This is a genomic window from Bradyrhizobium sp. 604_D8_N2_3, from assembly GCF_051810765.1.
Classification (GTDB): domain Bacteria; phylum Pseudomonadota; class Alphaproteobacteria; order Rhizobiales; family Xanthobacteraceae; genus Bradyrhizobium; species Bradyrhizobium barranii.
In genome coordinates this window covers 5,477,798-5,587,477 of record NZ_JBPWPM010000001.1, presented here as the reverse complement: position 1 = coordinate 5,587,477, position 109,680 = coordinate 5,477,798, and the positions used below count along the sequence as shown (strand labels likewise).

Sequence of the window (109,680 nt, the reverse complement as noted above, 5' to 3'; positions counted from 1 at the left end):
CGCGTCACCCCGCTATCCCCGTGGAATTTTGTCTACGCGATCTTGATCGGCGTGCCACTGATCTTGTTCTTCGTTTGCGTGCTCAGTGGCATTCCGTCGATTGCGGCTATCTGGCTGAGCGAACGGTTTTGTATCCGATCGCTCGCATTCTTTGTTCCTGCGGGCGGCTTGATCGGAGCCGCGAGCCAGATGGCGCTCTACCGGTCTTTCGCTTCATTCGCCGAACTGGGTTGGCTGTTCGTGGTCGCCGGCTGCTTCGCCGGGTTGGGTTATTGGTATGTCGCAGGCAGATTTGCCGGCACGGAAAAGGGGTGACTTGCGAGCTAAGCCGCGACGCTCCGGAACGTCGCCGCCACCGCACGCAGCGCCGCGAGCTTGGCGGGATCGCTGACCTTCGAATGCAGCATTACCTTCGAGCTGCCGAGCTTCGGCAGCTTGTGCGCAGGCCCGATGTCGATCAGCCCGGGAGGCGCGATCCGCCGCGCCAGCGGTGCGATCGCAAGTCCGGCAAGCGCAGCCGCAACGACCGCCGTAACGCCGCCGCCGACAAAGCGTTCGCGCCAGGCGATGCCGGCCTTGTCGAGCGCGCGCACGGCGATGGCGCGGACGCCGCAGGGCGGGGCGAGGGTTGCGAGCGGCAGCGGCTCACCCTTCGGCAGGGTGAAGCGTCTGGCCGCGAACCAGCCGAACTCGTCTTCGGCCAGCTTCTCGCCGCCGCGGCGACTGCCTTCCTGGCGGACGATCACGGCATCGAGCTGACCTGCGTCGTAAGCGTCCTGCATCTCGCGCGAGAAGCCGATGGTGACGGCGAGGGTGAGGTTCGATGACATCGCGTGCAGGCGTTCGAGCAGCGGCACCAGCTCGGGGCCCGCGGCGTGATCGGAGATGCCCAGCGAGAGCGACTGCGCAGTCGATGTTTCGCCCGACAGCGCGCGGTCATGCGCCTCCATCAGCGCGCGGGCGCGATCGAGGAACGCGGCGCCGTCGGCGGTGAGCCGGACCGCCCGCGGCGAGCGCTCGACGAGGCGCTTTCCAAGCAATGTCTCGAGCCGCTGAAGCTTCAGGCTGACGGCGGCCTGCGTCGTGCCGAGTGCTTCGGCGGCGCGGGTAAAACTCTGGAGGTCGGCGACCAGCAGGAAGGCCTTGATGGTGGCGATGTCGAGTGTGGCTCTCATTATGAATGGTTATCACTGGTATCAATATGGATAAGATACCAAAATGACGAGGCTGGGTCTAGCTTCTTACCAACGCCGCGCAAACTCCGCGCAGCATCTTGAGGAGACCACCATGCCCCTGATCACCGTGTCCTACACCACCTCCCGCCAGTCGCCGTCGCTGAAGGCCGATATCGCCAACGCCGTGTCGGAGCTCACCGCAAAAATCCTGCACAAGGATCCCAGGGTGACCGCCATCATCGTGAAATCGGTCGAGGCGAGCGACTGGTTCGCCGGCGGCAAGTCGCTCGCCGAGCAGAAACTGGCCAGCTACTGGATCGACATCCATGTCAGCGAAGGCACCAACACCAAGGACGAGAAGGCGGCCTATCTCGCCGCAATGTTCAAGCGCATGGCCGAGATTTTGGGCCCGCTGCATCCCGAGACGTATCTGCACGTCGACGAGGTCAAGGGCGATGCCTACGGTTTTGGCGGCCTGACCCAGGAGCGGCGTTACATTGCCGGCAAGCTCGAAGTTGCGTTGCAGGCGGCGTGAAGTCGCAAGCCGCGGGTGAAGAAACTCACCCGCGGCCTGAAGCCGTCAGCTCGCCGCGCGGAACTGGACTTCGGCGTTGTTGATGAAGCACGTCTTGTCGAACAGCTTGAGGTCCAACGGGTTCGGCAGCCTGATATCGTCGAGATCTGGACACGGCTTGACCGACGGATCATAGGATCGATCGATCTGCGAAATGAAGACGACGATCAGCCCCGCGTCGCGCGCGAAGGATTTCAGTGCGCGCACCTGAACAGCGAGATCAGGATCTTCCCGCCTCTGGTCGAGCAGTTGCAGATAGTCGATCACCACGACCGTGCCACGAGGCGCCGCGGCCATCTGCTTGACGACGTAGTCGGCGCTGATGGCGTCGGAGCAGTCGATCTCGAACATGTCAGCGAATTGCGCGGGGTCCACGCCAATCGCGCGCAAGCGGTCGAAGACGTCTTTCTCGGTGTATTCGAGCGAGAAGAACGCAGCGCGATGGCCCGACTTCATGGCCTCCACGGCGAGTTCGAGGCTCAACAGGGTCTTGCCCTGACCGGGGCGCGCGCCCACCAGCACCAGATCACCCGGCCGGAATTGCGGAAACAGGCGATTGGCGGGCGTCAGTGCGGCGGCCTCCGCGAGCATGCTCCAGGCGGAAAACCCTTCCGTCGCAGCGATGCGGTCAAGCGCGTCGTGGAGCGGAATGCCTTCCTCGCGCGACAGGCGCTTGGCTCGTCGCTTCAGATGATAGATCGGCGCAGAGAGTCTCATCGTCAAAACCTCCCATTGCGAGCAGAAAGCGCAATCCCTCCTTATGCCTGGCGCTCGAACAGTCGGTCCGATGATCATTCGCCCGGCATGATGTCTGCTTTCCCGGCGGAGGGGGGAGGCGTGGGCGGCACCGGAAGCAAGCGTAACCGATTCCGCGGCCGGCCGAGAACAGGCGCGGTCGGGCTCAAACAGAAAAAGTGCTAGGCGGCCGCTTCCGCAACCAGCGCGCGGGTCGGCCCGAACAGCTCCTCGAACGCCTGGCGCAGAGCGACGTCGACATCGGCCATGGTCACGAGCTGGCCGAGATCGACCAGCGAGGTGACGCCGTAACGGGGGTCGGCGACGCCGCAGGGCACGATGCCGGCGAAATGGGACAGCTCCGGCTCGACATTGATGGCGATGCCGTGGAACGAGACCCAGCGCTTCAGCCGCACGCCGATCGCCGCGATCTTGTCCTCGTGCTCGGCCCCCTTGTCGGGGCGCTTCACCCAGACGCCGACCCGGTCCTCGCGCCGTTCGCCGCGGACATTGAAGGCGGCGAGCGTCCGCAGGATCAATTCCTCCAGGCTCGCGACATAGGCCCGGACGTCCGGCCGGCGCCGCTTGAGGTCGAGCATGACATAGGCCACCCGCTGGCCGGGCCCGTGATAGGTCAGCTGCCCGCCGCGGCCGGTGGCAAAGGTCGGGAAGCGGGGATCGAGAAGGTCGGTTTCCTTGCCCGAGGTGCCGGAGGTGTAGAGCGGGGGGTGCTCGAGCAGCCAGACCAGCTCGGGCGCCTCGCCGGCGGCGATCTGAGCGACTCGCGCCTCCATGGCGGCCACGGCCTCCGGATAGGGCACCGGCGCGTCCGAGATCCGCCACTCCACGGGCTCGCCGGTGGGGGCGGAAAACGACGTCAAATCGAGGTCTTGGCGGGGGTTTTGAGGCGAATTAACCATTGGCTAACCATAACGTGGTGATCATCTCCGGAGCAAATGCCAAGTCCTTTGGCTTAAGTCCCAAGTTGCGGCGGTCCTGACAGTGCCCACTCTCGATAAAGTCACCGTGGATCTCATGGTCGTCCTCGGGACGACCACCATGCCGATCCATCAAGTATTACGCCTTTCCCGCGGCGCCATCATCGAACTGGACGCAACCGAGGCCGACGAGGTCAAGGTTCTCGCCAACAATCTGCCGGTCGCCTCCGGCGTCGTGCTGGTCGACCGCAACCGGATCGCGGTCGAGGTCAAGCAGATGCTGCCGCGCACGACGGGCACGCGGTAGCGGCCCGGGTACCCGGCAGGGCCGGGGCCCTCGATAGGGCCGATCCGGGCAGGGGTCCGGATTTTTCCTGCCAAGCTTGTGGAATTCTGGGCCTTTGCAGGCTTGTACCCCTCTGATGGATTTGTTAGATCGGCGCCGTTGATCCGGCAGGCCTCAAGCCCTAAGCCGGCATCCCCAAAGCGCTCGTGGCGGAATTGGTAGACGCGCTGCCTTGAGGTGGCAGTGAGTAAAATCGTGGGGGTTCGAGTCCCTCCGAGCGCACCAACCTCGAAAGCCGATCGATGGAGAGACCGGCTCAGGCAGCCCAGGTCTTCGCCGTTCGGCCGTCCCCGCCTGACGGTTCGAGTGTAGGGCTGGCGGTTCGGCGTGATCGCCGTTTGCAACACGGCATTCGAACTGAACACCAAGCAGGTTGCTCATCACCGTGGCAACGACACCAGTAGCCAGACGCCGGCGGCCGCACACGCAATCCCGGCGGCGCGCGCGATCCATCGTCCGATCGGCGTAAGTTTCTCCAACAGGACGAGCAGGGCCAAAAGCGCAATCCAAAGCACGTTCATCACCCCGCCTACGAACAAAAGCGCCATCAAGACCCAGCAGCAGCCGACACAATAGCCTCCGTGCCGGAGCCCCAGCAGCAGGCAGCCTCGCAGGTCGTCGCGAAAGCCGCCGTGGCGCATCAGGAACAGAAATGGCGACTGGCATTGGGCGAGACAGACGTCCTTGAGCGGTGTCCATTGATAGACTCCCGCCGCGATCAGCACGATTGCACTGAGCAGATTGCTGGCGATCGTCATCCGGGAATCCAGCAGGACTGCCCGCTCGATCGCCCATTGGAGTAGGGTTGCTGCCAGCGAAAAGCCGCCCCAGGCGAGGAGATAACCGGCCGCAAACCAGCCGGTCGCAGCGAACGGCTTGCCCTGCGCTTTCCCCTGTCGACCCACGCGGGCGTACATGAGGATCATCGGCGCTGCCGAGGGGGCCATCATTCCAACCATCATCACCACCCACATCAGCAACACATACGCGAACTCGATCGCTCGCCATGGCTCGCTCGCCGGCAACATGATTCCGATCCCGGCCGGGATCATGCGGAACCCGGTCATGTCCATGCCGCCCATGTCCATGTCCTTGGCGAGCCAGAGCACATAGCCCCATGCCAGCGCGACAATGATCCCGATCGCGCCGCCGACGATCCAGCGATCGCGCCGCAGCACGGTTTCCAGGGGGCCGTCGGTCATTTGCGATAAGTGTTGCCGGCCTTCTCGCAAGGCCGGATCAGGAGTTGCATCACGCCTGGTTCGACCAGCGGATCGGCGCATAGAGGCCGTTCTTGCCGGAATTGTCCCAGCGCATGCCATGATCGCTGAACGTATTGCCGGCGGCGCCGACTGCCATCACCATCCTGTCGGGGCTGACCGGATGGCCGATGTTCGCCCACATTTCGCCGCTCGGATGCATGGTCGGCAACGGATCGACGGACACGTGCAGAATGCCCGGGATTTCCGCGGACCGCGTCTTGCCCTCGATTCGGAATGTGATCGGGACCTTGCGAACCCCCAGGTTCTTGCTGATCAGCGGTGTGAACGCGGCCATCGGACCACCGGCGGCACCGGTGAAGATCGCAGCTAGAGCCTCGGTTTGCTCATCGTTGGCGCGCTGGTCGATATAGGCGGCCACCGACCAATCTCCGTCTGCCATGATCCCCGGCGCGTGGAGGATAACCAGGACATTGAGTCCATCGAGCTGGATGTTGCCATAGCGGCCGCTCTCGACGTGGAAGATCAGCGGTACGTTACAGAAGCCCTCGGTCGGTCGCGCGGTCAGCGGGGGAGCCGCCGACACGAGGCAGGGACACACGATGCTGCAACTGCAATTCTCGAAGTAGTCGCCGGAAAGGTGCCATGGGACATCTGCCATCGCCATCTCCCGCTAGGCCGAACCCGTTAGATCACTTTCGAATGAGCTACGTGGAGTTGAAAGTTACGCTGCGTGGCGAAGTCCCGCAAGCTGAAGTCCCGCAAGCTATTGTGAGGCTCGGTCAATCGACTGGAAAAAGCACCTATCAGCTGGAGATCCACCCAAACTCTTCGCCCATTTCCGCAAGCCATTGAAACTTCAATAAATGCGACCGCCCTCCGAACGCACCAAACGGCGGATCGCGCCGCTTTAGCCGGGGTAGGGACCTGTTTCTGCCGAAATGCCCTCTCAGATCAAGTCGATGATCTGATCATAGAACATCAGACGAAAGTGGCTGCATCGGACGAGATGCGTCTGAGCGAATCTATTCAGCCAATCTGATTTGCCGAGATTGACCACGGCAGCCTGGCGCGGCGGCGGTCCCCAATCGATTGTGTCGAAACTGAAATTATAGACGTCCTCCGGCGTGATCATCGAAACCTGTGGCCGATGAATCCGCAGATGCCTCATGTCGCTTTCGATAGAACAGTGCGCGTCCGGTTGGAATGAGTTGGAGCGGGCAAAGCCTGGAACACCGGCCACTCCGCGGGATCCTCCCTGCTCACGCAATTGTTCCTGGACGTAGTCTGCCAGGGGCGCTGGTCGATCGACACCTTCTTATTGCGTTTCTATGCTATCACATCTTATAATTGATGAACTCCGAGAGACACGAAATATCGGTCGCTGGCTTCCGGGTCCGAACACGGGCGGCTGGAGTCGAGCACCTTTGCAAGGAGGGCAGCATGACGCTCAAGTCGGGATTCCAATTCGCGGAGGCGCAACTTCTGCTTGAGATGGCGCAGCGTGCCTACGCCGGCACGCCATCGCTGACCGAAGCGGTGGCAACCTGCGGCGTACCCTCCGTGCCCGATCCAAGCTCAAATTGGGCGATCCGCAAGGACCTCACCCCGACGAGTGCCACGCTATTGGATAATTACTGGCAGGTCTGGCAGAACCAGAGTGACACCACCCAATACGCGATCGCAGTGCGCGGCACGGTCGCAAGTGCGGCCAGCGTGTTGGCCGACTTGCTGTTCCCCCTGATCAACGCGCGCGTTGACGTGAAGCTCGGTCCGATCTCGCTGCCGTTCTATCTTGCCCGCGATGAGGGTGACAGTGCGGTGAAAGCCGGTGTGCATTCGGGCTTCGCTCTGAGTTTGCTGCTCATGCTGTTCACCACCGATAGCCCATTGTTCGTGACCTTGGGGCTGCTCGCGGAGCAGGGCAACGACGTCTACATCACCGGGCACAGCCAGGGTGCCTCGATCGCCACGCTGCTGACCTCGCTGGTCCGGCACTCGACGGATGTTTTTAAGGGGCCGGCCTACAAGACCTATACCTTCGCGCCTGCCAAGGCCGGCAACGACCATTACGCATACGATTACGCGCGGCTTGCCGCCGTCGACGGATACGGTTGGGCCGTGACGTCGACGCAGGACTGGGTGCCGCAGGCACCGTTTGCCCTGGAGTGGATATCAGACCTCAACACGCCAAATCCGCTGCGTGGGTTCGGCGGCAGTCTCAATCCTGAAGCAACGATCGCGCTCGGCAGCGTGGTCACCGACGGTGAGAGCGCAGTCAATCGCGTTCGCGACGATGCGGTGAGGCGGCTCAAGCAGCGGGTCGAGAGTCTTTCTCGGAGACTGATATCCGAGACGATCCATTTGACCGCCGCCGATCTCGGCGCGGCAACCGCCGCACCGATCACGGGGTCAACGATTTCGGACTTGATCCAACAGATCCTCGACCAGCTTCAGGCCTCGCTGAACTATGCTGACGCCGGCGCGCTGCTGCCGCTCTTCGCCAACCCGGGCGGCAACCCGACCGATGGGACGCCGGGATGCCAGAAGCTGGACTATTTCTGGCAGCACCACCTCGGCAACTACCTGAAATACATGAAGCAGCAATATGGCGGCTGAGCCGGGAAGGACTGCGTGTGCCCTCCGAGCGCACCACCTTCATCCTTATCGCTGTTTTGGCTGGATTTCGGTGGCTGCCTCGCGCGGTGCTCGTTGGTCCAAGCGATCATCAGCTTGTCCGCCGGTCAAAGTGACCGGCGGGAATATGCTGTCGTAGATCGCACGCGCCTCACGGATGAGGCGCTGCCGCTCGAGCTCGGATTTCGGAACGAATCGAACGACGTTGGTCATTTGCGTTCCGCGGCTTCGTCGGCGCGGCGCCAGACCGGGAAGGGGTCCGCGAGCTTCGCCCATTCCGTGACGTTCATCGCCGGCTTTCCCGGGACGAGGCAGGCATCCAGACGGGCGCGGAGCGAACCTTCATCCATACCGGTGCCGATGAACACGATTTCCTGGCGGCGATCGCCGTAGATGTCGTTCCAGTTCGCGCGCAGCTGCTTCCGCCAGGACGGATCATCCGGCCATCGTTCCGCGGGTACGCTCGCCCACCAGAAGCCAAGCGCCTGCGTGCGCGTGATCGTGCCAGCCTGGCTGATCTCGCCAAGCCATTGCGGGCGCGTTGCCAGCCAGAAATGTCCCTTGGCGCGAATGACGCCGGGCCAGGGCTCCCTGACGAACTTGTCGAATTTTTCGGGATCGAACGGCCGGCGCGCGCGATAGACGAAGTTCGTCACGCCGTATTCCTCGGTCTCCGGCACGTGATCGGCAAAGCCGTAGAGCTCTTTGAACCAGAGCGGATGCTGCTGCGCTTGCTCGAAGTCGAACCGGCCGGTGTCGAGAATGCGATCGAAGGCGACCCGGCTGTGGTTGGCTTCGATCAGATCCGCTTCCGGATTGAGCGCGCGGATGATCTTTCGCGCTGCCTCGCGTTGTGCGGGCGACGCGTCATCGACCTTGTTGAGAACGATGACGTCGGCAAACTCGATCTGCTCGACGAGGAGATCGACCAGCGTGCGCTTGTCGTTCGCCAGCGCTTCGCCGCGCTGATCGAGAAAATCCGTCGACGAATAGTCTTTGAGCAGGTTCACGGCGTCGACCACGGTGACCATGGTGTCGAGACGCGCCACATCGGAGAGGCTTTCGCCGTCTTCGGAACGGAAATCGAAGGTCGCCGCAACCGGCAGCGGTTCGGAGATGCCGGTGGATTCGATCAAGAGATAATCGAAGCGGTCATTTTCTGCGAGGGCGCGCACCTCCTTCAGGAGGTCGTCTCGCAGTGTGCAGCAGATGCAGCCATTCGTCATCTCGACGAGCTTCTCGTCAGTCCGGGACAGGTTCGCACCGCCATCGCGAACCAGATCCGCATCGATGTTCACCTCGCTCATGTCGTTGACGATCACCGCCACCTTCAGGCCGTGCCGGTTGTTCAGGACGTGGTTCAGCAAAGTGGTCTTTCCAGCCCCGAGGAAGCCGGACAAGACGGTGACGGGGAGTTTTTGCATGGAGATCGAAGAGCCTTTTCAAGGGGATAGGGCGGTGACGCTTGGGGATGGGCATTGGGACCGAATATGTAACGTTATAACATTACATTCGCTGGCGGCGCCGACGTCAAGCCGTTTTGCGGCTCAGCTGAAATTCACGCGAACATTGAGGTGGATGATCGTTGTAGCGATCGGCTGCCGCTCAGCTCCAGGCAGCAGCGCGCTCGAAGGACCGGCGCGGGCCTCTCAGCCATATTCGTCGCCGATCCCGTATTCCCGGTAGATCTCGAGGGGATCCGTGTCCGGAAACAGGCGGCATTTGGCCTGAGCGAGGTGCAGGCTCACCGCCGACGGCTCCTTGCCGTTTGCCAGCATCTTGCGGATGTCGTCCATATGCGCGCTCGGCTGGTGTTTTGCTTCGAGCTGCTCCAGCGCGACGAGCGCGGTCGCCAGGGCCTCGGTCAGAACCCAGTCGTCGTGGCCCGTGATTCCCTTCTTCGGCATCGGCAGACCCCACATGCGGTGGCTGTGCCAATGTACCGTAGCTTCCGGCGAATCTCCATCGCGCAGCTGGCAACCTTGCGTTTACGTGGAACAGGCAGGCCCCGGTACTCTCGCTTGCATTATGAACGCGCGTGGCTAAAAGGCGGCCGGCGATCGTATCTTTGTCGAAATAAAGATGGCGTAGACGGATCGCACCGCTCAGGGCTGGAGCCAGCATGGTCTTTCTTAGCTTCGTCTACCGCTTCGTGACGAACTTCGCCTTCATGGCGATGGTCTATTTCAGCCTGAATTTCATGGAGAAATACCAGAACCGGGCGATCCTCGCGATCCTGGTGCTGGTCTATGCCGGCATGCGCGCGGCCTCGACGCTGCGTGCGTTCTATTTCTTCCAGAAGATCGAGAAGCTCGAGGCGGAGACCAAGCGCCTGCAGGCTCCGATCAATGACGGTTCGGGCGCAACGAACGCGCGCAAGCAGGTCGTGGCCGACGTTGGCCGGCTGCGCCGCGACGGCGAGCTCAAGTCCTATATGGACCTGTTCTTCCTGGCGCTGATCGTGCTGCTCTGTGTCGCCAACATCATGCGCCAGTAGAGCTTACTGCGCGCGCTTCTTCAGGCTGGCGACGCGGGTCGGATGCGTCGCGGAACTCCGCGGTGTGGCGCCCTTGGGCGCCGTGCTCTTGGGGGCAATGCTCTTGGGGGCGGTGCCCGTAGCCTGCGCGGTGTGCTTCGCTCCGGCCGGCGCCGTATGTGCGGTCCGATGTCCGCGCGACTTGCCGGCCTTGCCCTTGGCCGCATGGGGCGTCTCGGCCGCCATTGCCAGCCGCATCGCGGCGCGCCGCGACAAGGTCGTCGACAGCAGGACCTCGACCGAGCCCTCGGGGATGGCAAAGAGATCGCGGTCGGGCACGGGCAGGGTGGCCGCGACATTCGCCAGCGCCATCGTCTTGCGCGGCAGCAGCGGCTGATGCTCGGTCTGCGCGTTGAGGTCCGCAAGCGAGGGCGCCGGCAGCGTCTTGGTCTGCGCGAACACGAAGTTCGGCACGGACGGCCAGCGTGCGATCGGCACGGTCTCGGTCGGTGGATGCAGCAGCCATTCCACCGGCGTGGTCGGCGTTGCCGGCCGGTCGGCGGTCGCGGGCACCACATGCACGATGCGATAGCCGCGCGCCTTGAGGTCGCGGATGATCTTCGGCAGCGCCGCCACCGTACGGGGCTGGATGTCGTGCAGCAGCAGGATGCCCTTGCCCTTGGCTTCCAGCCGCTGGATCGCGAGCTGGTAGACGCGGTCGGACGACACATGGCGCCAGTCGTCGGCGGGGAAGTCGGCGCTCCAGACCTGGATGCCGCGCGAGATCAGCAGGTTTTCGACGCCTTCGGCGCGCATCAGGCCGGGAATGCGGAAGAACGGCGCGAGCTTGGACGAATCGGTCATCGCGGCCGAGGTCCACTCGATGCCGCCGTTGATCTGCGTCTCGGCCTTGTCCAGCGGCATCCGGTCGAACGTCAGCGGATGGTTCATGCTGTGCGTGCCGACAGTGTGGCCCGCGGCAATCAGCTTGCGCACGCCTTCCGGGTTCGCCTTGGCCTGCTCGCCGATGATGAAGAAGGTCGCCTTGATGCACTCGTCGTCGAGCATCTTGAGGATCTGGTTCGAATATTTCGGCAGCGGACCGTCGTCGAAGGTCAGGACGACTTCATGGTCTTTCAGCGGCAGCGTTTCGCGGTACTGCATGGTGCCGATGCGCGGATGCTCGCGCGGGTCGACCACGAGGGTGCGGGAGGTCCCGAGCGCGTCCGGATGGCCAGGACAGTCCGCCGCAAGGGCCGCCGGTGAACCGACGACCAACAGCCCCAGACACAGGACGATCCACGATCGCGTCCGAAAAACAACGCTACTTCCGATCATGAACCTCGTCTGCCTCCTTACGCGACTGCCACCTTAATTGGTCGGAGACGCCCAGAAACGGTTCAGGCGCAATACCCTCTACATCCTTGCATGCCGTAGCATGAACAGACTGTTAATAGGGCCCAAATCACCCCATTTTGCACCGCCGTGACATTACGGCATCAATGCGCATCGGCGCTCTTCTGTGACGTGCCCGCCGGCACGACGTGAACGACGCGATAACCGTTGTCCCTGAGGTACCGCAGGAAGGCCGGCATGATCGCGGCCGTGCGTGCCTTGGGGTCGTGGAAGAGGATGATGCCCTTGCCGGCGGCGGCGAGGCGCTCGGTGACGAGCTTCAATTCCTGCTCCGGCGTCATCTCGTTCCAGTCGCTGGCCCAGAGGTCGGCCCCGAACACGACGATGCCGCGCGACTGGAGCAGGTCGAGCTGCGCTGGCGTCCCCTCGAAATAGGGGAAGCGGAAGAACGGCGTCGAGGGCGTCGTCGTCGACGCGCCTTTGAGCGCCGTCTCGTCGGCTGCTATGCCGCGGTCGATCTCGCTCTTCGCCTTCTCGAGCGGGATCCGCGCCATGAACGGGTGCGACCAGGTGTGGTGGCCGATGGTATGGCCCTCGCGGGCAATGCGCTTGACCATGTCAGGATGTTCGGAGGCGTGCAGGCCGATCAGGAAGAAGGTCGCGCGCACGCATTCCTGCGCCAGCGCCGCCAGCACCTTCGACGTCGTCGGCGGATGCGGGCCATCGTCGAAGGTCAGCACGACCTCGTGATCGGCGAGCGGCAGCGTCTGCGGAAAGCTCTTCAGGCCCACGCGCGGCGTGGTCTTGGCGTCGACACTCAGAACGCGCGAGGTGCCGAGCGCGTCCTGGCGCGGGCAGTCCGCGGCCTCCGAAGAGGCGATGCCGATGAGGCCCGCGAAGACCGCGCCCACCGGGATCGACATCCATTTCAGCCGAAGCATCTTTGCCATTGCGCTCGCAGTTCGCTTGTGGGTATTGCCTGACCGTCAGCTCAGACCACTCGTTCCAACCTGTCAAACGGCGAGGCGCGCCATGGATGAACATATGGACGGTGCCCCATCCGCCGAGGCCTCGGTACTCGACCACGTTCCGATGCGCAATGAAGACGGCGAAATTCGTCACGAATTCGTCGAGGAGATTGCCCATGCGATCGAGGCTGGCGACAGCGCCGCGCTGCGCGCCTGCGTCGCCGAGCTGCACGAGGCCGATCTCGGCGATCTGATCGGAGCTCTCGCGCCCGACCACCGCGTTCGCCTGGTCGAGCTGACCGGGCGCGACTTCGACTTCTCGGCGCTGAACGAACTCGACGAGGGCGTGCGCGAGGAGATCCTCGAGGAGCTGCCGCCGGAGACCGTTGCGGAAGGCGTCCGCGAGCTCGAATCCGACGACGCGGTCGAGCTGCTGGAAACCCTCGACGAGGCGGAGCAGGAGGAAATCCTCGAGAAGCTGCCGCTGCAGGAGCGCGTCGCGCTCGAGCGCAGCCTGCTTTATCCCGAAAATTCCGCCGGCCGCCGGATGCAGACCGAGTTCATTGCGGTGCCGCAGGATTTCACCGTCGGCCAGGCGATCGACTACATGCGCGAGACGCCGGATCTGCCCGACCGCTTCTACGAGATCTACGTCGTGGACAAGGACCAGCATTGGCAGGGCGCGGTCTCGCTCGACGTCCTGCTCCGCGCCCGCCGCCCGGTGGCGCTTGCCGAGCTGACCGACGAGGATCGCCGCCGCGTCTCCGTCCTGGAGGACCAGGAGGAGGTGGCGCGCATGTTCGGCAAGTACAATCTCGTCGCAGCACCGGTGCTCGACACCCAGGATCGCCTCGTTGGCGTCATCACCGTCGACGACGTCGTGGACGTGATCGAGGAGGAGGCGGACGAAGACCTCAAGGCGCTCGGCGGCGTCAACAGCGACGAAGAACTCTCCGACACCGTGTTCACCATTGCGCGGGCGCGGTTCAATTGGCTGCTGGTCAATCTCGCCACCGCCTTTCTTGCATCCTCGGTGCTCGGCCTGTTCGAGGGGCAGCTCGAGAAGATGGTCGCGCTCGCGGTGCTTGCGCCGATCGTCGCGAGCCAGGGCGGCAATGCCGCGACCCAGACCATGACGGTCGCGGTGCGCGCGCTTGCGACGCGCGAGCTCGGCTCCTCCAACGCCTGGCGCGTGGTGATGCGCGAAGGCCTGGTCGGGCTCGTCAACGGCCTTGCCTTCGCCTTGATCACGGGCATCGCGGCGGTAGCCTGGTTCAAGATCCCGGGCCTCGGCATCGTCATCGGGCTTGCGATCATCTGCAACCTCGTCGCCGGCGCGCTCGGCGGCATCCTGATCCCGATGGCGCTCGAACGTGTCAGGGCCGATCCGGCCGTGGCCTCCGGCACGTTCGTCACGACGGTGACCGACGTCGTCGGCTTCTTCTCCTTCCTCGGCATCGCGACGCTGTGGTTCGGATTGAGGTAGGGCGCGCTATGCCCTCGCGTGTCCCAGGCGCGCTGCAACGCCCTTCGCGTTGCTGCGCAGAACCGGGACCCAGAAAGCAGCACGGCACGTGGTGGCGAAATGGGCCCCGGCTCAGCAGCGCACCGCACCGGACGATGCTTCGCATCGCCGGGAGCGCTGCGCTGCGTCCGGGGCACGAGACCGTCTTCGCCCACCATCATCTTTAATCCGAACTTAAGCGACCTGCCGCATCATTGCCCGTGCTTGGGGGAATGGACATGCGGTTGCGGCTGAAGGCGGACGGACGGGTCGTCGAGTTGCGGGATGGGCAGGAGCTTCCGGTCCAGCCGTTTCCAGTCCAGCCGTTGCCGGTCCAGGCGGCGGCCAATGCCGCCCTTGGCGATGATGCCAGCTCGCTCGCCGTGCGCGCTCTGCGCCGTCGCGCCTGCCTCACCCAGATGGAGTTCGCCGCCAAGCTCGGCGTTCCCGTCGAGACGATCCGCAACTGGGAGCAGGGCAAGCGCGCCCCGCGAGGACCCGCCCGCGCGCTGCTCGCCGTGATCGCGCATGCGCCGGACACCGTGTTCCAGGCGCTCGCCAAAGCCTGACGTCAAGGCCAGGCGCGAACCTCCCGTTAGCATTGCCCTGAATATCCGGCCCGGCGCCGGCGTCGTCCGTTGGCAGTGTTACGGGCCGGGTCCATAATGGCGCCCGGATGATGTTTTGAGGCGATCGCAACAGAGAGGATTCCTCATGCTGTTCGTCGAGGCCAATGGCGCAAGGATACCGGCGATCGGGCTCGGGACCTGGGAGCTGAGCGGGCGCGCTTGCGGCCGCGTGGTCGAGCAGGCGCTGCGGCTCGGCTATCGCCACATCGACACTGCGCAGGTCTACGACAATGAGCGCGAGGTCGGCGACGGCCTGCGCGGCTCAGGCGTGCGCCGCGACGACATCTTCCTGACGACAAAGGTCTGGACCAACCATTTCGCGCCTTATGATCTCGAACGCTCGGTCAAGGAGAGCCTCGCCAGGATGCGGCTCTCCTCCGTCGATCTCCTGCTGCTGCACTGGCCCAATTCGCACGTGCCGCTGGAGGAGACGCTGGGTGCGCTGTCGCATGCCAAGCGCATGGGCCTGACCCGCCACATCGGCGTTTCCAATTTCACCGTGGCGCTGATCGAACAGGCGGTGGCGCTGTCGCCGGAGCCGCTCGTCTGCAACCAGGTCGAATATCATCCTTATCTCGACCAGACGAAGGTGAGGGCAGCCTGCGACCAGCATGGCCTCGCACTGGTCGCCTACAGCCCGATCGCCAGGGGGCGCGTCAAGGCCGACCAGACGCTCGCCGGGCTCGGGCGCGCGCATCGCAAGACGCCGGCACAAATCTGCTTGCGCTGGCTGGTGCAACAGAATGTCGCTGCGATCCCGCGCACCTCGCGCGTCGAACGTCTGTCGGAAAACATCGATATTTTCGATTTCGAGCTCTCGGACGACGAGATGGCCCAGATCGCCGCGCTGGCAAATCCCAAGGGCCGCCTGACCGATTTCGGCTTCGCGCCAAAATGGGATTGAGAGGGGGCCGCTGTATGCTAGGACCGGCGTGGCAACCCAAGATCGATCGATGGAACTGCGGAAGATCATACGGACGGACATTGCAGCGTCGGCGGTCGCGCATCTGACGCTGGTGGCGCTGATCATCCTGATCAGCGAAGTCCATCTGTTTCACGCCGCGGCGCCCGAGACCGTTTCGGTGGACATCGTCACGCCGGAGCAGGTGAAGGAGGAGGAGGCCAAGGCCGAGGAGAAGGCTCAGGAGCAGGCGAAGGAGAAGCCGCCGGAGCCGCTGCCGGACCTGAAATTGCCGAAACTGGATTTCACCGACAAGGACAAGGCGGAACCCGCGCCGAAGCCTGCGACCAAGCAGCAGGCCGCGGCGCCGTCGCCGCAGGCCTCGCCTGAACCGCAGCAGAAACAGCCGCAGCCGCAACCCTCACAGGCACCGAAGCAGCGGGAGGCCAATGTGCAGCCGCAGCCTCAACAGCCGCAGCCGTCGCAACAGCCGCCTCCGCAACCCCAGCAACAACCGCCGCCCCAGGCGATGCCGCAGCCGCCGTCGCAACAGCCGCCGCCGCAAGCGATGCAGCAGCCACAGGCCGCGCCGCCGGCCTATCAGGCGCCGGAGCCTGACGTGACGGTCAAGTACGGCGTCATGCTGGGCTTGCCGCCGGAATTGCCGCCGGAACTGCCGAAAGACGCCCCCAAGGACGATGGCGGCGATGCCAAGGATTCAATCGCAGCCAAGCTGCCATCCGAGGTCATCGCCGCGCTGCGTCGCCACCTGAAGAGCTGCGCCAAGCTGCCGGCCGGGGTCGACCCGACCGACAACGTCAACATCAAGCTGCGCACGGTGTTCGCCACCGACGGCACGCTGGCGCGCCCGCCGATCCTGATCGAAGCTCCGCCATCCGCGAAGGGCGTGGCCATCGTGAAATCCGCGACCGCAGCGCTCCAGGCCTGCCAGCCCTACAAGATGCTGCCGGCCGACAAGTACGACGAATGGAAGATCTTGGACCTGCCGTTCTCGCCGCGGGATTTTGGCGGAGGGTAGGCGGCTCGCCCCACTCTATCCATCCTGGGAGCTAAGGCCTCCCGGTTCGCGGCTTCAGCCATGCCATGATCACGGCCTGCGGCGTTCTCCGGCTGCGTGGCAAGCTATGTCTTTCGATGGTGCGCCGTGCAAACGCGCCGGCCTGCTCGGCGGAGCCTCGCTGCGCCGGCGCGAGAGCCATCCACTCGCGAATGACGGCACGTCGAATTTTCGATTTTGGCATCGGATCAAATCCATGAGTTCGGGTGGATGTTCACGCGGCCTGCCGAAGCGGGATGGCCTCCGAGCGCCGTGCCAGAAGCACGCTGCCACATGGATGCTCGGCGCCTTGCAGGACGACGAAGCCGCGCTTCGTTACTGCGGCACGGAGAGTGTCCTTCGCAGCTGCCTTCTGCGCATCGAGCCAGATCACCAGCACGGCGCGGGGGCTCAGGAAATCGTCGAGCCAATCCACTGTCGCATCGAGTGCGTGAAGCGTGCGTCGCCGCCAATCCACGAGCGCGACTTCATATTGACCCGCCGGCCGGCCGCAATTGCCTGCCGCCGCCGCCAGCAGATATCCGCGACGATGCAGCTCAATCACCAATTCCATGCTCTTTGCGCCGACCACGACGATGCGTTGCCGCGTCGAGCAGTTCGCGATGGCCATCATCGGATCGATGATCCTGTCGCTGACCCCTGAGTTCGACATCATTTCACCAGTTCGCTACGCCGCGCGAGCTTGCGCGACGGAGCGGATATGGTGCCGGATGCTGTATGATTTCGAGATTGGCGCGATCGCGGTTGCATAGGATCGGCATAGGACCGGCCTCGGCCCCGCGCTGCCGGCAACTTATGCCGCGCTTATAAACAGACGATGCACTCCCCATCGCATTCAAATGCCGTCAGCGCCATTCTTCCGGCCCGCGCTTGCTATCGCGCCTTGCCTGGAGACCAAAATGTCCGCTTACCGTGCATTGATCGTGGGACTACACGATCGTCCCATCAGAATGATCCACATGGATTGCATCGATGATGAAGCCGCGATCAGCTCCGCGGAGAGGCTCGTCGACGGTCGCGACGTGGAGCTCTGGCAGATGGATCGGCCTGTGGCCAGATTCGATTGCCGGTCCGGGACGATGCGCAGGAAGTAAGCCGGGATATCGCCGAGTGGGCGGGCCTCGCGTCCTTGGATGACGGAGCCAGTCGTGTCGTCCTTGCGAACGTAGCAAAGCAATCCAGACTGTCACCGTGAAAAGATTCAGGGGTGCTTCGCTGCGCTCGCAGTGACGGTGTGGAGAAAACGCGTGCCACCCTTCGCTTGCGCGCAGCAGATGCCTCAATAGCCGCGCTTCCGCGTCTCCGTACCATCCATCTCCTCCGGCGCCATCGCCGCCCAGGCGCTCGATGCGAACTGCCTTCGCCAGGTCACGATCACCACCGCCGCCGTGGTCACGAACAGCACCCAGGGGCTGACGAACCAGCCGAGATAGCCGAGTGCGAAGAAGAAGGCGCGCTGGCCGCGGTTGAAGTGGCGGCCGGCGGATTCGAACAAGCGCGAGGTGCGGATGACGTGGGCCTCGGCCTCAGGCGTGTCGCGCCGGTCAGCCGGCGGCATGCCGCCGAACAGGATCGCGACATAGTTGAACAGGCGATAGGCCCAGGCGAATTTGAAGAAAGCGTAGACGCAGATCAGCACGAGGCCGACGCATTTCAGCTCCCACAGCGCGGGCGAGGGGCTGAGATCGATCGGCAGCTTGGCGAGGATAGTGATGGCGTCGTTGGTGGCATGCAGCAGTGCCAGCGCGCCGCCGAGCGCGAACAGGCTGGTGGAAGCGAAGAAGGCGGTGCCGTTCTGGAGCGAGGCCATGATCTGCATGTCGACCATACGGGTGTCGCGGTCGAGCAGGCGGCGGACCCAGACCTCGCGATAGCGGTTCATGCGCGCCGACAGGCTGTCGCGGCCATAGGCCGAGTGCTCCAGCGTCAGGGCATAGACCAGCCATTCGATGATGAAGAAGCCGACCGCGGTGATGTCGACCCAATGCCTGCCCATGTCTCACTCCTCGCGAAGATCGCAACGATTGCCACGCGCGGCCGGAGGCGGCAACGATTGATTGGCGGCAGGCGATGGCGCTAAAAGCAGCCGCATCCAGGGGACTCAGGGAAGGACCAGCGACATGGCAGCGCTCAAGCTTGCGATCGGAAACAAGAACTACTCGTCATGGTCGATGCGGCCATGGCTTGCACTGCGCGCCAATGACATCCCGTTCGTCGAGACCGTCATTCCGCTCTACACGGACAATCCCGCCGACAAGGATCAGATCCTGTCCTTCAGCCGCGCCGGCAAGGTGCCGGTGCTGGTCGACGGCGACATCACGGTGTGGGATTCGCTCAGCATCATCGAGTACGTTGCCGAGCGCTATCCGGAAGCGAAGCTGTGGCCCGACGATGTCGCCGCCCGCGCGCACGCCCGTTCGGTGTGCGCCGAGATGCATTCCGGCTTCATGGCCTTGCGCAACGAATGCGGCATGAACCTGCACCGCCCCGTGGGCGCCGTGACGCTGTCGGCGGACGCCAGGGCCAACATCGCGCGCGTGCAGGAGATCTGGCGGGAGTGCCGGGCGCGCTACGGTGCCAAGGGACCGTTCCTGTTCGGCCGCTTCGGTGCGGCGGATGCGATGTACGCCCCGGTCGTGCACCGTTTCCGCACCTACGCGATCGAGGTCACGCCGGAGACCAGGGCCTACATGGACACGATGATGGCGCTGCCGGCGTTCCAGGAATGGACCCGCGACGGGATCGCCGAAACGCTCGTCATCGAGAAATTCGAGAACGTCTAACCCTCGAATGTGATCGGGCGTCGCTTGACGATGTGCAGGCTGGCGGCGCTCAATCGCGGCGGAAGGACCGCTTGGGAGAGGGCAGGGGCATGGGAATTCTGGACTCGCTGGCAAACAACCCCGCGCTTCGCAGTGCGCTCGGGCAGCTCGGCGCCGCGGTCCTGCCGGCGGTGTTGAACGAAGTGCTCGGCAGCAGCAGTCAGGGCGGCCTCAGCGCAATCGTCGCGAAGCTCCAGCAGTCCGGCTTCGGTGACCAGGTCAAATCCTGGCTCGGCAACGGCCAGAACCTGCCGATCTCGGCCGGCCAGCTCCGCGCGGTGCTCGGCAGTGACACGGTTCGGCAGCTTGCGGCGCGCTACAACATCCCGGTCGACCAGCTCGGCCAGATTCTGGCCCAGGAACTGCCCAAGGCCGTGGACCAGGCAAGCCCGGAGGGGCATCTGCCCCACACCGTCTGAGGGAGCCGGTTCCAGCGGTATCCTCCACCCACCGGTTCCCGCACTATCGTCCTGAAAATACTGCCGGATCGGCCTATTTGCCATGCCTGTATACCGCTGGCCAAAACGCCGCATTGCGTGCTATATGTCACGCCGGGTTTTCAGCCGGTCCGTCGCAGTGGGACCCTGGGCACAGCCGGCGCTGTTTGAGTCATGGAGATGGGCGTTGAAGCATAAATTCCCCGTGGGAACGCGCGTACTGTTCACTGCCAGCAACGTCGCGCGCCCGGCTGCGAGTGGCTCATACGAGATCATCCGCCTGCTGCCGACGGATGGTGACGACTGCCAGTACCGCATCAAGAGTTCGACTGAAGCGTTCGAGCGCGTCGCCAAGGAAAGCCAGCTCGCCCAATCCTGACGGATGACGGTGCCGCGCGTTGACATCGCGGACGAATTCGCTTCGCTCGCCGTCAAAAGGCCCCCTTCGCCTCGACATGGTGAACCGGGGGCAGTTGCCGACTCGCGGGGGCTCGCTTTGACCATTCGCTCTTTGCTCGCGTGAGGGGACGTCGCGCATGAACTGGGCATGGGCCACTTCGTTCGACCAAATCTCGCGCCCGCAGGCCTTTCCGATGTGGATGATCCTGGTAGCCGCCGGCCTCCTCGGCCTGATTCTCCTGATTACGCTGGTGCGCGCCGAAAGGTCGGTTGCCAACGGCGCGCTGACCGTCATCACGCTGCTTTCCATTGCCATCGCGGTAGCTGCCACCGTGCGCGTTTATGGTCCGGCGGAGGAGGCACCGCCGGGCGAGGCGCGCGCGCAGAGCGCGGTCGTCGCCAGCCTGCCGGCGCTGTCCTGTCTCGACGATCTCGCCGGCAATGCCGTGGCGATTGGTTGCGAGAAGGCGCTGTTCGGCTCGCCTGACGCGGCGGCTGCGGCCGTCTCCTACACCGCCGCACGGATCGACCGGCTCACCGCGCTCGGCGATGCCGCGCCCGCCGAGAAGAGCCTGACGCTGGACATGAAGGTGCTGCGCAAGGCGCTGGAGCGCGACCGCTACGGCCTCGTCGCGCAGGTGCTGGTTGCGCGCGACGGCTGCACGCAGTTCGACTGCCCCGCCTTCCGCTCGCTGACCGATCAGCAGCGGGTCGCCGCCAACATGGATTCCCATCTCTACGACACGCTGGTTGCACGCTATGCGCCGGGCTGGAACGCGCCCGCAACGGCCCCGGCGATGCCGGCCACCGCGGCGCTTGCCGGGATGCCGCCATCGATGCCGACGGGCAGGCCGACCAATGCGGAGTTCCCGAGCGCGTCATCGACGCCGCCGGTGAGCATCATGAATCCGGAGCCGCCCACGGCGGCGGTGCGACAGGCGGCGCCTGCCGGAGGCGCAGCCGCGGCGCCGCGCGTGTCCGCTCCGACCTCGGCGCAGGCCGCTGCTCCAGCGGCGCCGGCTGCGAAGAAGCCGCCAGCGCCGAAGGCCGCGCGTGCGCCGGCCGCAGCACCGGTTCCGCTCGCGCCGCCGGCCCCAGCCGCGGCTCCTGCGGCTGCGGATAACGAATAGTTCGGCATTCCAAATACGTGGCTGCCCGGCTAATGCTGGGGCCATGCCGCTACATTTGATCAAGCTCGCCGTCGGCTGCGACTCCGTCAAGGAATTGAAGGGGTGGGTCGCCGAACGGATGCAGACCGCCAAGAAGAAGGGTCTGCCGCAACATCACATCCACATCACCCGCATGGTGCCCAAGCGCGACGCCGAGATCCTGGCGGGCGGATCGCTCTACTGGGTGATCAAGGGCGAGATCGCCGCGCGTGAAAAGATCATCGGCATCGAGCCGTTCCGCGACAAGGACGGCATCGGCCGTTGCCGGATCGTGATGCAGCCGAAGGTGATCTCGGTATCGCCGCGGCCGATGCGGCCGTTCCAGGGCTGGCGCTACCTCAGCGACGATTCCGTGCCGCCCGATCTCGGCAAATCGGCCGCGGGCTCGATCGCGGCGATGCCGGAGCCGATGCGGCGCGAACTGCGCGATCTCGGACTGCTCTGACGCAGCCGCTCATGGCGGCGTGACGATGTGCAGCCGCGCCCAGTCGGAGGGCGGCATCACGACCGGACGTCCGCCTTCGCCGATGGTGTCGATGATGTCGACCAGTTCGGGCTCGACGCCCATCTCGTGCAGGTACTTGCGATACTGCTCGCCAAAGATCGTCGTCAGGCTCTCGCGTTGTTCGGGCGCCACGTTGGGTGCGCGGCGATTGCGGATGGAACGGCCGGTCAGCACCACCGTCGCACCTTGCGGGAGGCTGCGATGCACCCCGCCGGCGAGCATGAGGACGCACGCGAAATCGCACGCCGGATCCGGCAAGGATACCTTGGCGTCGAGCGGCCCGCCCGGGCGCTTCAGCGCAAAACAATCCTCCGGTTTGCCGGCGCAGGCCTCGACCTCGGTCGCGCCGGCGGTGGCATCCAGGCCGCGGTCGCGCAGGATGCGGCCCATGCTGACTGCAACATTGAGGTTGGAGCCGCCCCAGCTATGGATGACGAGCGGCAGCTTGTGTCCCGCCTGGCGATCGAGAATCGCGATCAGCCGCTTGTAGCTGTCCCATTGCACCGTGCCCTCGGCGGCGATCCAGTCAGAGCAGCCCGGTCCGCAGGCCCCGGCGGGGCCATGGGCGACGTAGAAGATCATCGCATCCGGCGGCGACCCGTAGAGGCCGATCGGCGGGCGCTGTTGTGCCTGGGCGGCAGTCGCGGCGACAAGCGCCAGCACGCCATTCACGATCATCGCGCGGATGAATGACATGCCCCTGCCAGCCGGCTCGTTTCCTCGTCCCGATCATCCATCCGGGCGAGGGAACGCGCAAGATCGAGCTCGGTGGTTACACCGCGATATTGTCGATCAGCCGGGTCGTGCCGAGCTTGGCCGCCACCAGGATCCGCAACGGGCCGTCCTTGCGCGAGGTGACCTGCGCCAGCGTCTCGGCATGGCGCGCCTCGAAATAGTCGAGCGCAAAGCCGGCCGCCGTGATCATCCCGGCGCCGCGCGCCATCGCGGATGCGATCGCTTCGCCGGCGCGGATGCGCCCGGCGCTGTCCTTCATGGCGCGGTACAACGTGGTCGCGGTCTGCCGCTCCTCCGGCGAGAGATAGACGTTGCGCGAAGACATCGCGAGCCCGTCGCGCTCGCGCACGGTGCGGGAGCCGGTCACCTTGACGCCGAGGTCGAGGTCGCGCGCCATCTGCGTCACCACCCGCAACTGCTGAAAGTCCTTCTCGCCGAAGATTGCGACATCCGGCCGGCACTGCGTGAACAGCTTGCCGACGACGGTGGCGACGCCGCCGAAGAAGTGCGGCCTGAAGCGGTCCTCGAGGCCGGCCAGCGCCGGCCCCTCCGGCACGATGCGGGTCGCAAAGCCTTCCGGATACATCGCCTCGGCGCCGGGGTGCCAGACGATGTCGACGTCCTCGGCGGCGAGCTTGGCGAGATCGGACTTCCAGGTGCGCGGATAGGCACCAAAGTCCTCGGTCGGGGCGAACTGGGTCGGGTTGACGAAGATCGACACCACGACGCGACTCGCGCGCCGCCTGGCGAGGCGCACCAGCGACACATGTCCGTCATGGAGCGCCCCCATGGTCGGAACCAGCGCGATCGTGGCTTTTCGCTTGCGAAGATTGTCGACGGCGCGTCGCAAGGCGGGGACCGTGCGGGCGATCAAGGGGCTTCGTGACATCAGGACTCGACAGGGTTGGGAATGGGAAGCGGGCGCGTCCCGGCGCCCGCCGGCTAACCTTAACAAGCGCCGATCGTGGACGCCATGCATTCGGATGCGGCACAGCATCCCGCGCGAGGCCGCGCACGATATCGCGACATGGCTGAATCACAAGCGAGAGATGGTGCCGTGATTCATTTCGAACACGGCGCGCTGCGATTTGCATTTACTGTCACGCATTTCACTTGACCGCAGACGCGGCCAACTCGAAGATATTCATCAGGGGTGTTGAGGATCGCTATGCTTGTGCAGGCTAGCCAAGGCCAATCCGGCTCGGCGCATGTCGTCGTGCTCGGCAACGAAAAAGGCGGCTCCGGCAAGTCGACCACCGCCCTGCACATCGCGGTCGCGCTGCTGAAGGCCGGCCAGCGCGTCGCCACCATCGACCTCGACTGCCGTCAGCAGAGCTTTACTCGCTACATCGGCAACCGTTCCGCCTGGGCGCGCCGCACCGGCCTCGGCCTCGAGCTGCCGGTGCATCGCTGCATCAAGCTCGGCGAGACCATGCAGATCGCCGAGAACGAGAATTCCGAGTTCCAGCAGTTCATGGAGGCGGTCTCGGCGGTCGAGAGCAATTTCGACTTCATCGTCATCGATACGCCGGGCACCGACAGCTATCTGATGCGCCTGGCGCACTCGATGGCCGACACGCTGGTCACGCCGATCAACGACAGCTTCCTCGATTTCGACGTGCTCGGCACCGTCGATCCCGCCAACTACGCAGTGACGGGCGAGAGCCACTATGCCGAGATGGTGCGGGATGTCAGGCGCAAGCGGCGCCAGCTCGACGGCTCCAGCACCGATTGGATCGTCGTGCGCAACCGCCTGTCGATGCTCGGCTCCCGCAACAAGCAGCTCGTCGCCGAGGGCCTCAAGGATTTGTCGCTACGGCTCGGCTTTCGCTACGTCGACGGCTTCGCCGAGCGCGTCGTCTATCGCGAATTTTTTCCGCGCGGCCTGACCGCGCTCGATGAGATCGACGAGGCCACGCTCGGCATGCGGCCCAACCTTGGCCATCTCACCGCGCGGGAAGAGGTGACGGGTCTGCTCCGCCAGCTCAAGCTGCCGCTCGACGAACGCGGCCGCCGCCGTGCGGCAAATCGCGCCGAGTGGTTCAGCCAGGTCGACAAGCCGCTCGAAGTCCACGACATCCTCGGCGCCTGAGGCGGCGGTATATCGCTACTTCCAGCCGATTGAAGCTGCCGGTTCCCGCCGGAACTGAGTGCGGGCTTGGCCGTTTCACCCTGTGTTTACCGTGAAATTGAAGCCAATCGAGACCGGTTGTGTCGGATGGTAGCCTGCACCTGACGTAGCCGCCTGAGAACGGGATGCCCAAGAAACGCGTGCGCCGCACAATGAAAGGGCTGAAGGTTCACAATATTTAAGCTTCCTGTCACGCGGCTGTGACATATATTAGGGAATAGGCGACCAGGGGCCGAAGAGCCCCGGAAGAACACGATTTTCAACAGGGATTCAGGCCGCAAGAGCCTGAGGCTGAGGACGAAAATGAAGCGTGGAATTGCCGTTCTGGTTTCGGTTAGTGCCCTCTTCGGCGTCGCCTATGTCACGGCGAGCAAGTGGGCGATCAGGCACGAGACCGTCACCTTCTACGACGCCTCGCGCGACAACCGTCCCGTGCCTGTCGATATCGCGGTCCGCCGCGACAAGGAAATGCAGGCCAATGCCGGCATGATCACGCTGCCGGTTGCCGTGATCAATCACGGCAACACCGTCAAGAATACCGAGTACGGCTTCCTCGCCAACATCTTCGCGGCGCGCGGCTATATGGTCGTAAGCCCGCAGCATGATTTGCCGACCGATCCTCCCATGGTGACGAAGCCCGGTGAGCTCTATGTCGGCCGGCTGCCGCAGATCCTGCGCGGCGTTGCCAACATCCATCTCGCCATGCAGGAGATGAAGAAGGTTCAGCCCAACGCCGATTACGACAGGGTGACGATGGTCGGCCACTCCATGGGCGGCGACATCACGATGTATTTCGCCAAGCAGTATCCCGATGAGGTCAAGAAGGTCGTCACGCTCGACAATCTGCGCGTGCCCTTCGTCACTGCCGGCAAGTTCAAGATCCTGTCGTTCCGTTCGCAGGATCCGCAGTTCAAGACCGATGCGGGTGTCATCCCGACCGATGAGGAATGCGAGAAGGCCGGCATCCAGGTCGTGAAGACCGAATTCCAGCACAACGACATGCGCGACACCGGTCCGGATGCGGCGAAGAACTCGATCCAGAGCATGCTCGACAAGTTCCTGAGCGACGGCGACAGCGCCGTGGCGCCCGTCGATACGCGCTCGGCCCCGCCCAATATCCTGGAGCCCGGTCCGGTTGCTCTGATGGCGCCTGCCAAGAGCTGACACCGACGCCAGCTGACACCGACACCGCTCCGATCGTCTGCACGACCCGCAAAGCCTCCGCCGGCATCCGCCAGCGGAGGCTTTGCACATTGACCGGGCCGCAGGCGCTATCCACATTAGCCGCTCACGCAAGAAGCGAGCAGGGATGTCCGGCGAACCCGTCAAACCGCGTGGCCGTGATGCCGTCTCGAGCCAAACCGGCGGCACGCTGCCTCAAGCCAGCACCGCTGAGGACATCGCTGCGTTCGTCGCCAAGGCGCGTGCGCTGTCGCCGCATGCCCCCGGCGCGAAGGGGCGGCTGATTTTCGCGCTGGATGCGACGATGAGCCGGCAGCCGACCTGGGACATGGCCTGCGCGCTCCAGGCGGACATGTTCCGCGAGGCCGCAGCGATCGGCAGCCTCGACATCCGGCTCGTCTATTATCGCGGCTTGAACGAGTGTCGCGCCACGGGCTGGATCTCCGACAGTGCGAAGCTCGCGACGCTGATGAGCAAGATCGACTGTCGCGGCGGCGACACCCAGATCGGCAAGGTGCTGAGCGACGTGCGGCGCGAGGCGGTCGCTTCGGGCGTGCGTGCGGTCGTTTTCGTCGGCGATGCCATGGAGGAGAAGGTCGACGAGCTCTGCGCCAAGGCCGGCGAGCTCGGCATGCTCAAGGTCCCCGTGTTCGTGTTTCAGGAAGGCGCCGACGCCGTGGCCGAGCAGGCCTTTCGCGAGATCGCGCGGCTGACCGGCGGGGCCTGGTGCCGGTTCGATCCCGGCGCGGCGGCGCAGCTTCGCGAACTGCTGCGCGCGGCCGCGGCTTATGCCGCCGGCGGCCGGGAGGCGCTGTTGAAACTCGCCAAGAGTGCGAGCGGTGCGGCCAAGCTGATCGGGCAGATGAAGTAGCGGCCCGCGTCGGAGACGGACGCCATGCATTTTGCCGTGAGGGCGACTATATTCCGGCCATGACCCTGATCGCCGGCGCCATCGCCGTTATCACGCTTTATCTGCTGCTCCAGATGTTCCGCTCCGCCAATCCGGCGGTGCTGGCGCGCACCATCAAGTTCGGTGGCGGCGTGGTGGCGCTCGCGGTCGCAGCGTTCACTGGCCTGCGGGGCGAGCTGGCGGTGGCGATCCCGCTCGGGATTTTCGGCGCCGGGCTCCTGGGCTGGACGCCGCTGGCGAATGCCGGCTTCGGCAATATCGGCGGGCTGTTCGGCGGTGGCGCAACGCGCCCGGCCGGACAGGCCTCGCGCGTACGCTCGCAATTCCTGGACATGCGGCTCGACCACGATTCGGGGCAGCTCGCCGGCCAGATCGTCGCCGGTCCTCACGCCGGGCGCGATCTCCAGGAGTTCGATCTCGCTGGCCTGCTGGCGATGGCTCCGGCGTTCGACGCCGAGAGCGTGGCCCTACTTGAAAGCTATCTGGACCGCCGGTTTCCCGCTTGGCGTCAGAACGCGCAGGGCGATGCGGCAGGGCGGCAGCGCCGCACGGCGCCGAGCGGCAAAATGACGGCGGAGGAAGCCTATCAGATCCTTGGCCTGCAGCCGGGCGCGGGGCGCGACGACATCAGCCGGGCGCACAAGTCCCTGATGAAGAAACTCCATCCCGACCAGGGGGGCTCGACGTATCTCGCTGCCCGTGTGAACGAGGCCAAGGATACTCTGCTTCGCACGCATAACGGCTAACTCCGGCACTACGCTACAAACGCCCGTACCGCGTAAGCTCCGCTTGCTCTGTCTGCCGTCGCCCCGATGCCCGCCTTTGTCGGCGTGGTCGATCCCTTGAGTAAAGTTTTAACCGTAAATCCTTGACGAGAGGTTGTCGCGGAACTGGCATCGCCGCATCCCCCAAACAAAAATGCCCGCGCAAGGCGCGGGCATTTTGATTGGAGCGGTACGACAGATCAGTTGCGGACAGTGATGCAGGAGATGTCGGCGCGCTTCAGGGCGCGGCAGACGGCTTCGGCCTGGTCCCGCTCGAGCCCGGCGAAACGGGCCCGGTAAAGCTTGCGATTGTCCTTGGCGAGGACCGGCTCGGTGAACGGGTCGGCCTTGCTGAGCAGGCCGCGGGCCGAGCTGCGGGCGGCGTCGATGCGCTGCTGGGCTTCGTTCTCGCTCTCGAGTGCGCCGACCTGGACGATCCAGCCGCTATGGGTGACGACCGGCTTGGTGGTGGCGCTCATCTGGATCGGCTGCGGCACAGGATCGGCCGAAGCGAGCTTCGCAGCAGCCGGAGTGGGCGCGGCGGCCGTTGCGGCCGGCAGCACGCCGAGGATGCCGTTGCCGGTGCCGAAGCCCGCCGGCTGACGGGGCATCTCGGTGCGGGCGAGTTCGGCCTTCGGCGCTTCCGGCTGGCTCGCCATCTCGGGCTTGTTGATGAGATCGGCGCGGGCGACGACGGCGCCGGAGGTCTCCGCGACGTCGGAGCGGGCCGCAATCGTGCTCGTGACCTGCGGTGCGACCTGAGCCGGGGCGGCGGAGGCGACCTTCACGGTGCCGGCCTTGACCTGAACAGTCTTCACCCGGACCGGCTTCATCGGCTCGGACGAGCCGGGGATGATGGAGAGCGGCTGGCTGGAGATCACGCCATTGGTGAGCGGCGCGGGCTCGATCCTGGATTCAGTCGGCCGAACCTCAGGCTTGCTGGTGTCAGGCCTGGCTTGAGCCGGCGGCATCGCGGCGGTCGCGGCCGCCAGCGCTGAGAGGCGCGAGGCGAGACGCTGCGGGGCCGTTTCGGGGGCAGGGGCGGCCGCGGCCTGCTGGACCTGCGGAGCGGGGCGGGCCGAGGTCTCCGATGCATCGGCGACGTCGGTATTGGCATCTGCGCCGTTGCGCTCGGTGACAGCGACGACGGTGTGGGTGGTGGCGCCCTTCTCGAGGTTCTCCGCGAGCAGGTTGCGCATGGTGGCGTCGCGCGAGCCGCCGCTGCGGCCGCCGAGCACCACGCCGATCAGGTGGCGGTTGCCGCGACGCATCGAGGTCACGAGGTTGAAGCCGGAGGCGCGGGTGTAGCCGGTCTTGATGCCGTCCACGCCCTCGACGCTGCCGAGCAGGTGGTTATGGTTGCGGATCGACTGTCCGCGCCAATTGAACGTCGAGGTCGCGAAATAGCGATAGTAGCGCGGGAAGCGCTCCTGGATGGCGCGGCCGAGCGTGGCCTGGTCGCGCGCGGTCGTGACCTGCTCGTCGTTGGGAAGGCCGTTGGCGTTGCGGTAGACCGTCTTGGACATGCCGAGCGAGCGCGCCTTGCGCGTCATCATCTGGGCGAAGTCGTCCTCGTCGCCGCCGATCGCTTCCGCGATCACGACGGCCGCATCGTTGGCGGAGCGGGTGACGAGGCCCTTGATCGCGTCCTCGACGCGGATGGTCTGGCCGGCACGCAGGTTCAGCTTGGTCGGATCCTGATCGGCGGCGTGCTGCGAGACCGGCATCTCGGTGTCGAGCTTCATCCTGCCGGACTCGAGGCGCTCGAACAGCAGATAGAGCGTCATGATCTTGGTGAGCGAGGCGGGGTGGCGGATTCCGTCTGGGCTCGTTGCCTGGAGCACGGAGCCGGAATTGCCGTCGACGATGATCGATGCGAATTTCGGGCTGGAGCTGTCGGACACATCGCGCTGCACCCGGTGGTGTGCGTAATGGCGCCGGTGACGCCGTGCCTCGGCAGCATCGGTGAAGATGACTACGGCGGTGACCGTAAGAAGCCCGAAAACGCCAACCCGCGCCAAGCGCGAGGAAGACAAGTTTTTACGAAGCATGAAACCCCGTCCCCGTTTCTGACTTGATCACCGGCCCGTGAGGCGAAATTGTGCCCACTCGACCCGGGATCATTACCTGCTCAGGCTGTCTCTCCGCTGGTGTTCGCTGCGGGAAACGTTGGGCCTGAGCCGCTGTTCTGGCTAAGGTGATGTTCTCGAACGGCTTTTGACCGTTCGCGGAAGCTGAACACGTCCAGGGAATCAGGGTAGGGGTCCGCGGTTTCCAAAAGCTTAAGGAACCATTGCGGGAAACCCCGGGAATCTCAGCGATTTGCATCTAATTTTGTGCGTCGCACAAGATTCTTGACTTTTTTGTGCGTTGCACTATTTTTGGGCGGAGTCAGGGAGCCGGGGCTTCCGGACCAAAGCCAGGGAAAAAGGATTCCGAAATGTTCAAGGTTGAAGACTTTCAGAGCTACGGGAAAGAGCAGTTCGAGCAGTGCGTTGCTTCCGCGACCTCGATGCAGCATGGCCTCCAGGCGATCGCCAGCGCGTATGGCGACTACACCAAGAAGTCGTTTGAAGACACCAAGTCCTTCGTCGAGAAGCTTTCCGGCGTGAAGTCGCTGGACAAGGCCGTGGAAGCGCAGACCGACTTCGCCCGTTCCAGCTACGAGACCTTCGTTGCGGAATCGCAGAAGATCGCCGGCCTTTACAGCGACCTCGCCAAGCAGGCGTTCAAGCCGGTCGAGACCATCGTTTCGAAGTTCACCCCGGCTGCCAACTAACGTCCTCTGGAACTCCTGGAATCGAAAAGCCCGGCTGATTCAGCCGGGTTTTTTTGTTGTCGCGACAGAGATCCGGTTCAGCGCGCCACGCGCAGCTTCGACAACGACGTACCGACGTCAACCCCACACGGTCTGGACAGAACGTGTCGATGCCGCTCGCGCAATGCTCGCCGCTTCGGCGTCATCGCGCAGCTTCTTCCGCCGCGTGTCGATCTGCGAGGCATTGCTGTACCACCAGCGATTCTGCGCATCGAGAGCGCCGGCGAGGAGCACGAGGCCACTGAGCTGATCGACCAGGTTCTTCGCGGCCGTCGGCATCGCCGACATCTTGCCGTCCTGGGCCATCGAGCCGGCGTTGTCGAGCAGCATGGCGACGCGCATGCGCACCAGGCGCCAAGCGATTGAACGGCAGCTCGATGGGACCGTAGAAAACCGGAGGTATCCCGCGAAATCGCCGCTGCCGCTTAACGGCCGGATTCCTGGTGAAGATGTTCTAAACGGTGCCGGCCGAAACTTTTGTCAAATCGGTCCGGATTGACTAACCTTGGTCAGGATCGCCGGACCGGGAATCGGGACTGCCTCGACCATATTGGCCAGACCGTTGCACGCTTGCGGCGAGCCGGGGGCAGGCCCATATTCCCTACAATCGAGCCGGGCTTGACCGGACCGGTTGGAAGCGGTGATCCAACAAGGCGGCGCGCCCGTGCAAAGCTCCGAAGGGCGGGGCCGCGCGGCTGACCGTCACTCGCTTCCGTGGGGAATTTGAACGCCTGAGCCATGCCGCACCTGACTTTCAGACTAGACCTGTCCGCGCAAGCCGCTGCCCACGCTCCTCGTATGAGCAATGACGAGAACCGTTCGGGCGGACCGACGGGGCCGAATACGTCTGTCATCACCAAGGTCAAGCCGAAGACCAAACGGCCGAACCTGTATCGTGTGCTGATCCTGAACGACGACTACACGCCGATGGAATTCGTCGTCCATGTGCTGGAGAAGTTCTTCCAGAAGGACATCGAGGCCGCGACCAAGATCATGCTGCATGTCCATCATCACGGCATCGGCGAGTGCGGCGTATTCACCTACGAGATCGCCGAGACCAAGGTGACGCAGGTGATGGACTTCGCCCGCAAGCACCAGCATCCGCTGCAATGCGTGATGGAAAAGAAATAACTGCGCGTTCACATCCAGAGTTATTTAGATCGGTTCTGGTCGCGCGGTATGTGACGGCAGCACATCCTGCTGCGTGATCCCGCGAAAATCAGCGGCGTCAATCCTGCCCAAATGGGTAGTTCTGCCCAAATCGGAACGGGTTTTGCATCGAGCATGCCGTGGGCGCGTAATGCCCATTTGAGTCGCGGAACCGGTCTTTCGCCGCGGTCTTGTATAACTATATGTGACAAAGGTTGTTGTTGCCTGACCGGGCGATGGCGATCATGATGGTGGGGGCCATAGAGGACGCGAATGCCGACTTTTTCCCAAAGCCTTGAACAATCCCTGCATCGTGCGCTGGCGATCGCAAACGAGCGTCATCACCAATACGCGACGCTCGAGCATCTCTTGCTCTCCCTGATCGACGACTCCGATGCAGCCGCCGTCATGCGCGCCTGTAGCGTCGATCTCGACAAGCTCCGCACGAGCCTCGTCAATTACCTTGAAACCGAATTCGAGAATCTGGTGACGGATGGCGCCGACGACGCCAAGCCGACCGCCGGTTTCCAGCGCGTGATCCAGCGCGCGGTAATCCATGTGCAGTCGTCCGGTCGCGAAGAGGTGACCGGCGCCAACGTGCTGATAGCGATCTTCGCCGAGCGCGAGAGCCATGCCGCGTACTTCCTGCAGGAGCAGGACATGACGCGCTATGACGCCGTCAACTACATCAGCCACGGCATCGCCAAGCGGCCGGGCGTCTCCGAGGCGCGGCCGGTGCGCGGCGTCGACGAAGAGACCGAGGCAAAGGGTACCGAGGACGCCAAGAAGAAGGGCGAAGCGCTCGAGACCTATTGCGTCAACCTCAACAAGAAGGCGCGCGACGGCAAGATCGATCCGGTGATCGGACGCAATTCCGAGATCAACCGAGCGATCCAGGTGCTGTGCCGCCGGCAGAAGAACAATCCGCTGTTCGTGGGCGAGGCCGGCGTCGGCAAGACCGCGATCGCGGAGGGCCTCGCCAAGCGCATCGTCGACAGCGAGGTGCCGGAGGTTCTTGCGGCTGCGACCGTGTTCTCGCTCGACATGGGCACGCTGCTCGCGGGCACGCGCTATCGCGGCGACTTCGAGGAGCGCCTGAAGCAGGTGCTGAAGGAGCTCGAAGCGCATCCCAACGCCATCCTGTTCATCGACGAGATCCACACCGTGATCGGTGCGGGCGCGACGTCGGGCGGGGCGATGGATGCGTCGAACCTGCTCAAGCCGGCGCTTGCCTCGGGCACGATCCGCTGCATGGGCTCGACCACCTACAAGGAATACCGCCAGCACTTCGAGAAGGACCGCGCGCTGGTGCGGCGCTTCCAGAAGATCGACATCAACGAGCCGACGGTCGAGGACGCGATCGCGATCCTCAAAGGTCTCAAGCCGTACTTCGAGGACTACCATCGGCTGAAGTACACCAATGAGGCGATCGAGGCTGCGGTGCAGCTCTCCTCGCGCTACATCCACGACCGCAAGCTGCCGGACAAGGCGATCGACGTGATCGACGAGTCAGGCGCGGCGCAGATGCTGGTGGCCGAGAACAAGCGCAAGAAGACGATCGGCATCAAGGAGATCGAGACCACGATCGCCTCGATGGCGCGGATCCCGCCGAAGAGCGTGTCGAAGGACGATGCCGAGGTGCTCAAGCATCTCGAGCAGACCCTGAAGCGCACAGTGTTCGGCCAGGACAAGGCCATCGAGTCGCTGGCCGCTTCGATCAAGCTGGCGCGTGCCGGTTTGCGCGAGCCGGAGAAGCCGATCGGCTGCTATTTGTTCTCGGGACCGACCGGCGTCGGCAAGACCGAAGTCGCAAAGCAGCTCGCAGCGTCGCTCGGCGTCGAGCTGCTGCGCTTCGACATGTCCGAATACATGGAGCGGCATACCGTGTCGCGCCTGATCGGCGCGCCTCCCGGCTATGTCGGCTTCGACCAGGGCGGCCTGCTCACTGACGGCGTCGACCAGCATCCGCATTGCGTGGTTCTGCTCGACGAAATCGAGAAGGCGCATCCCGACCTCTACAACGTGCTGCTCCAGATCATGGATCACGGCCGGCTCACCGACCATAACGGCAAGCAGGTCAACTTCCGCAACGTGATCCTGATCATGACCACGAACGCAGGTGCTTCGGATCTCGCCAAGCAGGCGTTCGGCTTCACCCGCTCGAAGCGGGAAGGCGACGACCACGAGGCGATCAACCGGCAGTTCGCGCCGGAATTCCGCAACCGTCTCGATGCCATCGTCTCGTTCGGCCATCTCAGCGTCGAGGTGATCGGTACGGTCGTGGAGAAGTTCGTGCTTCAGCTCGAGGCTCAGCTCGGCGATCGCGACGTCACCATCGAACTGTCCGAGCCCGCCAAGACCTGGCTGGTCCAGCATGGTTACGACGAGCAGATGGGCGCACGGCCCATGGCCCGCGTCATCCAGGAGCATATCAAGAAGCCGCTGGCCGACGAGGTGCTGTTCGGCAAGCTCAAGGGTGGCGGCCACGTCCGCGTCGTCCTGGTCAAGGACGAGGCCGACGAGACCAAGGACAAGATCGGGTTCGAGTTCCTCGACGGTCCGATCACGCCGAAGCAGGAGAAGCTGCCCGGCGCCCGCAAGCGCCCGCCGGGCAAGTCCAAGCCGGGCGGTGGCGGCTCCGGCGGCTCGAAGGGGCCGACCTCGAAGGGCCCGCTGGTCAAGGCTTGATTGCGAGCGATATGAATTGAAAAGGCCGGCTGAAAAGCCGGCCTTTTTGATTGCGTGGCAGTTGCGAGGCGCTAGGTGCCGGTGTCGGGCGCAGGCGCCGCCGGCGGCCGCGGCTTCTTCGACGCGGGTGGCCGCGCGCGGGCAGGTGCTGACGGCTGCATGGTCACGATGACAGGATTCGGCTTGTGATCGGTTGCCGCCCCGGTGGCAGCATCGACGCCCATGCCGACGACACCGCCGAGCAAGAGATTTCCGGCGAAGCCGGCGGCCCCGGAGGTCGGTATGTCCCGGCTGAGCGGCACGATCTGCGGTTCATAGCCTTCCTTCTGGAAGGTGATCGAAATGTCGGCGTTCCGCTTGACGACCACGGAGCACGGCGTCGTGCAGGTGGTCGGAACTTCCATTCCGCTGACGACCGCTTCCACGCCCGACGGTGTCGACGAGATGCTGATATTTTCGGTCGTGCCACGCGTAACAGACGCGCAGCCGCCCAGCATGACGCTGAGCGCCACAATTCCAAATGAACGCATGAAATGCCCCTTATTCCCCGCGTCAATGAAGCGCAACCGGAGCGCGAGGGCAATACGTCATTGGTCCAGATAGTTAAGCCAGCACAAGTTGCGCGTGAGAACAGCAGAACCTGGGCGTGAGCTATTCGCCGCGCAGGCGCTGGTCGTCCTGCACCCGGACGTGCTCGGCGCCGCGCGCGCCCGCGGGCGACAGCCGCAGCATGCTCAGCACTGCACCGCACAGCGCAAATCCGACGCCGACAAGAAGCGCGATCCTGGTTCCCTCGGTCGGATAGCGGCCGAGCAGCAGCGCCACCAGCGCCGCGCCGGTGGTCTGGCCGAGCAGGCGCGCCGTGCCCAGCATGCCGCTGGCGCCGCCGGCGCGCTCGCGCGGGGCGGCCGCGATCATGGTGCGGTTGTTGGGGGTCTGGAACAGGCCGAAGCCGGCCCCCGCCAGCGCCATCCGCCAGATCACGTCGAGCGGCGTCGGGCTTGCAGGCAGGAAGGCGAGTGCGCCGAGGCCGCAGGCAAACAGCGTGAGCCCGATGCCGCCGAGCAGGCCGGCCGGATAATGCTCGACCAGGCGGCCGGCGAGCGGGGCTGCGAACGCCACCGCGATCGGCCATGGCGTGATCAGCAGGCCCATATGCACCGCCGAATAGCCGAAGCGGCTCTGGAGGTAGAAGGGGATCGCGACGAAGGCCAGCATCTGTCCGCAGAACGAGGCGATCGAGGTCGCGATCGACAGCGCGAACACCGGGATGCGCAACAGGTCTACCGGCAGCAGCGGCGAGGTCATGTGGGTTTCGCGGTAGATCAGCAGCGCGCCTGCGACGATGGCGATGGCGAATTGAACGAGACAGGTGATGGCGGCCTCGCCATGACCGACGCTGTCGACGGCCGCGATGCCGACGCCGAAGGTGATCGCGGACAGCCCTGCGCTCTGCCAGTCGAAGGAACGGCTGGCGGGTTTTGTGTGCGGCAGGCTGCGCAGGCCGAGCACCAGCGTCAGCGCACCGAGCGGGACGTTGATGGCGAATAGCCAGGGCCAGGTTCCGACTGCCAGGATGCCCGCGGCGAGCGTCGGGCCGACCGCGGCCGAGAAGGCGACGACGAGCGCGTTGATCCCGATGCCGCGACCGAGCTGGCTGCGCGGGTAGGTGAAGCGCACCAGTGCCGCGTTGACGCTCATGATGCCGGCCGCGCCAAAGCCCTGGATGATGCGCGCGATCGTCAGCAGCGGCAGCGTATGCGCCAGCGCGCAGAAGGCGGATGCGAGTGTGAACAGTACGAGCCCGGCCAGATAGACGCGGCGATAGCCGACGATCTCGCCGAGCGACGCCAGCGGCAAGAGCGAGATCGTGATCGCGAGCTGATAGCCGTTGACGATCCAGATCGAGAAGGCCGGGCTCGCATCGAGGTCGGCCGCGATCGTCGGCAGCGCCACGTTGGCGATGGCGCTGTCGACGACCGCCATGATGATGCCGAGCGCAATGGTCAGCACCGCCTGGTTGCGCTGCGGCTGCGGCAGGCCGTCGGCATGCTCGATCGGGGCAGACGACATGATGGAGGCGCGCCTGATTGGAGCCGTGCTTCATCCCCGGATTAGGAAATTGCAGGATGGATCGCAACCCGGCAGGACCCGGACAGTTCCTGTGCCGGAAGCAGGCCTTCCGGCACAGGAAAACGGGTCGGGACCGCTTTCGCGAGGGCTCGGGGAGCCGAGCGGTCGGGCAGTTGGCCGTCGCTACACCGCCGGCGGATTGCGGTCGGTGAAGGTGGTGCGCTGGTGCCAGTAGGGATAGGGCAAGGTCACCTTGCTCGCGGCATCGAGCTTTGCGATCTGGTCCTTGGTCAATGTCCAGCCGACCGCGCCGAGATTTTCGCGCAGCTGCGTCTCGTTGCGCGCGCCGATGATCAGCGTCGAGACCGTCGGACGCTGGAGCAGCCAGTTCAGCGCGATCTGCGAGACGCTCTTGCCCGTTTCCTTGGCGACCTCGTCGATCGCCTCGACCACGCGATAGACGTGCTCATCGGGCACGGGCGGGCCGAAATCGGCGGTCTTGGGCAGGCGACTGACCTCGGGCTTCGGTTGACCCCGGCGGATTTTTCCGGTGAGGCGCCCCCATCCGAGCGGCGACCAGACCACAGCGCCCAGCCCCTGGTCCACGCCGAGCGGCATCAGCTCCCATTCGTAGTCGCGCCCGATCAGTGAGTAGTAGGTCTGGTTGGCGACATAGCGTGGGAAGCCATGCTTGTCGGCAACCGAGAGCGACTTCATCAGGTGCCAGCCCGAAAAGTTGGAGACGCCGACATAGCGGATCTTGCCGGCGCGCACGAGCACGTCGAGAGTCGCAAGCACCTCTTCAGGCGGGGTGAAGGCATCGAAGCCGTGAAGCTGGAACAGGTCGATGTAATCGGTGCCGAGCCGGCTCAGCGAACCGTCGATGGCCGCGAGCAGATGCTGCCGCGACGAGCCGATGTCGTTGGGCCCATCGCCGAAGCGGAAGGTGGCCTTGGTCGAGATCAGAACCTTGTCGCGGCGGCCCTTGATGGCCTCGCCGAGGACGCGCTCGGATTCGCCGAGCGAATAGACGTTGGCGGTGTCGAACATCGACACCCCGGCATCGAGGCAGATATCCAGAAGGCGCCGCGCCTCGGCCGCGTCCGTCGTACCCCACGCAGCAAGGCGGCCGACGCCGCCGAAGGTGCCTGTTCCCAGGCTCAAAGCGGGCACCATGAGGCCGGATCGGCCCAAGCGTCGGTATTCCATCGATATGCTCCTCGGCTGGCCGCTGGTTGACCGGTGCGGCCTTTGGGCGATGGTAATGCAAGCGCGGGCCGCGTCCTATCACGCGCTCACATACCGGCCTTGCTCGGGAATGGCCTAGTCGTGCAGGCGCATGTCATCGAATGCTGCATCGGCAACGCGCGCGCTTGGCGTCTTCACCGATGACTGAGCCTCGACCCTGGTTGCGGGCGAGGGGAAGCAGGCAGCTTCGCCGTCACGCGCCTGCCGCGGCAGCAGCGTCAGGCCCCAGCCCACCAGGACCAGCACCGCGAGCCTGATCGCGATCACACCCAGCAATAGCTCCGATCCGCTTATGGTGGCGTGAGTCCTCATGCACGCCAGCCTGATGCGCGCAGCCGGACAAGGCAATCTGGAATTGACGAGCCTTGCCTTCGCCTGCAGCGAAGGCTCGAGGTGATAGCTGGCTGGATGTCAGTGCCGCAACTGGCTCTGCCTGAAGTCGCGTGGCGACATTCCGAAATGCTCGCGGAAAACGCGGCCGAAATGCGAGAGATCGTTGAAGCCCCAGGCGAAGGCGATCTCGCTGACGTGGCGATGGGCCAGCACGGGCGAAGCGAGGTCTCGCCGGCATTGGGCGAGACGCTCGGCAAGCACATGGCGCTGGAACGAGGTATCCTCGTCGGCAAAGAGATCGTTCACATAGCGCGGCGAGATGCCGAGTGCAGCCGCGGCCTCCGACAGCGAGAGGTCGGGATCCGCCAAATGAGCGCGGATATGGGCCTTCAAGCGGTAGAGCAGGGCGGAGCGGTGGGTGGAGGACGGCAGCGATGTCTTGCCGAGCCGTTCGCTCAGCGCCATCGCGAGCAGATCGACGGCCTGCTCCGACAACGCCGCAGCGTTGTCCGGGGCAAGTCGGTCCGCGCTCTGGCAAAGCCTGAAGATGAAATCATACGCGAGCCGTTCGAGCGGCACATCGGCGCCGAACGACATCGCGGTGAGCGTCTCGGTGGCGCCGAGCCGGCGCTGCAGCATTTCGCGGGGCACCTTGAAGATCGTTTGCGTGAAGGCGTGGTTGAATTTCAGCTCATAGGGCCGCGTCGTGTCGTAGAGCGCGAACTCGCCGGGATGGATCACGGTCTCGCGGCCGTCCTGCACCACGCCTCCGTCGCCGCGATTGCCGAGCGCAACCAGGACAAAATCCTGATCCGAACGCGCGATGCGGGACGGCGTCCGGAATACGTGCTGGCGGTCGGAGCAGACCTCGGAGCACACGGCCCTGCCGAGCGGGGCCTGTGTGACCGAGCCGCGAAAGGCGCTGCCGAGGTCGGACTTGCAGTCGAGCCCGACGAAAACGTCGCAGACGATGTCCTGCCACAGCGCCAGCCGGCGGTAGCCGGGGCTGCCGTCTGTCGTGAACTGGATTGGCATCTGGACAGCCTCCCTTTCACATCCTGCAATCCGCATGTTGGCGCAGATCCAGCCAGACCGAAGGCAAGTCCCGTACCCGTCGGCGATCCCGGCCAGTCGAGTTTTTGTTCCACCGCGGTCGAGCGCCCGGCCGGGTGGCTTGGCCAAATAGACTGCATCGGACGTGGCTTCCGATCAACCGGCAATGGAGGCGGGAATGGGCATCGAACATCCGAAATACAAGGTCGCGGTGGTGCAGGCGGCGCCCGCCTGGCTGGATCTCGACGCCTCGATCGACAAGTCGATCGCGCTGATCAGGGACGCGGCCGAGAAGGGCGCCAAGCTGATCGCCTTTCCAGAGGCCTTCATCCCCGGCTACCCCTGGCATATCTGGATGGACTCGCCGGCCTGGGCGATCGGCCGCGGCTTCGTGCAGCGCTACTTCGACAACTCGCTGTCCTATGACAGTCCGCAGGCCGAGCGGCTGCGCGACGCCGTACGCAAGGCAAAGCTCACCGCCGTGCTCGGCCTGTCCGAGCGCGACGGCGGCAGTCTCTATCTGGCGCAATGGCTGATCGGGCCGGACGGCGAGACCATCGCAAAGCGCCGCAAGCTGCGGCCAACCCATGCCGAGCGCACGGTCTATGGCGAGGGTGACGGCAGCGATCTCGCCGTGCACGCAAGATCGGACATCGGCCGCATCGGCGCATTGTGCTGCTGGGAGCATCTCCAGCCACTGTCGAAATACGCGATGTACGCCCAGAACGAGCAGGTGCATGTCGCGGCCTGGCCGAGCTTCTCGCTCTACGATCCCTTTGCGCCGGCACTCGGCGCCGAGGTCAACAATGCCGCCTCGCGCGTCTATGCGGTGGAAGGCTCCTGCTTCGTGCTCGCGCCATGCGCGACGGTCTCGCAGGCCATGATCGATGAGCTCTGCGACCGCCCGGACAAGAATGCGTTGCTGCATGTCGGCGGCGGATTCGCCGCGATCTACGGCCCCGACGGCAGCCAGATCGGCGACAAGCTGGCGCCGGACCAGGAAGGGCTGCTGATTGCCGAGATCGATCTCGGTGCCATCGGTGTTGCCAAGAACGCTGCCGATCCCGCCGGGCATTATTCGCGGCCCGATGTGACGCGGCTCCTGCTCAACAAGAAGCGATACCAGCGCGTCGAGCAGTTCGCGTTGCCGGTGGACACCATTGAGCCCACGGACATCGCGGCGGCGGCGAACTGATCGCCGGGATCAAGGGGAGGGAACGATCATGGAATCCGCAATTCCTCTGCATCTCGAGACCCAGCGCACGCGCCACAGGCGCGTGCCGGACGATTACCAGCCGCCATATCCGTCGTTCGTGGCGCGCTACAAGCCCGCCGTAAGCCGCGTCATGATGGCCTATTTCGGTGTGCAGTATCGCGGCGCGGCGCCGGCGGCTGCGACGGCGGCACTCGCCGAGATCGCGGCGCGGTTTGCTGCCGAGGGCGGGCCTTCGCATTGGGACCGCGCCCGCTACGTCGACCGCGCCGGTTATGAGACCGTCGTGTCGGTTGCCTATTGGGACGACGTCGCGCGCTTCGACGCATGGTTCGCGCCGGCACGCGAGGCGTGGACTGTGAAGGCGCGCGAGGGCATCGGCACCTTCATCGAGGTGCTGCGTCCCACGGTCGCCCGGCACGAGACGCTGTTCTCCTCGCTGGACCGGCCCGAGGGCGTGGCCGCAATCGCCGACGGCATGAGCGGCGAGGTGCAGGAGCACGCCTATTGGGGCGGCATGCGCGATCGCATTCCGCTGTCGCAGACCGATCCGATGACGCCGGGCGGCGCGCCGGAATTGATCCGCGACGGCGCGCGGCTGCGCGTGAAGGCGCACGACAATCTCTGCCTGATCCGCTCCGGGCAGGACTGGAGCGATACGGAGGCGTCGGAGCGCAAGCTCTATCTCGACGATGTCGAGCCGGTGCTACGCGAGGGCATGGATTTCCTGCGCGACGACGGGCTAGCCATCGGCTGCTACGCCAACCGCTACATGCAGGTGCTCTCCGCCGACGGCAGCGTGAGCGAAAAGTCTTACGGCCAGAGCTGGTGGAAGAGCCTCGCCGCACTTGAGCGCTGGGCGGAGTCGCATCCGACCCACGTCAAGATATTCGGCGCGGCGATGAAATACCTGTCGACGCTCGGGCCGTCGGCAAAGCTACGGCTCTATCACGAGGTCACGGTGGCCGCCGCGGACGAGCAGTTCTTCGAATATCTGAACTGCCATTCGAAGACCGGTATGCTGGCGGCGGTCGAGACCGTCAGCGCCTAGGCTGCGCAGTGGCCGAGCAGTTCGGGATGCGCGGCGCAGATGTGATGTGCGCCGGCATCCCGCAGCTCGGCCTCGCTGCCGTAACCATAGAGCACGCCGATCGCGGTCATGCCGTTGGTGCGGGCGCCGATCACGTCGTGGCTGCGGTCGCCGATCATGATCGCGCTGCCGGGATCGACCTTGGTTTCGTCGAGCGCATAGCGCAGCAGGTCGCGCTTGTCGACACGCGTGCCGTCGAGCTCGGAGCCGAACACGCGCTCGAAATACGGTTTCAGGCCGAAATGATCGACGATGCGGGTGGCGTAGACCGCGGGCTTGCTGGTGGCGACGAACATACGCTGGCTGGTTGCGGCGATCGTCGTCAGCGTGTCGATGATGCCGGCATAGGCCTCGTTCTCGAACAGGCCGATATCGGCAAATCGCTCGCGATAAAGCAGTAGCGCACGGTCGGCGAGCTCGTCGCTTCCGGTGAGCTTCTTCAGGCTGGCGTGCAGGGGCGGCCCGATGCACCAGGTCAGCTCGTCCTCGCTCGGCACGGCAAGGTCGAGCCGCTCCAGCGCGTATTGGATCGAGCGGGTGATCCCGGGCTTCGGGTTGGTCAGCGTGCCGTCGAGATCGAAGAAGATTGTAGCCATGCCAGTCGTGCCCGTGTTGATACCGCCGTTGTTTGATGACCTAAACGACGCGGCTGCTCAAGGCAACGCCGCCGCGTCGCGCGACGTTTTAAAGCTCGCTATTGGCAGGGCATAAGCGTAGGGTCCTGCGATCACCGCCCTTCCCATGGCATCCATCGGTGACTGAGGGTCACTAGCGCTCCCGCCGAACGAGGAGGAGCGCGCATGCCTCGCTTTAATCTGGCCGACTGGATCGTGCCGCCGGTGATCGTCCCGCTGTTTCTGTTGCTCCTGGTGGCCGCTGCGGCTCTTCTGCATGGATAGGACGCCGCTCCAATATCTGGTGAGCGGACGCGATCAAAGCGGCTACGTCAGCCTGGCCCGCACCACGACGGCCGCCGCTCTGAAGAAGGCGAGGGAGCTGTTGCAGGAAGGCTATGTCGACGTGCGGATATGCACGCCGCAGGGCCGGGTTCTGCTGTCTGACGAGTTCGACCAGTTCGAGGTATGAGGAGCGCAGGGGCGTCAAACGGCGCGCCCGGATCCTCCGCGAGGAACGATACCCGTATGAAAATGCTTATTGTCGCATTGGCGCTTGGCACATTCGTGCAAAGTGCAGTCGCCAAAGAGCCGGACTGCCGCGCAATCGAGAGCACGAGCGGACGGCTTGCCTGTTACGACGCCGCGTTTCCGCCGAAAGCGAAGCAACCCACTGCTGCCGAACAAGACGCAGCGCGGGCTGCCTACAAGGACCCGTTCATTGCGGAAGAGGCCAGAACCGCAGCGAAGCTGAAGAATATCTGTCGCGGCTGTTGAGGTTTGCAATCAAGCAGCGCGTGGCAGAGGTGACGGACGACAGAATTCGCCGGCGCGTCCGCCCGCCGTGCACGCTCCGACATCAAGCGAAATCATAGAGGTGCCGACATGACGCCGCTCCGCCGTATCGCCGTGATCGGCAACTCGCTGCCTCGACGATGCGGAATTGCGACCTATACGACCGACCTGAAGAACGCGATATCGATTTCGCGCCAGGATCTGGAGACCTGCATCGTGGCAATGACCGATCGCGGTCAAGCCTATGATTACCCCCCGGCGGTCGCGTTCCAGATCAAGGACGGCAATATCGAAGACTACATGCGGGCCGCGGATTTCCTCAATGCCGGCCGGTTCGATGCCGTGTGTTTGCAGCACGAGTTCGGGATTTTCGGTGGTGAGGCCGGGGCCCATATCCTCGTGCTGTTGTCCCGCCTTGCCATGCCGGTGGTGACGACGTTCCATACCGTGCTCGCCGATCCGACACCTGCGCAGCGGACGGTCATGGAGCGCATCGTCGAGGCGTCGTCGAAGGTCGTGGTGATGGCCAATAAGGGCCGCGAACTGCTGCGCGACGTCTACCGGGTGGCCGACGACAAGATCGAGGTCATCGCCCACGGCATTCCGGATGTCGCCTTCGTCGAGCCCGATGCAGCGAAGGCCAAGCTTGGATTTGAGCAAAAATCGGTCATCCTGACATTCGGCCTGTTGTCACCGAACAAGGGCATCGAAATCATGATCGACGCCATGCCGTCGATTCTGAAGCGCTGCGCGAATGCGGTGTATGTCGTGCTTGGCGCAACGCACCCCAACCTGGTCCGAAACCAGGGCGAGGCCTATCGCGAGAGCCTGATGGCGCGGGTGCGCGAACTCGGAATTGACGACCACGTGGTGTTCTTCGACCGGTTCGCGGATCTCGCCACGCTGCTCGAATTCATCTCGATGTGCGACGTCTATGTCACGCCCTATCTCAACGAGGCCCAGATGACCTCGGGAACCCTGGCCTACAGCTTCGGATTGGGGAAGCCGGTTGTCTCGACGCCTTACTGGCACGCCCGCGAGCTGCTTGCCGACGGGTGCGGCGTGCTGGTGCCTTTCAGCGACGCCGCGGCGATCGGCAACGAGATCGCAGGCCTGCTGACCGACGACGCCCGCCGGCAGGCGATGTCGCGGCGCGCCTATGCGGCGAGCCGGATGATGACATGGGAACGGGTGGCCGAGCGCTACGTGTCCGTCTTCGAGAATGTACGGCAAGGCCATCGGCTTAAACTCTTCGCGTGCTCGGAGATGAATGTGCCGGAGCCACGTAGCCCCGCATCGCCCGATATGCAGATCGGCCATTTCCTGTCGATGTGCGATGATGTCGGCCTGTTCCAGCATGCGGTCCATTCGGTGCCGGATCGCGCGCACGGCTATTGCGTCGACGACAATGCCCGAGCGCTGCTGCTGGCCTGCGCCCTCAATGGTCCAGGCGAACAGCCGCTGTCGGAAATCCTAACGAGCCGGTTTGCGGCATTCGTGCAGCACGCCTGGAATCCCGACACCGGGCAATTTCGCAACTTCATGGGGTTCAATCGAACCTGGCTTGAGGACAGAGGGTCGGAAGACAGTCACGGGCGGACGCTATGGGCTTTGGGCGAGGCTGCACGCAGAGACGCGAGCCCGTCCCGGCGCCTGTGGGCCGCTGCTTTGTTCGCCCAGGCATTGTCGATCGCGGCGAGCTTTCGTTCGCCCCGCGCATGGGCATTCATGCTGCTGGGCTTGGACGCCTATTGCGCTGTGGCTCCGGACGATCTCCACGCCAGGGACGTCCGGCATTCCCTTGCCGGCAGGTTGATGGCGTGTCTGGCGTCGGTCGAGACGTCGGACTGGGTGTGGTTCGAGGAAGGGCTGGCCTACGACAACGCGCGGCTGCCGCAGGCGTTGATCCTCACAGGCATGGCGACGCAGGCGCCCCAATATCTCGATGCCGGATTGAGGTCTCTGCGCTGGCTCATGACGCAGCAGACGACCGCGGCAGGGCATTTCCGGCCGGTCGGCACCGCCGGCTTCGGCGAGCGGCGGCAACATCCCCGTGCATTTGATCAGCAGCCCGTGGAGGCAACGGCAACGATCGCCGCCTGCCTAGCCGCGTGGCGTGCCGACGGCGATGCCGAATGGAAAGCCATGGCAACTCGGGCCTTCGCCTGGTTCCTGGGCAGCAACGATCTCTCAGTGGCGCTGGTCGATCCGCTCACTGGCAGTTGCCGGGATGGTTTGCACGCTGATCGCGCCAACGAAAACCGCGGGGGCGAGTCCGTTGTTTGCTATCTCCTCGGGCTTGCTGAGATGCGCCAGCTTGCGCGCGTCAACCCGAGCTTGACGAGGCCCACAGCCTTGCGCGCCGTGAGCGCCTGAACTTCATCTTTTCATTCAGCACGCCGAGGATACCGTGTCACAAGCTTCTTTCCTGAACCGGCAGGGGCTTAATCTGCGCCCCGATCCAGCGCGGGTCATCGTGCGGCCCTTCAAGCCGGCAACCGAACCCCGCGACCTGAACCCGACCGACAAGATGCGTGCAAATCATATCGTCGACCGGGTTCTTGCGCTCAGTTCGGAGGCCGTTGCAGTTCAGCTTGCGGATGTGCTCGACAATTTCCAGGGGCGACATCGTAACCTCCTGGAGCGGTTCGAGACCCGAGCGGATGAAATGGAGGACGCTTTCGCCACGCATGGCGTCTTCTCGAAGACGCAGCGCCAGCTGATTGGTGCCTATTTTCTCAGTGAATATTCGTTCGAAGCCTCTGCCTTGTTCAACCCCAGCATCGTCCCGCATCCCGATCAATCGGGAGCACCGAACGGAGGTTCGCGATTCATCGTCAGCCTCCGGGCCATCGGCGAGGGGCATGTGTCGTCACTGACGTTTCGAACCGGAACGATTGCGGCTGACGGAAGCCTGGCCGTCGATCCGACGGCGCGCCTTGCCTCGGTCCCCCGGATCAGCCATCGCGTATCCGGATCGGACGGCGACCGTGTGGAACTGGTGTTCAGGCCCGAGGAAGACCTCAGCGAGCGGGTCATCTTTCCCGTGACCGAATCCCAATCTAACGGCATCGAGGATGCGCGCTTCGTCAAATTCAACGACGGTGATCGGGCGATCTACTACGCGACCTATACGGCCTATAGCGGACGTGCGATCCGGTCTGAATTGATCGAGACCAGCGACTTCATGTCGTTTCGGCTAACGCCTTTGCGGGGGGCTGCGGCACACAACAAGGGCATGGCGCTGTTCCCACGCAAGATCGACGGCCGCTATGCCATGATCGCGCGACAGGACAATGAGAACCTGTATCTGGTCTATTCGGACGACCTCTACACATGGGAGGGCGGCCGGGTGCTTTTGAAACCGCAATTTCCCTGGGAGTTCGTCCAGATCGGCAATTGCGGGGCACCCATCGAACTTGACGAAGGTTGGCTGCTGCTGACGCACGGTGTCGGCCCGATCCGGAAATACTCGATCGGAGCGGCGCTGCTCGACAAGCGCGACCCGTCCAGGGTGCTGGCTCGCTCGGCCGAGCCGCTGTTGCGGCCTGAACCGTCCGAACGCGAAGGGTATGTCCCCAATGTCGTCTATACCTGCGGTGCGATGAGGCACAATGATCAGATCATCCTGCCATATGCCGTGTCGGACACCTTCTCCAGCTTTGCAACGATCAGGATTTCCGCGCTCATCGAAGCGATGCGCGGCTGAGCGCGGTTGTCGCGGTCGTTGACGTCAACTCCGTGTGTCAACAGGTCAGAGGTGCCGTCATGGTCCGCGAAACAACCTACGTGGTGCAGGCGTTCAACGCCGGCAAGGGTGGAAATCTGAAGGCCGACTCTCCCATCGTCTGCAAGTCGGAAAGCGGCGCGCTGCGCACGGCGGAGAGACTGGCCTTGAGCAAACTCGGCGTCGTCGCGTTCTCGTCCAGCGGCGATCCCGAAATGGGTGACTATGACGATGAGCCTACGGTGTTCTTCCGAAAGGGCGAGCTTCCGGCTGGTTTCGACTGAGGCCTGATCGTGGTCGAGCAGATATTGGCGGAGAGGCACAGATGAACGAGCGACTGGACATATTGAAGAAGGCCCGCGATCGCATGATCGAGGACAGAGACACGCATGCGAAGGTGCTGGCCGCTCCTTTTGATCGCGACAATGCCGAGCGAGCACGGAACAAGTTTGTCGAGCTTCAAACGCTGATCGATGCCCTGGACCGCGCAATCAGCGCAGAAAAGCCGGCCTCGGCATAGGACCGAAGCGAGTGAAGGGCGGGACTGGCGGACATTTCAACGCAGCACCGCAGTGGCATGCCCGCGGCCGCCACGGCTCGCTCTATTGCTGTCTTGTCCATTCGACGATCGCCGCGGCATCGGCGCCTGCCTGCGTCTCCCAGGTGGTGATCGCGGGCGTTGCCGCTTTCCGGAGCGCGGCAACGAGGGACGCCGGCGCCGGCTCGGCGATGCGGACGCCGTTGTCGCGCATGCGCGCATAGTTTTCGATGGTGCGATGGGTCAATAGCGCGAATTGGCTTTGCTCGGTCTCGGTGGCCGCGGCCAGGACCTCGCGCTGCACCGGCTCGGACAGTTCGGCAAATGCGTCGCTGCGGACGAAGGCGATCGAGACCGGCATCGCGTAGTTGATCGCTGTGAAGTAGGGCAGGAAGTCCCAGAGCTTGCGTCCCGCGCCGCCGTCGCCGGAGGTCAGGAACGCATTCAGCCGGTGCTCCCTGAGGCCAGCGAGTGCCGCGTCCATCGGCAGGAACTGTGCATTCGCGCCCGCTGCGCGCATGACCTCGCCGGAGTTGACGTCGTAGGCCCGCAAATTCAGTCTCGGCAGGGCGTCGGCGCCTTCCAGCGCATGGTCCGACCAGAGGCCCGTGGCCGGCCAGATCGTGACGTAGAGCAGCTTCAGGCCGCGCGCCGCGAGCGCCTTCTCGTAGAGCGGGCGCGCCCGCAGATTGGTGGCGCGGGCGAGGTCGACGGACTGCACAGAAAGGGCAGGGTGGACAATCCGAGCACCGGGTCGAGGCCCGAAAGCGCGCCCGCGAAGGCGTCGCCGCCGGCGATGCGACCATCCAGCGCGGCGCGCGGCATTTCGCCCGAGTTGATCTTGAGCTCGTTGTCGAAAGCGTTAGCTACGGTCACGAAACCGTTTGTGCGCGCCGCGACGCGATCGGCGAAACTGGTGAGCCCGATCCCGGAAATGTTGTTTTGCGGATATTCCGTGGTCATCCGCCAGTTGACTTGCGCCATGGCGGGCGCGGCGGACAGGACGAGGGCTACGAGGACGAGGATCGCGCGGATCCCCTGGGCGGGGCAGCGCATTGGGAGAAGCGGGTCAAACAGCATATATTGGCAACTCGTCGAACCATGGCACGATGCCACAACATGGCAGATCATCTTGTTGCATGCCGCGCCGGAGCACGCCACAGCGATGCTTGGGCACGGCTGACGCGAACTGCATCACTCATCATCGCCGCACTGCTCGTCTCGGCGACACGGGTGGCGGCGTGGGACAGTTCGCCCGCGAAGACCAATATTGCTGTCCCCAGCGTCGAGGAGCTTGCGATGCCGCCGGCGAATCCGGCCGCTGCGCGCGAGAGCGATACGCGGGAATCGATCTGCCTGATCGTCGAGGCCGCCGCACGGGATGCCAATCTGCCGCTGGAATTCTTCGCCCGCGTGATCTGGCAGGAAAGCCGATTCCAGGCCGATGCCGTGGGGCCGATGACGCGCAGCGGCGAGCATGCGCAGGGGATCGCGCAGTTCATGCCGGGCACCGCGAGCGAGCGCGGGCTGCTCAATCCCTTCAACCCGGTGCAGGCGCTGCCGAAGTCGGCGGAGTTCTTGAACGAGCTGCGCAACCAGTTCGGCAATCTCGGCTTGGCCGCAGCCGCCTATAACGCCGGGCCGCGCCGGGTGCAGGAATGGCTCGCCGGCACCGGCGGCATGCCGGAGCAGACCCGCAACTACGTCTATGCCATCACCGGCACGAGCGTTGACGCGTGGGCCAAGGCAGGAGCGACCGGCAAGGGACCGCCGAGTTCGCCGCCGACGAGCTGCCGCGATCTCATGGCGCTTCTGAAGCGCGCGCCGAATGCCTTCGTCGCCGAGCTCGAGCAGCATGTGGAGCTCGCCGCCGCAAAGGTCTGGGGCGTACAGCTTGCTGCCGGCTTCGACCGCAACAGGGCGCTGGCGATGTATTCCCGCGCCGTCACGCGGCTGACCGCGGTGATCGGCGAGCGCGATCCGAGCCTGCTAAGCTCGGTGATGCGCAGCCGCGGTACGCGCGCGTTCTACCAGGTACGCATCGGCGCGGACACGCGCAGCGAGGCGGATGATCTGTGCAACCGCATCCGCAAGGCCGGCGGTGCCTGCTTCGTGCTGAAGAACCGGGGTGTGAGCGGGTAGGCGCGTCTGCCCGCGCGCGCATGCCAGCCCCGCCGCGCGCTTCCTTGACGCCAGCCACGGCATTGCCCGTTATGCGGGCACGATTCCGCAATCCGGCCAAAGACTCCCGTGGCGCTTCCTCCGCTCGATTCCCCTCAATGGCAAAGTTCCTGGCGCGCGTTTGCGTGGGGACTGCGTTCGATCACGCAGACGATCCTCACGCTCGTCCTGTTCGCGACCTATCTCGGCATCGGCGCGCTCGCCCATGACACCCATTTCAGCCTGCTCTGGGCGCTCTGCTCGACGCTGTTCGTCTGGGCGGGCCCCGCGCAGATCATTCTGATCACCACGCTCGGCTCCGGCGCGACCATCATCCAATCGGCGATCGCGGTCACCGTCAGCGCGATCCGGCTGTTTCCGATGGTGGTCTCGGTGCTGCCCCTGATGCGCACGCCGACGACCAAGCGGCGCGAGCTGTTCTTCGCCGCGCATCTTACTGCGGTGACACTGTGGGTCGAATGCCATCGCTTCCTGCCGCAGGTGCCGCGCGAGCGGCGCATCGCCTTCGTCAACGGACTTGGTTTTGGTCTGGTCTCCGTGTGTCTCACCGCCAACACGGTCGGCTATTTCCTTGCCGCCAACCTGACGCAGACGCTCGGCGCCGCGATCCTGATGCTGACGCCGCTGTCGTTCCTGTTCTCGACCGCGCGCAACAGTCGCGAGGTCGCCGACGTCGTCGCGCTGACGCTCGGGGTTCTGCTCTATCCGCTGGCCGCGAAGATGAACTCCGGGCTCGACATTCTCGTCAGCGGTTTGGTGGCCGGCACGATCGCTTACGGCGTGCATTGGTGGCGGGAGGTGCGCGCATGAGCTTTGCGCAGCTCATCGGCGACTGGCACGCACTCGTCGTGCTGTTCGTTGCGGGTGTTGTTCCCAACCAGATATGGCGCATGCTGGGCCTGTGGTTTGGCGGCGGCATCGACGAGGGCTCGGAGCTGCTGGTCTGGGTGAGGGCGGTCGCCACCGCCATCCTGGCCGGCGTCATCGCCCAGATCGTGGTGGAGCCGCCGGGGGCGCTCGCCAGCGTGCCGGACGTCTTGCGCTATGGCGCGGTCGGCGCAGGCCTCGTCGCCTTCCTGCTGACCCGCCGCTCGATCTTCGCAGGCGTGGTGACAGGCGAAGTCTTCATGCTGGCCGGAAAGTGGTGGTTAGGCTAAAACCACCGGCGAACAGCAAGGAACTGGAAATATGGTTCGCGAAAACGAGCTCCGCGAGGGCGAGGTCGCCATCGAGCTGCCGTCGACGGAGGATGCCGGCCTCGTCTTCATCGGCCGCATCCGCACGCCCTGGACCTCGCGGATGGAGACGCCGCGACAGGGGCGTCAGGACGGCCCGGTGTGCCGCCTCGAGATCTTCGAGCCGTTCGTGCCGGCCATCAAGGGCGTCGATTTCTACAGCAATCTCGAAGTGCTCTACTGGCTCGACAAGTCGCGCCGCGACATCGTCCTGCAAAGCCCGAAGAACAACGAGAAGACCCGCGGCACGTTTTCGCTGCGCTCACCGGTCCGGCCCAACCCGATCGGCACCTCGATCGTCAAGCTCGTCGGCATCGAGGGCAATGCCATTCTGGTGCGCGGGCTCGACTGCATCGACAACACGCCGCTGATCGACATCAAGCCAGATCGTTGCGAATTCACGCCGCTGGCCGCCCCGCAGGCAGGGGATTTTCAGACGGAGTGAGGGGCGCGCCGCCCTGACCTCGTCATTGCGAGGAACTCTTGCGACGAAGCAATCCAGACTGTTTCCGCGGAGGCAGTCTGGATTGCTTCGCTGCGCTCGCAATGACGGAGTGTATCTGGCGCTATCCCGCCTTCAGCGCCGCGATCAGCTTGGCCGCATTCTCTTCCAGGACCTTGACGTCTTCCTTGCGGCTGGCGGGCGGCAGCATGGCCACGCCGTCGTGGCGCGGCATCACGTGCATGTGGAGATGAAACACCACCTGGCCGCCGGCGGGCTCGTTGAACTGCTGCACGGTGATGCCGTCGGCCTCGAACGCCTTCATCGCAGCGGCCGCGATCTTGTGCGCGCCGCGGGCGACGTGGGCGTAGTCGTCAGACTTGATGTCGAGGATGTTGCGGGCAGGGGCCTTCGGGATCACCAGCGTATGGCCCGATACCCGCGGCATGATGTCGAGGAAGGCAAACACATGCTCGTCCTCATAGACCTTGTGGCAGGAAAACTCGCCGCGCAGGATCTTCGCGAAGATGTTGTTGGGGTCGTAGGCGGTCATGGCGGCGGCTCCTCGAATTTTGCGCTTACTGTCATCAGCCGTGGCAAACCGTCAAGGCGCCTCGTCGACGCCTTTGCGGAACGGGCCGAGCTCGGCCAGCTCCCGTCCGGCCTCGGCGACATAGGCGCGCTCGCGCTTGAGGTAATCGTCGATGGCGCGGCGCAGGCCGGGATCGGCGATGAAGTGGGCGGAATGGGTCGTCCGCGGCAGGTAGCCGCGCGCGATCTTGTGCTCGCCCTGTGCGCCGGCCTCGACGTTGTCGAGGCCGTGTTTGATCGCGAAATCGATCGCCTGATAGTAGCAGACCTCGAAATGCAGGAACGGATGATGCTCGACCGCGCCCCAGTTGCGGCCGAACAGCGTATCCGAGCCGATGAAGTTGATCGCGCCCGCGATCCAGCGGCCGTTGCGGCGGGCCATCACCAGCAGCACGTCCTGGCTCATGGTCTCGCCGATCAGCGAGAAGAATTCGCGCGTGAGATAAGGCCGGCCCCATTTGCGCGACCCGGTCTCCATGTAGAATTCGAAGAAGGCGTCCCAGGCATCCTCGGTGATGTCGCTGCCGGTGAGCCAGTGGATGGTGATGCCGGTGGCAAGCGCATCGCGCCGCTCGCGCTTGATCGATTTGCGGTGGCGCGAATTGAGCGTGGTGAGGAAATCGTCGAAGGTCGCAAATCCTTCGTTATGCCAGTGGAACTGCTGATCGGTGCGCTGGAGGAAGCCGTGCCCGGCGAGCCGTTTCCACTCCGCCTCACGCGCGAAGGTGACGTGCACCGAGGAGGCCTTGCTGACGCCGCACAGCGCCACCAGCCCGCTCGCCAGCGCTTCAGCGATGCGCTCGCGATCAACGCCGTCGCGGACCAGCAGCCGGGGCCCTGTGGCCGGGGTGAAGGGAACCGAGACCTGGAGCTTCGGATAGTACCGTCCACCGGCGCGCTCATAGGCGTCCGCCCAGCCGCGGTCGAAGACGTACTCGCCTTGGGAATGCGATTTCAGATAGCAGGGCACGACCCCGGCGACGCGGCCATCGACCTTGGCCACCAGATGCCGCGGCCCCCAGCCGGTGCGAATGGTTGCTGAACCCGATTTCTCAATTGCGGATAAAAACGCGTGCGAGACGAACGGGTTATAAGCGGGTTTTGAGAGGCCGAGGGAATCGCCTGGAAGCCCGGATGAAGTTCCCGCGCCATGCCCGTTGCAAGCCTTGTCGGGATTGGCACATGCGTCCCAATCCTCGGCAGATACCTCGCCAATCGAGGGTACAGCCTCGAGTGTGATTTCAGATGATGCCATCGTGCCCAAGATCGTGCATTGCAGCAGCGACTTCAAGAGGCGGGAACCGAGCTCTCTCGTGCCCCGGACGCATCGCAGCGCGCAGCGGTGCGATGCAGAGCCGGGGCCCATCTCTCCGCATAGCGTGCCGCCTTCTGGGTCCCGGCTCCGCACAGCAACGCTGCGCGTTGCAGCGCGTCCGGGACACGAGAGCGGGCGTGCGCAAGCCCTACGGGACGAACCCCTCAAAGATCATCTGATCCGCATATTGCCCGACCCGCGTCCGCTGCTCCGGAGTGCGCACGGTCCAGCCGAGCAGGGCGCAGCCGAGGACGTTGCGGGCGATCCAGGGGGCCGGGGCCGGCAGGTGGTCGACCTTGAAGGCGACGAAATGCGGCTGGGTCTGAAAGCCATGGCGCAGGTACAGCATGCTGTCGCGCTGCGCCTGCGTCAGCTTCGCCCAATACTCGTCTTCATAGGTCCGCTGGGCGACGATGCCGCGGGGGCGGGAGGGCAACAGCTCACGCAGCGCCAGCACCTGGTCGGGATCGAAGGACATGCCGACCGCACGCCCGTCATAGGACGCCAGCACCTCCGCCATCCGCTTCACCAGCTTGCGGTCGCCGCCAAAATGGCTCTTCACCTCGATCACCAGCGGCACGCGGCCTGCGACCATGGCGCAGAGGTCGGACAGCGACATCATCCGCTCGTTCGTGTCCTTGAACTTGACCGCCTTCAGCTCGGCCGCGGTCTTCGCAACCACCTCGCCGGTGGCCTCGGAGAGACGGCCGAGCGCGTGGTCATGGTGCACCATGGCCTCGCCGTCGGCGGAGAGCTGGATGTCGACCTCGATCGAGAAATTGCCTGCGATCGCAGCCTGCACCGCCCCCGGCATGTTCTCAACGATGCCACGGGAAATGTCATGCAGGCCGCGATGGGCGACCGGCCGGGCTGTCAGCCAATCAGGAGCGCGCAACGCCGTCAGCTCCGTGTCAGGCGACCTCGAACACGCCTTCAACCTCGACCGCCGCGTCCGCGGGCAGCGAGGCGACGCCGACGGTGGTGCGGGCATGGCGGCCCTTGTCACCGAAGGCGGCAACCATCAGGTCGGAGGCGCCGTTGAGCACCTTCGGCCCGTCCAGGAAGTCGGGCGCCGAGTTGATGAAGCCGCCGAGGCGCACCACGCGTACGACCTTGTCGAGGTCGCCGAGCGCCGCCTTGACCTGGGCCAGCAGGTTGACGGCGCAGCCGCGCGCCGCCGCGGCACCGTCCTCGATCGAAACGCCGGCACCGAGCTTACCCTTGGCGATCAGCTTGCCGGCGGGGTCGAAACAGACCTGGCCGGAGACGAACAGCAGGTTACCGGTGCGCACGAACGGCACGTAATTGGCGACAGGGGTAGGGGCCTCGTGCAGCTTGATGCCCTGTTCCGCCAGTTTCTGCTCGACCGTGCCCGCCATGTTCGACCTCGTTGTCCAAATTTCATCCGCCCGGCTGCGTCCATTTGGAGGCCGGGCGCGCCCTGTTTCGCCCATCGTGCCGTCACATGCAAGCAACCGGAGCGACTGCATTTTGTTGTGGCCAGGCAGCAGGTTCAAGGCGGGGGCCGCAACTTTACGTGAAACGGCCTCAGTTGCGACGCAATGGAACGGTCATTAAAATGTCGAATCTGCGCTTTCCCCAAGGATGACACATGGTGCACCTTTTCCGGACTTCGCTTGGTGTGATGGCGCTCGCGGCGGCTGCTTTCGGTGCAGGCGGTGGAGCGCAGGCGGCCAGCGGTCCGTTCCTTGCGCACCAGGCGCTCTATGACCTCAGCCTCGTCAAATCGCGCTCCAATTCGATCAACAGCGCGCGCGGCCGCATCCTCTACAATTTCACGGGGAGTTCGTGCGAGGGCTACACCTCCGAATTCCGCCAGGTCTCCGAGCTCGACAGCGGCGAGGGCAAGATCACGCTGAGCGACCTCCGCTCCAACTCCTGGGAGGACGCCGCGGGAAAAAGCTACCGCTTCAAGATCGAGACGCGGATGAACGAGGCCGATGCCGGCCGGGTCGACGGTTCGGCCGAGCGCGACGGCGACCATATCAACGTCAAGCTGAAGCTGCCAGCGCCGAAGAATTTCACGCTCGACGGCAAGATCGTGTTCCCGACCGAGCAGATCCAGCGCATCATTGCCGCCGCCAAGGACGGCAAGTCGTTGCTCGAGCTGTCGGTCTATGACGGCTCCGACGACGGCCAGAAGGTCTACAACACGCTGACCGTGATCGGTCAGCCGATTCCCGCCGACCGCACTGCTTCGCCCGATGCATCGACCACGGACGAGCACATGAAGTCGCTCAAGCGCTGGCCGGTTACCGTCAGCTATTTCGACCGCGAGTCCCAGCAGAAGGAAGGCGAGCAGACGCCGGTCTACGCGATGGCGTTCGAGCTCTACGAAAACGGCGTTTCGCGCCAGCTCGTGCTCGATTACAACGATTTCGTGATTTCCGGCGCGATGGGCAAGTTCGACGCGAAGGACAGCAAGCCCTGCAATTGAGGGGCGAGACTAGCCCTCCGCTCGCTCTCCGGCTACGCTTCCTCCCAACCACAAACCCGGGAGGCAAGCACCATGCCCAAGCTCGACCATCTCCGCCCCAGCGGCCTGCATCACAATCCGGCCTATTCCCACGTCGTCACCGCTTCCGGTGCGCGCACCATCTACATCTCCGGCCAGGTGTCGGTGGACGAGGAAGGGCGGATCGTCGGCGAGGGCGATATTGCCGCGCAGACGACGCAGGTGATGCAGAATCTCGGCCATGCGCTGAAGGCGGCCGGTGCGACCTACGCCAACATCGTCAAGATCACGACCTTCGTCGTGAACTACAAGCCGGAGCTGCGCCCGATCATCGGCAAGGCCCGCTCGGCCTTCTTCGAGGGCATGGAGCCGCCGGCCAGCACCCTCGTCGGCGTCTCCGCGCTCGCCGCGCCGGAATGGCTGATCGAGATCGAGGCGGTGGCGGTCGCGGATTGAAACGACCGTGGGATGGGTAGAGCGAAGCGAAACCCATCACCTTGTTGCGCGGGAAGAGCTCGATGGGTTTCGCTTCGCTCTACCCATCCTACTTTGCTGCGGACATAGCTCGCAAAACAGCCATCGCTTCATCGGCCCCGTCAGCAAGTACGAAAAGATGATCGTGGTGGAAGGCCGACACCGCATTCACGCTGATGCCGGCTTCGGCCAGGCGGGCCGTGACCGCAGCCAGGAAGCCCACCGCATCGAGCGCGGAGTGTACCGTCAGGGTGATCAGGCGCGAGGCGAACGCGTAGCGTAAGCCTGACGCCTCGGCTTCTTCGCGCAGGATCACCAGCGTGGTTCCTTCCTGCTCGCGAAACGTCAGCAGCGGGTTGACCGCTGCGGGAACGGGCTCGTTGGGTGGGATCGTGCAAAACACGAAGGTGCCGTCCAGCAGCTCCGGCTTCATGTTTCTCAACAGCGCGTCGAGGTCGCGTTCGCCTGTCACGATGGTCAGCCTCTCAGCGCGTTCGGATGCGTACAGCCCTTGCGAAACCCATCGACGCCGGAACCTGACAGGGCCTCGCCAACATACCTTTGTATATCTCTTCCAATCCTTCTCATACGCTGACCTTACGCTGGTACAATTGAGCGACGGCCGGAGATTCTTACAATTTGAGTCTACTCGGGTCACTGCGAGGAAGCTCAAATGAACGTCATGATTGGAAAGCTCAACGGCCTGTGGCACCTCATCGTCGGATCTTGTCAGATCCGAACGCCGTTCCTGGCGAGTCAGGATCGGCAGTTGGTCATTCAGTATGCTAGGCGTGTCTATCCGGGTGCACGGATCTTCGAACGCGACTGAATTGAGCAGGACTCGATCATTCCTGCTGTCCTGCTTCAGGGCCATCATACGCGATGCCGCGAATGACGGCGGAGTTGCCGAACTTCTTGCGCAGACTGTCCACCGCGCGCTCGGCATGCGCAGCACGGCGGTCAAGCATATCGGTGTCGTCGGCAGGCGAGCCTTCGCGCAGCGCGCTGACGCCGGCGCCCATCAGGCGGAAGGCGGTGCCGTCGATCTCCTTCGCCAGCATCTCGCGGCAGATCGAGAAGATCTTGGCGGCAAGCTGCGTCGGGCCTGCGATCGACTGCGAGCGGGTGCGCTGGCGGAAATCGGCAGTCTTCAGTTTCAGCGTGACGGTCGAGCCGGCAAGCTCGCTGCTCTTGAGCCGCGACGACGTCTTCTCGCAGAGCCGCCAAAGGATCTTCTCGAGCGTCGCGAAATCGCGGATGTCGGTCTCGAAGGTGGTTTCGCTCGAAATCGTCTTGGCGCCCCGATCGGGCTCGACGCGGCGGTCGTCGATGCCGCGGGCGAGCCGCCACAGCCTGCGGCCGTCGCTCGGAAACTGCCGCATCATCTCGATCTCGTCGGCCTTTTGCAGGTCGGCGATGATGCGGAAGCCGCGCTGCACCAGGCGCTCCTGCGTGGCCGGGCCGACGCCGAAGATGAAGCCGACCGGCTTCTCCGCCAGCATCGAACGTGCCTCCTCCTGGTCGAGCGCGGCAAAGCCGCGCGGCTTGTCGAGGTCGGAGGCGATCTTGGCCAGGAACTTATTGCAGGACAGGCCGACCGAGACGGAGATGCCGATGTCGTGCTCGATGTTGCGCGCGAACCGCGCGAGCACCTTGGCCGGAACCATGCCGTGCACCCGCTCGGTGCCGGAGAGATCGAGAAAGGCCTCGTCGATCGAGAGCGGCTCGACCAGCGGCGTCAGCGCCTGCATGGCCTGGCGCACCTCGCGGCCGACACGGACGTACTTGGCCATGTCGGGCGGAATCACGGTCGCATGCGGGCAGGCCTCGAGCGCCCTATACATCGGCATGGCCGAGCGCACGCCATAGGTCCGCGCGATGTAGCAGGCGGCCGACACCACACCGCGCTTGCCGCCGCCGATGATGACGGGCTTGTCGGCGATATCAGGGTTGTCGCGCTTCTCGACCGTCGCATAAAAGGCGTCGCAGTCGATATGGGCGATGGTCAGGCCTGCGAGCTCGCGGTGGCGGACGAGGCGAGGGGAACCGCAGGCGGAGCAGCGCCGCACGCCCATATCCAGATCGGCCAGACAATCCCGGCAGAAGCAGCGGGGTCCGGCCGTATCGGGGACGGTCACGGCACGTCGCGCTCCCAGGAGGGGTCGCCGAGCGCGTCGCCCAGCACCTGCCGCGCCGCAGCAACGTTGGTCGGATGCAGCTCCGCGGTCGAGGCAAAGGCCTTCACGGTGGCGTCATCGCGCATCACGAAATCGAGCACGCTGAGGAGGAAATTCGGGTCCGAGGCGGCATTGCGCAGGGTCTCAGGACCGACGCCTGTCTCAGCCAGGAACAGGCCAAGCCGCTCCGGATCGCCGGCCACGAAGGAGAGCGCCTGAATCGCAACGATTTCAGCGACTTCGCGAGGGTTGTGAACAGGCTTTTTCAAGGGTTCGGTTTGCCTTTCCGTTAACTTTCGGTGTCTACTTTGAAACCATCATGCCCGAGTCTCAAGACCGCCGACAAGCAACCGGAAACCACATCGCAGAAAGTCGGCCCTCGAGTTTAACGAAACTCAAGCGAATCTGAGGCTAGTTTGAATCCAGTTTTCGAAGCGCCGGCGAGCGGCGCCTGAGGCGTCACATGTATAGGGCTTCGTGCCAATCAGGAGGGCGGGATGGCTAAGACCGTCCTGATCGTGGAAGACAACGAGCTCAACATGAAGCTCTTCCGCGACCTGTTGGAGGCACACGGTTACCAGACCTCCGGCACCAGCAACGGCTACGAGGCGCTCGACCTCGTTCGCAAGATGCGGCCCGACCTCGTGCTGATGGATATCCAATTGCCGCAGGTCTCGGGGCTCGAGGTCACGCGCTGGATCAAGGACGATCCGGAGCTGCGCGCCATTCCCGTCGTCGCGGTCACGGCGTTCGCGATGAAGGGCGACGAAGAGCGCATCCGCGAGGGCGGCTGCGAGGCCTATTTGTCCAAGCCGATCTCGGTCGGCAAATTCATTGAGACGGTCCGGCGTTTTATCGGATAGGAAGTGAGTTCAAAGTGTCCGCGCGTATCCTGGTTGTCGATGACGTTCCCGCCAACGTCAAACTCCTCGAAGCTCGCCTGTCCGCCGAATATTTCGACGTGATGACCGCCTCGAACGGCACCGAGGCGCTGGCGCTGGCCAGCCGCGCCGAATGCGACATCATCCTGCTCGACGTGATGATGCCCGACATGGACGGCTTTGAAGTCTGCCGCCGTCTCAAGACCGATCCGGCGACGCACCACATCCCCGTCGTGATGGTCACCGCGCTCGACAGCCCCGCCGACCGCAATCGCGGGCTGGAAGCCGGCGCCGATGATTTCCTGACAAAGCCTGTCTCCGACGTCGTGCTGATCGCGCGCGTGCGCTCGCTGACGCGGCTGAAGATGATGACCGATGAGCTGCGCATGCGCGCCATCACCTCGCTCGAGATCGGCATGCAGGCGCCCGAACGCAGCGCCGTGGCCGACACCGGCCGGGGCGGCCGCATTCTGCTGGTCGACGACCGTCAGTCCTCCTATGAGCGGCTGGCGACGATCCTCGCCGCGGAGCACACCATCGACGTCGAGCCGAACCCGACCGAAGCGCTGTTCCACGCCGCCGAGGGCAATTACGACCTGCTGATCGTCTCGCTCGACCTCAACAATTTCGACGGGCTGCGGCTGTGCAGCCAGGCGCGCTCGCTGGAGCGCACGCGCCACGTGCCGATCCTGGCGATCGCGGACCCCGAGAACTCGACCCGGCTGCTTCGCGGCCTCGAGATCGGCGTCAACGACTACCTGCTGCGTCCCATCGACAAGACCGAGCTGCTGGCGCGCGCCCGCACGCAGATCCGCCGCCGCCGTTACACCGATCATTTGCGCGACAACGTGCAGAACTCGATCGAGATGGCGATCACGGATGCGCTCACCGGCCTGCACAATCGCCGCTACATGGAGAGCCATCTGGCGACGCTCGCTGACCAAGCCTCGACCCGCGGCAAGCCCCTGGCGTTGATGATTCTGGACATCGACTATTTCAAGTCGATCAACGACAATTACGGCCACGACGCCGGCGACGACGTGCTGCGCGAGTTCGCGGTGCGCGTGCGCAAGTCGATCCGCGGCATCGACTTGGCCTGCCGCTACGGCGGCGAGGAGTTCGTCATCGTGATGCCGGAGACCGATCTCCACGTCGCCGGCATGGTCGCCGAGCGCCTGCGCCGCTCGATCGCGGGCGAGCCGTTCGCCGTCCACAAGGGCACCAAGCGCATCGAGGTCACGATCTCGATCGGCCTCACCACGTTGGAGCAGAAGGGCGAGGCGGTCGCCGACGTCCTCAAGCGCGCCGACACCGCGCTCTACCGCGCCAAGCACGACGGCCGCAATCGCGTGGTGTCGCAGGCGGCGTGAGGCCGCCTGCAACAAAAACTGCGAAAACAACCCCATGCACAGTAGCCGGCGTTAGCCGGATCAATGGCTTATGCGGGTAGCTAGGCGGACCTATGCCGATTGCCCGGGCGTTTGACACGTCGGGCGAAACAGGAGCATTTTGATAGGATCGGGCAGGGCGCGGTTGTTGCGCGAAGCCCTCTCCCCAAACTCCGCTGTTCCACAAGCTCCGCTGTCATTCCCCGCGAAGGCGGGGAATCCAGTACGCCGCGGCCTCTCGGTTCAATCACAACCGCCGCTGGAATACTGGATCACCCGCTTTCGCGGGTGATGACACCGAGTGATGCGGCAGCAGTGCTCAGTGTGGCGTGCGCTTGGCTGCCGTTGCCGGCTTCTCCGCATCACCCACATCCACCCCGGCATTCCGCAGCAGCACCTTCGCCGCTTCCTTCGCCGCGCGGGCCATCGCGGGGTCGTCGCGCACGAGGTCCTGCGCGATCGAGCCGTCGACCAGGAGCACCAGCTGTGTCGCGAGCGCATCCGCCTCCGTGACGCCGAGCTCGTTCAACCGCTCGCGAAACCAGACGCGGCGGCTTTCCTTGAAGGCGATTGCGATCTTCTTCACGGCGCGGTCCTTTGGGCCGAGCTCGGCGACCGCATTGACGAACGGGCAGCCGCGAAAATCCTTGGCCGCAAAGCGCCGCTCCAGCGAATCGAAGGTGCCAAGAATCTGCTCGGCCGGGGGCTTGTCGGAGGGGCGCGGCTTGACGAAGCGGCGCTCCAGATAGGCCGCGATCAGCGCGCCCTTGGAGGGGAAGTGGTTGTAGAGCGTGCGCTTGGAGATCCCGATCTCGGCCGCGATGGTGTCGACGCCGATGGCGCGAATGCCTTGCAGATAGAACAGCTTGTCGGCGGTTTCGAGGATCCGCTCCTTCATCGTCTGTGGTGTGGGCGGGGGAGCCATGCGGCAGCGTGCGTCCTGTTCGCTTGACAGCGTGCACCTTTCATAGCCTAAGTACACAGGTCTGTGTAACTAAAAACATCGAGAATTGCAGACGCCGGCGCGCGCGTCGCGCCGACGAGGGAGAAAAATATGCCCCTTTTGCAGGTTCTGCGTCCGACATTACCCATCCTGATCGGCGCCTCGATCATGCTGACACTGAGCATGGGGCTGCGGCAGAGCCTCGGCATCTTCATGCAGCCGCTGACGCATGACATCCACATTTCGATCTCGGATTTCACGCTGGCGCTCGCCGTGCAGAACCTCGCCTGGGGCTTTCTCCAGCCGCTCGCCGGCGCGATGACGGTGCGCTACGGCTTCCGCCCGATCATGATCGTGGGCTCGCTGATGTACATCGTGGGCCTCATTCTGATGGCGACCGCGAACGGGCTCGTCAGCATCATGATCGGCGCCGGCGTGCTGATCGGCACCTCGCTCGCCTGCACCGCGGCGGCGATCGCGATGTCGGTGGCCGCGCGCGCTGTGCCCGAGACCGTCCGCTCCACCGTGCTCGGCATCGTCTCCGGCGCGGGTTCGCTCGGCGCGCTGCTGTCGGCGCCGATCGGGCAGTTGCTCAACGAAGGATTTGGCTGGCGCGTCGGGCTCGCCGGTTTCGTGATCATGTCGGTGCTGATGATCCCTGCGGCCTGGTATGCCGGCCGCATCGACGCGATTCCGCTGCCGAAGCCTGCCGCCGACGACATCGGGGATGCCACCGCCGCGACGGCAGCGAAGACGGCGTTCGGCAACGCGTCCTTCGTCGTGATGACCTGCGCCTATCTCGTCTGCGGCATGCAGCTCGTGTTTCTCACCACGCATCTGCCGTCCTATCTGGCGATCTGCGGCCTCGATCCGATGCTGAGCGCGCAGACGCTCGGCATGATCGGCGGCTTCAACGTGCTGGGCTCGCTGTTCTTCGGCTGGGCTGGCCAGCGCTGGAACAAGCTGGCGCTGCTGGGCGGCATCTACATCCTGCGCTCGCTCGCGCTCGCCTGGTATTTCATGCTGCCGGCGACGTCGTTCTCGACGCTGCTGTTCGGCGCCATCATGGGCTTCCTCTGGATGGGCGTCGGCCCGCTGGTCGCCGGCGCCGTCGCCGAAATGTTCGGCCTGCGCTGGCAGGCGATGATCCAGGGCCTCGCCTTCATGAGCCACCAGATCGGCAGCTTCCTCGGCGCCTACGGAGGAGGGGTGCTCTACGACACGCTCGGCTCCTACACCATGGCCTGGCGCATCGGCGTGGCGCTGGGCCTGGCCGGCGGAATCATCCAGGTCGCGTTCGCGCTGATCCGGCCGTCGCAGCCGCCGTCGCCGGTGCTGCGGACGGCGTAGCGGGGCGGTGCTCGCGAACGTCAGAGGGAGCTTGCAGGGGACGCCGTGCTGTTTCGTCGTGATGGCAGCGTGTGACCCGAAGCTTGGCGCGCGGACGAACTTTTCTCCGGCTGTGACGTTGCAACAATTCATGATCCTGCAGGCGGATGGCGCGTCGTCGCGTGCGCCATCCGCTCCTCCACATGGGCCCTAAGCTTTCAGGTCCGTGATCCGCATAATCGCGACCACATTCCCGTCGTTGTACGCCTGTTCTTTTGTTTCCTTGTTGCAGGTCCAGACAAAATTCTTCTTGCCCGTAAAGGTCTTTCCGTCCTGCTCAAGCCGAAGCTCCCCTTCGGTGATATGGCAGATCATGGCATTCATCATCGGGGGCCCCATGGTCTTCGCCCCCGGCTGCATGATGACATCGCGCATTGAGACGGTCTTAAAACCTGGGATCAGGGATGGTGTCTCGCCTTCATATTCACGCACCACGACACCTGGCCAAGGCGTCATATCCTTGTAGCCTGTGGTTTGAGCGGCGGCTGGCCTGACCATGGCAGCCGAGGCCGCTGCCAACGCGATTCCCAGTGCGGACCTTCGATCGATCTTGCTCATCGCTTTCTCCCGACGTTACCGAACGAGCCGCCGCATAAGCAGCGCGCAAAGTTCGTGGTGAACGGTGGTCGAAACCGAAAAAAGAACGGCTTCTAAGAGAGCGTGCTTGCCGATGGCACCAGTGCTGCTCGTTTGCCCAGACGGTGATTTCGGCACATCCCACTTTAAGGGCAACGACATTCTACGTCACCTGACGAGTCTGGGGAACATGTGAAACGAAGTCTCTGCCTGGCCCACGGGAAGGTCCGGATTTGGCCCCAAGCGGTCGACCCGGCATGTCCGCTAGATGTCCGCTCCTTGGGGCTGAAGCAGACTTGATATGCTCAGCCCGAGTTCTTCGGGGGGGACCCGAAGCGGACGTGCGTCGTGGTCGCAGCGATATCCGCCTACTGTGCCGACATCGAAATTAATAGCGGGTTGACGATCGGAGCAGGCGGATTTGTCATCTCGGACGGAGATACTGCTGCGTCGTTGAGATTGCGGACCGGGCGCTGCGATGCGGAGGGCGTGCTTAGGGCCAAACTCAACTTCTTCAGCATGCGCCGGAACTCGTGATCATACGACGCGTCGACATCGCGCATCGTTGAAAACGATGTGACGAAATATTCCTTTAATCGGTCGATCGATTCTCCATCTCCAGAGAGAATACAAGCACTGTTGGCCTTTCATATCCGGTGGTGAGTGAGCAAGCTTAAACTCTGCGGTACCGGGGCGGCGATGTGTGTGGCCCTGGAGTGGCTACTACGGGCCCAAGTTTGGCGTGCCTTGACGTGTTCGGCGTGTGGGACTTCCACTGCGGGATTAGGAGTAAGATGAACAATCACCTTCGGCATGCAGCGCTTGCTGTATTCACTGTCATGCTGCCGATCTTTACAATCGGTCACGCTCGCGCCCACGATTATCAGCACCCCGAGTTGAACAGCTGGTATGAGAGCTTGCACAGTGGCAAAGGGCCTTGCTGCGATGGCAGTGATGCGAAGCGCGTTGATGACGCCGATTGGGAAACTAAGGACGGTCACTATCGCGTACGCCTTGATGGCGAGTGGGTTGATGTTCCGAACGAAGCTGTCGTGGATGGACCGAACCGCGCTGGCCGTACGATGGTCTGGCCTTACTACCTAGATGGTCATCCGAAGCCGCGCTGCTTCATGCCGGGAAGCATGGGCTGATAGCGAGCGCGGGGATGCAAGCCTGAAGTAGACCGGGCGCTCTAGCACCCGTCGTCTCCTTCCACGACGGTCGACAGGAAGCTGGAACGAGCCAGATCACATGCAATCGGTTTCGAGAACGAGGTGCCAAACCATCTACTCGTCAACGAACCATCGTTGGTGACCCAGGGGATTGGCGGCAGTTGCGGCAGATAAGATGCATACGGCATCACTTTCGCAAGCGTCACTCTGACCAGATACTTTGCAAGAAAAGCCTCGTTCATTCCGCCGTCCAGTCCGCTATAGATCGGGGCTGCCGGCACGTTGTCATTGAGCAATCGCGCGAATTCGAGTTCGTCGGTACGTTGCTTCTCAAGCGCCCGCCGCGCAATTTTGGAATCCACGACAAACGCGGGGCATTTATCGGTGGGACTGAACACGAGAGGATACGGCGAATTTGGTGGAGCTTGCGCATCGAACACATAGCGTCGATTGCACACGTCCACCTTAGGTTCGAGATGCGTCCTCTCGAAGTGATCGTTGCCGACTTTGAGCATTTTCCAGAAGGAGAGGTTCGGGCTATTTCGATGCTGCGCCAGGTTTGCCGGCGTGAGGCGGAATGGATAAGCCTGGACTTGAAAGGACGGTCGGCCGCCGAGGGAGTCCCGCGCTAGCGAATAGATCTCGCTTATCTGTTCGTCGGTCATGGCATAGCAACCGCTCGATGAGCAGTCGCCATGGATCATGAGTAAGCTGCCGTCGCGATTGTTTGCCTTGTCGAAGCTGTTGGGAAAGCCGACGTTGATCGCGAGATGGTAATCGGAGTTGGGATTCATCAGCTCGGGAGTAATCGTATAGAACCCCTCTGGAGCCTGACGGTCACCCTCCTTCAGTTTCGGCCCGAGATCCCCCGACCACCGACAGATCGGGTACACCTTGAGGATTTTGAAGAGGCCGGTGGTGTCCTGTTTCCAGACTTCGAGCTCCGCCTCTTGCTTGAAGACGCGCACAAGGATAGGCGAGTATTTTGGCATCTTCTTTTGTCGGAGCAGCGAGAGCAACTCGGGTGGTAGCTCCTTTGTAGCCTTGGCCGGCAAGCGGTTGCTGTTTTCGCCAAGGCAGGTGGCCGGCGACAACGCCGCGAAAAAAGCTGCAGTCAGCACAAGCGCACGGAGTGCCGTGGCGCCGATCACGACCTTACCTCGGGCGTGGAATCTGCTCATTTGGGTAGCGTGTAGTCAGTGGGTTCGTAAGGCAAGCCCAGATGGACGCAGTCACCGGAGAAGTTCGAGCTTATCGTTGGCCTTGGGGATGCCAAGACGCTCGGTCTCGTCGTCCGCTTCTGGCCCATCAGCGAAGTGGCGACACCTTTCATTGAGGTCCGCCTGGTGAGGTAGAGCGGACTGACTTTGCTCACTCTGAGTTCTTCGCATTGTGATCCAACTGAGACATTGGCGGTCCACTGCGCAACGGCTTTGAAGCCGGTTTCAGCCCTATCCGAATATTCGTGTTAGCCGCTAAGGCTGGTGGAAGGGCTGCGCGCTCAACGTTTCGGCGTGCGCCCGCGGATGTGGTCAAAGCCTTGCTTGATTGCGGCGAAGCGCGCTTCGATCATCGGCTCAAATTCGAGGTCGGTGAAGATATATGGCAAGTCCTTTTCGACGCCTTCGCGGACGAGTTCGCCGACATAGTTGGGTTCTATGCCCTGAGAGATGCGTTCCCGGAGCATATTGATCCACTCGGCACGTGGGCCCGAAGTCGGCAAGGCAGGAAGCGCCCCCTCGAAGCGTTTGGGGAGATTGCGTCTCGAGTCCATGATTTGAGTGCGGATGATCCCTGGACACAGCACCGATACGCCAATCCCTCGGGGCGCGAGTTCACGCCGCAGGCCCTCGGACAGCGCGACAACGCCATACTTGGAGACGTTGTATGCATTGCTCTCCCCTGAAATGAGGCCAGCGATCGAGGCTGTGGAGACGATGTGTCCACCCTCGCCATGCTGCTCGATCAACGGCCCGAAAATCTCGATCCCCCAAATGGTCGCCATCAGGTTGACGCCCATGGTCCAGTTCCACGACGCCTCGGTCCAGGCGCCATAAGGCCCACCGGCGCCGACGCCTGCGTTGTTGACGAGGATATGCACCTTGCCATAGCGGGCAGTCGTGGCTTCGGCGGCCGCCACGAGTTCGGCTTTGAGTGAAACGTCCGCTTTCACGCCGTCGACATCGACGTTGGTGAGCCTCAGTTGCTCGAGCGCTGCGGACAGAGCCGCTTCTTCAATGTCGCAAAGCATGACCTTCGCCCCCGCTTGGGCGAAGGCGGTCGCGATCCCCAGTCCAATGCCTGACGCTGCACCGGTTACGAACACAGTCTTTCCAGCGAGTTCCTTCACGCGCATTCTCCCTGTGCAAGCGGAACACTCTCGCCCCAAAACGCCAAGTGTACCCGGACGCCATATGACCGCGTTTTCGCGCGATTGGGAAGCGTGCCGGATGTCCGTTCGTGGTCAACTGTCTACATCGCCAGGGTCACCTGCTTCACTCTCCCTCAAGCCAAATTCCTGCTTCGCTGAGAGCTTCTAAAATGCGTTCAATATCTTCGGGATCTGGCTCACGGTGATCCGGCCGTCGCGGCCGCCGGCGCCGGTGTTGCCGACGGCGGAGGCGGGGCGGTGCTCACTAACTTCAGCTTGGGAGCTTACAGCGGACGCCGTGCTGGTTCTTCGCGATGGCAGCTTGTGAGCCAGAGCGGCCATCAGCACCGTCACATGCTGCAGATACCGGACCTTAACCTTTGGTTGCTTAGGTTGACGGATTCAATCAACGAAAGGGGCATGCAACGTTCGGCGGGAATCTCAGCTGCCGCAATGGTCTTGTCGCTCAGTCAATCGGTGACGCCGGTGCTTAAGAAAGTGATCGTGGCGGCAGCGCTTTGCGGGGCGGCAGCAATCTCCGCTGCCCTCCTGGTGACGGATTGGCCTGTCCCGCATTCGCGCCGGACTGGTTATTTCGATGTTACAACATCGGAAAAGGCGGACCTCTCACACATCGACGAATGGAATCGCGCGGCCAAAGCCAAGTATGGACCGGATGCATCGACATATGCGTCGATGTCTTCCCATGGGCTGACATGGGTGGCCCGTGTCGGAGACAAGGTTGTCGAAACACGTCCCTTTGGATTTTCCGTTTACGGCTTTCTTGGCGTGTTCATGGTGTCGAACGTGGAGAGCTTTCCGTTCGAGCTTTCGATCGAACCAAAAGATCCTGTTGAGCCGGGCCAGACCGTCGACAAGGTCAAGGCTCGCTTCGCGAAGACGGCCCCGGCGGAGGCGCTTGAATTTGGCAACCGTGAATGGCGGCCGGCTCACTGCCATTCCCCCAAACCACCTGAGTTCGGGTTTCCGTTGTACTCTTCGGACCTTCGTGTCGATACGAGCTCGATTTGCCTGATGCAATCCGATGGGGGCCCGTATACCGCGTTGGTCGGCTTTGCGCGCGTCGACGCCAGTTTCTGGGTGCGCCTGCTCTCCCGCAAAGTGTGCCGCATTCTGGCGGCATCCTGGGTCGAATCGATGACGTCGCAGCCGAATGCGAAACGTCCCGACTATGTCGCCTGTATGCTGGCGACAAAGGCCGGCGGCTCGGAGCGTGAGGTCATCGCGGCTCGCTTCTTCGAGGTCCGCGATGACAAGACTTTGGCGGTCTTCGACTGAGTTTCGGTGACCGACGTCGCGTCTTGAAGCTTCATGTTTCGACTTCCGCTTATGGCCCATCGTTGACATGGAGCGACCAGGTATCAACGTCGTCTTCTATGCGCATGGCGGACGCGACAATTCAGGAGCATACATCTACTTCTTCGCTCGTGCCTTGGACGCGACGCGGCGCTTCGGGGGGCGCGCTGTCACAAGCGTCGGCACCCGAGGCGTCTCCTCCGGCAGAACGAGGAGCATGAGGATCCGAGGAGAGTCACGCGTTGGCCGTGATGCGCAACGCGTCATGGAAAGTTCGAGACGCCATCTCGACGGCGCCTCGAATCCAACCGGGTCATCTGGCCATCCGTTCGGACATCCACGTGATCCGGTGACTTGCGGCTTTGCGTTACCTGCAAATATGGCGGTTGCCGTCCCACCCGAGGTAGGTGCTCGTCGCCGGATCGTAGGATCGATAACGCTCCGCGCAGGAACGTGAAGCAGTGCCATCCGCGCGAGCCATGGCGCTGTCCGCGCCTTGCGCAGGAGCTGCGCCATCCGGCAATTCGAGGCCCAGCCGACCGGCCGGCGTCAGCGTGCCGTTCAGGTTGCGATTGGGGTTCTCGGCCTCGTACGTATCGGGATGGCTGCTCGCAAAGCCGGATTGCGCGTAGGCGGCGCTTGCGGTCAGGCCCGACAACAAAGCCACGGCAGCGAGAATTTTAAGTCCAGTCATGGTCCATCTCCATCATTGCCCGGTGCAATCGTGCTGCCGGTGCGAGAGGAGTTGGATCGACATCTGCGCTGAACAAGCTCGCTTGATCGCATACCCGCGACCTGACGCGGTCTCGTCGTTCAAATGCAGAAAGAATCGTTTGCTTGCGGAACGCAAGAGAATGGTCCACCGCCGTCATGCTCTCGTGCTCCGGGCGCAGCTCAGCGTCACCTCGCCGGTGCGCTTGCGCGCGACCGGCGGGCGACGCTGGGCTAGCTGCGGCCAGCGCTGGCCGACATCGGGTCCAGGTTCAACTGAAACAGAAAGCCCGCGGGCGGTATGGACTAGCGACGTCCTGATCGCTTGAGTTCGGCGACTTTAAACCTGTTGCCGGCCTGCAGGCTGCTGCAAAACCAGTGGGCCTTGTTTCGGTTTTCGCCCAGGAACACCTTGGTTTCAACGCAACCCTCGTAGGATGTATGGGTGATGGTGTCTCGGCACGTTGGCGAGAAAGGTCCATAGTTCGTACCGCCGCCCGACTCGCTGCATCCGACCCAGGGATCTTTGCCGCTTGGGAAGCTTGATGCACAGCCACCGTTGCAGCTGCTGGCGACTTTCTCCAGGCTGGCAATCCTCCCCATCACCGAGCCCGGCGCATACGAAGGCGTGCTCGCGGTTGACGTTCGAGCGGTTGACGCAGTCCGACGCGGCGCCGTTGTGTTTGCTCCCCGCTCCGACACGTGCGGCTTTGCCACCTGTTTCGGCGCGTCGACCGTGACAGGGGGAATCGTGGCGGCGGACCCAGTCGGGATTTGCGACGCTGCCGGGGCGCACAGCAAGGCAGTTGATAAGACAGCGACGGCTGAGGGCACGACAAAGCTTGACGAGAATTTCATGAGCATGTCCTTCCCAAATTCGGGACGGAGATGCCGCCCCGGTAAATGCACGGTAACATACATTTCGGATTGGGCAACCGAGGGTTGAGGTGGCATCTGCCTATAAACTCGCCATCCACACAAAGCGTGGCCCTCGGCGGAACGGCTCTGGATTGCTCTGTCGCAAGAGCTCCTCGCAACGACGGCGTGGAGAAGGAGCCGCGCGTCTACTTCAGTCTCGTGCCCCGGACGCAGCGCAGCAGCGTTGCGCACTGCAGCGCGTCCGGGACACAGGAGACTTGCCGCGAGATTCCGCTGCCTGCTCGCAGCAATCGGCTCCGTGTTTTTTTGGAAACGCGCCGGCTTCGTGAAATACGCGATCAATTTGCGATCGTACAACGAGAAGCCGCGCGTTGAGAGTCGGTGAGGTGTTCACGGGCAATTGTTGTCGATCATGACCGATAGATGCAGGTCGTGAGCGACGTGGAGGCGTTTCACTTCTCCGAAAGCTCATCGAAGTTCCAGCGCGGTGGACCGACGAGGAAGAAAAAATGAAACAGGGGACGCCCACAATGATCGGCCTGCGACGCAGGGAATTTCTTGCTGGGACGGCCCTGCTGCTGTTCAGCGCGACGACCGTCAAAGCCGCCACAATCGCAGGGAGGTTGCCCTGGGCTCCAAATGCGGGAAATCCGCCGCCGCCAATCAAGCTTGGGCCGTGGGAGTTCTTCAACGGCGAAGAAGGCAGAGCCATGGAGGCACTCGTTGATTGCATCATCCCGCCGGATCCGGAGACGCCGGGCGGCAAGGATGCCGGCTGCGCCGTGTTCATCGACCGGCAGCTGGCTGGGCCTTACGGCCGGCAGGAGGGATTGTATGTGCGCCCACCGTTTCAGGCCGGCCTGAAGAATCAGGGCCATCAGTCGGCGAACGGTCCGGCACAGGATTATCGGGACGGTCTCGCTGCATTCGATCGTGCGTGCAAGCAGCACAGTGGTGGAAAGCCCTTCGCCGAGCTCTCCGGCGACGACAGGATCGCGCTTCTGAAGGCGGTCGACAAGGGCGAGCTCAAGCTCGACGGCGTCGACGGCAAGGCGTTCTTCACGCAACTCGTCAAGGACGCCCAGATGGGATTTTTCGCGGACCCGATCTATGGCGGGAACCGCGACATGGTCGCGTGGAAGATGATCGGCTATCCGGGCGCGCGCTACAACTATCTCGATTGGGTGAACCGCCACAACGAGCGCTTTCCGCTGCCGCCGGTTGGCATGACCGGCAACGCGCAATGGACGAGGTCGTAGCATGTCCCGAAGGCTTCCCAGGAAAGACGTCGTCATCGTCGGTTTCGGCTGGACCGGCGCGATCATGGCTAATGAGCTGACCGACGAGGGGCTCGAGGTCATCGCTTTCGAGCGCGGTCCATGGCGCGACGCGCCGACGGATTTTCCGCCGGGCTACATGCAGGACGAACTTCGTTATCGCATCCGGCACGAGCTGTTCCTGCGTCCGGACCAGCTGACGTTCACGTTCCGCAACAAGATGGACCAGACGGCGCTGCCGATCCGGAGCTGGGGCGCGTTCATGCCGCCGAACGGCGTCGGTGGCGGGGGCGTGCACTGGAATGCCGAAATGTGGCGGTTTCTCCCGTCGGATTTCGTGCTGAAGACACATCTGACCGAACGCTATGGCGCGGCGTTCCTGCCCCCGGATATGACGATCCAGGATTGGGGCGTGACCTATGACGAGCTCGAGCCGCTTTACGATCGCTTTGAATATCTGTGCGGCACGTCGGGGACGGCCGGAAATCTGAGCGGCAAGATCATGGACGGCGGCAATCCGTTCGAAGGGCCGCGGTCCCGTCCTTATCCGACCCCGGCGCAGGCCCAGCCGTTCAGCCATACGCTGTTCGGGAAAGCCGCGCGCGAGCTCGGCTACAAGCCGTTCCCGCAGCCTTCGGGCAATCTCTCGCAAGCCTATACGAACCCGCTGGGCATGCGCCTTGGCCCCTGCACCTATTGTGGCTTCTGCGAGTGGTTTGGCTGCGGCAATTATTCCAAGGCCAGCCCGCAAACAACCATCCTGCCGCATCTCATTCGAAAATCGAACTTCAGCCTCCGCGACAATTCAGAGGTTGTTAGGATCAATGTCGATCGTTCAGGCAAGCGCGCTACCGGCGTGACATTCGTGGACTCGAGCGGCGAAGAATGGGAGCAGCAGGCCGACCTCGTGATCCTGTCGGCTTACACGATGTTCAACGTGCAGCTTCTTCTGCATTCGCAAATCGGGCAGCCCTACGACCCCGTCACCAACACTGGGGTCGTCGGCCGAAACTACACCCACCAGACGATCTCGTCGGTCAATGGCTTCTTCGACAACAAGAAGTTCAACTTCAACCCGTTCATCGCATCGGGTTCGATCGGGATGTGTATCGACGAGTTCAACGGCGACAATTTCGATCACGGGCCGCATGGTTTCGTCGGCGGCGGCTATGTCGGCCAGGTGCAGACAGGTGCTCGTCCGATCGAAAGCACCCTGGTGCCGCCGGGAACGCCGGCATGGGGCGCCGACTGGAAGAAGGCGGTGAAGGACAATTATCTCAGCACGGTCAAGCCCGGCACCGGTGTGCATGGCAGCTTCTACGCCTACCGCGACATCTACCTGGATCTCGACCCCGCCTATAAGGACCGGTTCGGGCGTCCGCTGATGCGGATCACGATGGATCTCAAGGAGAACGAGATCAAGCAGAACAAGTTTCTCACCGACAAGTTCGCCGAGATCATTAAGGCGATGGGCGCTGAAAAGCTCGCCGTGCAGTATCGAACCGCGCCATACGACATAACGACCTACCAGACGACGCATCTCAACGGCGGTGCGATCATGGGGGCCGATCCCAAGACAAGCGTCCTCAACAAATATCTGCAGAGCTGGGATGTCCCGAATCTGTTCGTGATGGGGGCAAGCGCCTTTCCGCAGAACGCCGGCTACAACCCGACGCTCACGGTCGGCGCGCTCGCTTATTGGTCGGCGGCCGCGATCCGGAACCAGTACCTCAAGAATCCCGGAAGGCTGGTCGATGCGTAGGATTCCTCGCGTATGCACGCTCGTTTGCGCAGTGCTCGCTTCGGCGTCGCTGGCTGGCCGCGCGCATGCCGGCTCCGCAAACATGCAAGAGTTCACCCAGATCGAACGCGGGCGCTATCTGTCGATCCTGTCGGACTGTGCCAGCTGCCATACCGTTCCCGGCGGCAAGCCGTTTTCGGGTGGGCGGCCGATCGAAACGCCGTTCGGCAACATCATATCGCCCAATGTCACGCCCGATCTGGAAACGGGCATTGGAGCCTGGAGCGACGATCAATTCGATGCCGCGGTGAGAAAGGGTATCGGACGAACCGGCGCGCATCTCTATCCGGCCATGCCTTACAATGCGTACACCCGGATGTCGCGTGACGATGTGATGGCAATCCGGGCCTATCTGACTTCGCTGGAGCCGGTCCGAAATTCGCGCAACGCGGATACGCTTCCGTTTCCATTCAATATCCGCTCAACGATGATCGTGTGGAACGCGCTCTACTTCACGGCAGGTGAATACAAGCCGGACCCGACCAAATCCGCCGAATGGAATCGCGGCAAGTTCATCGTCGACGGGCCGGCGCATTGCGGAGCCTGTCACACGCCGAAGACGCTGCTCGGAGGCGACCGAACCGATCAATATCTGCAGGGAGCAAATCTCCAGGGCTGGTCGGCGCCTGACATCACCAACAACCGGCGGACAGGACTGGGCAGTTGGACGGCAGACGATGTCGCGCTCTACCTCAAGACGGGGCACAATCGCGCTACCGCTGCGACAGGGCCGATGGCGGAGGCCGTCGAGCTGTCGACGTCCAGGATGAAGGATGAGGATACGAAGGCTATTGCGACGTATCTGAAATCATTGCCGGGCAACAAGGATGAGGCGAGGCTTGCCCCGGTGGGTGCGAACGTGATGGCGGCCGGAGGCGCGATCTACCGAGACCAATGTTCCGCCTGCCACGGGATCGAAGGCAAGGGCGTTCCACACCTGTTTCCCGCCCTCGCAGAGTCTACGATGGTGCAATCAAATGATCCCACAACGGCAATCCGAATGGTGCTCCGTGGTGCGCGAAGCGTCGGCACCAAGGCCGAGCCGACGGCACCCGGCATGCCGTCCTACGGCTGGCAGCTCGATGATCGCCAGGTCGCGGCGGTGCTCAGCTTTGTCAGAAATAGCTGGGGTGGTGCCGCTGCCCCGATCGATGCAGCCGAAGTGACGCGTGTTCGGTCCGACACCGCTTTACGCAACGACTGAGCCGGCCGTCCGAGACGTGAGCCGCAAAATAAAAACGGGGCCGTGAGGCCCCGTCAAAAGTCCGTAGCTTATTCCGCGATCTTACTTGATCTTCTTACTTGATCTTGGCTTCGCGAAATTCGACGTGCTTGCGCGCGACGGGATCGTACTTCTTCTTGACCAGCTTGTCGGTCATGGTGCGCGAATTCTTCTTGGCGACGTAGTAGAAGCCGGTGTCAGCCGAGGACACGAGCTTGACCTTGATGGTGACCGCTTTGGCCATGTTCAGAACCTCAGGAATGAAGGGAATCTGGAGCCGGCCAAACGGCCCGCATTGGCCGGCAACCTAGCCAGAAACCGCCTGATGTCAAGGTTTCACACCCGGAAAACCACCCAAAACGGTCCCATTACGCCTCGAAGAACCGGTTTTTCGGCCGCGGCAGGCCCAGATTCTCCCTCAAAGTGGCCCCTTCATACTCTTTGCGGAAAATCCCGCGCCGCTGCAGCTCCGGCACCACCTTGTCGACGAAATCGTCGAGGCCGGCCGGCAGGAACGGGAACATGATGTTGAAGCCGTCGGAGCCGCGCCCGACCAGCCATTCCTCCATCTGGTCGGCGATGGTCTTGGCCGTGCCGACGAAGGACAACCCGCCATAGCCGCCGACGCGCTGGGCGAGCTGGCGCACTGTGAGCTTGTCGCGCCTGGCGAGGTCGACCATGCGCTGGCGGCCGCTCTTGCTGGCGTTGGTCTCCGGAATCTCCGGCAGTTGTCCGTCCGGATCGAAGCCCGAGGCGTCCGTGCCGAGGATGACCGAGAGCGAGGCGATGGCGCTGTCGTAATGCACGCGGCTGTCGAGCAGCGCGCGCTTCTCCTTGGCCTCATCGACGCTGTCGCCGACCACGACGAAGGCGCCGGGAAGAATCTTGAGATGTTCGGGATCGCGGCCGATCTTCTCCATGCGGCCCTTGATGTCGGCATAGAGTTTTTGGCCGTCGGCGAGGGGGCCGCCGCCGGTGAACACGGCTTCCGCCGTCTCCGCCGCAAGCTGCCTGCCGTCCTCCGATGCGCCGGCCTGCACGATCACCGGCCAGCCCTGCACCGGCCGCGCGATGTTGAGGGGGCCGCGCACCTTCAGATATTTGCCGTTGTGGTCGAGCACGTGCATCTTCGCGGGATCGACGAACACGCCGCTTTCGACGTCGCGCACGAAGGCGTCGTCGGCGAAGGAATCCCAGAGGCCCGTGACCACGTCGTAGAACTCGCGGGCGCGCTTGTAGCGCTCGGCATGCTCCATGTGGTCGTCGAGGCCGAAATTCAGCGCCGCGTCCGGATTCGAGGTGGTGACGATGTTCCAGCCCGCGCGCCCGCCGCTGAGATGGTCGAGCGAGGCGAAGCGGCGCGCCACGTGGTAGGGCTCGTCAAACGTCGTCGAGCCCGTCGCGATCAGGCCGATGCGCTCGGTGACGGCGGACAGCGCCGACAGCAGCGTGAACGGCTCGAACGAGGTCACGGTGTGGCTGCGCTTGAGCGCGTTGACCGGCATGTTCAGCACGGCGAGGTGATCGGCCATGAAGAAGGCGTCGAACCTGCCGGCCTCGAGCTTCCGGATCAGCGTCTTGATATGGCTGAAGTTGAAATTGGCGTCCGGCCAGGCCCCCGGATAGCGCCAGGCGCCGGTGTGGATGCTGATCGGGCGCATGAACGCGCCAAGCTTGAGTTGCCGTTGTGCCATCGCCCCGTATCCGTTCTGGGTGTCGTTGGGGAAGACATAGGGACGCGTGGGGACTCCGCCATTGGGGGAGGCGGGAAGATTTTTTCGTTTTTTGATCGACTCTCAGCACGTTCGCGTCATTCCGGGGCGCCGCGCGGAGCGGTGAGCACAGATGCGCAATTGCGCATCTGAGAAGCCCATCAAGCCGCAGACACTGATGCGAGGAAGCTACTGCCCCCGCGCCCTTTGATCGAAGGCGCTCAGCACGGCGAGCGTCATCGCGGTGACGCCGGTCCGGATGGTCGGTTTCGGCACCGGGGCGAATTGCGGCGAGTGGTTGCCGGGAAGCGGCGGGCCGCTGCCGTTACGCGCGGCCGCGACGCGGTCGGGCTCATAGACGCCGATGTTGAAGAACATCGAAGGCACGCCGGCGTTGACATATTCTGAATAGTCCTCGCTGGTCGTGTTTGCCGGGCTGACGTTGAACTTGTCGCCGAAGGCCACTTTCAGCACCCGCTCGGCCTGGCCGACGACAGCGGCATCGTTCATCACCGCCTTGGTCCCCTCGTCGAGATGGATTTCGGGTGCCGGCGCATCCGCCATCGCCGCCACCGCCTTCGCCGTCCGCTCGATCCCAGCCAGCATCCTGGTGCGCACCTGCGGCTTGAAGCTGCGGATCGTGCCGATCACCCTGGCCTCGTCGGGAATGATGTTGCCGGCGGTGCCGGCGTGGATCGCGCCGATGGTGACAAGGCCGAATTCGGTCGGGTCCTTTTCGCGGCTGATCACGCTCTGCACGTCGACGACGAAGCGGGATGCCATCATCACGGGATCGATGGTCGCCTGCGGTATCGCACCATGGCCGCCGCGGCCAACGAATCTGATGAAGAGACCGTCAACATTCGACGATCCGACCCCGACCCTATAGGTCACGGAGCCGTAGGCTCCACTGCCGTCGTGCAGGGCAAAACCCGCGTCGGGCTTCGGAAAGCGGGTGAACAGGCCATCGTCGATCATCGCCTTTGCGCCCGTGACCTCTTCCTCGGCGGGCTGCGCGATGAACATCAACGTACCGTGCCACTGGTCCTTTATGCCGACCAGGGTCTTCGCTGTGCCGACCCAGCTCGCCATGTGGATGTCATGGCCGCAGCTATGGGCGACGAATGTCTCGCGGCCCTGCCAGATCTGCTTGTCGCGGCTGGCATAGGGCAGGCCGGTCTTCTCCTCCATCGGCAGCGCGTCGAGCTCGGTGCGAACCATGATGGTGGGACCGTCGCCGTTCCTGTAGATGGCAACAAGGCCGGTCTTTCCGACGTGCTCGGTGACCTCAAAGCCAATCGCACGCATCTCGGCGGCGAGTTTCGCCGCGGTCTTCACTTCCTGGTAGGCAACCTCGGGATGGGCGTGGATGTCCTTGTAGAGCGCGTCGAGCTTCGGGTATTCGCTCTCGAAGGAGGTCTCGATCGTTTGCTTCAATCTGGCGACGTCGAGCTCCGCATGGGCGGGCGGGGAGAGCAGGCCGCACAACGCCACGGAAGCGAGCAGAGGCCTTACGAACCGCGTCATCCGATTCTCCAGTCGTTTAAGCGCCCATTCCCTCACCTAGCACATCTCGCCGCATCTTGCCGCGATAGAAATGGAAGAACGGCACCGGCGCATCGGGGCGTCTCTTCGAACCAATCCGCCTCTCGCTTCGACCAAGCCATGACCTCGTGAGGAGACCCGACATGGCAGGCGCAATGACCGTGGACGGCGGCACCGTCCGCATCGACCGGCCCATGCCCTGGGTCGGCCGCCTGCTGTCGCTGCCGCTGCTGGCCGCGAGCGGTTATCTCTTGTGGAACGTCGGCCTCGGCCTGCGCCAGGATTTTTCCGGCTTCGGCCGGCTCGCCGATGATCTCGTGCCGGTGCTGGTGTTCACGGGGTTGGGACTGCTCGTCGGCATCCCCGGAATGATCCTGCTGACGTACCGCACTTTCGTCGTGCTCAACGAGACGCTGCGCCAGATCGTCATCACCAGGCAGTTCGGCCCGCTCAATATCCGCAGCCAGCGCGATCTCGCCGACTATCACTTCGTCAGCATCACCGACGACTACGATGCGGATCTGACGACCTACGACGTCAATCTCTGCGGCAACAGAGGCACCGAGCCGATCACGCTTCAGAGCTTCACCAGGCGCGAGGAGGCGGACAAGCTCGCAAGCGAGATCGGCCGCGTCCTGAAATTGCCCGCGCGCGACTATGTCGGCACCGAGCCTGATGATTCCTGATTAGGTCCAGCCACGGCCTGTTGCTACCCGTTGCGGAAATTGCCATCCTCGCGGCCTCACACCGCAATGGAAGGCCATGACCTCAGCGAATAACTCCATTCCCGCGCTTCGACCGCGCGGCAAGGGCCACCAATTCCTGTTGTATGGCGACTCCTGTTCGGGCGTGCCGGGTGCATTGCACGAAAAGACCTTCGCCTCGGTCAATACGGTCGTTCAACGCCTGAGGCCGCAGCCTGAATTCGTTCTCTTCCCGGGCGACGAAATCATCGGACTGACGCCGGATCCGGACGCGCTGCGCGCGCAGTGGCGCTATTGGCTGGATACGGAAATGGCATGGCTCGACCGTGCGGCCATTCCGATGTGGCACACAACCGGCAATCACACGACCTATGATTTGATGAGCGAGGCGGTGTTTCGTGCAGTGCTCGAGCTGCCGAAAAATGGGCCGCCGGGACAGGCGGGCCTCTCCTACTTCGTGCGACGCGGCGACCTCCTGATGGTGTTCGTCAACACGCTCTGGAGCGGCCTGGGAGGTGAGGGCCATGTCGAGCTCGGGTGGCTCGAAACAACTCTCAGCGCGCATGGCGATGCCCGACACAAGCTCGTCCTTGGCCATCATCCGGTGTTTCCGATCAACGGCTTTACGGGGACGTATCAGCGCGAGATCGGCCACGAATATGCTCGCCCGTTCTGGGACATCCTGGTGAACGAAAACGTGCTTGCCTATCTGTGCAGCCACATCCTCGCCTTCGATGTGCAGGCGCATCGCGGTGTCCTGCAGATTTGCACCGCGGGCGCGGGAACGGCTCACAGGATGCCGGAAGGCGTCGAGTATCTGCATTGCATTCAGGCCGCGCTTGACGAGGAAGGCCTGCGTTATCAGGTGCTCGATACCGACGGCGTTGTCAGGGAGAGAATGGAATGGCCGCTGCGCGATCCTGATCCCGCCCTGTGGAGGGAGCTGCCGCTCGGGGAAACCGAAGCGCCGTTCAGCGGATGCGTGGAGAGCGGGCGGCGGATCGAGCTGAGACTGGTGGGGCAAAGCGCTGCGACCGATGTCGCAGCGGCCCAGACGATTTTCACGGCTTTCGCGCCGGGTTCGATCGCGCCGTTCTGGCTTGGGCTTCGGGGACCGAGGCAAACCCTGACAGCCATCGTTGCTCGTGAGCCGGGGCGAAGCCCAACCTATTGGTTTGGACCTGATCTTCCGGCGGGCGAGGGTTTCGATATTCACGTCGCGATCTACCCGGACATGGGCCCGGGCGGTCTCTTGTATCGTCGTCACGATTCCACGCGCTGGTCGTCTTTCACCTCTGCGACGGCGCGAGGGTTGGAGCAGCTTGTGTGGCCGCAGCGCTGGGCGATCGGCCACGGACAAGGTGGCAGCGAAGACCGCGCCTTCAGAGGTGCCGCGCTGAGTTTGCTGATCGCGTGAACGAGCCTGGAGAGTTCGGCGGCTGGATCAGCACAAGATATCCTTCTGCATCTTGCCGCCGTAGAAATGGAAGAACGGCACCGGCGCATCGTGGCGGAGCGGGCCGGTGGCAAGGCGCGTGTCGAGCTCGTTGAGCACGTTGCGTGTCATCGGATGCAGATCGGCGAGCGGCTTTGAGCCGAGTTCGACCCAGACCAGCTCGACCAGTTCGGCATCCGCATGGATCACCCCCTCGACGCGGTGGGTGATCGCGGAAGCGTCCGCGGTGAAGAAGCGGGTGTCGAACCGCTTGACGCGGCCGGGCGGGGTGATCGCACGCGCGATCAGGAACAGGCTGGAGGGGTCGGGCAGCAGGCCCGCATCCGCGAACGGCTTCCAGGCGCCCTCGAGTTTTGCTTTCCCCTCGGTCTTGCGTCCGAGGCAGAGGCCGGTCTCTTCGCAGGCCTCGCGGATTGCGGCAATCGCCAGCGACTTGGCGCGCGAGGCCGGAGTCTTCGGGCTGCCCTTGGCGAGATTGGCTTCCAGCTCGGTGGTGATGGGTGCTGCACACGGCACGCGGTAATCGTCCTTGTCGACGCGGCCGCCGGGGAAGACGAACTTTCCGGGCATGAACACCACCTTGTCGTGGCGCTTGCCGACCAGGACTTTTGGAACGCTGCCGCTGCGATCGACCAGGATCAGCGTCGCCGCATCGCGGGGGCGGAAATAGGGATGGTGGTCGGCTTCCTTGCCCTCGTGGATCTTGGCCTTCTCGGCTCCCTGCGACGTATCCGTCATGTCCTCACCCAAACCGCTTTTTGATTATTTGCTTAGACCGGCGGAATACCATCCGGAGGGTTGTCGTCAAAGCCGTGCATGCGCAGAGCCCATTGCAAGCCGACCACAGCTCCCTTGACCGGCTGGAGCAGCGCGAGCGAGGCGACGAAGGTGAAGGGCAGATAGGCCGCGAAGCTGAGCCAGACCGGCGTGGTGTAGTTGGTCTCGATCCAGAGGATCGTGGGCACCACGATGTGGCCGACGATGACGATCACGAGATAAGCTGGCAGATCGTCGGCGCGATGCGGCGTGAAATCGAGGCCGCAGACCGAGCAATTGTCCGCGGTTTTGAGAAAGGCGCGGAACAGCTTGCCCTCGCCGCAGCGCGGGCAGCGGCTGCGGAAACCGCGCTTCATGGCCGTCCAGACGTCGCGCTTCTCGACGAGGCCGGTCTCGCGCGTCCAGATCTTTGGGGCCGTGCTCGTCGTCACCATGCCTTGCCCTTCTGCCCCCCGCCTTTTCCTTTGTTCTTGCCCTTGCCGGGCTTCTTCTGTTTCGCCGCCTTATGTTTCTTCGCCGGACTGCGTCCGGGATGCGCCTTGAACGAGGGGCGGCGTTGCGGACCGGATGGCCTGCGGCCGCGCGGCGCGGTCTCGCCGGTCGACGACAGCAGCTCGAAGCGCAGCGCGCCTGCGATGGGAGCTGCTTCTATCAGACGGACGTCAACGACGTCACCCAGCTGATGCATGGTGCCGCTGCGCGTGCCGACGAGCGCGTGCCGGCTCTCGTCATAGTTGAAATATTCCGTGCCAAGGGATCGGATCGGGATCAGGCCGTCGGCACCGGTCTCGGCGAGCTTGACGAACAGGCCGGCGCGGGTGACGCCGGAGACGCGGCCCTGGAAACTCGCGCCGATGCGGTCAGCGAGGTGATGGGCGATCAGCCGGTCGACGGTCTCGCGCTCCGCCTTCATCGCGCGCCGCTCGGTCACCGAGATATGGGCTGCGACCTCGCCAAGGCTTTCCGGAGTCTCGCTGTCGGGTAGGGCGCCCTCGCCGAGGCCGAGCGCGCGAACCAGCGCGCGGTGCACGACGAGGTCGGCATAGCGGCGGATCGGCGAGGTGAAATGCGCGTAGCGGCGCAGGTTCAGGCCGAAATGACCGTAATTCTCGGCGGAATATTCGGCCTGGGCCTGGGCGCGCAGCACGACCTCGCTCACCAGCGGGAAGTGGTCGTGGCCTTCGAGCTGCGCCAGCACGCGGTTGAACAAAGCCGGGCGCAGCGCGCCGCTTTTCGCGAACGGAACGTCCAGCGTCTCCAGAAACTCCGCGAGTGCGTGGACCTTCTCCAGCGTCGGCTCGTCATGCACGCGGTAGATCAGCGGGAGCGACTTCTTCTCCAGCATCTCGGCCGCCGCGACGTTGGCGAGGATCATGAACTCCTCGATCAGCTTGTGCGCATCGAGACGTTCAGGCACGACGACGCGATCGACCGTGCCGTCGCTCTTCAAGAGGATCTTGCGCTCGGGCAGATCGAGATTGAGCGGATCGCGTTCGTCGCGGGCGCGCTTGGCGCAGGCATAGGCGGCATAGAGCGGCCTCAGGATCGGATCGAGCAGGGGGCCGGTGGTGTCGTCGGGCCGACCGTCGATCGCAGCCTGCGCCTGCGCATAGTTCAGTTTCGCCGCCGAGCGCATCAGGATGCGGTGGAAGCTGTGCGAGCGCTTCCGCCCGTCAGGGCCGAGCACCATCCGCACCGCGAGCGCGCCGCGCGGCTCGCCCGGCACCAGCGAGCAGAGATTGTTGGAGATGCGCTCGGGCAGCATCGGCACGACGCGGTCCGGGAAATAGACCGAGTTGCCGCGATCGAGCGCGTCGCGGTCGAGCGCGGTGCCCGGCCGCACGTAGAAGCTCACATCGGCGATGGCGACATCGACGATGAAGCCGCCTCTGTTGTTCGGATCAGGATCGGGCTGCGCATGCACCGCGTCGTCGTGATCCTTCGCATCCGGGGGATCGATGGTGACGAGCGGGACGTCGCGCCAGTCTTCACGTCCCTTCAGATTGGCCGGCTCCGCCGCTTCGGCTTCACGCTCCGCCGCGGGCCGGAATTGCAGGGGGATGTCGTGCGCGTAGATCGCGATCAGGCTGATCGCCTTCTCCGACTTGACCGAGCCGAGCTTCTCCTTGACCCGGCCGGACGCCAGCCCAAAGCTGCGGGTGCGGACGATATCGACACTGACGAGGTCGCCGTCCCGGGCGCCGTGCGTGTCGGCCGCGGCGATGTTCAGCTCGCGGTCGGCGGACTTCTTGTCGACCGGGACCAGCCGTCCGCCGCCTTCGGGCAGCTCGCGGAACACGCCGAGGATGCGGCTCTTCGTCTTGTCGAAGACCTTGATGATGTGGCCGCGATAGGCCGGGCCTTCGTTCTCATCCGAGCGCTCGACGCGCAGCAGCGCGCGATCGCCGATTCCGGCCGCGGTGCCGGGCTTCGGCCGGCGCGGCATGACGATGAGGATTTTTGGCGGTTCACCGCTTTCGACCTCGTCCCATTCGGTGGGGGAGGCGATCAGCTCGCCGTCACTGTCACGGCCGGTGATGTCGGCGACCAGCGTCGACGGGAGCGCGTCCGGCTCGGAAACCTTGTGGCGTTTTTTCTTGATGGTGCCGTCGTCGGCGAGCTCGCGCAGCATGCGCTTGAGCTCGATGCGATCGGCGTTCTTCAGGCCGAACTCGCGCGCAATTTCGCGGGTCCCGACCTTTCCGGGATTTGCCTTGATGAAGGCGACGATGGCGCTCCGGTCGGGAAAGCCATGGTCATTCTTGCGTTTCACTTAACCTCTAATTCTTGATCTAGGTCTTGCCGGCACTCTTCTTGGCCGGAGCCTTGGGGGCGGCGGCCTTGGTCGGCGACGTTTTTGCGGTCGACGACACGGCGGCGCGCGCCTTGCTAGTGGATTCGGATTTTGGTTTGGCCGCCTTCTTCGCGGCCGGTTTCTTCGGCTTCGGCGCGGCGTCATCGCCGTCGGCGGCCTTCGCCGCAGCCTTCTTGGCCTTGGCCGGCTTCGCGGCTTTCTTCGCCTTGGTCTTGCCGCCGCCCTTGGCCGCGCGCTCGTCGATCAGCGCGATCGCCTGCGGCAGCGTGACGGTGTCCTTTTCGAACTCGGCAGGGATCGTCGCGTTGACGCCACCTGCCGTGACATAGGCGCCGTAACGGCCGCTCTTCACGGTGACGGTGCCCAGCGTCGGATGATCGCCGATCGCCTTGCCGGGGTCGGCGCCGAAGCGGCGGCTCGGGCCCTTGGCGACCTTCTCCGCGATCAGCGTCACCGCGCGGTTGAGGCCGATGTCGAAGACCTCGTCGCCGCTCTCCAGGCTGGCGTAGGTCTTCTCGTGCTTCACGAACGGCCCGAAGCGGCCGAGACCTGCCGTGATCGGCTGACCGGTCTCCGGATGCTTGCCGATCTCGCGCGGCAGCGACAACAGCTTCAGCGCAAGCTCGAGCTCGACGTCGCCCGGCGAGGTGCCCTTCGGGATGCCCGCGCGCTTCGGCTTCTCGCCTTCCTCGTAATCCTTGGGCTCGCCGAGCTGGATGTAGGGGCCAAAGCGGCCGGCCTTGACCCAGACATCGCGACCCGTATCGGGATCCTGGCCGAGCGAACGGTCGGCGGTGGTCTCGCTGTCGGCGGCGAGCTGGCGGGTGTAGCGGCATTCCGGATAGTTCGAGCAGCCGACGAAGGCGCCGAACTTGCCGGCCTTGAGATTCAGCCGGCCGTTGCCGCAGCTCGGGCACTGCCTGATATCGCCGCCATCGGCGCGGGGCGGATAGATGTGCTGGCCCAGCATGTCGTCGAGCACGTCGAGCACCTGGGCGACGCGCAGATCCTTGATCTCGTCGACGGCGCCGATGAAGCCGGTCCAGAAGTCCTTCAGCACCTGCTGCCAGGAAATCTCGTTGTTGGAGATGCGGTCGAGCTGCTCCTCCAGATTGGCGGTGAAGTCATATTCGACGTAGCGGCTGAAGAAGCTTTCGAGGAAGGCGACCACAACGCGGCCCTTGTCCTCGCCGTGCAGGCGCTTCTTCTCCAGCTTCACGTAGCCGCGGTCCTTCAGGACCTGGAGGATCGAGGCATAGGTCGAGGGACGGCCGATGCCGAGCTCTTCCATGCGCTTGACCAGTGAGGCCTCCGAGAAGCGCGGCGGCGGCTCGGTGAAGTGCTGGGTGACGGCGAGCGACTGCCGCTTGAGCGCGTCGTTCGGGCTCATCGCGGGCAGGCGGCGGGAGTCCTCGTCTTCCTCGTCGTCGCGGCCTTCCTGGTAGAGCGCGAGGAAGCCGTCGAACTTGACGACCTGACCCGTCGCCCGCAGCTCCAGCGTGCGGCCGCCGGCCTTTGCGGTGATGTCGACAGTGGTGCGCTCCAGCTCGGCCGATTCCATCTGGCTCGCGATGGTGCGCTTCCAGATCAGCTCGTAGAGTCGCGCCTGGTCGGCATCGAGTTTGCGGCTCATGCTGTCGGGGCGGCGCGACATGTCGGTCGGGCGGATCGCTTCGTGCGCTTCCTGGGCGTTCTTGGCCTTGGCCTGATATTGGCGCGGGGCCTCCGGCACGTAGGCGTTGCCGTAATCCTCGCCGATCACCTTGCGCGCCTGGGTGATCGCGGACGGATCGATCTGCACGCCGTCGGTACGCATATAAGTAATGAGTCCGGTGGTCTCGCCGCCGATGTCGATGCCCTCATAAAGGCGCTGCGCGATGCGCATCGTGTGCGCCGGCGCAAAGCCGTATTTGCGACTGGCTTCCTGCTGCAGCGTCGAGGTGGTGAAGGGCGCCTGCGGATTGCGCCGGGCCGGCTTGGCATCGACCGCGGTCACGGCATAGGCGGCCGCTTCCAGCGCCCTCTTGAAGTCTTCGGCTTCCGCACCGGTGCCGATGTCGAGACGCTGGATCTTCTTGCCGTCGGCGCCGACGAGCCGCGCCTCGAATGCGTCGCCGCGGGGCGTCAGCAGGGTCGCGATCAACGACCAATACTCGCGCGCGACGAACTTCTCGATCTCCAGTTCGCGGTCGCAGACCAGCCGCAGCGCCACCGACTGCACGCGGCCCGCCGAACGGGCGCCCGGCAGCTTGCGCCACAGCACGGGGGAGAGGGTGAAGCCGACCAGATAGTCCAGCGCGCGGCGCGCCATGTAGGCATCGACCAACGCGCCGTCGATCTGGCGCGGATTCTTCATCGCATCCGTGACGGCCTGCTTGGTGATGGCGTTGAACACCACGCGCTCGATCTTCTGATCCTTCAGCGCGCGCTTTTCCTTCAATACCTCCAGAACGTGCCAGGAGATGGCCTCGCCCTCGCGATCAGGGTCGGTCGCCAGAATCAAGCGGTCGGCGTTCTTCAGGGACTTGGCGATATCGTTGAGCCGGCCGGCCGCCTTGGGGTCGACCTCCCAGATCATCTTGAAATTTGCGTCCGGATCGACGGAACCGTTCTTCGCCGGGAGGTCGCGGACATGGCCGAACGAGGCCAGAACCTCGTAGGACGAGCCCAGATACTTGTTGATCGTCTTGGCTTTCGCCGGCGACTCCACAATGACGATATTCATGTAGTTCCAGTAGCTTACGGGGAAATTACGAGCCGCGTTCGATGAGATTCGGATCGGCCGTTTCGACCCGAACATGGGTGGTGAGGCCCTCGCTGTCAAATCGAGGGGTGTTGAAAGCACCCCAAATGGGAAAAGTTTCATATCGAGAAAGTTGCAAAATACCACCTTGGAGTTGCGGTCAATGTCGGCGTAGAGTCGCCCGGGGCATGGATTCGGGTGGGGTCTGGTGACTAAGCCAGGAAAGAAACGGGCGCGCGCCGCGTCAGGCGTGGCGGGAGGCTCGCGCGGTGAGGAACCAGGGGAGGGCGGCGTCGATGAGGCCGTCGCCTTCATCGCCGAGCAGGTCGGGGCTTTGCGCAAGCTCGCCGAGCGCCACAAGCTCGATGTGCTGCATTATCTCCTGGGCATGACCAAGCTGGAGGCCGACGAGCACCTGCGGCTGCGGAGCAAGCGCAAGCTGTCGTAGCGGCGCTCACCATCCAATCCGTCATCCTGCGGTGCTCGCGTAGCGAGCCTCGAAGGATGAGCGGCCGAGATGCCGCAGCCGGGCCGTCGCCCTTCGAGGCCGCTGAAGAAGCGGCCACCTCAGGGTGACGGCGATATATGGAGGCGCGCCGCATCAACGTCGTCATTGCGAGCGCAGCGAAGCAATCCAGAATCCCTCCGCGGTGAAACTCTGGATTGCCTCGCTGCGCTCGCAATGACGGTGTGGTGGCAGCGTGCCGCGATCAGGCTGACCGCCGTCGCGGCGCCGGCCGCGGCTTCACCATCGTGTCCGCGGGACTGAGCAGCCGCCCGTCCTCGGCGCGCATTTCGAGCTTCTTCACCGGTCGGCCTTTCTCGCGATCGAGCAGAATCGTTGCGATCTGCTCGGGGTGATCGTCGAACTCCTCGCTCCATTGCCGCAGCGCTACCAGGATCGGGAAGGTGCCGCGCCCTTTCGGCGTCAGCACATACTCTTGATAGGCGCTGCCGTCAGAGGCGGGGGCGGTTGCGAGAATGCCGTGGTCGACCAGCGCGCGCAGGCGCACCGCCAGAATGTTCTTGGCCATGCCGAGCTTGCTCTGAAACTCGCCGAAGCGGCGCAGGCCGAACAGCGCCTCGCGAATGATCAGCAGCGACCACCAGTCGCCGATCGCTTCCAGCGACCGCGCGATCGGGCAGGAATCGCCCTCGAAGCTCGTTCGTCTCACCATCGTCCTGGTCCTGTCGCGTTCGCCCGATTTCGGCGTCGATCACGCGCTTGTGTGGTTGCATCATAAAACCATATGCCCTAGACGGCAACATAGTTTTATAATGCAACCACTGGAGACGATCGTGAGACTGAAGAACAAGACGGCATTGATTACGGGCGGCAACAGCGGCATTGGCCTGGCGACGGCAAAGCTGTTCGTGGCCGAGGGTGCGAAGGTGATCATCACCGGGCGCAACAAGGAGACGCTGGAGGCCGCGGCGAAGGAGCTTGGCCCGAACGGGTTCGCGGTCGCAGCCGACGCCACCGACATTGCCGCGACCGATGCGGCGATCAAGCAAGGCGCCGAAAAATTCGGCAAGCTCGACATCGTGTTTGCCAATGCCGGCATTCCCGGCGGCACGCCGCTCGGTTCGGCGACACTGGAGGTTTTCGAGAAGGTCATCCGCACCAACCTCACCGGCGTGTTCTTCACGGTGCAGTCGGCGCTGCCTTATCTCAACGACAATGCCTCGATCATCCTCAACGGCTCGGTGATCTCCGTGCTCGGCATTCCCGGCTATTCGGCCTATGGCGCCGCCAAGGCCGGCGTGCGCGCGATGGCGCGGATCATGGCGTCGGAACTGTCGCCGCGCGGGATTCGCGTCAACGTCGTCGCGCCCGGCGCGACCCGCACGCCGATCTGGGGCGCCGCGATCGCAACGCCTGAAGCGGAGAAGGCGTTCGAGAAGCGCCTTGGGCTATCCACGCCGCTCGGACGCATTGCTGAACCGGATCACATCTCGAAGACGGTGCTGTTCCTCGCCTCCGACGATGCCGGGCACATCCAGGGCCAGGAGATCTTCGTCGATGGTGGCGCGGTTGCCTCTCCCGCGGGCGCACCGATCTATCGCGGCTGATCAACGTTTGCGAAAATTGAATCGGTCGGCGCGACGACATCGGTTGCGCCGGCCTGTTCCTACACCTCGGTGGCTGTATTCCTCTGAACCTTCCGTGAGGCGTTGAACCTTCGCTTGCGCTGCCAAGACCCTTTTGCGGGCAGGGTCATAAGACTCACTTTCAGGGAGCCCGCGATGTCAAAAGCAGCTCGTATTTCTTCGTCGATTTCAGAACCACGTATTTACACCGAACATTCCGCCATTCCAGCCAAGCACTCCGATAGGTCCGAGTTCATCGGGGTGGCACTTTTCTCAGGCATCGGGCTTTTCATTTCGCTCGTCGCCGTCATTCTTGGCGTTCAGGGCGCCTGGTTTTAGCGCTGTGGAATTCTCAGCCGCCGCCGGGCTCCGGCAGCGGCTGGTGTCGGCGTAAGTCTTACGCCGCCTGCAGGCTGGTGGCAGCCTGAAGCGCTCCGGCCAGCGCTTTCTCACGATGCTCAGGGCCAACCTGGATGCCGTCGGCGACGATGAATTCGGGGCTTGTGATGCCCATGAACGCGAACACGCCACGCAAATAGGTTTCGAGGTGCTCGAGCGAGGCGGCCGGCGTGCCCGGGCCGTAATAGCCGCCGCGCGAGATCGCCACGATCACGCGCTTGTTGCCGGCAAGGCCCTGCGGGCCGTTCGCGTCGTATTTGAACGTTTTCCCCGCCACCAGGACGCGGTCGATCCAGGCCTTGAGCTGGCTCGGGATCGTAAAATTGTACATGGGCGCGCCGATCACGACGATATCGGCATCGAGGAACTCGTTGAGCACGGCCGCGCTCGCGGCCAGGTCGGGACCGAGTTCCGCCGGCGCCGGCGCGCCTTGCGCGGCCGCAAGGTGCGAGCCGGAGAGGTGGGCGAGCGGAATCTGCGTCAAATCGCGGTAGACGAGGTCGAGCGACGGTGTCGCCTGCCTGAGACGGTCGACGATGGCGGCGGAAACCTGCCGTGAGACGGAGTGGGGGCCGAGCACGCTGGAGTCGATATGGAGGAGTTTCATTGGGGTTCACCTATGGTATAGATTTGTAACCCGCACTACATGAGTGACTGTCAAATTCCCCGCAAGAACGCACTTTTTTGAGCCATGGGCACATCTTTGAGACCTGCACACACCGATTTTCCTGCTCCCCAGATGCCGGATCGCGACCACGCGGACTGCCGCGGGGTCGCCTCGATCCTGGCGCGCGTCGGCGACAAATGGAGCGTGTTCGTCATCATGATGCTGAGCGACGGGCCCAAGCGCTTCAACGAGCTGAAGCGGATGATCAACGGCATCTCGCAGCGGATGCTGACCTTGACCCTGCGCGGGCTGGAGCGCGACGGCCTCGTCACGCGCACGATCTTCCCGACCATTCCGCCGCGCGTGGACTATGAGCTGACCGATCTTGGCCGCGGGCTCCAGCAGCCCGTGATGGCGCTTGGGCTATGGGCGAAGGAGCACCAGGCGCAGATCGCGGCGGCACGGACGCGGTTCGATGAGCGCAACGACACCTAGAGAAGAGAAACGAGACCGCCGCCGTGGCGTTCGAGGCGGCCCGCAAGCTCGAGCTCCAGCAGCACGGTGCGGACGATCGCGGGCGAGGCGCCGGACATCCGCACGAGATCGTCGATCGAGATGGGGGCAGGGCCGAGCAGGCCGGTGATCTGGTCGCGGTCGTGCGATTGCGGATCGCTCTCGAACGGTTCGCTGTCGGGCTCGCTCGCCGGATGCATCAACGGCCGCTCCATGATCGGTGCGACAGCGTTGATGATGTCGGCGGCTTCGGTGACGAGCGTTGCGCCCTGCTTGATCAGATCGTTGGTGCCGGCGGCGCGCGGGTCGAGCGGCGAGCCGGGCACCGCGAATACCTCGCGGCCCTGTTCTGCCGCCATGCGCGCGGTGATCAGCGAGCCCGAGCGATGCGCCGCCTCGACCACGACCACGCCGAGCGCGGCGCCCGAGATCAGCCGGTTGCGGCGGGGGAAGTCGCGGGCGCGCGGCTCGTGGCCGAGCGGCATCTCCGAGATCGCCGCACCCGCGTGATCGAGGATCGAGGCGAGCAGATCGCCATGTTCGGGCGGATAGATGCAATCATGTCCGCCGGCGAGCACGGCGATGGTGCCGCTGTCGACGCTGGCGCGGTGCGCCGTCTGGTCGACGCCGCGGGCAAGCCCCGAGATGACGATGAAGCCAGCTTCGCCGAGCTCACGCGCGAGCTGGCCGGCGAATTTGAGGCCAGCGCCGGAGGCGTTGCGCGAACCGACGATCGCGATCATCGGCCGCATCAGCGTCGTAGTGTCGCCGCGCACGGCGAGCAGCGGCGGCGCATCGTCGAGCGTGGCGAGCCGCGCCGGATAGCCGTCCTCGCCGGGCGCAAGCCAGGCGATGCCGTACTTGCGGCTTGCGGCGAGCTCGGCCTTCGCCTCATCGACACTACAGATGCGCCCGGAACGGGCCGCGCCGCCGCGGCGCGCCAGATCGGGCAGCCGCTCCAGCGCGGCGCGCGCCGTGCCGAAATGATCGACCAGCGAACGGAAGGTGCGCGGCCCGACATTGTCGGAGCGGATCAACCGCAGGCGGTCGATCCGTTCAGTCTCGGTCAGCTCAACGCTCGGATTGATGGCGTCCACGGCGTCTCCTTGTGGGAGCAGCATGGAACAACCTGAGGGCGTGGGCAACAGTGGCGTGTGGTTGTTTCTATCGCCCCAATCATGGGCGGAGGAGGAATGGAGCAACGCGCTGCCTTATTCCTCAAGGCTTTTGCTATTCGATGACCTCGTCCGCGCGCACCTGCAACGACTGCGGTATCTCGAGGCCGAGCGCCTTGGCGGTCTTCAAGTTGATGACCGTCTTAAACTGCGTCGGCTGCTCGATGGGGATGTCGGCCGGGTTCGCGCCCTTCAATATCTTGTCAACGAAAACAGTGGCGCGGCGAAACATGGAGGTGAAGTCTACCCCGTACCCTACCAGTGCGCCCCCCCGGGACGCGACGATGGGTGCGGCAATCGATGGCACGCGGCACTTGTCGACAATCGCCGAGACCAACGCCGAATTGGTGACAAACGCATTGGCGTCCGTGATGACGAGACCGTCCATGGCGGAGGAGCCGACGATTGATAGCGCGTTGTCGAGGTCGCCGGGGACGTCAAGCTCGATCGGTCGCAGCTCAATCTTCATTGCCCGCGCGGCGTTCGTCATGGCACTCATGGTGCCGTTGTTCAGGGGGTTGCCTCGCTGCATGAGCACCCCTGCGCGTGTCATCGAGGGAGCTATGCTCGCAAGAACCTCTAACCGCTTCGCAGCTAGTTCTGTAAGGAAAAAGGTCTGTCCCGTAATGTTGCCACCGGGATGAGCCATGCTGGCTGCAAGGCCCAAGGTCACCAGATCGGGACCCACGATCATCACGGTTGGAATTGTGGTCGTCGCACGGTGCGCGGCAAGAACCCCGGGAAATGTGGCTGTCACGAGAACGTCGACGCCGAGGGCGACCAGTTCAGCAGCCAGCGCCGGAAGCCGGTTATCGTCGCCGTCGGCGTCGCGATATTCAACGTGGACGTTCTCGCCCTCAACCCAACCGAGACCGCGAAGCGCAACGAGGAACGCGTCGACCTCCGAATTTCGCGGTGGGGGGAGGAAAAGGCCGATCCGCGAGACGCGCTTCACTTGCTGAGCGCGTGCGGCCGTTGCCCACGCCAACGCCCCGCCAGCCAAAGTGATGAATCCGCGTCGTTTCATAGCACCGCTAAATCGCTTATCCTCTGGCAGAGAGTAAGCATTTTTCGACATTGGTCCAGCCGCGTCAATGAACAGGTTGGGTCAGAAGGCGCACAGCCTAAGCCGAGACGGCGTGAGCGTCCAACAGTCCGGCAATTCGAATCTCATCGCCTTGATTCTCGGGGCAATTTAGAACTAACGCAAAGGTTGCGGCGTTTCCGCGTTAGTGCCACGCGGCCCGACATTGTCAGAGCGGATCAGCCGCAGGCGGTCGATCCGCTCAGCCTCGGTCAGCTCAACGCTCGGATTGATGGCGTCCACGGCGTCTCCTTGTGGAGGCAGCATGGAACAACCTGAGGGCGTGGGCAACAGTTGCGTGCGCTTGATCGGGCTTCAAAGGCGCTGCAGGAAGACCCGACGTGGTCGACGGGTCTTCCGCAAGGTCGTCGATTCAACGCGCGTGGGCCGCCTGAGCGACAGCGACGCCGCTCCGCGAGACGCGAGCGTCAAGGCTGAGCGCACCGGCACCGAAGGCAAAGATCTGTAGCAGGCCGCCTGCCATCATCACGTTCTTGAGGAAGTGGATCATCTGATTCTGGTCGGCAAAGTTGTTGTGGAACGAGACTGCCGCGGCCAGCGAGAATATGGCGAGCGCCAGCGCGACCGAGCGGGCTTGATAGCCGGCGATCAGCAGGAGACCGCCACCGAGCTCGACGAGAACTGCGATCGCATATGCCAACGGGGGCACCGGCAATCCCGCAGCGGCGATGTAAGCGGTCGTCGCACCATAAGCGGTGAGCTTGCTGAAGCCACTCATTGCAAACGGGAGGCCGATCAGCAGGCGGCCAACGAGGGAAGCATAACGGGTCGTATCCATGGTCATCGCTCCTGTGCTTGGTTGAGGTCCGACGGCGGTGACGCACCAGGCGTTTGTGGTTCGTAAGAGAGTGCGCGCCGCAGGGCCCTGCGTTGTGACCTCACACTGGCTCGATTGAATCGCGATAAAAATAGAAATAATTGAAAGATACTGTTTCCATTTTTGATCTCATCCGCGCGGCGCCCGCGGACGCGGATGCTCTGGTCGAGCCGCTGGTCCCGGTCGACTGCACGCATGGATCGACCGCGTCCACGTGCGCTTGCGCGACCTCGTCCCGATGCTAAAAGCGATGGCAATAAGAAGGGTATTGCCATGATCTCACTCGCCGACCTCCAGCGCCGCATCGAAGCGGGCGAGCTTTCGCCCGATGACGCCATCGCCCAGTCGCACGCGGCGATCGAGGCCAGGGAGAAGGACGTCCACGCCTTCGTCCGTCACGACAAATCCGCGAAGGTGCAAGCCTCCGGCCCGCTGCGCGGCATCGCCGTCGGCATCAAGGACATCATCGACACCGCCAACATGCCGACCGAGATGGGCTCGGAGATCTATCGCGGCTGGCAGCCGCGCTCCGACGCGCCGGTCGTGATGATGCTGAAGCGGGCAGGCGCCACCATCATCGGCAAGACCACCACCACGGCGTTCGCCTCGCGCGATCCGACCCCGACGCTCAATCCGCACAATCTCGGCCATACGCCGGGCGGCTCGTCCTCGGGCTCGGCGGCGGCGGTCGGTGCCGGCATGATCCCGCTGGCGCTGGGCACCCAGACCGGCGGCTCGGTGATCCGTCCCGCGGCCTATTGCGGGGCTGCCGCAATCAAGCCGTCGTTCCGGATGCTGCCGACCATCGGCGTGAAGTGCTACTCATGGGCGCTTGATACTGTCGGCTTGTTCGGATCGCGCGCGGAAGATCTCGCGCGCGGACTGCTGGCGATCACCGGGCGCACTGAATTCGATGGCATCGCCGCGGCCAAGGCGCCGCGCATCGGCGTGGTGAGGCAGGAGTTTGCCGAGGCCGTGGAGCCGGCGGCGGAAGAGGGCTTGCTAGCTGCGATCAAGGCGGCCGAGAAGGCCGGAGCCAGTGTCAAGACCATCGATCTGCCGGAGTCGGTGCAGGAAGCCTGGCGCATCCACCCGATCATCCAGGATTTCGAGGCGCATCGCGCGTTGGCCTGGGAGTTTTCGGAGCATCACGACGAGATCGCGCCGATGCTGCGTGCCAGCCTTGATGACACCGTCGGCTTGACGCCGAAGCAGTATGACGACGCGCGTCGGATCGCCCGCCGTGGCCGCCGCGAGCTCGGCGAACTGTTCGAGGGTTTTGACGTGCTGCTGACCTATTCGGCGCCGGGCACCGCGCCGGCCAAGGAACTCGCCTCGACCGGCTCGCCCCGTTACAACCGGCTCTGGACGCTGATGGGCAATCCTTGCGTCAACGTGCCGGTGATGAAAGTGGGCGGCCTGCCGATCGGCGTGCAGGTGATCGCGCGGTTCGGCAACGATCCGGGCGCGCTTGCGGCGGCATGGTTCCTGGAGGACGCGCTGGCGAAATCAGGCTAGCGCAGGCTCAGCGGCGGGCAGCGCGCGTTCGGCCTCGGCGCCTGAGGCGCCTTGTCCGAGCCAACGCTCGGCGGCCTCGCGGCCACTCCGGTGCAGCGTACGAATGAAGCCGCGGCCGAGATCGGTGGATGAGCGCTGCGCCAGGCCCTCAATGGAGTCTTCGGCCGCGATCCTGGAGAGCCGCAGCGAAGGTGCGGCCGTGGCTCGCGCCCATTCCAGCGCCGCGATCTCGGCGTTGAGGGCGGCGTTGGCCGCGATCTGGTCGAGCCTGCGGTCGATTGCGGCAAGCGTGATCGGCACGTAGCTGTCGCGCGTGGGCGTGACCTGGACGAGCAGCAGGTCGGAGGCTATCGATTCCTGCGCCAGGCGCACCAGCGGCGGATTGCCGCCAATGCCGCCATCCCAATAGGCCTCGCCGTCGATCTCGACGGCGCAGTGAACCAAAGGCGGGCAGGTCGAGGCCAGCGCGACGTCGGCGGTAATGCAATCGTTGCGGAAGATCTGCTGCTGCCCATCGCGGATTCGCGTCGCAGCGATCAGCAGTTTTGGGCAGGCCGCGTCGCGCAAGGCGGCAAAATCGATGTCGCGCGACAGCGCCAGCCGCAGCGGGTCGAGGTCGAACGGATCGAACTGGCCGGAGCGCAGCGTCGGACCGAATGCGACCGAGCTTCCCGCCGGCGAGAATCCGCCGACCAGCATCAAGGAGCGGAACGAGGCCTCGTGCATCAGGCGGGCCCAGAACCGGTTCAACCGCGAATGGGCGCCTTCGCGTCCGCCTTCGGCGAGGCCGGAGGCGAGCAGCAGCGCATTGATGGCGCCGGCACTGGCGCCGCTGATGGTGTCGATCTGGATGGTCGGGTGTTCCAGCAACCGCTCCAGCACGCCCCAGGTGAAGGCCGCAAAAGTGCCGCCGCCCTGAAGGGCTAGCGACAGTCTTTGCGGAGGCCATTGGTCGGAGTGCGGCTGCGCGGGCGCGACCGGCGCGGCAATGGTCACAATCTCGACTCGCGCGGCGGCTTGCGCGACGGGCGCAGGCTGGGTCAGTGGCGGGGGTACGGGAGCAGGCTCGGGCGCGGGCAGTGGCGATGGCGCATCGGACCAGACATTGGTCATCGAGAGCAGCCGGCTTGCTGCGGTGCTGGAAGCACCGTGCGAACCGGACCCGTCATGCGTGCCGACAATCTTCTCGCTCATTCTGAGCAACCGCGTAACGCCATTTCCGCTGTCAGGATGACAGGCGTGGAACTCGTTCGCCACTCCGGCCGCGAGCAGCTTCCGAGTTGCGAACAGGAATTGGCACATAATGCGGAGGCGGTGCGGCGATATCCGTACTTTTTCCGGCCTTGGGATTTTGCTTTGACGCGTTTTCTTGACGCGAACCGGTATCCACTTCGCTCGAAAACGCTCTAGGCCTTCTCGCCGATCCGGCTTTCCTTGCCGGATTGCAGTCGCTTGATGTTCTCGCGATGCGCGTAGAACAAGAGCAGCGTCAGCGCGGCGAACAGCGATGCAAGCGCGAGGTGCCCGAACCACCACAGGAAGATCGGGGTGATGAATGCCGCCACCAGCGCGGACAGCGAGGAGTAGCGGGTGGTGAAGGCGGTGGCGAGCCAAAGCAGGCAGAACACGACTGCGCCGGGCCAGAACAGGCCGAGCAGGATGCCGATATAGACGGCGACACCCTTGCCGCCTTTGAACTTCAGCCAGACCGGGAAGAGATGGCCGAGGAAGGCGCCGAGACCGGCCACCATGGCGGCGTTGGGCCCCGCGATGTAGCCGGCGATCACCACCGCGACCGTGCCCTTGAGCGCGTCAAGCAGCAGGGTGCCCGCGGCAAGGCTCTTGCGGCCCGTGCGCAGCACGTTGGTGGCGCCGATGCTGCCGGAGCCGATCGAGCGAATATCCTGCGTGCCGGCGAGCTTGGTCAGGACAAGCCCGAACGGAATCGAGCCGAGCAGGTAGCCGATGACGAAGGCCACCGGCAGGAAGGCTTCAAGCCCCATGGCCGCATCTCCATGCTGAACCGCGACGCCACGCATGAATTTGCCCGTCAGACATGCTCGTACACCGTCCGTCCGCCGACAATGGTGCGCACCACGCGGCCTGTAAAGCGGGCCTCGTCGAACGGGGTGTTCTTGCAGGGCGATTTGAGGTCGGCGGGATCGACGATCCAGGGCACATCGGGATCGATCACGATGACATCGGCCGGGCTGCCAGCGCGCAGGGTTCCACCCGGCAGGCCCAGGATCTCGGCCGGCCGCGTCGACATGGCCCGGATCAACGTCTTCAGGTCGAGTTCCTCATTGTGCACGAGACGAAGGCCCGCCGGCAGCATGGTCTCGAGCCCGATGGCACCGGGTGCTGCTTCCGCGAACGGCAGGCGCTTGACCTCGACGTCCTGCGGATTGTGGTCGGACATGATGACGTCGACGAGGCCGGAGGCGACCGCCGCGACCAGCGCGCGCCGGTCGTCCTCGGTCCGCAGCGGCGGCGACAGCTTCAGGAACGATCGGTAGGGGCCGATATCGTTCTCGTTCAGCGCAAGATGATTGATCGAGACGGAGGCGGTCACGGCGAGGCCGGCGTCGCGGGCGCGCTTGAGGACGTCGAGCGAGTCGATACAGGACAGCGAGGCCGCGTGATAGCGCCCGCCGGTGAGCGCGACGAGACGCATGTCGCGTTCGAGCATCACGGCCTCCGCCGCGTTCGGGATGCCCATCAGGCCGAGCCGCGAGGCGAACTCGCCCTCGTTCATCACGCCTTCGCCGACCAGATCGGGATCCTCGGTGTAATGCACGATCAGCGCGTCGAAATCGCGCGCGTAGGTCAGCGCGCGGCGCATCACCTGCGCGTTGATCACGCTCTTGTCGCTGTCGCTGAAGGCGATCGCGCCGGCGGCCTTGAGGAGGCCGAACTCGGTCATCTCCTCGCCGTGCATGCCCTTGGTGAGCGCCGCCATCGGCAGGATGTTGACGATCGCGGTGTCGCGGGCGCGGCGCATCACGAAGTCGACGGTCGCCGAGTTATCGATCACCGGAGACGTGTCGGGCTGGCAGATGATGGTGGTGATGCCGCCGGTCGCAGCCGCCTGGCTCGCCGAGGCAAAGGTCTCACGGTGGCTGAAGCCGGGCTCGCCGACGAAGGCGCGCATGTCGACCAGGCCGGGGGCCACGATCTTGCCGGCGCAGTTGACGACGTCGGTGCCCTCGGGGACGCCGGCCGCTCCGATGCCGCGACGGGTCTCGCGGATGATGCCGTCGGCAATCAGGACATCGCCGGGGCCGTCGAAGTCCCTGCTGGGATCGACGACGCGGGCGTTGGCAAGCAGGATGGGACGGCGGTCAGTCAGCATGAGCATCACGCGTTCGGCAAGTTGCGGGCGAGCGCTTCGAGTACGGCCATCCGTACCGCCACGCCCATCTCGACCTGTTCGCGGATCAGCGATTGCGCGCCGTCGGCGACCGCGGTGTCGATCTCGACGCCGCGGTTCATCGGGCCGGGATGCATGACGAGCGCGTCCGGCTTGGCGTAAGCGAGCTTTTTCTGGTCCAGTCCGAAATAGTTGAAATATTCGGAGGTCGACGGCACGAAGGAGCCGTTCATGCGCTCGCGCTGGAGCCGCAGCATCATGACGATATCGGCGCCGTTGAGCCCCTCGCGCATGTCGCGCGCAACCTCGACCCCCATCCGCTCGATGCCGGGCGGCAGCAGCGTGGAGGGGCCGACGACGCGGACGCGGGCGCCCATGGTGTTGAGCAGGATGATGTTGGAACGGGCCACACGCGAATGCAGCACGTCGCCGCAGATCGCGACCACGAGCCCCTCGATCCGGCCCTTGTTGCGACGGATGGTCAGGGCGTCGAGCAGCGCTTGCGTCGGATGCTCGTGCGCACCGTCGCCGGCATTGATCACGGAACCGTCGACCTTGCGCGCCAGCAGTTCCACCGCGCCGGACGCGTGATGCCGAACCACCAGAATGTCCGGGTGCATGGCGTTGAGCGTCATCGCGGTGTCGACCAGCGTCTCGCCCTTCTTGATGGACGAGGAGGAGACCGACATGTTCATGACGTCGGCGCCCAGCCGTTTGCCGGCGAGCTCGAACGAGGACTGGGTCCGGGTCGAGGCCTCGAAGAACAGATTTACCTGCGTCCGTCCACGCAGGACGGTGCGCTTCTTGTCAACCTGGCGGTTGAGCTCGACATATTCTTCGGACAGGTCCAGGAGGCCGGTGATGTCGGCCGCGGAAAGGCCCTCGATGCCCAGCAAATGCCGGTGGCCGAGGACGAAGGTCGATTTCGATGTCATTAAAACGAGAGCTATAGGCGGGGATGGCTGGGGGGGCAAGGGCCAATGCCGGGACGGGGAGTTATCCCCTGATCTGTCGGTCTGGGCTCATCCTCTCCGTCATGGCCGGGCTTGTCCCGGGCATCCACGTGCTTCATTCGCATTTGACGTAAAAGGCCGTGGATGGCCGGGACAAGCCCGGCCATGACGATGTGGGGAGCTCCAGTTGAAAACAATTTTGACCGCGCTCTTGGCAGCAACCGTTATCAGCGAAGCCCACGCCCAGTCGCTCCCCGGCGGCTTCGTCTATCTGCGCGACATCGATCCCGGCATCATCCAGGACATCCGCTACGCCACCTCGAACAATTTCGTCGGCCGTCCGCTCGCCGGCTACGGCGCCGGCGAATGCGTGGTGAAGCGGGAGGTGGGGCTGCGGCTGAAGGCGGTTCAGCAGGAGCTGGCGGCGCAAGGCCTGTCGCTGAAGATGTTCGACTGCTACCGGCCGGCGCGGGCCTCGCTCGACATGGTGAAGTGGTCGCAGAACGGCTACGAGACGGCGGCCGAGCGGCGCTACAATCCGAAGATCCCGAAGAGCGAGCTGTTCCGCCTCGGCTACATCGCGAGCCGCTCGCAGCATTCCACGGGCGCGGCGCTCGATCTCACGCTGGTCGATCTCAAGGCTGACAATTCCGCCAGATACGATCCATCAAAAGCCTATGCCGATTGCACGGCGCCGGTCGAGGCGCGATTGCCGGAGGGCAGCGTCGACATGGGCACGGGCTACGACTGCACCGACGCGAAGGGGCACACTGCGGCACCGTCGATCAATCCGGACCAGCGCGCCTGGCGCAAGCGGCTGGTGGCCGCGATGGCGAAGCAAGGCTTTGTGAACTATGCGAAGGAGTGGTGGCATTTTTCCCTGCCGGGGGCGGGCGGGGCGGCCTATGATTTCCCGATTCCGCCGCGAACGAAGTAGATCGTCGTGCGAACGGCCCCGGAATGACGGTGCCGTCCCAACGAAAGCGCTTGAATGGACTCCCTCAATCCCGATCTCCCGCCGATGACCGTGACGCCAGCTGCGCCGCGCGTCTGGAAATTCTGGGGCACGGCGGTGTGGGGCCTGCTCATCTTCGTCGCGATGTTTCTCGGCCAGGTCGGTGCCATCCTCTACCTGGCCTGGGACCGTGGCGATCCCCTCGACCTGATGTCGATCCAGCGTGTCGGTCGCGAGCCCGCGGCGCTCGCACTGTCGGTGACCATGGGCCTGCCGGCGACGCTGGCCGCGGTGTGGCTCGCCATCCGCATCAAGAAGGCCTCATTCGTCGACTACCTCGCGCTGCATTGGCCGTCCTGGAAGCAAATGCTGTTCGGCGCCATCGGGCTTGTCCTGATCGTGGTCGCCTGGGAGACGATGTCGCGGAGCCTTGGCCGCGAGGCGACGCCGGGCTTCATGACCGATCTGTTGAAATCGGGCCGCGACAAGGGCGCGGCTGTGATGCTGCTGTTCGCGTTCAGTGTCGCTGCGCCGATGTCGGAAGAGGTTTTGGCGCGCGGCTTCCTGTTTCGCGGCTGGTCGGCGAGCTTCCTGCGCGTGCCCGGCGCGATCATCCTGTCGTCACTGGTGTGGACGGTCGTGCACCTGCAGTACGACATGTACTTCCTCGCCGAGGTCTTCTCCATCGGCCTGTGGTTCGGCTACATGCGCTATCGCGCCAACTCGCTATGGCTCACCATCGTGCTGCATGCGCTGAACAATCTGACTGCGGTGGTGCTGACGATGTGGCTGGGGAGCTGAGGCCTCGCACGAGGCCTAAGCCACCAGCGCGATCGCGATCGGCATCGTGACCGCCGCCAAGATCGTCTGCAACGTGATGATCTGCGCCAGCAGCGGCGCATCGCCGCCCATCTGGCGGGCCAGCACATAGGCGCTGGGCGAGGTCGGCACCGCCGCGCAGATTGCGACGATCGCCAGGCTGTCGCCCGAGAGCCCGAACCAGGCGGCGAGCGCCAGCGCCAGCACGGGCATCAGCGCCAGCTTGAACGCCACGCCGATCGTCGCGCTCACGCTCGGGCGGAGCAGGCCGTTGAGCTGCAGGCCGGCGCCGGTGACGAGCAGGCCGATGGCGAGCGAGGACCGGCCGAGCGCGTCCGCAACCTCGTGCCAGATTTTTGGCAGCGGCAGATGAATGACGTTGATGACGAGGCCGATGACGCAGGCCCAGATCAGGGGATTGCGGATCACCGTCATGACGATGGCGCGGGCGGACTGTTTCTCGGGCGAAGCATAGTGCGCGAGCACGGCGACGCTGAACACGTTGACCAGCGGAATTATCGCGACCATCGCCACGGAGGCCAGCGCCAGCCCGACATCACCGAACATGTTGGCGGACACCGAGAGCGCCACATAGGTCTGCCAGCGCGTCGCGCCCTGGAAGATCGAGGTGAAGGCGGGACCGTCGATGTCGAACCGTGCGAGCGCCGGGCGGAGCGCGAGGCAGAGCAGTGACATCGCGAGCACCGACAGCAACAGCGCGCCGCCGACGCCGGCGACCGGCACCCTTGAGAGGTCGGCCTTCACCAGCGTCTGGATCAGCAGCATCGGGAACAGCACGAAATAGGTCAGCCGCTCCAGCCCGTGCCATTGCGTGTCGAGCCGCATCAGGGTGCGCCTGAGCACCACGCCGAGCACGATGAGGATGAAGACCGGCAGCAGCGCCGCGATCACGACGGCCATGGATCAGCCCGATGCCGCGCGAAGATTGGCGAGGCGGTCGAGCGCGCCTTGCAGGATGAAGATCGCGGCGTGCTCGTCGATCACTTCGGCGCGCTTGGCGCGGCTGACGTCCATGCCGATCAGCTCGCGCTCGACCGCTGCGGTCGACAGACGCTCGTCCCAGAGGCCGATGGGGAGTGTGGTCAGCCCGGCAAGGTTGCGGGCGAAGGCGCGGGTCGATTGCGCCCGCGGGCCCTCGCTGCCGTCCATGTTGATGGGCAGGCCGAGCACGAAGCCGACCGCCTTGCGCTCGGCCGCGATCGCGAGCAACCGCGCCGCGTCCTGCTTGAACGCCTTGCGCTGGATGGTCTCGACGCCGGTCGCTAACCGCCGGTCCGGATTGGACACGGCAACACCAATGGTCTTGGTGCCGAGGTCAAGGCCGACCAACCCGCCGCGTTCGGGCCAGTGGGTTGCAGCATCGATCAGGGGCAGGATAAGAGCCGGCATGGGACTAGCGCTTATCACGCGTCGCGCTGCGGAGTGAACCGGGAACATGGATGCACTGACACTATTCGGCCTGTTTGCCGTGACGGCGATGCTGGTCTGCTATGCCCTGGAGGATCGCAGCCATTGGTTCGTGCTGCTGTTCGCGGTGTCCTGCGCGCTCGGTTCGGCTTACGGCTTCCTGCAAGGCGCCTGGCCGTTTGGCCTCGTCGAAGCCATCTGGGCCTTCGTTGCATTGCGGCGATGGCACCTGAGGCCGCGATGACGGACAGGTCGGGCGAGGGCGCCTGCCGGGCGGCAGGCCGATCCTCGCCCGCTGAGTACGCCGCCGGTCAGCGGATCGCGATCGGGTTGATCATCGCCTGCACGCCGCCGGTCCAGCGCGGCTGTCCGAGCACGAACAGGAATTCGTAGCCCTTGTCGCGAGCGAGCGCGGCGGTATCCATGTTCTCCAGAATGTAGGTCCCGTTCATGGCGAGCAGGATCTGGTGCACCTCGAACACGTTCTTGGACTCGAACGGCAGCACCTCGAGCGCCCAGGTGTCGGCACCGATGGCGACCACGCCCTTGCCGGTCAGGTACTTCGCGCCTTCGACGCCGAGACCGGGCTCGCCGGCCGAATAGCGTTTGTCGTCCTTGCCGATCAGGCTGAGCCAGCCGGTGTGGAAGAGGACGACATCGCCCTGGCGGATCTCGACGTTCTGCTGCTTGGCGGCTTCCTCGATCTCCTTGACGTTGAAGGCGGTGCCTTCCTTCACGATGTCGGTTTTGAAATAGGCGGCCATGTCGAGCAGCACGCCGCGCGTGACCATCGGTGGGACCTTCTCGACACCGAGCTTCTTCAAGCCATTCGGATCGGCGAAATCGGCGAGCTTGTTGCCGTTGTAATAGACGTGCTCGACGCCGAGATGGCCGAGGCCGTCGAGCTGGCTGCCGATGCCGACCCACGTATCAAGGATGTCGTCGTTATAGGTCGCCTTGTTCGGACCGAGACCCGGGCTGCCGGCCTGTCCGGGCTGAACGATGGTGAGCTTGAACGTGCGTGGCGGATAGGCGGGTGTCTGTGGCGTGACGGGAATGCCGAGGGCGTAGGTCTTGCCGGTCTTCACCAGCGAGGCGGCCTTCACCACCAGCTCCGGCGTCATGTAATTGGCGGCACCGATCTCGTCGTTCGGTCCCCATTTCGATTTGGTCCAGTCCTGTGCGCTTGCAGTTCCTGATATCGCCGACAACGCGGCGACACAGCACAACACGAGCGTATTGCGCATCGATAGTCCTCCCGATGTTTTGGCTTCGTTATGTTTTTGCGCTGGCCAGTGACACATCCTAACGTAGAACGGATGCGTGCTTCAAAGCATTTCGAGGTGCCGCGCTGCGGCGGCTGAACGCAGCGCAGACTAATTCAAGCGCGATGGATTTGTGACGAATTTCGCCGCGTGGAACGCTGCGCCGGTGTCAGGCCGCGATGACGTCGTTGTCTTTCTTCAGGCAGGACATGAAACCTTGAAGCGCGCTGTATTGGTGTCCGGCGCTGCGCTGGATGAAGAGCGTCTCGACGCGCGCATGTGACGGGCCCAGCGCGTGGATCGACACGCTGCCGGCCATCGCGCTGCGTTCGACCACGGCGCGCGGCAGCAGCGTCACGCCCATGCCGGCGGCGACACAGCCGATCATGCCGTCGAGCGTGCCGAGCTCGAAGCGTGCGGCCGACGGCCAGCCGAACTCGACAAAGATCTGTTCGAGACGCTGGCGGTAGGTGCAGCCGGTGCGGAACACCAGCGCGGTCGGACCGGACTCCGGCGTGCCGGCGCGCAGCTCGGCAAGCGAGGCCCAGCGCCGTGCGCTGACCAGCACCAGCTCTTCACGAAACGCGCTCGTCGCGGTGAGGTCGGCATGTGCGATGGGACCCGCGACGAAGGCACCGTCGAGCGTGCCTTCGAGCACGCCCGCGACGAGGTCGGCGGTGGTCGCGGTGCGCAGGCTCAGCCGCACGGCAGGGAAGCTGCGGTGGAAATCGGCGAGGAGGGACGGCAAGCGCACGGCTGCCGTGGTCTCCATCGAGCCGATCGCGAGCGGTCCCTTCGGCTCGCCGTCGTCGCGCGCGGCAAGCACGGCCTCCCGTGATAGCGCAGCCATCCGTTGTGCGTAGGGCAGGAGGCGTTTGCCGGCGCCGGTCAACGTCATGCCGCGGCTGTGGCGCTCGAACAGCGGTGTGCCGATCTCCGCTTCCAGCGCCTTCACGCGTTGGGTGACGTTGGATTGCACCGTGTTCAGCTCTTCGGCGGCGCGGGTGATGCCGCCGGTGCGGGCGACGGCGGCAAAGGTCTGGATATCGCTGAGTTCCATGGCGTCGTTTCGCTTTTGTGATGGTAGCGTTCGCAAGAATTCATTTTTCGAGAATGCTAGTCGCGCCTAGTCTCCCTGTCCAGAACAGGGAGGGGCTATGCCCATTGAGACGTCGCTGACCAGGCTGCTGGAGATTGAGCATCCCATCCTGCTGGCGCCGATGGACATCGTTGCCGGCAGCCGGCTTGTGACGGCCGTGAGCCGTGCCGGCGGTTTCGGCATTCTGGGCGGCGGCTATGGCGAGAAGGTGTGGCTGGAGCAGGAGACTGCGAAGCTCGCGGGGTTGTCGGCGCCATTCGGGATCGGCTTCATCACCTGGAGCCTCGCCAAGCGGCCCGAGCTTCTCGATGTCGCTCTTGCCGCAAAACCGTCTGCGATCATGTTGTCGTTTGGCGATCCCGCGCCGTTCGCGCCGAAGATCAAGTCCGCAGGTGCACGCCTGATCTGCCAGGTGCAGGATGAAGCCATGGCGCGGCAGGCGCTCGATGCCGGCGCCGACATCCTGATCGCGCAGGGCACGGAGGCGGGTGGTCACGGCGCCTCCCGCACCACCGTCGATCTCGTGCCTGCAATCGTCGATCTTGCCGCGGGCCACGTGCCTGTCGTTGCGGCCGGCGGCATCGCCGACGGGCGCGGTCTCGCCGCCATGATGATGCTGGGCGCGAGCGGCGTGCTGCTCGGCACGCGCTTCTATGCGAGCCAGGAGGCTGATGGCGCGGAGGAGGCCAAGCGGCGTATCTGCGCAGCGAACAGCGGCACGACCGTGCGCGGCATCATCTTCGATCTCTCGCGCAACAATGTCTGGCCGGCGCCGTTCACGGGAAGGTGCCTCATCAACGACCACGCCAGGCGCTGGATCGGCCGCGAGGTCGAGCTGATGCAGAATGTTGCCGCAGTCGCGGCGGACTATGCGGCCGCGAAAGCAGCCGGCAATTTCGATGTCGCGGCCTTGATCGCGGGCGAGGCGGTCGGATTGATTCATGATATTCCACCGGCGGCCGAGATCGTGGAGCGGATTGCGATTGAAGCGGAGCAATTGCTCGCCGGCCGGCGCAACTCGGTTTCTTCTTTTCCTTCTCCCCTTGTGGGAGAAGGTGGCGCGGATGCAATCCGCGCCGGATGAGGGGGCTGTCTCCGCGGATGCAAACCCCTCACCCGTCTCGCCGCTGCGCGGCGATCCACCCTCTCGCACAAGGGGAGAGGGAAGAGCGAACATGAGGCAAGAATTATGTGGCCTGACCGTCGACTGATCGATCTCTTCAAGACCGAATTCCCGATCGTGCTGGCGCCGATGGCCGGCGTGATGGATGCCGAACTGGTGATCGCCGTGGCAGAGGGCGGCGGGCTCGGCTCGCTGCCGAGCGCGATGCTGTCGCCGGAGAAGGCGCGCGAGCAGGTCAACATCATTCGCCAGCGCGTGAAGGCGCCGGTGAACATGAACTTCTTCTGCCACACGCCGGTTGACCTCACGGCCGAAGCCGAAGCGCGCTGGAAGCAGCGGCTCACGGGCTATTACACCGAGCACGGCCTCGATCCCGCAGCGCCCATCAACGCCGCGAACCGTGCGCCGTTCGACGCCGCGTTCTGCGAGGTCGTCGAGGAGCTGAAGCCGGAGATCGTCAGCTTTCATTTCGGCCTGCCGGAGCAGGCGCTGCTCAAGCGCGTCAAGGCTGCCGGCTGCCTCGTCATCTCGTCCGCCACGACGGTGAAGGAAGCAGTCTGGCTGGAAGAGCGCGGCGTCGATGCCGTGATTGCGCAAGGCGCCGAGGCCGGCGGCCATCGCGGCATGTTCCTGACCGACAAGATTTCCGAGCAGCCCGGCACCTTTGCGCTGGTGCCGCAGGTCGCCGACGCCGTGAAGGTGCCTGTCATCGCGGCCGGCGGTATCGCCGATGGGCGCGGCATCGCTGCAGCCTTTGCGCTCGGCGCATCCGGCGTGCAGATCGGCAGCGCCTATCTGCGCTGCCCGGAATCCAAGGTCAGCGCGGGCGGGCGCAAGGCGCTCGCTGAAGCGCGGGACGATTCCACCGTCATCACCAATGTCATGACCGGGCGTCCGGCGCGCGGCGTCCAGAACCGCCTGATGCGCGAAGCCGGCCCGATCTCGCCCGAGGCGCCGCCGTTTCCCCATGCCGCGACCGCGCTGGGGCCGCTCAAGGCAGCTGCCGAAAAGCAGGGCAGGGTGGATTTCACCAATCTCTGGGCCGGCCAGGCCGTGGCCCTGGGCCGTGAGGTCCCCGCAGCCGAATTGACCCGGGATTTCGCCAAATCGGCCCTGGTCCGCATGAAGGGACTGGCTGGCTAAGGTCGCGCCGCCGGTTGCGGCGCAAAACCGGCCTCTGCTATACGGCAGTTAGATTTTGCCGTGAGAGGCCTTATATAATGTCCGTCGACGACGCTACCGTCCGCCGCATCGCGCATCTGGCGCGCATTGCGGTTTCCGAGGGCGAGGTTCCGCATCTGCAGGGCGAGCTCAACGCCATGCTCGCCTTTGTCGAGCAGCTCTCGGAGGTCAACGTCGAGGGCGTGGAGCCGATGACCTCGGTCACCCCGATGCAGATGAAGAAGCGGCAGGACGTGGTCAATGACGGCGAGATCGCCGACGATATCGTTGCCAACGCGCCCGCGACCGAAGGTCACTTCTTTCTTGTGCCCAAGGTGGTCGAGTGACGTAGCGTTTTCGAGCGAAGTGGAAGCCGGTTCGCGTAAAGAAAACGCGTCAAACTAAAGAGCCTTAGGACCAAGTCCGATGTGCATGCTTTGCGACGATGAGAAGGCCTATCAGGCCTACATGAACTATCTCGACAAGATGGAGCGGCAGGGCAAGGCTGCCGATCCCAACGTCGCCGTCAATGCCGTGCTCGACGAGATCGAGGCCGCCGCGAACGCCGCCGCCAAGAAAAAAGACGACCCGGCCAACGACAAAACCCTGTCTCCGTTCTTCTGCAGCCCGATCAATAAATGACCGATTTGACATCGCTGACGCTCGCCGAGGCCCGCAAGGGTCTCGCGGCCAAGACTTTCACGTCCCTCGAGCTGACCGACGCGCATCTGAACGCGATCGAAGCCGCACGCGTGCTCAATGCCTTCGTGATGGAGACGCCCGAACGCGCGCGCGACATGGCGAAGGCCGTGGACGAGAAGATCGCCAGGGATGAGGGCGGCCCGCTCGCCGGCATCCCGCTCGGCATCAAGGATCTGTTCGCTACCAAGGGCGTGCGCACGACGGCGTGCTCGAAGATCCTCGGCAATTTCGTGCCGACCTATGAGTCCACCGTGACCTCGCAGCTCTGGCGCGATGGTGCGGTGATGCTCGGCAAGCTCAACAATGACGAGTTCGCGATGGGTTCGGCCAACGAGACCTCGTGCTTCGGTCCCGTCGGCAATCCCTGGCGGCGGGAGGGAAGCAACACGACGCTGGTGCCGGGCGGCTCGTCCGGCGGCTCGGCCTCGGCCGTGGCGGCGTTGCTGTGCATGGGGGCGACCGCGACCGACACCGGCGGCTCGATCCGACAGCCGGCGGCGTTCACCGCGACGGTCGGCATCAAGCCGACCTACGGCCGCTGCTCGCGCTGGGGCATCGTCGCCTTCGCCTCCTCGCTCGACCAGGCCGGTCCGATAGCGCGCAGCGTGCGCGATAGCGCGATGCTGCTTCGCTCGATGGCCGGGCACGATCCGAAGGACACGACGTCGGTCGACATTGCCGTGCCGGACTATGAGGCCGCGATCGGCAAGTCCGTGAAGGGCATCAGGATCGGCATCCCCAAGGAATATCGCCTCGACGGCATGCCGGCCGAGATCGAGAAGCTCTGGAGCGAGGGTGCGGCCTGGCTGAAGGCGGCCGGCGCCGAGCTCGTCGAGGTGTCGCTGCCGCACACCAAATACGCGCTGCCGGCCTATTACATCGTGGCGCCGGCGGAGGCGTCCTCCAACCTCGCGCGCTATGACGGCGTCCGCTACGGACTGCGCGAGCAGGGCAAGAACATCATCGAGCTCTACGAGAACAGCCGCGCCGAGGGTTTTGGCGCGGAGGTGAAGCGCCGCGTCATGATCGGCACCTATGTGCTCTCGGCCGGCTATTACGACGCCTATTATCTGCGTGCGCAGAAGGTGCGGACACTGATCAAGAAGGATTTCGAGGACTGCTTCGCCAAGGGCGTCGACGCGATCCTGACGGCGGCGACGCCGTCGGCGGCCTTCGGCATCGGCGAGAAGGGCGGGGCCGACCCCGTCGAGATGTATCTCAACGACATCTTCACGGTGACCGTGAACATGGCGGGCCTGCCGGGCATCGCCGTGCCCGCCGGCAAGGATGCGCAAGGCCTGCCGCTCGGCCTGCAGCTGATCGGCCGCCCGTTCGACGAGGAGACGCTGTTCTCGCTCGGCGAGGTGATCGAGCAGGCCGCCGGCCGCTTCACGCCCGCGAGGTGGTGGTGAATGTCGCCGCGTTCATCGCGAGCCTCGACGGCGCGGCGCCCGCGCCGGATCTGAACGCGCCGCTCGCCGGCCTCTGGTGGGCCGCGAAGGGCGACTGGGATCAGGCGCACAAGATCGTTCAGGACGAGAACAGCCGCGACGCCGCCTGGGTGCACGCCTATCTGCATCGGGTCGAAGGCGATCTCGGCAATGCCGGCTACTGGTATCGCCAGGCCGGCCAACCCGCGGCAAAGGATTCATTGGAGGCGGAGTGGGAGCGGATCGCTGCCACGCTGCTCGGGAGCAGGACATGAGCACGGCCACGCACAAGCTTCTCAAGGGCGCCACCGGTGACTGGGAGATGGTCATCGGCATGGAGATCCATGCCCAGGTGACCTCGAACTCGAAACTGTTCTCGGGCGCCTCGACCACGTTCGGCGGCGAGCCGAACAGCCACGTGTCGCTGGTCGATGCCGCGATGCCAGGCATGCTGCCCGTCATCAACGAGGAATGCGTCAGACAGGCTGTCCGGACCGGGCTCGGGCTGAACGCGCAGATCAATCTGCGTTCGGTGTTCGACCGTAAGAACTATTTCTATCCGGACTCGCCGCAGGGCTACCAGATCAGCCAGTACAAGTCGCCGATCGTCGGCGAAGGTGAGGTCGTGGTCGAACTGGATGGCGGCAAGACCGCGACCATCGGCATCGAGCGCCTGCATCTTGAGCAGGACGCCGGCAAGTTGCTGCACGATCAGTCGCCGGCCATGTCCCATGTCGATCTCAATCGTTGCGGCGTGGCGCTGATGGAGATCGTCTCCAAGCCCGACATCCGCGATGCCGAGCAGGCCAAGGCCTATGTGACCAAGCTGCGCTCGATCCTGCGCTATCTCGGCACCTGCGACGGCGACATGGAGAAGGGATCCTTGCGCGCCGACGTCAACGTCTCCGTGCGCAAGCCGGGCGCACCGCTCGGCACCCGCTGCGAGATCAAGAACATGAACTCGATCACCTTCATCGGCCAGGCGATCGAGTACGAGGCGCGGCGCCAGATCGAGATCCTCGAGGACGGCGGGGAGATCAACCAGGAAACGCGGCTCTACGACCCCAACAAGGGCGAGACGCGATCGATGCGGTCCAAGGAAGAGGCGCATGACTACCGCTACTTCCCCGATCCCGACCTGCTGCCGCTCGAATTCTCGCAAAGCTTCGTCGACGAGCTGAAGACAGAGCTGCCGGAGCTGCCGGACCAGAAGAAGGCGCGCTTCGTCGCTGATTTCGGCCTGTCGGCTTACGATGCGAGCGTGCTGGTCGCCGAGCGCGAGAGCGCGGTGTTCTACGAGACGGTGCTGGACACGCTCGGCAACCGCGCCCGCGACGGCAAGATGGCGGCGAACTGGGTGATCAACGAGCTGTTCGGCCGTCTCAACAAGGAAGGCCGGGATATTGCGGCCTCTCCCGTCAACGCCGAGCAGTTGGCTGCGATCATCGACCTGATCGGCGAGGGCACGATCTCCGGCAAGATCGCCAAGGATCTGTTCGAGATCGTCTGGCAGGAGGGCGGCGATCCGCGCGCGCTGGTCGAAAGCCGCGGCATGAAGCAGGTCACCGACCTCTCGGCGATCGAGAAGGTGGTCGACGACATCATCGCGGCCAATCCCGACAAGGCCGCGCAGGTCAAGGACAAGCCGCA

General features: G+C 64.3%; 117 protein-coding genes, 1 tRNA gene and 2 pseudogenes (2 of these 120 only partly in view). 63 read left to right on the top strand and 57 right to left on the bottom strand.

The genetic code is table 11. The features are described 5' to 3' along the window. Positions 1-315, top strand: partial view of a hypothetical protein gene (locus tag AB7245_RS26645; RefSeq protein WP_144030874.1) — the 3' portion only. Its footprint begins 114 nt before the window's first position; only the last 315 of its 429 coding nucleotides appear in the window; its start codon lies beyond the left edge, outside the window; its stop codon occupies positions 313-315. Between the two features lie 8 nt (positions 316-323). Here the strand turns inward: AB7245_RS26645 and AB7245_RS26640 are convergent, their stop codons facing one another. Then, positions 324-1,175 carry a LysR family transcriptional regulator gene (locus AB7245_RS26640; protein WP_085405521.1) on the bottom strand — a complete coding sequence of 284 codons (852 nt, stop codon included), beginning with the start codon at positions 1,173-1,175 and terminating at the stop codon, positions 324-326. A gap of 112 nt (positions 1,176-1,287) precedes the next feature. On the opposite strand from AB7245_RS26640, the gene AB7245_RS26635 reads away from it, so the two are divergent. Continuing rightward, positions 1,288-1,710: a tautomerase family protein gene (locus AB7245_RS26635; protein ID WP_071912988.1), complete on the top strand. Its 423-nt coding sequence runs from the start codon at positions 1,288-1,290 to the stop codon at positions 1,708-1,710. Positions 1,711-1,755: 45 nt separating this feature from the next. Here the strand turns inward: AB7245_RS26635 and AB7245_RS26630 are convergent, their stop codons facing one another. Continuing rightward, positions 1,756-2,466 (bottom strand): DNA helicase, encoded by a 711-nt coding sequence (locus AB7245_RS26630; RefSeq protein ID WP_439035072.1) that lies wholly within the window; start codon positions 2,464-2,466, stop codon positions 1,756-1,758. 200 nt (positions 2,467-2,666) lie between these two features. Then, entirely contained in the window at positions 2,667-3,404 is a 738-nt protein-coding gene (lipB, locus tag AB7245_RS26625) for a lipoyl(octanoyl) transferase LipB (RefSeq protein WP_085405523.1), read from the bottom strand. An 82-nt stretch (positions 3,405-3,486) separates the two neighbouring features. On the opposite strand from lipB, the gene AB7245_RS26620 reads away from it, so the two are divergent. Together AB7245_RS26620 and AB7245_RS26615 are read left to right on the top strand one after the other, a co-directional pair. Next, positions 3,487-3,729: a FliM/FliN family flagellar motor switch protein gene (locus AB7245_RS26620; RefSeq protein ID WP_015685538.1), complete on the top strand. Its 243-nt coding sequence runs from the start codon at positions 3,487-3,489 to the stop codon at positions 3,727-3,729. Positions 3,730-3,908: 179 nt separating this feature from the next. Next, a tRNA-Leu gene (locus tag AB7245_RS26615) sits at positions 3,909-3,993 on the top strand. A gap of 155 nt (positions 3,994-4,148) precedes the next feature. Here the strand turns inward: AB7245_RS26615 and AB7245_RS26610 are convergent. The 3 genes from AB7245_RS26610 to AB7245_RS26600 form a co-directional block, all read right to left on the bottom strand. Next, a complete protein-coding gene (locus AB7245_RS26610; protein WP_085405524.1) occupies positions 4,149-4,970 on the bottom strand; it encodes a DUF2182 domain-containing protein in 822 nt (273 codons plus the stop codon). A gap of 49 nt (positions 4,971-5,019) precedes the next feature. Next, positions 5,020-5,649: a DUF1326 domain-containing protein gene (locus AB7245_RS26605; protein ID WP_439035071.1), complete on the bottom strand. Its 630-nt coding sequence runs from the start codon at positions 5,647-5,649 to the stop codon at positions 5,020-5,022. Positions 5,650-5,937: 288 nt separating this feature from the next. Further along, on the bottom strand, positions 5,938-6,231 hold the full coding sequence (locus AB7245_RS26600; RefSeq protein ID WP_144030875.1) for a hypothetical protein: 294 nt from the start codon (positions 6,229-6,231) through the stop codon (positions 5,938-5,940). A gap of 200 nt (positions 6,232-6,431) precedes the next feature. Between AB7245_RS26600 and AB7245_RS26595 the strand changes: the two genes are divergently transcribed. Further along, on the top strand, positions 6,432-7,607 hold the full coding sequence (locus AB7245_RS26595) for a lipase family protein (protein ID WP_161495941.1): 1,176 nt from the start codon (positions 6,432-6,434) through the stop codon (positions 7,605-7,607). A gap of 45 nt (positions 7,608-7,652) precedes the next feature. Here AB7245_RS26595 and AB7245_RS26590 read toward each other — a convergent pair whose 3' ends face one another. From AB7245_RS26590 to AB7245_RS26580, 3 genes are all read right to left on the bottom strand, one after another. Continuing rightward, positions 7,653-7,838, bottom strand: a complete 186-nt coding sequence (locus tag AB7245_RS26590; protein ID WP_085405527.1) for a hypothetical protein — start codon at positions 7,836-7,838, stop codon at positions 7,653-7,655. Next, positions 7,835-9,049, bottom strand: a complete 1,215-nt coding sequence (gene zigA / locus AB7245_RS26585) for a zinc metallochaperone GTPase ZigA (RefSeq protein WP_085405528.1) — start codon at positions 9,047-9,049, stop codon at positions 7,835-7,837. The genes AB7245_RS26590 and zigA overlap by 4 nt, the downstream gene beginning before the upstream one ends. Positions 9,050-9,274: 225 nt before the next feature. After that, positions 9,275-9,532 (bottom strand): hypothetical protein, encoded by a 258-nt coding sequence (locus tag AB7245_RS26580; protein ID WP_225005221.1) that lies wholly within the window; start codon positions 9,530-9,532, stop codon positions 9,275-9,277. Between the two features lie 215 nt (positions 9,533-9,747). On the opposite strand from AB7245_RS26580, the gene AB7245_RS26575 reads away from it, so the two are divergent. After that, the gene (locus AB7245_RS26575; RefSeq protein WP_063982749.1) at positions 9,748-10,122 is read left to right on the top strand and encodes a hypothetical protein; all 375 of its coding nucleotides are present in this window, start codon (positions 9,748-9,750) and stop codon (positions 10,120-10,122) included. Between the two features lie 3 nt (positions 10,123-10,125). Here the strand turns inward: AB7245_RS26575 and AB7245_RS26570 are convergent, their stop codons facing one another. Beyond that, complete coding sequence (locus AB7245_RS26570) at positions 10,126-11,439, bottom strand: polysaccharide deacetylase family protein (RefSeq protein WP_085405530.1); 1,314 nt, start codon at positions 11,437-11,439, stop codon at positions 10,126-10,128. A gap of 161 nt (positions 11,440-11,600) precedes the next feature. Further along, positions 11,601-12,407: a polysaccharide deacetylase family protein gene (locus AB7245_RS26565; RefSeq protein ID WP_085405531.1), complete on the bottom strand. Its 807-nt coding sequence runs from the start codon at positions 12,405-12,407 to the stop codon at positions 11,601-11,603. An 82-nt stretch (positions 12,408-12,489) separates the two neighbouring features. Here AB7245_RS26565 and mgtE point away from each other — a divergent pair, with 82 nt between their 5' ends. The 4 genes from mgtE (at position 12,490) to AB7245_RS26545 (ending at position 16,498) form a co-directional block, all read left to right on the top strand. Continuing rightward, positions 12,490-13,911: a magnesium transporter gene (mgtE, locus tag AB7245_RS26560; protein ID WP_028150524.1), complete on the top strand. Its 1,422-nt coding sequence runs from the start codon at positions 12,490-12,492 to the stop codon at positions 13,909-13,911. Positions 13,912-14,162: 251 nt separating this feature from the next. After that, positions 14,163-14,498: a helix-turn-helix domain-containing protein gene (locus AB7245_RS26555; RefSeq protein WP_085405532.1), complete on the top strand. Its 336-nt coding sequence runs from the start codon at positions 14,163-14,165 to the stop codon at positions 14,496-14,498. 145 nt (positions 14,499-14,643) lie between these two features. Further along, the gene (locus AB7245_RS26550) at positions 14,644-15,462 is read left to right on the top strand and encodes an aldo/keto reductase (protein WP_085405533.1); all 819 of its coding nucleotides are present in this window, start codon (positions 14,644-14,646) and stop codon (positions 15,460-15,462) included. A 49-nt stretch (positions 15,463-15,511) separates the two neighbouring features. Beyond that, positions 15,512-16,498: a hypothetical protein gene (locus AB7245_RS26545; protein ID WP_085405534.1), complete on the top strand. Its 987-nt coding sequence runs from the start codon at positions 15,512-15,514 to the stop codon at positions 16,496-16,498. Between the two features lie 253 nt (positions 16,499-16,751). On the opposite strand, the gene AB7245_RS26540 is transcribed toward AB7245_RS26545, so the two are convergent. After that, positions 16,752-17,150 carry a hypothetical protein gene (locus tag AB7245_RS26540; RefSeq protein WP_135214881.1) on the bottom strand — a complete coding sequence of 133 codons (399 nt, stop codon included), beginning with the start codon at positions 17,148-17,150 and terminating at the stop codon, positions 16,752-16,754. On the opposite strand from AB7245_RS26540, the gene AB7245_RS26535 reads away from it, so the two are divergent. Beyond that, positions 17,140-17,289 carry a hypothetical protein gene (locus tag AB7245_RS26535; protein ID WP_161495942.1) on the top strand — a complete coding sequence of 50 codons (150 nt, stop codon included), beginning with the start codon at positions 17,140-17,142 and terminating at the stop codon, positions 17,287-17,289. The two genes, AB7245_RS26540 and AB7245_RS26535, sit on opposite strands and share 11 nt — an antisense overlap. 527 nt (positions 17,290-17,816) lie before the next feature. On the opposite strand, the gene AB7245_RS26530 is transcribed toward AB7245_RS26535, so the two are convergent. Next, complete coding sequence (locus tag AB7245_RS26530; protein ID WP_014494640.1) at positions 17,817-18,533, bottom strand: DUF599 domain-containing protein; 717 nt, start codon at positions 18,531-18,533, stop codon at positions 17,817-17,819. Positions 18,534-18,657: 124 nt separating this feature from the next. Between AB7245_RS26530 and AB7245_RS26525 the strand changes: the two genes are divergently transcribed. The 5 genes from AB7245_RS26525 (at position 18,658) to AB7245_RS26505 (ending at position 21,809) form a co-directional block, all read left to right on the top strand. Next, complete coding sequence (locus tag AB7245_RS26525; protein ID WP_085405537.1) at positions 18,658-19,320, top strand: glutathione S-transferase family protein; 663 nt, start codon at positions 18,658-18,660, stop codon at positions 19,318-19,320. Positions 19,321-19,409: 89 nt separating this feature from the next. Next, positions 19,410-19,778 carry a YidB family protein gene (locus AB7245_RS26520; RefSeq protein WP_354115483.1) on the top strand — a complete coding sequence of 123 codons (369 nt, stop codon included), beginning with the start codon at positions 19,410-19,412 and terminating at the stop codon, positions 19,776-19,778. A gap of 205 nt (positions 19,779-19,983) precedes the next feature. After that, positions 19,984-20,175: a hypothetical protein gene (locus AB7245_RS26515; protein ID WP_014494643.1), complete on the top strand. Its 192-nt coding sequence runs from the start codon at positions 19,984-19,986 to the stop codon at positions 20,173-20,175. 157 nt (positions 20,176-20,332) lie between these two features. Then, on the top strand, positions 20,333-21,325 hold the full coding sequence (locus tag AB7245_RS26510; RefSeq protein WP_354115482.1) for a hypothetical protein: 993 nt from the start codon (positions 20,333-20,335) through the stop codon (positions 21,323-21,325). Positions 21,326-21,368: 43 nt separating this feature from the next. Next, a complete protein-coding gene (locus AB7245_RS26505; protein WP_028155001.1) occupies positions 21,369-21,809 on the top strand; it encodes a DUF1489 family protein in 441 nt (146 codons plus the stop codon). A gap of 9 nt (positions 21,810-21,818) precedes the next feature. Here the strand turns inward: AB7245_RS26505 and AB7245_RS26500 are convergent, their stop codons facing one another. Together AB7245_RS26500 and panC are read right to left on the bottom strand one after the other, a co-directional pair. Continuing rightward, entirely contained in the window at positions 21,819-22,565 is a 747-nt protein-coding gene (locus tag AB7245_RS26500) for a hypothetical protein (protein ID WP_085405540.1), read from the bottom strand. Positions 22,566-22,641: 76 nt separating this feature from the next. Then, positions 22,642-23,493: a pantoate--beta-alanine ligase gene (gene panC / locus AB7245_RS26495; RefSeq protein ID WP_085405541.1), complete on the bottom strand. Its 852-nt coding sequence runs from the start codon at positions 23,491-23,493 to the stop codon at positions 22,642-22,644. A gap of 279 nt (positions 23,494-23,772) precedes the next feature. Here panC and AB7245_RS26490 point away from each other — a divergent pair, with 279 nt between their 5' ends. The 4 genes from AB7245_RS26490 to AB7245_RS26475 all read left to right on the top strand — a co-directional run bounded on the left by AB7245_RS26490 (position 23,773) and on the right by AB7245_RS26475 (position 27,573). Continuing rightward, a complete protein-coding gene (locus AB7245_RS26490; RefSeq protein WP_063982760.1) occupies positions 23,773-24,696 on the top strand; it encodes a division plane positioning ATPase MipZ in 924 nt (307 codons plus the stop codon). A 342-nt stretch (positions 24,697-25,038) separates the two neighbouring features. Further along, positions 25,039-25,899, top strand: coding sequence for an alpha/beta fold hydrolase (locus AB7245_RS26485; RefSeq protein WP_063982761.1), 861 nt, complete (start codon positions 25,039-25,041; stop codon positions 25,897-25,899). A gap of 145 nt (positions 25,900-26,044) precedes the next feature. Beyond that, on the top strand, positions 26,045-26,788 hold the full coding sequence (locus tag AB7245_RS26480; RefSeq protein WP_063982762.1) for a hypothetical protein: 744 nt from the start codon (positions 26,045-26,047) through the stop codon (positions 26,786-26,788). Positions 26,789-26,847: 59 nt separating this feature from the next. Beyond that, positions 26,848-27,573, top strand: coding sequence for a DnaJ domain-containing protein (locus AB7245_RS26475; RefSeq protein WP_063982763.1), 726 nt, complete (start codon positions 26,848-26,850; stop codon positions 27,571-27,573). A 218-nt stretch (positions 27,574-27,791) separates the two neighbouring features. Here the strand turns inward: AB7245_RS26475 and AB7245_RS26470 are convergent, their stop codons facing one another. After that, the gene (locus AB7245_RS26470) at positions 27,792-29,642 is read right to left on the bottom strand and encodes a D-alanyl-D-alanine carboxypeptidase (protein WP_085405542.1); all 1,851 of its coding nucleotides are present in this window, start codon (positions 29,640-29,642) and stop codon (positions 27,792-27,794) included. 389 nt (positions 29,643-30,031) lie between these two features. Here AB7245_RS26470 and AB7245_RS26465 point away from each other — a divergent pair, with 389 nt between their 5' ends. Then, positions 30,032-30,370: a phasin family protein gene (locus AB7245_RS26465; protein WP_014494653.1), complete on the top strand. Its 339-nt coding sequence runs from the start codon at positions 30,032-30,034 to the stop codon at positions 30,368-30,370. A 117-nt stretch (positions 30,371-30,487) separates the two neighbouring features. Here AB7245_RS26465 and AB7245_RS26460 read toward each other — a convergent pair whose 3' ends face one another. Further along, entirely contained in the window at positions 30,488-30,751 is a 264-nt protein-coding gene (locus AB7245_RS26460; RefSeq protein ID WP_166340944.1) for a hypothetical protein, read from the bottom strand. Positions 30,752-31,207: 456 nt separating this feature from the next. Between AB7245_RS26460 and clpS the strand changes: the two genes are divergently transcribed. Both clpS and clpA read left to right on the top strand, forming a co-directional pair. Beyond that, positions 31,208-31,540, top strand: coding sequence for an ATP-dependent Clp protease adapter ClpS (gene clpS / locus AB7245_RS26455; RefSeq protein ID WP_014494655.1), 333 nt, complete (start codon positions 31,208-31,210; stop codon positions 31,538-31,540). 291 nt (positions 31,541-31,831) lie between these two features. Beyond that, positions 31,832-34,246: an ATP-dependent Clp protease ATP-binding subunit ClpA gene (gene clpA, locus AB7245_RS26450; protein ID WP_014494656.1), complete on the top strand. Its 2,415-nt coding sequence runs from the start codon at positions 31,832-31,834 to the stop codon at positions 34,244-34,246. Between the two features lie 71 nt (positions 34,247-34,317). On the opposite strand, the gene AB7245_RS26445 is transcribed toward clpA, so the two are convergent. From AB7245_RS26445 to AB7245_RS26425, 5 genes are all read right to left on the bottom strand, one after another. Beyond that, positions 34,318-34,776 carry a PEGA domain-containing protein gene (locus AB7245_RS26445; RefSeq protein ID WP_085405544.1) on the bottom strand — a complete coding sequence of 153 codons (459 nt, stop codon included), beginning with the start codon at positions 34,774-34,776 and terminating at the stop codon, positions 34,318-34,320. Between the two features lie 121 nt (positions 34,777-34,897). Next, on the bottom strand, positions 34,898-36,319 hold the full coding sequence (locus tag AB7245_RS26440) for an MFS transporter (RefSeq protein WP_085405545.1): 1,422 nt from the start codon (positions 36,317-36,319) through the stop codon (positions 34,898-34,900). Between the two features lie 183 nt (positions 36,320-36,502). Continuing rightward, positions 36,503-37,528 (bottom strand): aldo/keto reductase, encoded by a 1,026-nt coding sequence (locus AB7245_RS26435; protein ID WP_085405546.1) that lies wholly within the window; start codon positions 37,526-37,528, stop codon positions 36,503-36,505. A 114-nt stretch (positions 37,529-37,642) separates the two neighbouring features. After that, a complete protein-coding gene (locus tag AB7245_RS26430; protein WP_071913037.1) occupies positions 37,643-37,879 on the bottom strand; it encodes a hypothetical protein in 237 nt (78 codons plus the stop codon). Between the two features lie 99 nt (positions 37,880-37,978). Next, positions 37,979-38,935: a helix-turn-helix domain-containing protein gene (locus tag AB7245_RS26425; protein WP_439035070.1), complete on the bottom strand. Its 957-nt coding sequence runs from the start codon at positions 38,933-38,935 to the stop codon at positions 37,979-37,981. Positions 38,936-39,131: 196 nt separating this feature from the next. Here AB7245_RS26425 and AB7245_RS26420 point away from each other — a divergent pair, with 196 nt between their 5' ends. Together AB7245_RS26420 and AB7245_RS26415 are read left to right on the top strand one after the other, a co-directional pair. Beyond that, positions 39,132-40,148, top strand: a complete 1,017-nt coding sequence (locus AB7245_RS26420; RefSeq protein ID WP_085405547.1) for a carbon-nitrogen hydrolase family protein — start codon at positions 39,132-39,134, stop codon at positions 40,146-40,148. A 28-nt stretch (positions 40,149-40,176) separates the two neighbouring features. Beyond that, positions 40,177-41,217 carry a phenylacetaldoxime dehydratase family protein gene (locus AB7245_RS26415; RefSeq protein WP_085405548.1) on the top strand — a complete coding sequence of 347 codons (1,041 nt, stop codon included), beginning with the start codon at positions 40,177-40,179 and terminating at the stop codon, positions 41,215-41,217. Here the strand turns inward: AB7245_RS26415 and AB7245_RS26410 are convergent. Then, entirely contained in the window at positions 41,214-41,852 is a 639-nt protein-coding gene (locus tag AB7245_RS26410) for an HAD family hydrolase (protein ID WP_085405549.1), read from the bottom strand. The two genes, AB7245_RS26415 and AB7245_RS26410, sit on opposite strands and share 4 nt — an antisense overlap. Positions 41,853-42,147: 295 nt before the next feature. Between AB7245_RS26410 and AB7245_RS26405 the strand changes: the two genes are divergently transcribed. The 6 genes from AB7245_RS26405 (at position 42,148) to AB7245_RS26380 (ending at position 46,912) form a co-directional block, all read left to right on the top strand. Beyond that, the gene (locus AB7245_RS26405; protein ID WP_085405550.1) at positions 42,148-42,342 is read left to right on the top strand and encodes a hypothetical protein; all 195 of its coding nucleotides are present in this window, start codon (positions 42,148-42,150) and stop codon (positions 42,340-42,342) included. Positions 42,343-42,398: 56 nt separating this feature from the next. Then, positions 42,399-42,647 (top strand): type VI secretion system-associated protein TagO, encoded by a 249-nt coding sequence (locus AB7245_RS26400; protein ID WP_071913045.1) that lies wholly within the window; start codon positions 42,399-42,401, stop codon positions 42,645-42,647. 108 nt (positions 42,648-42,755) lie between these two features. Continuing rightward, positions 42,756-45,041, top strand: a complete 2,286-nt coding sequence (locus AB7245_RS26395; RefSeq protein WP_354115479.1) for a glycosyltransferase family 4 protein — start codon at positions 42,756-42,758, stop codon at positions 45,039-45,041. 34 nt (positions 45,042-45,075) lie between these two features. Continuing rightward, entirely contained in the window at positions 45,076-46,374 is a 1,299-nt protein-coding gene (locus AB7245_RS26390; protein ID WP_085405552.1) for a glycoside hydrolase family 130 protein, read from the top strand. A gap of 59 nt (positions 46,375-46,433) precedes the next feature. Further along, entirely contained in the window at positions 46,434-46,676 is a 243-nt protein-coding gene (locus AB7245_RS26385) for a hypothetical protein (RefSeq protein WP_063982778.1), read from the top strand. A 41-nt stretch (positions 46,677-46,717) separates the two neighbouring features. Then, positions 46,718-46,912, top strand: a complete 195-nt coding sequence (locus AB7245_RS26380; RefSeq protein ID WP_063982779.1) for a hypothetical protein — start codon at positions 46,718-46,720, stop codon at positions 46,910-46,912. Between the two features lie 82 nt (positions 46,913-46,994). On the opposite strand, the pseudogene AB7245_RS26375 reads toward AB7245_RS26380, so the two are convergent. Beyond that, positions 46,995-48,010: pseudogene (locus AB7245_RS26375) on the bottom strand (TRAP transporter substrate-binding protein). A gap of 39 nt (positions 48,011-48,049) precedes the next feature. Here AB7245_RS26375 and AB7245_RS26370 point away from each other — a divergent pair. The 4 genes from AB7245_RS26370 to tsaA all read left to right on the top strand — a co-directional run bounded on the left by AB7245_RS26370 (position 48,050) and on the right by tsaA (position 50,791). After that, the gene (locus AB7245_RS26370; protein WP_245344281.1) at positions 48,050-49,072 is read left to right on the top strand and encodes a lytic transglycosylase domain-containing protein; all 1,023 of its coding nucleotides are present in this window, start codon (positions 48,050-48,052) and stop codon (positions 49,070-49,072) included. A gap of 108 nt (positions 49,073-49,180) precedes the next feature. Next, a complete protein-coding gene (locus AB7245_RS26365; RefSeq protein WP_063982781.1) occupies positions 49,181-49,921 on the top strand; it encodes an AzlC family ABC transporter permease in 741 nt (246 codons plus the stop codon). Then, entirely contained in the window at positions 49,918-50,268 is a 351-nt protein-coding gene (locus AB7245_RS26360) for an AzlD domain-containing protein (RefSeq protein WP_063982782.1), read from the top strand. The genes AB7245_RS26365 and AB7245_RS26360 overlap by 4 nt, the downstream gene beginning before the upstream one ends. Positions 50,269-50,299: 31 nt before the next feature. Beyond that, positions 50,300-50,791 (top strand): tRNA (N6-threonylcarbamoyladenosine(37)-N6)-methyltransferase TrmO, encoded by a 492-nt coding sequence (gene tsaA / locus AB7245_RS26355; RefSeq protein ID WP_014494668.1) that lies wholly within the window; start codon positions 50,300-50,302, stop codon positions 50,789-50,791. A gap of 121 nt (positions 50,792-50,912) precedes the next feature. Here tsaA and AB7245_RS26350 read toward each other — a convergent pair whose 3' ends face one another. From AB7245_RS26350 to AB7245_RS26335, 4 genes are all read right to left on the bottom strand, one after another. After that, on the bottom strand, positions 50,913-51,341 hold the full coding sequence (locus AB7245_RS26350; protein ID WP_085405554.1) for an HIT domain-containing protein: 429 nt from the start codon (positions 51,339-51,341) through the stop codon (positions 50,913-50,915). 51 nt (positions 51,342-51,392) lie between these two features. Continuing rightward, positions 51,393-52,634, bottom strand: a complete 1,242-nt coding sequence (locus AB7245_RS26345; protein WP_085405583.1) for a GNAT family N-acetyltransferase — start codon at positions 52,632-52,634, stop codon at positions 51,393-51,395. Positions 52,635-52,842: 208 nt separating this feature from the next. Next, positions 52,843-53,589, bottom strand: coding sequence for a glycerophosphodiester phosphodiesterase (locus AB7245_RS26340; RefSeq protein WP_085405555.1), 747 nt, complete (start codon positions 53,587-53,589; stop codon positions 52,843-52,845). 16 nt (positions 53,590-53,605) lie between these two features. Beyond that, positions 53,606-54,073 carry a RidA family protein gene (locus AB7245_RS26335; protein WP_014494672.1) on the bottom strand — a complete coding sequence of 156 codons (468 nt, stop codon included), beginning with the start codon at positions 54,071-54,073 and terminating at the stop codon, positions 53,606-53,608. 233 nt (positions 54,074-54,306) lie between these two features. On the opposite strand from AB7245_RS26335, the gene AB7245_RS26330 reads away from it, so the two are divergent. Further along, positions 54,307-55,152, top strand: a complete 846-nt coding sequence (locus tag AB7245_RS26330) for a cell envelope integrity EipB family protein (RefSeq protein ID WP_085405556.1) — start codon at positions 54,307-54,309, stop codon at positions 55,150-55,152. Positions 55,153-55,224: 72 nt separating this feature from the next. Continuing rightward, complete coding sequence (locus AB7245_RS26325; RefSeq protein ID WP_014494674.1) at positions 55,225-55,626, top strand: RidA family protein; 402 nt, start codon at positions 55,225-55,227, stop codon at positions 55,624-55,626. 88 nt (positions 55,627-55,714) lie between these two features. Here AB7245_RS26325 and AB7245_RS26320 read toward each other — a convergent pair whose 3' ends face one another. Next, positions 55,715-56,116 carry an ACT domain-containing protein gene (locus AB7245_RS26320; RefSeq protein WP_085405557.1) on the bottom strand — a complete coding sequence of 134 codons (402 nt, stop codon included), beginning with the start codon at positions 56,114-56,116 and terminating at the stop codon, positions 55,715-55,717. A gap of 201 nt (positions 56,117-56,317) precedes the next feature. Here AB7245_RS26320 and AB7245_RS26315 point away from each other — a divergent pair, with 201 nt between their 5' ends. Continuing rightward, complete coding sequence (locus AB7245_RS26315; RefSeq protein ID WP_166097113.1) at positions 56,318-56,473, top strand: hypothetical protein; 156 nt, start codon at positions 56,318-56,320, stop codon at positions 56,471-56,473. 16 nt (positions 56,474-56,489) lie between these two features. Here AB7245_RS26315 and AB7245_RS26310 read toward each other — a convergent pair whose 3' ends face one another. Together AB7245_RS26310 and AB7245_RS26305 are read right to left on the bottom strand one after the other, a co-directional pair. Continuing rightward, the gene (locus tag AB7245_RS26310; protein WP_085405558.1) at positions 56,490-57,782 is read right to left on the bottom strand and encodes a DNA polymerase IV; all 1,293 of its coding nucleotides are present in this window, start codon (positions 57,780-57,782) and stop codon (positions 56,490-56,492) included. After that, entirely contained in the window at positions 57,779-58,090 is a 312-nt protein-coding gene (locus AB7245_RS26305) for a DUF3572 domain-containing protein (RefSeq protein WP_028150563.1), read from the bottom strand. The genes AB7245_RS26310 and AB7245_RS26305 overlap by 4 nt, the downstream gene beginning before the upstream one ends. 228 nt (positions 58,091-58,318) lie before the next feature. Here AB7245_RS26305 and AB7245_RS26300 point away from each other — a divergent pair, with 228 nt between their 5' ends. Together AB7245_RS26300 and AB7245_RS26295 are read left to right on the top strand one after the other, a co-directional pair. Then, the gene (locus tag AB7245_RS26300; protein ID WP_008566616.1) at positions 58,319-58,684 is read left to right on the top strand and encodes a response regulator; all 366 of its coding nucleotides are present in this window, start codon (positions 58,319-58,321) and stop codon (positions 58,682-58,684) included. A 14-nt stretch (positions 58,685-58,698) separates the two neighbouring features. After that, positions 58,699-60,072, top strand: a complete 1,374-nt coding sequence (locus tag AB7245_RS26295; protein WP_028150565.1) for a PleD family two-component system response regulator — start codon at positions 58,699-58,701, stop codon at positions 60,070-60,072. A 337-nt stretch (positions 60,073-60,409) separates the two neighbouring features. On the opposite strand, the gene AB7245_RS26290 is transcribed toward AB7245_RS26295, so the two are convergent. Beyond that, positions 60,410-61,015: a TetR/AcrR family transcriptional regulator gene (locus AB7245_RS26290; RefSeq protein WP_085405559.1), complete on the bottom strand. Its 606-nt coding sequence runs from the start codon at positions 61,013-61,015 to the stop codon at positions 60,410-60,412. Between the two features lie 129 nt (positions 61,016-61,144). Between AB7245_RS26290 and AB7245_RS26285 the strand changes: the two genes are divergently transcribed. After that, positions 61,145-62,383: an MFS transporter gene (locus tag AB7245_RS26285; protein ID WP_085405560.1), complete on the top strand. Its 1,239-nt coding sequence runs from the start codon at positions 61,145-61,147 to the stop codon at positions 62,381-62,383. 189 nt (positions 62,384-62,572) lie between these two features. Here the strand turns inward: AB7245_RS26285 and AB7245_RS26280 are convergent, their stop codons facing one another. After that, on the bottom strand, positions 62,573-62,980 hold the full coding sequence (locus AB7245_RS26280; protein WP_085405561.1) for a hypothetical protein: 408 nt from the start codon (positions 62,978-62,980) through the stop codon (positions 62,573-62,575). A gap of 812 nt (positions 62,981-63,792) precedes the next feature. On the opposite strand from AB7245_RS26280, the gene AB7245_RS26275 reads away from it, so the two are divergent. Next, a complete protein-coding gene (locus tag AB7245_RS26275) occupies positions 63,793-64,149 on the top strand; it encodes a hypothetical protein (RefSeq protein WP_223154002.1) in 357 nt (118 codons plus the stop codon). 41 nt (positions 64,150-64,190) lie between these two features. Here AB7245_RS26275 and AB7245_RS26270 read toward each other — a convergent pair whose 3' ends face one another. Next, on the bottom strand, positions 64,191-65,321 hold the full coding sequence (locus tag AB7245_RS26270; RefSeq protein WP_354133603.1) for a murein L,D-transpeptidase family protein: 1,131 nt from the start codon (positions 65,319-65,321) through the stop codon (positions 64,191-64,193). 350 nt (positions 65,322-65,671) lie between these two features. Further along, positions 65,672-66,526 (bottom strand): SDR family NAD(P)-dependent oxidoreductase, encoded by an 855-nt coding sequence (locus AB7245_RS26265; protein WP_245343939.1) that lies wholly within the window; start codon positions 66,524-66,526, stop codon positions 65,672-65,674. Positions 66,527-66,961: 435 nt separating this feature from the next. Here AB7245_RS26265 and AB7245_RS26260 point away from each other — a divergent pair, with 435 nt between their 5' ends. Next, a complete protein-coding gene (locus tag AB7245_RS26260; protein ID WP_144030602.1) occupies positions 66,962-67,840 on the top strand; it encodes a hypothetical protein in 879 nt (292 codons plus the stop codon). Between the two features lie 385 nt (positions 67,841-68,225). On the opposite strand, the gene AB7245_RS26255 is transcribed toward AB7245_RS26260, so the two are convergent. Beyond that, a complete protein-coding gene (locus AB7245_RS26255; RefSeq protein ID WP_063982797.1) occupies positions 68,226-68,552 on the bottom strand; it encodes a BA14K family protein in 327 nt (108 codons plus the stop codon). A gap of 1,405 nt (positions 68,553-69,957) precedes the next feature. Here AB7245_RS26255 and AB7245_RS26250 point away from each other — a divergent pair. The 3 genes from AB7245_RS26250 (at position 69,958) to AB7245_RS26240 (ending at position 73,730) form a co-directional block, all read left to right on the top strand. Further along, positions 69,958-70,707 (top strand): gluconate 2-dehydrogenase subunit 3 family protein, encoded by a 750-nt coding sequence (locus AB7245_RS26250; protein WP_245343938.1) that lies wholly within the window; start codon positions 69,958-69,960, stop codon positions 70,705-70,707. Between the two features lies 1 nt (position 70,708). Then, positions 70,709-72,487 (top strand): GMC family oxidoreductase, encoded by a 1,779-nt coding sequence (locus tag AB7245_RS26245; RefSeq protein WP_354116175.1) that lies wholly within the window; start codon positions 70,709-70,711, stop codon positions 72,485-72,487. 82 nt (positions 72,488-72,569) lie between these two features. Further along, positions 72,570-73,730 carry a c-type cytochrome gene (locus AB7245_RS26240; protein WP_245343937.1) on the top strand — a complete coding sequence of 387 codons (1,161 nt, stop codon included), beginning with the start codon at positions 72,570-72,572 and terminating at the stop codon, positions 73,728-73,730. A gap of 94 nt (positions 73,731-73,824) precedes the next feature. On the opposite strand, the gene rpmG is transcribed toward AB7245_RS26240, so the two are convergent. The 3 genes from rpmG to AB7245_RS26225 all read right to left on the bottom strand — a co-directional run bounded on the left by rpmG (position 73,825) and on the right by AB7245_RS26225 (position 76,987). Continuing rightward, entirely contained in the window at positions 73,825-73,992 is a 168-nt protein-coding gene (gene rpmG / locus AB7245_RS26235; RefSeq protein ID WP_007603295.1) for a 50S ribosomal protein L33, read from the bottom strand. Between the two features lie 124 nt (positions 73,993-74,116). Beyond that, the gene (locus tag AB7245_RS26230) at positions 74,117-75,442 is read right to left on the bottom strand and encodes an LLM class flavin-dependent oxidoreductase (RefSeq protein WP_085398835.1); all 1,326 of its coding nucleotides are present in this window, start codon (positions 75,440-75,442) and stop codon (positions 74,117-74,119) included. Positions 75,443-75,649: 207 nt separating this feature from the next. After that, a complete protein-coding gene (locus AB7245_RS26225; RefSeq protein WP_085398834.1) occupies positions 75,650-76,987 on the bottom strand; it encodes an amidohydrolase in 1,338 nt (445 codons plus the stop codon). A gap of 161 nt (positions 76,988-77,148) precedes the next feature. On the opposite strand from AB7245_RS26225, the gene AB7245_RS26220 reads away from it, so the two are divergent. Together AB7245_RS26220 and AB7245_RS26215 are read left to right on the top strand one after the other, a co-directional pair. Continuing rightward, positions 77,149-77,691: a hypothetical protein gene (locus tag AB7245_RS26220; protein ID WP_063982801.1), complete on the top strand. Its 543-nt coding sequence runs from the start codon at positions 77,149-77,151 to the stop codon at positions 77,689-77,691. 76 nt (positions 77,692-77,767) lie between these two features. After that, positions 77,768-79,126 carry a metallophosphoesterase family protein gene (locus tag AB7245_RS26215; protein ID WP_354116174.1) on the top strand — a complete coding sequence of 453 codons (1,359 nt, stop codon included), beginning with the start codon at positions 77,768-77,770 and terminating at the stop codon, positions 79,124-79,126. Positions 79,127-79,153: 27 nt separating this feature from the next. Here AB7245_RS26215 and AB7245_RS26210 read toward each other — a convergent pair whose 3' ends face one another. From AB7245_RS26210 to topA, 4 genes are read right to left on the bottom strand one after another with little or no spacing between them, the layout of a single operon-like run. After that, positions 79,154-79,903, bottom strand: coding sequence for an NUDIX hydrolase (locus AB7245_RS26210; RefSeq protein ID WP_085398832.1), 750 nt, complete (start codon positions 79,901-79,903; stop codon positions 79,154-79,156). 32 nt (positions 79,904-79,935) lie between these two features. Then, on the bottom strand, positions 79,936-80,376 hold the full coding sequence (locus tag AB7245_RS26205; protein WP_063982804.1) for a DUF983 domain-containing protein: 441 nt from the start codon (positions 80,374-80,376) through the stop codon (positions 79,936-79,938). Next, a complete protein-coding gene (gene rnr, locus AB7245_RS26200) occupies positions 80,370-82,715 on the bottom strand; it encodes a ribonuclease R (RefSeq protein ID WP_354116173.1) in 2,346 nt (781 codons plus the stop codon). Before rnr ends, AB7245_RS26205 begins: the two co-directional genes overlap by 7 nt. Positions 82,716-82,734: 19 nt before the next feature. Continuing rightward, complete coding sequence (gene topA / locus AB7245_RS26195) at positions 82,735-85,482, bottom strand: type I DNA topoisomerase (RefSeq protein WP_085398830.1); 2,748 nt, start codon at positions 85,480-85,482, stop codon at positions 82,735-82,737. A 226-nt stretch (positions 85,483-85,708) separates the two neighbouring features. Between topA and AB7245_RS26190 the strand changes: the two genes are divergently transcribed. After that, a complete protein-coding gene (locus AB7245_RS26190) occupies positions 85,709-85,948 on the top strand; it encodes a hypothetical protein (RefSeq protein WP_071913093.1) in 240 nt (79 codons plus the stop codon). Between the two features lie 262 nt (positions 85,949-86,210). On the opposite strand, the gene AB7245_RS26185 is transcribed toward AB7245_RS26190, so the two are convergent. After that, on the bottom strand, positions 86,211-86,678 hold the full coding sequence (locus AB7245_RS26185) for a winged helix-turn-helix transcriptional regulator (RefSeq protein WP_085398829.1): 468 nt from the start codon (positions 86,676-86,678) through the stop codon (positions 86,211-86,213). Between the two features lie 121 nt (positions 86,679-86,799). On the opposite strand from AB7245_RS26185, the gene AB7245_RS26180 reads away from it, so the two are divergent. Further along, the gene (locus AB7245_RS26180; protein ID WP_085398840.1) at positions 86,800-87,573 is read left to right on the top strand and encodes an SDR family oxidoreductase; all 774 of its coding nucleotides are present in this window, start codon (positions 86,800-86,802) and stop codon (positions 87,571-87,573) included. 174 nt (positions 87,574-87,747) lie between these two features. Beyond that, the gene (locus tag AB7245_RS26175; protein WP_085398828.1) at positions 87,748-87,930 is read left to right on the top strand and encodes a hypothetical protein; all 183 of its coding nucleotides are present in this window, start codon (positions 87,748-87,750) and stop codon (positions 87,928-87,930) included. A gap of 58 nt (positions 87,931-87,988) precedes the next feature. Here the strand turns inward: AB7245_RS26175 and AB7245_RS26170 are convergent, their stop codons facing one another. After that, entirely contained in the window at positions 87,989-88,597 is a 609-nt protein-coding gene (locus AB7245_RS26170; protein ID WP_014494708.1) for an FMN-dependent NADH-azoreductase, read from the bottom strand. A gap of 84 nt (positions 88,598-88,681) precedes the next feature. On the opposite strand from AB7245_RS26170, the gene AB7245_RS26165 reads away from it, so the two are divergent. Continuing rightward, complete coding sequence (locus AB7245_RS26165; protein ID WP_028152772.1) at positions 88,682-89,092, top strand: winged helix-turn-helix transcriptional regulator; 411 nt, start codon at positions 88,682-88,684, stop codon at positions 89,090-89,092. On the opposite strand, the gene dprA is transcribed toward AB7245_RS26165, so the two are convergent. From dprA to AB7245_RS26145, 4 genes and pseudogenes are all read right to left on the bottom strand, one after another. Beyond that, a complete protein-coding gene (gene dprA / locus AB7245_RS26160) occupies positions 89,089-90,231 on the bottom strand; it encodes a DNA-processing protein DprA (protein WP_354116171.1) in 1,143 nt (380 codons plus the stop codon). The genes AB7245_RS26165 and dprA overlap by 4 nt on opposite strands. Before the next feature lie 109 nt (positions 90,232-90,340). Then, positions 90,341-91,312, bottom strand: coding sequence for an ABC transporter substrate-binding protein (locus AB7245_RS26155; protein WP_085398826.1), 972 nt, complete (start codon positions 91,310-91,312; stop codon positions 90,341-90,343). 210 nt (positions 91,313-91,522) lie between these two features. Then, positions 91,523-91,636: pseudogene (locus AB7245_RS26150) on the bottom strand (DNA-processing protein DprA); the annotation flags it as partial. A 106-nt stretch (positions 91,637-91,742) separates the two neighbouring features. Then, entirely contained in the window at positions 91,743-92,168 is a 426-nt protein-coding gene (locus AB7245_RS26145) for a DoxX family protein (protein ID WP_063982811.1), read from the bottom strand. Between the two features lie 312 nt (positions 92,169-92,480). Here AB7245_RS26145 and AB7245_RS26140 point away from each other — a divergent pair, with 312 nt between their 5' ends. Next, positions 92,481-93,725, top strand: coding sequence for an amidase (locus AB7245_RS26140; protein WP_085398825.1), 1,245 nt, complete (start codon positions 92,481-92,483; stop codon positions 93,723-93,725). Here AB7245_RS26140 and AB7245_RS26135 read toward each other — a convergent pair. The 4 genes from AB7245_RS26135 to AB7245_RS26120 form a co-directional block, all read right to left on the bottom strand. Beyond that, positions 93,717-94,919, bottom strand: coding sequence for a patatin-like phospholipase family protein (locus AB7245_RS26135; protein ID WP_439035069.1), 1,203 nt, complete (start codon positions 94,917-94,919; stop codon positions 93,717-93,719). The genes AB7245_RS26140 and AB7245_RS26135 overlap by 9 nt on opposite strands. Positions 94,920-95,131: 212 nt before the next feature. Then, positions 95,132-95,728: a glycerol-3-phosphate 1-O-acyltransferase PlsY gene (gene plsY, locus AB7245_RS26130; protein ID WP_039156855.1), complete on the bottom strand. Its 597-nt coding sequence runs from the start codon at positions 95,726-95,728 to the stop codon at positions 95,132-95,134. 47 nt (positions 95,729-95,775) lie between these two features. Next, positions 95,776-97,077, bottom strand: a complete 1,302-nt coding sequence (locus AB7245_RS26125) for a dihydroorotase (RefSeq protein ID WP_085398839.1) — start codon at positions 97,075-97,077, stop codon at positions 95,776-95,778. A 5-nt stretch (positions 97,078-97,082) separates the two neighbouring features. Beyond that, entirely contained in the window at positions 97,083-98,030 is a 948-nt protein-coding gene (locus AB7245_RS26120) for an aspartate carbamoyltransferase catalytic subunit (RefSeq protein ID WP_014494716.1), read from the bottom strand. A 205-nt stretch (positions 98,031-98,235) separates the two neighbouring features. On the opposite strand from AB7245_RS26120, the gene AB7245_RS26115 reads away from it, so the two are divergent. Both AB7245_RS26115 and AB7245_RS26110 read left to right on the top strand, forming a co-directional pair. Further along, on the top strand, positions 98,236-98,985 hold the full coding sequence (locus AB7245_RS26115; RefSeq protein ID WP_085398485.1) for a M15 family metallopeptidase: 750 nt from the start codon (positions 98,236-98,238) through the stop codon (positions 98,983-98,985). A 54-nt stretch (positions 98,986-99,039) separates the two neighbouring features. Further along, positions 99,040-99,804: a CPBP family intramembrane glutamic endopeptidase gene (locus AB7245_RS26110; protein ID WP_085398484.1), complete on the top strand. Its 765-nt coding sequence runs from the start codon at positions 99,040-99,042 to the stop codon at positions 99,802-99,804. Between the two features lie 15 nt (positions 99,805-99,819). On the opposite strand, the gene AB7245_RS26105 is transcribed toward AB7245_RS26110, so the two are convergent. Both AB7245_RS26105 and ruvX read right to left on the bottom strand, forming a co-directional pair. Next, positions 99,820-100,743, bottom strand: a complete 924-nt coding sequence (locus AB7245_RS26105; protein ID WP_063982816.1) for an AEC family transporter — start codon at positions 100,741-100,743, stop codon at positions 99,820-99,822. A gap of 3 nt (positions 100,744-100,746) precedes the next feature. Next, entirely contained in the window at positions 100,747-101,232 is a 486-nt protein-coding gene (gene ruvX / locus AB7245_RS26100; protein ID WP_028150651.1) for a Holliday junction resolvase RuvX, read from the bottom strand. Positions 101,233-101,278: 46 nt separating this feature from the next. Between ruvX and AB7245_RS26095 the strand changes: the two genes are divergently transcribed. Beyond that, positions 101,279-101,494 (top strand): hypothetical protein, encoded by a 216-nt coding sequence (locus AB7245_RS26095; RefSeq protein ID WP_028155062.1) that lies wholly within the window; start codon positions 101,279-101,281, stop codon positions 101,492-101,494. 67 nt (positions 101,495-101,561) lie between these two features. On the opposite strand, the gene AB7245_RS26090 is transcribed toward AB7245_RS26095, so the two are convergent. After that, entirely contained in the window at positions 101,562-102,497 is a 936-nt protein-coding gene (locus AB7245_RS26090) for a cyclase family protein (protein WP_354116167.1), read from the bottom strand. Between the two features lie 187 nt (positions 102,498-102,684). Continuing rightward, positions 102,685-103,575 carry a LysR family transcriptional regulator gene (locus AB7245_RS26085; protein WP_085398482.1) on the bottom strand — a complete coding sequence of 297 codons (891 nt, stop codon included), beginning with the start codon at positions 103,573-103,575 and terminating at the stop codon, positions 102,685-102,687. A 97-nt stretch (positions 103,576-103,672) separates the two neighbouring features. Between AB7245_RS26085 and AB7245_RS26080 the strand changes: the two genes are divergently transcribed. The 7 genes from AB7245_RS26080 to gatB form a co-directional block, all read left to right on the top strand. Continuing rightward, positions 103,673-104,698, top strand: coding sequence for an NAD(P)H-dependent flavin oxidoreductase (locus AB7245_RS26080; RefSeq protein WP_085398481.1), 1,026 nt, complete (start codon positions 103,673-103,675; stop codon positions 104,696-104,698). A gap of 105 nt (positions 104,699-104,803) precedes the next feature. Next, on the top strand, positions 104,804-105,880 hold the full coding sequence (locus tag AB7245_RS26075; protein WP_085398480.1) for an NAD(P)H-dependent flavin oxidoreductase: 1,077 nt from the start codon (positions 104,804-104,806) through the stop codon (positions 105,878-105,880). A 77-nt stretch (positions 105,881-105,957) separates the two neighbouring features. Beyond that, positions 105,958-106,245, top strand: coding sequence for an Asp-tRNA(Asn)/Glu-tRNA(Gln) amidotransferase subunit GatC (gatC, locus tag AB7245_RS26070; RefSeq protein ID WP_063982824.1), 288 nt, complete (start codon positions 105,958-105,960; stop codon positions 106,243-106,245). A gap of 79 nt (positions 106,246-106,324) precedes the next feature. After that, the gene (locus AB7245_RS26065; RefSeq protein ID WP_014494728.1) at positions 106,325-106,540 is read left to right on the top strand and encodes a hypothetical protein; all 216 of its coding nucleotides are present in this window, start codon (positions 106,325-106,327) and stop codon (positions 106,538-106,540) included. Beyond that, a complete protein-coding gene (gatA, locus tag AB7245_RS26060; RefSeq protein ID WP_439035068.1) occupies positions 106,537-108,012 on the top strand; it encodes an Asp-tRNA(Asn)/Glu-tRNA(Gln) amidotransferase subunit GatA in 1,476 nt (491 codons plus the stop codon). Before AB7245_RS26065 ends, gatA begins: the two co-directional genes overlap by 4 nt. After that, positions 108,003-108,305: a hypothetical protein gene (locus AB7245_RS26055; RefSeq protein WP_094183808.1), complete on the top strand. Its 303-nt coding sequence runs from the start codon at positions 108,003-108,005 to the stop codon at positions 108,303-108,305. Before gatA ends, AB7245_RS26055 begins: the two co-directional genes overlap by 10 nt. After that, positions 108,302-109,680: the 5' portion of an Asp-tRNA(Asn)/Glu-tRNA(Gln) amidotransferase subunit GatB gene (gatB, locus tag AB7245_RS26050; RefSeq protein ID WP_085398478.1), read on the top strand. It continues 100 nt past the right edge of the window; the window shows 1,379 of its 1,479 coding nt (coding positions 1-1,379); it begins with the start codon at positions 108,302-108,304; the stop codon falls past the right edge of the window. The genes AB7245_RS26055 and gatB overlap by 4 nt, the downstream gene beginning before the upstream one ends.

Excerpts from the sequence above, each read along its gene's own strand:
- AB7245_RS26640 (WP_085405521.1), bottom strand. The coding sequence starts at position 1,175 with ATGAGAGCCACACTCGACATCGCCACCATCAAGGCCTTCCTGCTGGTC.
- AB7245_RS26635 (WP_071912988.1), top strand. The coding sequence starts at position 1,288 with ATGCCCCTGATCACCGTGTCCTACACCACCTCCCGCCAGTCGCCGTCG.
- AB7245_RS26630 (WP_439035072.1), bottom strand. The coding sequence starts at position 2,466 with ATGAGACTCTCTGCGCCGATCTATCATCTGAAGCGACGAGCCAAGCGC.
- lipB (WP_085405523.1), bottom strand. The coding sequence starts at position 3,404 with ATGGTTAATTCGCCTCAAAACCCCCGCCAAGACCTCGATTTGACGTCG.
- AB7245_RS26610 (WP_085405524.1), bottom strand. The coding sequence starts at position 4,970 with ATGACCGACGGCCCCCTGGAAACCGTGCTGCGGCGCGATCGCTGGATC.
- AB7245_RS26605 (WP_439035071.1), bottom strand. The coding sequence starts at position 5,649 with ATGGCAGATGTCCCATGGCACCTTTCCGGCGACTACTTCGAGAATTGC.
- AB7245_RS26595 (WP_161495941.1), top strand. The coding sequence starts at position 6,432 with ATGACGCTCAAGTCGGGATTCCAATTCGCGGAGGCGCAACTTCTGCTT.
- AB7245_RS26590 (WP_085405527.1), bottom strand. The coding sequence starts at position 7,838 with ATGACCAACGTCGTTCGATTCGTTCCGAAATCCGAGCTCGAGCGGCAG.
- zigA (WP_085405528.1), bottom strand. The coding sequence starts at position 9,049 with ATGCAAAAACTCCCCGTCACCGTCTTGTCCGGCTTCCTCGGGGCTGGA.
- AB7245_RS26580 (WP_225005221.1), bottom strand. The coding sequence starts at position 9,532 with ATGCCGAAGAAGGGAATCACGGGCCACGACGACTGGGTTCTGACCGAG.
- AB7245_RS26575 (WP_063982749.1), top strand. The coding sequence starts at position 9,748 with ATGGTCTTTCTTAGCTTCGTCTACCGCTTCGTGACGAACTTCGCCTTC.
- AB7245_RS26570 (WP_085405530.1), bottom strand. The coding sequence starts at position 11,439 with ATGATCGGAAGTAGCGTTGTTTTTCGGACGCGATCGTGGATCGTCCTG.
- AB7245_RS26565 (WP_085405531.1), bottom strand. The coding sequence starts at position 12,407 with ATGGCAAAGATGCTTCGGCTGAAATGGATGTCGATCCCGGTGGGCGCG.
- mgtE (WP_028150524.1), top strand. The coding sequence starts at position 12,490 with ATGGATGAACATATGGACGGTGCCCCATCCGCCGAGGCCTCGGTACTC.
- AB7245_RS26555 (WP_085405532.1), top strand. The coding sequence starts at position 14,163 with ATGGACATGCGGTTGCGGCTGAAGGCGGACGGACGGGTCGTCGAGTTG.
- AB7245_RS26550 (WP_085405533.1), top strand. The coding sequence starts at position 14,644 with ATGCTGTTCGTCGAGGCCAATGGCGCAAGGATACCGGCGATCGGGCTC.
- AB7245_RS26545 (WP_085405534.1), top strand. The coding sequence starts at position 15,512 with ATGGAACTGCGGAAGATCATACGGACGGACATTGCAGCGTCGGCGGTC.
- AB7245_RS26535 (WP_161495942.1), top strand. The coding sequence starts at position 17,140 with ATGGCCATCATCGGATCGATGATCCTGTCGCTGACCCCTGAGTTCGAC.
- AB7245_RS26540 (WP_135214881.1), bottom strand. The coding sequence starts at position 17,150 with ATGATGGCCATCGCGAACTGCTCGACGCGGCAACGCATCGTCGTGGTC.
- AB7245_RS26530 (WP_014494640.1), bottom strand. The coding sequence starts at position 18,533 with ATGGGCAGGCATTGGGTCGACATCACCGCGGTCGGCTTCTTCATCATC.
- AB7245_RS26525 (WP_085405537.1), top strand. The coding sequence starts at position 18,658 with ATGGCAGCGCTCAAGCTTGCGATCGGAAACAAGAACTACTCGTCATGG.
- AB7245_RS26520 (WP_354115483.1), top strand. The coding sequence starts at position 19,410 with ATGGGAATTCTGGACTCGCTGGCAAACAACCCCGCGCTTCGCAGTGCG.
- AB7245_RS26510 (WP_354115482.1), top strand. The coding sequence starts at position 20,333 with ATGAACTGGGCATGGGCCACTTCGTTCGACCAAATCTCGCGCCCGCAG.
- AB7245_RS26505 (WP_028155001.1), top strand. The coding sequence starts at position 21,369 with ATGCCGCTACATTTGATCAAGCTCGCCGTCGGCTGCGACTCCGTCAAG.
- AB7245_RS26500 (WP_085405540.1), bottom strand. The coding sequence starts at position 22,565 with ATGTCATTCATCCGCGCGATGATCGTGAATGGCGTGCTGGCGCTTGTC.
- panC (WP_085405541.1), bottom strand. The coding sequence starts at position 23,493 with ATGTCACGAAGCCCCTTGATCGCCCGCACGGTCCCCGCCTTGCGACGC.
- AB7245_RS26490 (WP_063982760.1), top strand. The coding sequence starts at position 23,773 with ATGCTTGTGCAGGCTAGCCAAGGCCAATCCGGCTCGGCGCATGTCGTC.
- AB7245_RS26485 (WP_063982761.1), top strand. The coding sequence starts at position 25,039 with ATGAAGCGTGGAATTGCCGTTCTGGTTTCGGTTAGTGCCCTCTTCGGC.
- AB7245_RS26480 (WP_063982762.1), top strand. The coding sequence starts at position 26,045 with ATGTCCGGCGAACCCGTCAAACCGCGTGGCCGTGATGCCGTCTCGAGC.
- AB7245_RS26475 (WP_063982763.1), top strand. The coding sequence starts at position 26,848 with ATGACCCTGATCGCCGGCGCCATCGCCGTTATCACGCTTTATCTGCTG.
- AB7245_RS26470 (WP_085405542.1), bottom strand. The coding sequence starts at position 29,642 with ATGCTTCGTAAAAACTTGTCTTCCTCGCGCTTGGCGCGGGTTGGCGTT.
- AB7245_RS26465 (WP_014494653.1), top strand. The coding sequence starts at position 30,032 with ATGTTCAAGGTTGAAGACTTTCAGAGCTACGGGAAAGAGCAGTTCGAG.
- AB7245_RS26460 (WP_166340944.1), bottom strand. The coding sequence starts at position 30,751 with ATGCGCGTCGCCATGCTGCTCGACAACGCCGGCTCGATGGCCCAGGAC.
- clpS (WP_014494655.1), top strand. The coding sequence starts at position 31,208 with ATGAGCAATGACGAGAACCGTTCGGGCGGACCGACGGGGCCGAATACG.
- clpA (WP_014494656.1), top strand. The coding sequence starts at position 31,832 with ATGCCGACTTTTTCCCAAAGCCTTGAACAATCCCTGCATCGTGCGCTG.
- AB7245_RS26445 (WP_085405544.1), bottom strand. The coding sequence starts at position 34,776 with ATGCGTTCATTTGGAATTGTGGCGCTCAGCGTCATGCTGGGCGGCTGC.
- AB7245_RS26440 (WP_085405545.1), bottom strand. The coding sequence starts at position 36,319 with ATGTCGTCTGCCCCGATCGAGCATGCCGACGGCCTGCCGCAGCCGCAG.
- AB7245_RS26435 (WP_085405546.1), bottom strand. The coding sequence starts at position 37,528 with ATGGAATACCGACGCTTGGGCCGATCCGGCCTCATGGTGCCCGCTTTG.
- AB7245_RS26430 (WP_071913037.1), bottom strand. The coding sequence starts at position 37,879 with ATGAGGACTCACGCCACCATAAGCGGATCGGAGCTATTGCTGGGTGTG.
- AB7245_RS26425 (WP_439035070.1), bottom strand. The coding sequence starts at position 38,935 with ATGCCAATCCAGTTCACGACAGACGGCAGCCCCGGCTACCGCCGGCTG.
- AB7245_RS26420 (WP_085405547.1), top strand. The coding sequence starts at position 39,132 with ATGGGCATCGAACATCCGAAATACAAGGTCGCGGTGGTGCAGGCGGCG.
- AB7245_RS26415 (WP_085405548.1), top strand. The coding sequence starts at position 40,177 with ATGGAATCCGCAATTCCTCTGCATCTCGAGACCCAGCGCACGCGCCAC.
- AB7245_RS26410 (WP_085405549.1), bottom strand. The coding sequence starts at position 41,852 with ATGGCTACAATCTTCTTCGATCTCGACGGCACGCTGACCAACCCGAAG.
- AB7245_RS26405 (WP_085405550.1), top strand. The coding sequence starts at position 42,148 with ATGGATAGGACGCCGCTCCAATATCTGGTGAGCGGACGCGATCAAAGC.
- AB7245_RS26400 (WP_071913045.1), top strand. The coding sequence starts at position 42,399 with ATGAAAATGCTTATTGTCGCATTGGCGCTTGGCACATTCGTGCAAAGT.
- AB7245_RS26395 (WP_354115479.1), top strand. The coding sequence starts at position 42,756 with ATGACGCCGCTCCGCCGTATCGCCGTGATCGGCAACTCGCTGCCTCGA.
- AB7245_RS26385 (WP_063982778.1), top strand. The coding sequence starts at position 46,434 with ATGGTCCGCGAAACAACCTACGTGGTGCAGGCGTTCAACGCCGGCAAG.
- AB7245_RS26380 (WP_063982779.1), top strand. The coding sequence starts at position 46,718 with ATGAACGAGCGACTGGACATATTGAAGAAGGCCCGCGATCGCATGATC.
- AB7245_RS26370 (WP_245344281.1), top strand. The coding sequence starts at position 48,050 with ATGGCAGATCATCTTGTTGCATGCCGCGCCGGAGCACGCCACAGCGAT.
- AB7245_RS26360 (WP_063982782.1), top strand. The coding sequence starts at position 49,918 with ATGAGCTTTGCGCAGCTCATCGGCGACTGGCACGCACTCGTCGTGCTG.
- tsaA (WP_014494668.1), top strand. The coding sequence starts at position 50,300 with ATGGTTCGCGAAAACGAGCTCCGCGAGGGCGAGGTCGCCATCGAGCTG.
- AB7245_RS26350 (WP_085405554.1), bottom strand. The coding sequence starts at position 51,341 with ATGACCGCCTACGACCCCAACAACATCTTCGCGAAGATCCTGCGCGGC.
- AB7245_RS26345 (WP_085405583.1), bottom strand. The coding sequence starts at position 52,634 with ATGGCATCATCTGAAATCACACTCGAGGCTGTACCCTCGATTGGCGAG.
- AB7245_RS26335 (WP_014494672.1), bottom strand. The coding sequence starts at position 54,073 with ATGGCGGGCACGGTCGAGCAGAAACTGGCGGAACAGGGCATCAAGCTG.
- AB7245_RS26330 (WP_085405556.1), top strand. The coding sequence starts at position 54,307 with ATGGTGCACCTTTTCCGGACTTCGCTTGGTGTGATGGCGCTCGCGGCG.
- AB7245_RS26325 (WP_014494674.1), top strand. The coding sequence starts at position 55,225 with ATGCCCAAGCTCGACCATCTCCGCCCCAGCGGCCTGCATCACAATCCG.
- AB7245_RS26315 (WP_166097113.1), top strand. The coding sequence starts at position 56,318 with ATGAACGTCATGATTGGAAAGCTCAACGGCCTGTGGCACCTCATCGTC.
- AB7245_RS26300 (WP_008566616.1), top strand. The coding sequence starts at position 58,319 with ATGGCTAAGACCGTCCTGATCGTGGAAGACAACGAGCTCAACATGAAG.
- AB7245_RS26290 (WP_085405559.1), bottom strand. The coding sequence starts at position 61,015 with ATGGCTCCCCCGCCCACACCACAGACGATGAAGGAGCGGATCCTCGAA.
- AB7245_RS26285 (WP_085405560.1), top strand. The coding sequence starts at position 61,145 with ATGCCCCTTTTGCAGGTTCTGCGTCCGACATTACCCATCCTGATCGGC.
- AB7245_RS26280 (WP_085405561.1), bottom strand. The coding sequence starts at position 62,980 with ATGAGCAAGATCGATCGAAGGTCCGCACTGGGAATCGCGTTGGCAGCG.
- AB7245_RS26275 (WP_223154002.1), top strand. The coding sequence starts at position 63,793 with ATGAACAATCACCTTCGGCATGCAGCGCTTGCTGTATTCACTGTCATG.
- AB7245_RS26265 (WP_245343939.1), bottom strand. The coding sequence starts at position 66,526 with ATGCGCGTGAAGGAACTCGCTGGAAAGACTGTGTTCGTAACCGGTGCA.
- AB7245_RS26260 (WP_144030602.1), top strand. The coding sequence starts at position 66,962 with ATGCAACGTTCGGCGGGAATCTCAGCTGCCGCAATGGTCTTGTCGCTC.
- AB7245_RS26255 (WP_063982797.1), bottom strand. The coding sequence starts at position 68,552 with ATGACTGGACTTAAAATTCTCGCTGCCGTGGCTTTGTTGTCGGGCCTG.
- AB7245_RS26250 (WP_245343938.1), top strand. The coding sequence starts at position 69,958 with ATGAAACAGGGGACGCCCACAATGATCGGCCTGCGACGCAGGGAATTT.
- AB7245_RS26245 (WP_354116175.1), top strand. The coding sequence starts at position 70,709 with ATGTCCCGAAGGCTTCCCAGGAAAGACGTCGTCATCGTCGGTTTCGGC.
- AB7245_RS26240 (WP_245343937.1), top strand. The coding sequence starts at position 72,570 with ATGCAAGAGTTCACCCAGATCGAACGCGGGCGCTATCTGTCGATCCTG.
- rpmG (WP_007603295.1), bottom strand. The coding sequence starts at position 73,992 with ATGGCCAAAGCGGTCACCATCAAGGTCAAGCTCGTGTCCTCGGCTGAC.
- AB7245_RS26230 (WP_085398835.1), bottom strand. The coding sequence starts at position 75,442 with ATGGCACAACGGCAACTCAAGCTTGGCGCGTTCATGCGCCCGATCAGC.
- AB7245_RS26225 (WP_085398834.1), bottom strand. The coding sequence starts at position 76,987 with ATGACGCGGTTCGTAAGGCCTCTGCTCGCTTCCGTGGCGTTGTGCGGC.
- AB7245_RS26220 (WP_063982801.1), top strand. The coding sequence starts at position 77,149 with ATGGCAGGCGCAATGACCGTGGACGGCGGCACCGTCCGCATCGACCGG.
- AB7245_RS26215 (WP_354116174.1), top strand. The coding sequence starts at position 77,768 with ATGACCTCAGCGAATAACTCCATTCCCGCGCTTCGACCGCGCGGCAAG.
- AB7245_RS26210 (WP_085398832.1), bottom strand. The coding sequence starts at position 79,903 with ATGACGGATACGTCGCAGGGAGCCGAGAAGGCCAAGATCCACGAGGGC.
- AB7245_RS26205 (WP_063982804.1), bottom strand. The coding sequence starts at position 80,376 with ATGGTGACGACGAGCACGGCCCCAAAGATCTGGACGCGCGAGACCGGC.
- topA (WP_085398830.1), bottom strand. The coding sequence starts at position 85,482 with ATGAATATCGTCATTGTGGAGTCGCCGGCGAAAGCCAAGACGATCAAC.
- AB7245_RS26185 (WP_085398829.1), bottom strand. The coding sequence starts at position 86,678 with ATGGTGAGACGAACGAGCTTCGAGGGCGATTCCTGCCCGATCGCGCGG.
- AB7245_RS26175 (WP_085398828.1), top strand. The coding sequence starts at position 87,748 with ATGTCAAAAGCAGCTCGTATTTCTTCGTCGATTTCAGAACCACGTATT.
- AB7245_RS26170 (WP_014494708.1), bottom strand. The coding sequence starts at position 88,597 with ATGAAACTCCTCCATATCGACTCCAGCGTGCTCGGCCCCCACTCCGTC.
- AB7245_RS26165 (WP_028152772.1), top strand. The coding sequence starts at position 88,682 with ATGGGCACATCTTTGAGACCTGCACACACCGATTTTCCTGCTCCCCAG.
- dprA (WP_354116171.1), bottom strand. The coding sequence starts at position 90,231 with ATGCTGCTCCCACAAGGAGACGCCGTGGACGCCATCAATCCGAGCGTT.
- AB7245_RS26155 (WP_085398826.1), bottom strand. The coding sequence starts at position 91,312 with ATGAAACGACGCGGATTCATCACTTTGGCTGGCGGGGCGTTGGCGTGG.
- AB7245_RS26145 (WP_063982811.1), bottom strand. The coding sequence starts at position 92,168 with ATGGATACGACCCGTTATGCTTCCCTCGTTGGCCGCCTGCTGATCGGC.
- AB7245_RS26140 (WP_085398825.1), top strand. The coding sequence starts at position 92,481 with ATGATCTCACTCGCCGACCTCCAGCGCCGCATCGAAGCGGGCGAGCTT.
- AB7245_RS26135 (WP_439035069.1), bottom strand. The coding sequence starts at position 94,919 with ATGAGCGAGAAGATTGTCGGCACGCATGACGGGTCCGGTTCGCACGGT.
- plsY (WP_039156855.1), bottom strand. The coding sequence starts at position 95,728 with ATGGGGCTTGAAGCCTTCCTGCCGGTGGCCTTCGTCATCGGCTACCTG.
- AB7245_RS26125 (WP_085398839.1), bottom strand. The coding sequence starts at position 97,077 with ATGCTGACTGACCGCCGTCCCATCCTGCTTGCCAACGCCCGCGTCGTC.
- AB7245_RS26120 (WP_014494716.1), bottom strand. The coding sequence starts at position 98,030 with ATGACATCGAAATCGACCTTCGTCCTCGGCCACCGGCATTTGCTGGGC.
- AB7245_RS26110 (WP_085398484.1), top strand. The coding sequence starts at position 99,040 with ATGGACTCCCTCAATCCCGATCTCCCGCCGATGACCGTGACGCCAGCT.
- AB7245_RS26105 (WP_063982816.1), bottom strand. The coding sequence starts at position 100,743 with ATGGCCGTCGTGATCGCGGCGCTGCTGCCGGTCTTCATCCTCATCGTG.
- ruvX (WP_028150651.1), bottom strand. The coding sequence starts at position 101,232 with ATGCCGGCTCTTATCCTGCCCCTGATCGATGCTGCAACCCACTGGCCC.
- AB7245_RS26095 (WP_028155062.1), top strand. The coding sequence starts at position 101,279 with ATGGATGCACTGACACTATTCGGCCTGTTTGCCGTGACGGCGATGCTG.
- AB7245_RS26090 (WP_354116167.1), bottom strand. The coding sequence starts at position 102,497 with ATGCGCAATACGCTCGTGTTGTGCTGTGTCGCCGCGTTGTCGGCGATA.
- AB7245_RS26085 (WP_085398482.1), bottom strand. The coding sequence starts at position 103,575 with ATGGAACTCAGCGATATCCAGACCTTTGCCGCCGTCGCCCGCACCGGC.
- AB7245_RS26080 (WP_085398481.1), top strand. The coding sequence starts at position 103,673 with ATGCCCATTGAGACGTCGCTGACCAGGCTGCTGGAGATTGAGCATCCC.
- AB7245_RS26075 (WP_085398480.1), top strand. The coding sequence starts at position 104,804 with ATGTGGCCTGACCGTCGACTGATCGATCTCTTCAAGACCGAATTCCCG.
- gatC (WP_063982824.1), top strand. The coding sequence starts at position 105,958 with ATGTCCGTCGACGACGCTACCGTCCGCCGCATCGCGCATCTGGCGCGC.
- AB7245_RS26065 (WP_014494728.1), top strand. The coding sequence starts at position 106,325 with ATGTGCATGCTTTGCGACGATGAGAAGGCCTATCAGGCCTACATGAAC.
- gatA (WP_439035068.1), top strand. The coding sequence starts at position 106,537 with ATGACCGATTTGACATCGCTGACGCTCGCCGAGGCCCGCAAGGGTCTC.